Origin of the sequence: Pantoea sp., from assembly GCF_032114055.1 — a bacterium.
Lineage (GTDB): Bacteria > Pseudomonadota > Gammaproteobacteria > Enterobacterales > Enterobacteriaceae > Pantoea.
The window spans coordinates 57,672-172,266 of record NZ_DAMCTB010000002.1 but is presented as its reverse complement, the minus strand read 5'-3'; the positions used below and the strand labels follow the sequence as shown (position 1 = coordinate 172,266).

The 114,595-nt window shown below is 56.5% G+C and carries 104 protein-coding genes and 1 tRNA gene (1 of these 105 running past the window's edge); 53 read left to right on the top strand and 52 right to left on the bottom strand.

Translation table 11 applies throughout. From position 1 onward, the window contains the following. Positions 1–238, bottom strand: the 5' portion of a protein-coding gene (mlaF, locus tag RT657_RS04945) for a phospholipid ABC transporter ATP-binding protein MlaF (protein ID WP_313652871.1). 578 nt of this gene lie to the left of the window's left edge; 238 of the gene's 816 nt are visible here — the first part of the coding sequence; the start codon lies at positions 236–238; the stop codon falls past the left edge of the window. Positions 239–465: 227 nt separating this feature from the next. Between mlaF and RT657_RS04940 the strand changes: the two genes are divergently transcribed. From RT657_RS04940 to npr, 11 genes are all read left to right on the top strand, one after another. After that, positions 466–1,446 carry a calcium/sodium antiporter gene (locus RT657_RS04940; RefSeq protein WP_313652870.1) on the top strand — a complete coding sequence of 327 codons (981 nt, stop codon included), beginning with the start codon at positions 466–468 and terminating at the stop codon, positions 1,444–1,446. A 16-nt stretch (positions 1,447–1,462) separates the two neighbouring features. Next, a complete protein-coding gene (kdsD, locus tag RT657_RS04935) occupies positions 1,463–2,446 on the top strand; it encodes an arabinose-5-phosphate isomerase KdsD (RefSeq protein WP_313652869.1) in 984 nt (327 codons plus the stop codon). Between the two features lie 13 nt (positions 2,447–2,459). Further along, positions 2,460–3,026 (top strand): 3-deoxy-manno-octulosonate-8-phosphatase KdsC, encoded by a 567-nt coding sequence (kdsC, locus tag RT657_RS04930; RefSeq protein WP_313652868.1) that lies wholly within the window; start codon positions 2,460–2,462, stop codon positions 3,024–3,026. Continuing rightward, positions 3,023–3,595: an LPS export ABC transporter periplasmic protein LptC gene (gene lptC, locus RT657_RS04925; RefSeq protein WP_313652867.1), complete on the top strand. Its 573-nt coding sequence runs from the start codon at positions 3,023–3,025 to the stop codon at positions 3,593–3,595. Before kdsC ends, lptC begins: the two co-directional genes overlap by 4 nt. Beyond that, positions 3,570–4,121, top strand: a complete 552-nt coding sequence (gene lptA, locus RT657_RS04920; protein ID WP_313652866.1) for a lipopolysaccharide ABC transporter substrate-binding protein LptA — start codon at positions 3,570–3,572, stop codon at positions 4,119–4,121. The genes lptC and lptA overlap by 26 nt, the downstream gene beginning before the upstream one ends. A 5-nt stretch (positions 4,122–4,126) precedes the next feature. Beyond that, positions 4,127–4,852 carry an LPS export ABC transporter ATP-binding protein gene (lptB, locus tag RT657_RS04915; protein WP_009092467.1) on the top strand — a complete coding sequence of 242 codons (726 nt, stop codon included), beginning with the start codon at positions 4,127–4,129 and terminating at the stop codon, positions 4,850–4,852. Positions 4,853–4,900: 48 nt separating this feature from the next. Further along, positions 4,901–6,334 carry an RNA polymerase factor sigma-54 gene (gene rpoN, locus RT657_RS04910; protein WP_313652865.1) on the top strand — a complete coding sequence of 478 codons (1,434 nt, stop codon included), beginning with the start codon at positions 4,901–4,903 and terminating at the stop codon, positions 6,332–6,334. A 21-nt stretch (positions 6,335–6,355) separates the two neighbouring features. Next, on the top strand, positions 6,356–6,643 hold the full coding sequence (hpf, locus tag RT657_RS04905; RefSeq protein WP_313652864.1) for a ribosome hibernation promoting factor: 288 nt from the start codon (positions 6,356–6,358) through the stop codon (positions 6,641–6,643). 154 nt (positions 6,644–6,797) lie between these two features. Then, on the top strand, positions 6,798–7,277 hold the full coding sequence (ptsN, locus tag RT657_RS04900) for a PTS IIA-like nitrogen regulatory protein PtsN (RefSeq protein ID WP_008925405.1): 480 nt from the start codon (positions 6,798–6,800) through the stop codon (positions 7,275–7,277). A gap of 47 nt (positions 7,278–7,324) precedes the next feature. After that, positions 7,325–8,179 carry an RNase adapter RapZ gene (gene rapZ, locus RT657_RS04895; protein WP_003851114.1) on the top strand — a complete coding sequence of 285 codons (855 nt, stop codon included), beginning with the start codon at positions 7,325–7,327 and terminating at the stop codon, positions 8,177–8,179. Further along, positions 8,176–8,448, top strand: a complete 273-nt coding sequence (gene npr, locus RT657_RS04890) for a PTS phosphocarrier protein NPr (protein ID WP_090963874.1) — start codon at positions 8,176–8,178, stop codon at positions 8,446–8,448. The genes rapZ and npr overlap by 4 nt, the downstream gene beginning before the upstream one ends. 3 nt (positions 8,449–8,451) lie before the next feature. On the opposite strand, the gene mtgA is transcribed toward npr, so the two are convergent. Together mtgA and arcB are read right to left on the bottom strand one after the other, a co-directional pair. After that, positions 8,452–9,171 (bottom strand): monofunctional biosynthetic peptidoglycan transglycosylase, encoded by a 720-nt coding sequence (gene mtgA, locus RT657_RS04885; RefSeq protein ID WP_313652862.1) that lies wholly within the window; start codon positions 9,169–9,171, stop codon positions 8,452–8,454. An 887-nt stretch (positions 9,172–10,058) separates the two neighbouring features. Further along, complete coding sequence (gene arcB, locus RT657_RS04880; protein WP_313652861.1) at positions 10,059–12,392, bottom strand: aerobic respiration two-component sensor histidine kinase ArcB; 2,334 nt, start codon at positions 12,390–12,392, stop codon at positions 10,059–10,061. An 889-nt stretch (positions 12,393–13,281) separates the two neighbouring features. On the opposite strand from arcB, the gene RT657_RS04875 reads away from it, so the two are divergent. Continuing rightward, complete coding sequence (locus RT657_RS04875; protein WP_313652860.1) at positions 13,282–18,813, top strand: glutamate synthase-related protein; 5,532 nt, start codon at positions 13,282–13,284, stop codon at positions 18,811–18,813. A 51-nt stretch (positions 18,814–18,864) separates the two neighbouring features. Here RT657_RS04875 and RT657_RS04870 read toward each other — a convergent pair whose 3' ends face one another. Beyond that, the gene (locus tag RT657_RS04870; protein ID WP_313652859.1) at positions 18,865–18,999 is read right to left on the bottom strand and encodes a hypothetical protein; all 135 of its coding nucleotides are present in this window, start codon (positions 18,997–18,999) and stop codon (positions 18,865–18,867) included. On the opposite strand from RT657_RS04870, the gene RT657_RS04865 reads away from it, so the two are divergent. Continuing rightward, positions 18,998–20,755: a sulfite reductase subunit alpha gene (locus RT657_RS04865; protein WP_313652858.1), complete on the top strand. Its 1,758-nt coding sequence runs from the start codon at positions 18,998–19,000 to the stop codon at positions 20,753–20,755. The genes RT657_RS04870 and RT657_RS04865 overlap by 2 nt on opposite strands. 111 nt (positions 20,756–20,866) lie before the next feature. On the opposite strand, the gene sspB is transcribed toward RT657_RS04865, so the two are convergent. The 5 genes from sspB to zapE form a co-directional block, all read right to left on the bottom strand. Continuing rightward, positions 20,867–21,352, bottom strand: coding sequence for a ClpXP protease specificity-enhancing factor (gene sspB / locus RT657_RS04860; protein WP_313652857.1), 486 nt, complete (start codon positions 21,350–21,352; stop codon positions 20,867–20,869). A 3-nt stretch (positions 21,353–21,355) separates the two neighbouring features. Next, on the bottom strand, positions 21,356–21,997 hold the full coding sequence (gene sspA / locus RT657_RS04855) for a stringent starvation protein SspA (RefSeq protein ID WP_313652856.1): 642 nt from the start codon (positions 21,995–21,997) through the stop codon (positions 21,356–21,358). A 331-nt stretch (positions 21,998–22,328) separates the two neighbouring features. Beyond that, complete coding sequence (rpsI, locus tag RT657_RS04850; RefSeq protein ID WP_008925401.1) at positions 22,329–22,721, bottom strand: 30S ribosomal protein S9; 393 nt, start codon at positions 22,719–22,721, stop codon at positions 22,329–22,331. Between the two features lie 15 nt (positions 22,722–22,736). Beyond that, positions 22,737–23,165, bottom strand: a complete 429-nt coding sequence (gene rplM, locus RT657_RS04845; RefSeq protein ID WP_111142167.1) for a 50S ribosomal protein L13 — start codon at positions 23,163–23,165, stop codon at positions 22,737–22,739. A gap of 227 nt (positions 23,166–23,392) precedes the next feature. Continuing rightward, complete coding sequence (zapE, locus tag RT657_RS04840; RefSeq protein ID WP_313652854.1) at positions 23,393–24,520, bottom strand: cell division protein ZapE; 1,128 nt, start codon at positions 24,518–24,520, stop codon at positions 23,393–23,395. A 178-nt stretch (positions 24,521–24,698) separates the two neighbouring features. On the opposite strand from zapE, the gene zapG reads away from it, so the two are divergent. From zapG to degS, 3 genes are all read left to right on the top strand, one after another. After that, positions 24,699–25,100, top strand: coding sequence for a Z-ring associated protein ZapG (gene zapG / locus RT657_RS04835; RefSeq protein WP_128083975.1), 402 nt, complete (start codon positions 24,699–24,701; stop codon positions 25,098–25,100). 110 nt (positions 25,101–25,210) lie between these two features. Beyond that, positions 25,211–26,584 (top strand): serine endoprotease DegQ, encoded by a 1,374-nt coding sequence (degQ, locus tag RT657_RS04830; RefSeq protein ID WP_313652853.1) that lies wholly within the window; start codon positions 25,211–25,213, stop codon positions 26,582–26,584. An 89-nt stretch (positions 26,585–26,673) separates the two neighbouring features. Further along, a complete protein-coding gene (gene degS / locus RT657_RS04825) occupies positions 26,674–27,735 on the top strand; it encodes an outer membrane-stress sensor serine endopeptidase DegS (protein WP_313652852.1) in 1,062 nt (353 codons plus the stop codon). A 153-nt stretch (positions 27,736–27,888) separates the two neighbouring features. Here the strand turns inward: degS and epmA are convergent, their stop codons facing one another. Beyond that, positions 27,889–28,866 carry an elongation factor P--(R)-beta-lysine ligase gene (gene epmA / locus RT657_RS04820; RefSeq protein WP_313652851.1) on the bottom strand — a complete coding sequence of 326 codons (978 nt, stop codon included), beginning with the start codon at positions 28,864–28,866 and terminating at the stop codon, positions 27,889–27,891. Between the two features lie 135 nt (positions 28,867–29,001). Here epmA and RT657_RS04815 point away from each other — a divergent pair, with 135 nt between their 5' ends. Then, complete coding sequence (locus RT657_RS04815; RefSeq protein ID WP_313652850.1) at positions 29,002–29,529, top strand: lipocalin family protein; 528 nt, start codon at positions 29,002–29,004, stop codon at positions 29,527–29,529. A gap of 52 nt (positions 29,530–29,581) precedes the next feature. On the opposite strand, the gene RT657_RS04810 is transcribed toward RT657_RS04815, so the two are convergent. From RT657_RS04810 to efp, 3 genes are all read right to left on the bottom strand, one after another. Beyond that, positions 29,582–29,716: an entericidin A/B family lipoprotein gene (locus RT657_RS04810; protein ID WP_003848302.1), complete on the bottom strand. Its 135-nt coding sequence runs from the start codon at positions 29,714–29,716 to the stop codon at positions 29,582–29,584. A 102-nt stretch (positions 29,717–29,818) separates the two neighbouring features. Continuing rightward, a complete protein-coding gene (locus RT657_RS04805) occupies positions 29,819–29,950 on the bottom strand; it encodes an entericidin A/B family lipoprotein (RefSeq protein ID WP_111142262.1) in 132 nt (43 codons plus the stop codon). Between the two features lie 51 nt (positions 29,951–30,001). After that, positions 30,002–30,568, bottom strand: a complete 567-nt coding sequence (efp, locus tag RT657_RS04800) for an elongation factor P (protein WP_313652849.1) — start codon at positions 30,566–30,568, stop codon at positions 30,002–30,004. Between the two features lie 43 nt (positions 30,569–30,611). On the opposite strand from efp, the gene epmB reads away from it, so the two are divergent. Beyond that, positions 30,612–31,640 (top strand): EF-P beta-lysylation protein EpmB, encoded by a 1,029-nt coding sequence (gene epmB / locus RT657_RS04795; protein WP_313652848.1) that lies wholly within the window; start codon positions 30,612–30,614, stop codon positions 31,638–31,640. Between the two features lie 48 nt (positions 31,641–31,688). Here epmB and RT657_RS04790 read toward each other — a convergent pair whose 3' ends face one another. From RT657_RS04790 to RT657_RS04775, 4 genes are all read right to left on the bottom strand, one after another. Beyond that, the gene (locus tag RT657_RS04790) at positions 31,689–32,036 is read right to left on the bottom strand and encodes a DUF4156 domain-containing protein (protein WP_313652847.1); all 348 of its coding nucleotides are present in this window, start codon (positions 32,034–32,036) and stop codon (positions 31,689–31,691) included. Between the two features lie 320 nt (positions 32,037–32,356). Next, positions 32,357–34,006, bottom strand: coding sequence for a chaperonin GroEL (gene groL, locus RT657_RS04785; protein ID WP_313652846.1), 1,650 nt, complete (start codon positions 34,004–34,006; stop codon positions 32,357–32,359). A gap of 49 nt (positions 34,007–34,055) precedes the next feature. Next, positions 34,056–34,349 carry a co-chaperone GroES gene (locus tag RT657_RS04780; RefSeq protein WP_003848316.1) on the bottom strand — a complete coding sequence of 98 codons (294 nt, stop codon included), beginning with the start codon at positions 34,347–34,349 and terminating at the stop codon, positions 34,056–34,058. Positions 34,350–34,577: 228 nt separating this feature from the next. After that, the gene (locus RT657_RS04775; RefSeq protein WP_313652844.1) at positions 34,578–35,039 is read right to left on the bottom strand and encodes an FxsA family protein; all 462 of its coding nucleotides are present in this window, start codon (positions 35,037–35,039) and stop codon (positions 34,578–34,580) included. A 328-nt stretch (positions 35,040–35,367) separates the two neighbouring features. On the opposite strand from RT657_RS04775, the gene aspA reads away from it, so the two are divergent. The 11 genes from aspA to RT657_RS04720 all read left to right on the top strand — a co-directional run bounded on the left by aspA (position 35,368) and on the right by RT657_RS04720 (position 47,438). Next, positions 35,368–36,804 carry an aspartate ammonia-lyase gene (aspA, locus tag RT657_RS04770; protein WP_313652843.1) on the top strand — a complete coding sequence of 479 codons (1,437 nt, stop codon included), beginning with the start codon at positions 35,368–35,370 and terminating at the stop codon, positions 36,802–36,804. A gap of 110 nt (positions 36,805–36,914) precedes the next feature. Beyond that, a complete protein-coding gene (locus RT657_RS04765; protein WP_313652842.1) occupies positions 36,915–38,216 on the top strand; it encodes an anaerobic C4-dicarboxylate transporter in 1,302 nt (433 codons plus the stop codon). Positions 38,217–38,279: 63 nt separating this feature from the next. Beyond that, positions 38,280–38,594, top strand: a complete 315-nt coding sequence (cutA, locus tag RT657_RS04760) for a divalent cation tolerance protein CutA (RefSeq protein WP_313652840.1) — start codon at positions 38,280–38,282, stop codon at positions 38,592–38,594. Next, positions 38,570–40,297, top strand: coding sequence for a protein-disulfide reductase DsbD (locus RT657_RS04755; protein WP_313652838.1), 1,728 nt, complete (start codon positions 38,570–38,572; stop codon positions 40,295–40,297). The genes cutA and RT657_RS04755 overlap by 25 nt, the downstream gene beginning before the upstream one ends. Positions 40,298–40,361: 64 nt before the next feature. Further along, on the top strand, positions 40,362–40,937 hold the full coding sequence (gene dicD / locus RT657_RS04750; protein ID WP_313652836.1) for a division control transcriptional repressor DicD: 576 nt from the start codon (positions 40,362–40,364) through the stop codon (positions 40,935–40,937). A 107-nt stretch (positions 40,938–41,044) separates the two neighbouring features. Beyond that, positions 41,045–41,120, top strand: a tRNA-Phe gene (locus RT657_RS04745). Positions 41,121–42,045: 925 nt separating this feature from the next. Then, on the top strand, positions 42,046–42,630 hold the full coding sequence (locus RT657_RS04740; RefSeq protein ID WP_313652835.1) for a fimbrial protein: 585 nt from the start codon (positions 42,046–42,048) through the stop codon (positions 42,628–42,630). Positions 42,631–42,680: 50 nt separating this feature from the next. Then, entirely contained in the window at positions 42,681–43,370 is a 690-nt protein-coding gene (locus tag RT657_RS04735; RefSeq protein WP_313652833.1) for a molecular chaperone, read from the top strand. 11 nt (positions 43,371–43,381) lie between these two features. Continuing rightward, positions 43,382–45,910: a fimbria/pilus outer membrane usher protein gene (locus tag RT657_RS04730; protein ID WP_313652831.1), complete on the top strand. Its 2,529-nt coding sequence runs from the start codon at positions 43,382–43,384 to the stop codon at positions 45,908–45,910. Continuing rightward, positions 45,901–46,419 carry a fimbrial protein gene (locus tag RT657_RS04725; RefSeq protein WP_313652830.1) on the top strand — a complete coding sequence of 173 codons (519 nt, stop codon included), beginning with the start codon at positions 45,901–45,903 and terminating at the stop codon, positions 46,417–46,419. Before RT657_RS04730 ends, RT657_RS04725 begins: the two co-directional genes overlap by 10 nt. Beyond that, positions 46,419–47,438 (top strand): fimbrial protein, encoded by a 1,020-nt coding sequence (locus RT657_RS04720; protein ID WP_313652829.1) that lies wholly within the window; start codon positions 46,419–46,421, stop codon positions 47,436–47,438. Before RT657_RS04725 ends, RT657_RS04720 begins: the two co-directional genes overlap by 1 nt. Positions 47,439–47,565: 127 nt before the next feature. Here the strand turns inward: RT657_RS04720 and RT657_RS04715 are convergent, their stop codons facing one another. The 3 genes from RT657_RS04715 to RT657_RS04705 all read right to left on the bottom strand — a co-directional run bounded on the left by RT657_RS04715 (position 47,566) and on the right by RT657_RS04705 (position 50,839). Further along, positions 47,566–48,735: a Gfo/Idh/MocA family oxidoreductase gene (locus tag RT657_RS04715; RefSeq protein WP_313652828.1), complete on the bottom strand. Its 1,170-nt coding sequence runs from the start codon at positions 48,733–48,735 to the stop codon at positions 47,566–47,568. A 10-nt stretch (positions 48,736–48,745) separates the two neighbouring features. After that, complete coding sequence (locus RT657_RS04710; RefSeq protein ID WP_313652827.1) at positions 48,746–49,663, bottom strand: TIM barrel protein; 918 nt, start codon at positions 49,661–49,663, stop codon at positions 48,746–48,748. A 150-nt stretch (positions 49,664–49,813) separates the two neighbouring features. Next, positions 49,814–50,839 carry a LacI family DNA-binding transcriptional regulator gene (locus tag RT657_RS04705; protein ID WP_313652826.1) on the bottom strand — a complete coding sequence of 342 codons (1,026 nt, stop codon included), beginning with the start codon at positions 50,837–50,839 and terminating at the stop codon, positions 49,814–49,816. 260 nt (positions 50,840–51,099) lie between these two features. On the opposite strand from RT657_RS04705, the gene RT657_RS04700 reads away from it, so the two are divergent. From RT657_RS04700 to RT657_RS04690, 3 genes are all read left to right on the top strand, one after another. Next, positions 51,100–51,978 carry a sugar phosphate isomerase/epimerase gene (locus tag RT657_RS04700; RefSeq protein ID WP_313652825.1) on the top strand — a complete coding sequence of 293 codons (879 nt, stop codon included), beginning with the start codon at positions 51,100–51,102 and terminating at the stop codon, positions 51,976–51,978. 219 nt (positions 51,979–52,197) lie between these two features. Then, the gene (gene yghU, locus RT657_RS04695) at positions 52,198–53,061 is read left to right on the top strand and encodes a glutathione-dependent disulfide-bond oxidoreductase (RefSeq protein WP_313652823.1); all 864 of its coding nucleotides are present in this window, start codon (positions 52,198–52,200) and stop codon (positions 53,059–53,061) included. A 10-nt stretch (positions 53,062–53,071) separates the two neighbouring features. Beyond that, positions 53,072–53,365, top strand: a complete 294-nt coding sequence (locus tag RT657_RS04690) for a DUF1330 domain-containing protein (protein ID WP_313652822.1) — start codon at positions 53,072–53,074, stop codon at positions 53,363–53,365. 37 nt (positions 53,366–53,402) lie between these two features. On the opposite strand, the gene RT657_RS04685 is transcribed toward RT657_RS04690, so the two are convergent. Next, positions 53,403–54,497, bottom strand: coding sequence for a YncE family protein (locus RT657_RS04685; RefSeq protein WP_313652821.1), 1,095 nt, complete (start codon positions 54,495–54,497; stop codon positions 53,403–53,405). A gap of 188 nt (positions 54,498–54,685) precedes the next feature. Next, positions 54,686–55,624 (bottom strand): LysR family transcriptional regulator, encoded by a 939-nt coding sequence (locus RT657_RS04680; RefSeq protein ID WP_313652820.1) that lies wholly within the window; start codon positions 55,622–55,624, stop codon positions 54,686–54,688. Between the two features lie 64 nt (positions 55,625–55,688). On the opposite strand from RT657_RS04680, the gene RT657_RS04675 reads away from it, so the two are divergent. Then, positions 55,689–56,759, top strand: coding sequence for a tartrate dehydrogenase (locus RT657_RS04675; RefSeq protein ID WP_313652819.1), 1,071 nt, complete (start codon positions 55,689–55,691; stop codon positions 56,757–56,759). 1 nt (position 56,760) lies between these two features. Here RT657_RS04675 and RT657_RS04670 read toward each other — a convergent pair whose 3' ends face one another. From RT657_RS04670 to RT657_RS04655, 4 genes are all read right to left on the bottom strand, one after another. Continuing rightward, positions 56,761–58,092 carry a glycosyl hydrolase family 28 protein gene (locus tag RT657_RS04670; RefSeq protein WP_313653196.1) on the bottom strand — a complete coding sequence of 444 codons (1,332 nt, stop codon included), beginning with the start codon at positions 58,090–58,092 and terminating at the stop codon, positions 56,761–56,763. 102 nt (positions 58,093–58,194) lie between these two features. After that, the gene (locus RT657_RS04665) at positions 58,195–59,010 is read right to left on the bottom strand and encodes a carbohydrate ABC transporter permease (RefSeq protein ID WP_313652818.1); all 816 of its coding nucleotides are present in this window, start codon (positions 59,008–59,010) and stop codon (positions 58,195–58,197) included. Beyond that, positions 59,010–59,882 (bottom strand): sugar ABC transporter permease, encoded by an 873-nt coding sequence (locus RT657_RS04660; protein WP_313652817.1) that lies wholly within the window; start codon positions 59,880–59,882, stop codon positions 59,010–59,012. Before RT657_RS04660 ends, RT657_RS04665 begins: the two co-directional genes overlap by 1 nt. Before the next feature lie 57 nt (positions 59,883–59,939). Beyond that, positions 59,940–61,271, bottom strand: a complete 1,332-nt coding sequence (locus tag RT657_RS04655; protein WP_313652816.1) for an extracellular solute-binding protein — start codon at positions 61,269–61,271, stop codon at positions 59,940–59,942. A gap of 550 nt (positions 61,272–61,821) precedes the next feature. On the opposite strand from RT657_RS04655, the gene RT657_RS04650 reads away from it, so the two are divergent. Next, positions 61,822–62,421 (top strand): GNAT family N-acetyltransferase, encoded by a 600-nt coding sequence (locus tag RT657_RS04650; RefSeq protein ID WP_313652815.1) that lies wholly within the window; start codon positions 61,822–61,824, stop codon positions 62,419–62,421. A gap of 12 nt (positions 62,422–62,433) precedes the next feature. Then, entirely contained in the window at positions 62,434–63,525 is a 1,092-nt protein-coding gene (locus RT657_RS04645; protein ID WP_313652814.1) for an ABC transporter ATP-binding protein, read from the top strand. 60 nt (positions 63,526–63,585) lie between these two features. On the opposite strand, the gene RT657_RS04640 is transcribed toward RT657_RS04645, so the two are convergent. Both RT657_RS04640 and RT657_RS04635 read right to left on the bottom strand, forming a co-directional pair. Further along, a complete protein-coding gene (locus tag RT657_RS04640) occupies positions 63,586–64,704 on the bottom strand; it encodes an ROK family transcriptional regulator (protein ID WP_313652812.1) in 1,119 nt (372 codons plus the stop codon). Between the two features lie 40 nt (positions 64,705–64,744). After that, positions 64,745–65,629, bottom strand: coding sequence for a BadF/BadG/BcrA/BcrD ATPase family protein (locus tag RT657_RS04635; RefSeq protein WP_313652811.1), 885 nt, complete (start codon positions 65,627–65,629; stop codon positions 64,745–64,747). Between the two features lie 269 nt (positions 65,630–65,898). Here RT657_RS04635 and RT657_RS04630 point away from each other — a divergent pair, with 269 nt between their 5' ends. Beyond that, positions 65,899–67,056: a Gfo/Idh/MocA family oxidoreductase gene (locus tag RT657_RS04630; RefSeq protein WP_313652810.1), complete on the top strand. Its 1,158-nt coding sequence runs from the start codon at positions 65,899–65,901 to the stop codon at positions 67,054–67,056. 160 nt (positions 67,057–67,216) lie between these two features. On the opposite strand, the gene RT657_RS04625 is transcribed toward RT657_RS04630, so the two are convergent. Then, the gene (locus tag RT657_RS04625; protein WP_313652809.1) at positions 67,217–68,458 is read right to left on the bottom strand and encodes an MFS transporter; all 1,242 of its coding nucleotides are present in this window, start codon (positions 68,456–68,458) and stop codon (positions 67,217–67,219) included. 388 nt (positions 68,459–68,846) lie between these two features. Here RT657_RS04625 and RT657_RS04620 point away from each other — a divergent pair, with 388 nt between their 5' ends. Together RT657_RS04620 and RT657_RS04615 are read left to right on the top strand one after the other, a co-directional pair. Continuing rightward, positions 68,847–69,446: a hypothetical protein gene (locus RT657_RS04620; protein WP_313652807.1), complete on the top strand. Its 600-nt coding sequence runs from the start codon at positions 68,847–68,849 to the stop codon at positions 69,444–69,446. A gap of 276 nt (positions 69,447–69,722) precedes the next feature. Next, positions 69,723–72,113: a glucose/quinate/shikimate family membrane-bound PQQ-dependent dehydrogenase gene (locus tag RT657_RS04615; RefSeq protein WP_313652806.1), complete on the top strand. Its 2,391-nt coding sequence runs from the start codon at positions 69,723–69,725 to the stop codon at positions 72,111–72,113. A gap of 55 nt (positions 72,114–72,168) precedes the next feature. On the opposite strand, the gene RT657_RS04610 is transcribed toward RT657_RS04615, so the two are convergent. The 3 genes from RT657_RS04610 to RT657_RS04600 all read right to left on the bottom strand — a co-directional run bounded on the left by RT657_RS04610 (position 72,169) and on the right by RT657_RS04600 (position 74,915). After that, on the bottom strand, positions 72,169–73,374 hold the full coding sequence (locus tag RT657_RS04610; protein ID WP_313652805.1) for an MFS transporter: 1,206 nt from the start codon (positions 73,372–73,374) through the stop codon (positions 72,169–72,171). A 110-nt stretch (positions 73,375–73,484) separates the two neighbouring features. Continuing rightward, positions 73,485–74,381, bottom strand: a complete 897-nt coding sequence (locus RT657_RS04605) for a LysR family transcriptional regulator (RefSeq protein ID WP_313652804.1) — start codon at positions 74,379–74,381, stop codon at positions 73,485–73,487. A gap of 165 nt (positions 74,382–74,546) precedes the next feature. After that, a complete protein-coding gene (locus RT657_RS04600; RefSeq protein WP_003855685.1) occupies positions 74,547–74,915 on the bottom strand; it encodes a helix-turn-helix domain-containing protein in 369 nt (122 codons plus the stop codon). Between the two features lie 268 nt (positions 74,916–75,183). Between RT657_RS04600 and RT657_RS04595 the strand changes: the two genes are divergently transcribed. The 3 genes from RT657_RS04595 (at position 75,184) to RT657_RS04585 (ending at position 78,338) form a co-directional block, all read left to right on the top strand. Further along, positions 75,184–75,843 carry a response regulator gene (locus RT657_RS04595; RefSeq protein WP_111141873.1) on the top strand — a complete coding sequence of 220 codons (660 nt, stop codon included), beginning with the start codon at positions 75,184–75,186 and terminating at the stop codon, positions 75,841–75,843. Further along, the gene (locus RT657_RS04590; RefSeq protein ID WP_313652803.1) at positions 75,840–77,195 is read left to right on the top strand and encodes a sensor histidine kinase; all 1,356 of its coding nucleotides are present in this window, start codon (positions 75,840–75,842) and stop codon (positions 77,193–77,195) included. The genes RT657_RS04595 and RT657_RS04590 overlap by 4 nt, the downstream gene beginning before the upstream one ends. A 276-nt stretch (positions 77,196–77,471) precedes the next feature. Next, positions 77,472–78,338: a nucleoside-specific channel-forming protein Tsx gene (locus RT657_RS04585; protein ID WP_313652801.1), complete on the top strand. Its 867-nt coding sequence runs from the start codon at positions 77,472–77,474 to the stop codon at positions 78,336–78,338. A 118-nt stretch (positions 78,339–78,456) separates the two neighbouring features. Here the strand turns inward: RT657_RS04585 and yjdN are convergent, their stop codons facing one another. Together yjdN and RT657_RS04575 are read right to left on the bottom strand one after the other, a co-directional pair. Next, positions 78,457–78,894, bottom strand: a complete 438-nt coding sequence (gene yjdN / locus RT657_RS04580; RefSeq protein WP_313652800.1) for a VOC family metalloprotein YjdN — start codon at positions 78,892–78,894, stop codon at positions 78,457–78,459. A 73-nt stretch (positions 78,895–78,967) separates the two neighbouring features. Next, positions 78,968–79,864: a LysR family transcriptional regulator gene (locus RT657_RS04575; RefSeq protein WP_313652799.1), complete on the bottom strand. Its 897-nt coding sequence runs from the start codon at positions 79,862–79,864 to the stop codon at positions 78,968–78,970. Between the two features lie 114 nt (positions 79,865–79,978). On the opposite strand from RT657_RS04575, the gene RT657_RS04570 reads away from it, so the two are divergent. From RT657_RS04570 to RT657_RS04555, 4 genes are all read left to right on the top strand, one after another. Further along, positions 79,979–81,292 carry an amidohydrolase gene (locus RT657_RS04570; RefSeq protein WP_313652798.1) on the top strand — a complete coding sequence of 438 codons (1,314 nt, stop codon included), beginning with the start codon at positions 79,979–79,981 and terminating at the stop codon, positions 81,290–81,292. Continuing rightward, complete coding sequence (locus RT657_RS04565; protein ID WP_313652796.1) at positions 81,289–82,731, top strand: M20 family metallopeptidase; 1,443 nt, start codon at positions 81,289–81,291, stop codon at positions 82,729–82,731. The genes RT657_RS04570 and RT657_RS04565 overlap by 4 nt, the downstream gene beginning before the upstream one ends. Positions 82,732–82,890: 159 nt before the next feature. Then, positions 82,891–84,408, top strand: coding sequence for a p-aminobenzoyl-glutamate transporter (gene abgT, locus RT657_RS04560; protein ID WP_313652795.1), 1,518 nt, complete (start codon positions 82,891–82,893; stop codon positions 84,406–84,408). 181 nt (positions 84,409–84,589) lie between these two features. Beyond that, on the top strand, positions 84,590–85,999 hold the full coding sequence (locus tag RT657_RS04555; RefSeq protein ID WP_313652794.1) for an MFS transporter: 1,410 nt from the start codon (positions 84,590–84,592) through the stop codon (positions 85,997–85,999). Positions 86,000–86,044: 45 nt separating this feature from the next. Here RT657_RS04555 and RT657_RS04550 read toward each other — a convergent pair whose 3' ends face one another. From RT657_RS04550 to RT657_RS04540, 3 genes are read right to left on the bottom strand one after another with little or no spacing between them, the layout of a single operon-like run. Continuing rightward, the gene (locus RT657_RS04550; RefSeq protein WP_313652793.1) at positions 86,045–87,355 is read right to left on the bottom strand and encodes a cytochrome c; all 1,311 of its coding nucleotides are present in this window, start codon (positions 87,353–87,355) and stop codon (positions 86,045–86,047) included. A gap of 10 nt (positions 87,356–87,365) precedes the next feature. Next, positions 87,366–89,150 (bottom strand): GMC family oxidoreductase, encoded by a 1,785-nt coding sequence (locus tag RT657_RS04545; protein ID WP_313652791.1) that lies wholly within the window; start codon positions 89,148–89,150, stop codon positions 87,366–87,368. A gap of 2 nt (positions 89,151–89,152) precedes the next feature. Then, positions 89,153–89,887, bottom strand: a complete 735-nt coding sequence (locus RT657_RS04540) for a gluconate 2-dehydrogenase subunit 3 family protein (protein WP_313652790.1) — start codon at positions 89,885–89,887, stop codon at positions 89,153–89,155. 276 nt (positions 89,888–90,163) lie between these two features. On the opposite strand from RT657_RS04540, the gene sbmA reads away from it, so the two are divergent. Continuing rightward, complete coding sequence (gene sbmA / locus RT657_RS04535; RefSeq protein WP_313652789.1) at positions 90,164–91,405, top strand: peptide antibiotic transporter SbmA; 1,242 nt, start codon at positions 90,164–90,166, stop codon at positions 91,403–91,405. Between the two features lie 353 nt (positions 91,406–91,758). Here sbmA and RT657_RS04530 read toward each other — a convergent pair whose 3' ends face one another. Together RT657_RS04530 and RT657_RS04525 are read right to left on the bottom strand one after the other, a co-directional pair. Further along, on the bottom strand, positions 91,759–91,968 hold the full coding sequence (locus RT657_RS04530; RefSeq protein WP_313652788.1) for a DUF1471 domain-containing protein: 210 nt from the start codon (positions 91,966–91,968) through the stop codon (positions 91,759–91,761). 212 nt (positions 91,969–92,180) lie between these two features. Continuing rightward, entirely contained in the window at positions 92,181–93,368 is a 1,188-nt protein-coding gene (locus RT657_RS04525; RefSeq protein ID WP_313652787.1) for an MFS transporter, read from the bottom strand. Between the two features lie 104 nt (positions 93,369–93,472). On the opposite strand from RT657_RS04525, the gene RT657_RS04520 reads away from it, so the two are divergent. Beyond that, positions 93,473–94,438, top strand: coding sequence for an AraC family transcriptional regulator (locus RT657_RS04520; protein ID WP_313652786.1), 966 nt, complete (start codon positions 93,473–93,475; stop codon positions 94,436–94,438). Positions 94,439–94,460: 22 nt separating this feature from the next. On the opposite strand, the gene RT657_RS04515 is transcribed toward RT657_RS04520, so the two are convergent. From RT657_RS04515 to gltP, 6 genes are all read right to left on the bottom strand, one after another. Then, entirely contained in the window at positions 94,461–96,005 is a 1,545-nt protein-coding gene (locus RT657_RS04515) for a methyl-accepting chemotaxis protein (protein ID WP_313652784.1), read from the bottom strand. Between the two features lie 226 nt (positions 96,006–96,231). Next, positions 96,232–97,686, bottom strand: a complete 1,455-nt coding sequence (gene murP, locus RT657_RS04510) for a PTS N-acetylmuramic acid transporter subunit IIBC (protein ID WP_313652782.1) — start codon at positions 97,684–97,686, stop codon at positions 96,232–96,234. After that, positions 97,686–98,597, bottom strand: coding sequence for an N-acetylmuramic acid 6-phosphate etherase (murQ, locus tag RT657_RS04505; protein WP_313652781.1), 912 nt, complete (start codon positions 98,595–98,597; stop codon positions 97,686–97,688). Before murQ ends, murP begins: the two co-directional genes overlap by 1 nt. A gap of 415 nt (positions 98,598–99,012) precedes the next feature. Further along, positions 99,013–99,387 carry a helix-turn-helix transcriptional regulator gene (locus tag RT657_RS04500; RefSeq protein WP_313652780.1) on the bottom strand — a complete coding sequence of 125 codons (375 nt, stop codon included), beginning with the start codon at positions 99,385–99,387 and terminating at the stop codon, positions 99,013–99,015. Between the two features lie 113 nt (positions 99,388–99,500). Then, complete coding sequence (locus RT657_RS04495) at positions 99,501–99,776, bottom strand: hypothetical protein (RefSeq protein ID WP_313652779.1); 276 nt, start codon at positions 99,774–99,776, stop codon at positions 99,501–99,503. A gap of 219 nt (positions 99,777–99,995) precedes the next feature. Then, positions 99,996–101,297, bottom strand: coding sequence for a glutamate/aspartate:proton symporter GltP (gene gltP / locus RT657_RS04490; RefSeq protein ID WP_313652778.1), 1,302 nt, complete (start codon positions 101,295–101,297; stop codon positions 99,996–99,998). A gap of 585 nt (positions 101,298–101,882) precedes the next feature. Here gltP and acs point away from each other — a divergent pair. From acs to RT657_RS04475, 3 genes are all read left to right on the top strand, one after another. Beyond that, on the top strand, positions 101,883–103,838 hold the full coding sequence (gene acs / locus RT657_RS04485) for an acetate--CoA ligase (RefSeq protein WP_313652777.1): 1,956 nt from the start codon (positions 101,883–101,885) through the stop codon (positions 103,836–103,838). 140 nt (positions 103,839–103,978) lie between these two features. Further along, positions 103,979–104,308, top strand: a complete 330-nt coding sequence (locus tag RT657_RS04480; protein WP_111140226.1) for a DUF485 domain-containing protein — start codon at positions 103,979–103,981, stop codon at positions 104,306–104,308. Beyond that, positions 104,305–105,960, top strand: a complete 1,656-nt coding sequence (locus RT657_RS04475) for a cation acetate symporter (RefSeq protein WP_313652775.1) — start codon at positions 104,305–104,307, stop codon at positions 105,958–105,960. The genes RT657_RS04480 and RT657_RS04475 overlap by 4 nt, the downstream gene beginning before the upstream one ends. 67 nt (positions 105,961–106,027) lie before the next feature. Here RT657_RS04475 and RT657_RS04470 read toward each other — a convergent pair whose 3' ends face one another. From RT657_RS04470 to RT657_RS04460, 3 genes are all read right to left on the bottom strand, one after another. Beyond that, complete coding sequence (locus RT657_RS04470) at positions 106,028–106,573, bottom strand: YfaZ family outer membrane protein (RefSeq protein WP_313652774.1); 546 nt, start codon at positions 106,571–106,573, stop codon at positions 106,028–106,030. Positions 106,574–106,706: 133 nt separating this feature from the next. Further along, positions 106,707–107,402: an LrgB family protein gene (locus tag RT657_RS04465; RefSeq protein ID WP_313652773.1), complete on the bottom strand. Its 696-nt coding sequence runs from the start codon at positions 107,400–107,402 to the stop codon at positions 106,707–106,709. After that, a complete protein-coding gene (locus RT657_RS04460; protein ID WP_313652772.1) occupies positions 107,395–107,820 on the bottom strand; it encodes a CidA/LrgA family protein in 426 nt (141 codons plus the stop codon). The genes RT657_RS04465 and RT657_RS04460 overlap by 8 nt, the downstream gene beginning before the upstream one ends. Before the next feature lie 104 nt (positions 107,821–107,924). On the opposite strand from RT657_RS04460, the gene RT657_RS04455 reads away from it, so the two are divergent. Next, positions 107,925–108,827: a LysR family transcriptional regulator gene (locus tag RT657_RS04455; RefSeq protein WP_313652770.1), complete on the top strand. Its 903-nt coding sequence runs from the start codon at positions 107,925–107,927 to the stop codon at positions 108,825–108,827. 42 nt (positions 108,828–108,869) lie between these two features. Here the strand turns inward: RT657_RS04455 and RT657_RS04450 are convergent, their stop codons facing one another. The 4 genes from RT657_RS04450 to soxR all read right to left on the bottom strand — a co-directional run bounded on the left by RT657_RS04450 (position 108,870) and on the right by soxR (position 113,539). Further along, positions 108,870–110,519, bottom strand: a complete 1,650-nt coding sequence (locus tag RT657_RS04450) for a Na+/H+ antiporter (protein ID WP_313652769.1) — start codon at positions 110,517–110,519, stop codon at positions 108,870–108,872. A gap of 145 nt (positions 110,520–110,664) precedes the next feature. Further along, a complete protein-coding gene (locus RT657_RS04445; RefSeq protein WP_313652768.1) occupies positions 110,665–112,014 on the bottom strand; it encodes an NCS2 family permease in 1,350 nt (449 codons plus the stop codon). Between the two features lie 333 nt (positions 112,015–112,347). Then, positions 112,348–113,013, bottom strand: coding sequence for a glutathione S-transferase (locus tag RT657_RS04440; RefSeq protein WP_313652767.1), 666 nt, complete (start codon positions 113,011–113,013; stop codon positions 112,348–112,350). Between the two features lie 40 nt (positions 113,014–113,053). Beyond that, on the bottom strand, positions 113,054–113,539 hold the full coding sequence (gene soxR / locus RT657_RS04435; protein ID WP_313652766.1) for a redox-sensitive transcriptional activator SoxR: 486 nt from the start codon (positions 113,537–113,539) through the stop codon (positions 113,054–113,056). A gap of 102 nt (positions 113,540–113,641) precedes the next feature. On the opposite strand from soxR, the gene soxS reads away from it, so the two are divergent. Beyond that, on the top strand, positions 113,642–114,067 hold the full coding sequence (gene soxS, locus RT657_RS04430) for a superoxide response transcriptional regulator SoxS (protein WP_313653195.1): 426 nt from the start codon (positions 113,642–113,644) through the stop codon (positions 114,065–114,067). 242 nt (positions 114,068–114,309) lie between these two features. Next, positions 114,310–114,591: a YjcB family protein gene (locus RT657_RS04425; RefSeq protein ID WP_313652765.1), complete on the top strand. Its 282-nt coding sequence runs from the start codon at positions 114,310–114,312 to the stop codon at positions 114,589–114,591. Positions 114,592–114,595: the final 4 nt, after the last annotated feature.

Sequence of the window (114,595 nt, the reverse complement as noted above, 5' to 3'; positions counted from 1 at the left end):
GTCTGGCGCGGGATAATGACGGAATATTTTCGCCACGAAACAGAATCTCACCCTGGGTCGGCTGAAGCTGCCCCCCAATCAAGCGTAGCAGAGTGGTTTTTCCTATCCCCGAAGGTCCCATTATCGCCGTCACTTTGCCTTTCGGCACGGTCAGCGAAATGTCATCGAAGATTGTGCGATCTCCGCGCGAAAAACTCACGCCACGAACCTCAACCAGATTCGTTTGCTGCTGGATCATTGTCACCTCTTGTCAGGATCGGGCGTAAACATGGGGTACGATGGTAGCCTGTCCGGTCATGATTCACGATAGCTTTACAGAAACTTACCGCTAAGATTTGCCGAAAATGGTCATTAAATTTACTTTTGCCGCTCAGACGGTCAAAATCAGCGCCTGTCTCGCCAAACAGAATTATAAACCGGCCGGGAAAGGCATTGCCGGCCCAGGTTTTTATGCAAGGATTTTTCATGTTTGTAGCTTCTGCACTGCTGATTATCGGTCTGCTTTTACTGGCTTATGGTGCCGATCGTCTGGTGTTTAGCGCCTCTATATTGTGTCGTTCACTGGGCATTCCGCCATTGATTATCGGCATGACCGTTGTCAGCATTGGCACCTCGCTGCCAGAGATGATCCTCTCCTTTTCTGCAGCGCAGCATGGCCAGATGGATCTGGCTGTCGGCACGGCGCTGGGCTCGAATATTACCAACATTTTACTGATTTTGGGTGCCGCTGCGCTAATACATCCGCTCACTGTGCATTCCAATCTGATACGCCGTGAGCTGCCATTGATGTTACTGGTCTCCCTGCTCAGCGGTTGTATGCTGTTTGACAATCAGCTTAGCCGACTTGATGGAATTGGCCTGATTACGATAGCCGCTATTTATCTGATGGTGGTCATTCGCATCGCGCGTAAAGCGGAACAGGATAACAACGACACCCTGACACGCGAGCAGCTGGCTGAATTGCCGCGTGAAGAGAGCGGAAACACCGTGGCCTTTCTCTGGCTGGCGGTCGCGCTGATTATTCTGCCAATGTCGACACGCATGGTCATCGACAATGCTACAGCCTTTGCCGACTATTTTGGCGTCAGTGAGCTGGTGATGGGCCTGACGCTGATTGCTGTAGGCACCAGTCTGCCTGAACTGGCAACGGTACTTGCTGGCGCGCTGAAAGGCGAAGATGATATTGCGATCGGCAATCTGATTGGCGCCAACATTTATAATATTGCCATCGTGCTGGGACTGCCGGCACTGATTCATCCGGGCAGCGTCGATTATCATGCCTTTGCCCGTGATTACTGGGTCATGCTGGGCGTCAGCGTGCTGTTTGCCCTGCTCTGCCTGCTTCGTCGCCGACGTGTTGGCCGTACGGCGGGCCTGATTTTACTCTGTGGTTTCTTCGTCTGGGTGATGCTGCTGTGGATACAGCCGGCATTCATGAACGGTTAACAAGGACAGACGCACTATGTCATATCAGCAACCAACGGCCTTTGATTTCCAGCAAGCGGGCAAGACTGTGCTCCGCATTGAGCGTGAAGGACTGGAACAGCTCGATCAATATATCAATGATGACTTCGCCCGCGCCTGCGCCCTGATCTATGGCTGCCAGGGTAAAGTGGTGGTGATGGGCATGGGCAAGTCCGGACATATCGGTAAAAAAATGGCGGCGACTTTCGCTAGCACCGGTACGCCCGCTTTCTTTGTTCACCCGGCAGAAGCCAGCCATGGCGATCTGGGTATGGTGAGCAAAAATGACGTGGTGATCGCCATCTCCAACAGCGGAGAATCAAACGAGATCCTCGCGCTGATTCCGGTATTGAAACGTCAGCACATTGCGCTGATCTGCATAACCGGACGGCCCGAAAGCGCCATGGGGCGGGTGGCGGATGTGCATCTGTGCGTTCACGTTCCGCAGGAAGCCTGCCCGCTGGGTCTGGCTCCGACCACCAGCACCACCGCGACCCTGGTCATGGGGGACGCGCTGGCGGTCTCACTGCTGGAAGCACGCGGCTTCACGGCGGAAGATTTTGCCCTTTCTCATCCGGGTGGTGCGCTGGGTCGCAAGCTGCTGCTGCATGTGGCGGATATCATGCACAGCGGCGACGAACTGCCACACGTTACCCGCGACGCCTCACTGCGCGATGCGCTGCTGGAGATTACCCGCAAAAATCTGGGACTGACGGTTATCGTCGATGACCTGATGAAAATTGAGGGGATCTTTACCGATGGTGACCTGCGCCGCATCTTTGACATGGGCATCGACTTTCAGCGCGCCACGATTGGCGAAGTGATGACGCGGGGCGGCATCCGCGTCCGGCCGAATATGCTGGCGGTGGAAGCCCTGAATCTGATGCAGACGAAAAACATTACCTCGATTCTGGTGGCCGATGACGACCATCTGCTCGGCGTGGTACATATGCACGACATGCTGCGCGCTGGCGTAGTCTGAACAGGAAGAGAAAATGCAACAGGCAACTCCCCCGATTGACACCTGCTACGGTCCGGTTAGCGCCGACGTTATGGCGCGCGCCAGCCGGATCCGTCTGCTGATCTGCGACGTCGATGGCGTGATGTCCGACGGCGTGATCTACATGGGGAACAATGGCGAAGAGCTCAAGGCCTTTAATGTGCGGGATGGCTACGGCATCCGCTGCCTGCTGACCTCCGATGTGGAAGTGGCTATCATTACCGGCCGCAATGCCCGACTGATGGAAGATCGCTGCAAAACGCTCGGCATCCGCCATCTTTATCAGGGACAATCAGATAAGCTTTTGGCCTATCGTGAACTTCTGGATAAACTGTCTCTTTCCGACGACCAGGTCGCCTATATTGGTGACGATCTGATCGACTGGCCGGTAATGGCGAAAGTCGGATTAAGCGTGGCGGTGGCGGATGCACATCCGATTCTGCTGCCGCGCGCGCACTATGTCACGCGGATCGCCGGCGGACGCGGCGCGGTACGTGAAGTGTGTGATCTGATCTTAATGGCGCAGAACAAATTTGAGGATGCCAAAGGGCAATCAGTATGAGTAAAAGCAGGCGTTGGATAACGCTGATTCTGACCTTGATTGCACTGGTTTTGATCGGCTGGAATCTTACCAACCAGGATGATGATGGCACCCTGGTCGGTAATGGCACGCAGTCGCCGACTTATACCAGTGCCGATTCACAGACGGTGGTTTATAACCCGCAGGGCGCGCTGTCCTATAAACTGACTTCTGACAAAGTGACCTATTTCTCGGACGACGAACTGAGCTGGTTCGACAATCCGGTGATGATCACCTTTGATGAGAATAAAATTCCGACCTGGTCGCTAAAGGCAGATAAAGCAAAGCTCACTAAAGATCGTATGCTTTATCTTTATGGCCATGTTGAGCTGAATACCCTGACGCAGGATTCTCAACTTGAGCGCATCAAAACAGATAATGCGCAGATCAATCTTGTCACTCAGGACGTTACCTCTGATGATCAGGTGACATTGTATGGCCGCAGCTTTAACTCCACTGGCATGAAAATGCGCGGCAATTTACGGACGAAAAACGCCGAGTTAATCGAGAAGGTCAAAACCTCTTATGAAATTCAAAATGAACAAAAATAGCCTGAAGCTCCTGCTGGCCTCGGTACTGCTGGCAACCAGTGTTCCTGTGCTGGCCCTGACCGGTGACTCGGACAAGCCCGTAAATATTGACTCACAGAATCAGGCGCTGGACCTGCAGGGCAACGTTGCGACCTTTACCGGCAATGTCATCGTGACCCAGGGCTCAATCAAAATTACGGCTGATAAAGTCGTGGTAACCCGTCCGGGCGGCGACAGTAAGAAAACCATCGTCGACGCCTACGGCAATCCTGCCACCTTCTATCAGATGCAGGACAGCGGTAAGCCGGTACAGGGTCATGCCGCAAAACTGCACTATGAACTGGCGAATGACTTCGTTGAACTGACCGGCAATGCGTTTATTGAGCAGCAGGACAGCAACATCAAAGGCGACCGTATTACCTACCTGGTGAAAGAGCAGAAAATGCAGGCTTACAGTCAGGGTCAGAACAAGCGCGTCACCACCGTCCTGGTGCCGTCGCAACTTCAGGACAAAGGTTCGTCCACCAGCGGAAAGAAGAGTAACTGATAGCTATGGCCACATTAATCGCAGAAAACCTGGCGAAGGCGTATAAAGGCCGTCGCGTGGTAGAAGATGTCAGTCTGCAGGTAAAGTCCGGCGAGATTGTCGGCCTGCTGGGCCCGAACGGTGCCGGTAAGACCACCACCTTTTATATGGTGGTTGGTATCGTGCCCCGCGACGCGGGTCGCATCGTCATCGATGATGAAGATATCAGTATCCTGCCGCTGCATGCTCGTGCGCGTCGCGGTATCGGCTATCTGCCGCAGGAAGCGTCTATTTTCCGTCGCCTGAGTGTCTACGATAACCTGATGGCAGTCTTGCAGATCCGCGACGATCTGACGGAAGAGCAGCGCCAGGATCGTGCCCGCGAACTGATGGAAGAGTTTCATATTGAGCACCTGCGTGACAGTATGGGCCAGGCGCTGTCAGGCGGGGAACGCCGTCGCGTCGAGATCGCGCGTGCGCTGGCGGCAAATCCTAAGTTTATCCTGCTGGATGAGCCCTTTGCCGGTGTTGACCCGATCTCCGTTATTGATATCAAAAAGATTATTGAACATCTGCGTGACAGTGGTCTGGGCGTGCTGATTACCGACCACAACGTGCGTGAAACCTTAGCAGTCTGTGAGCGCGCTTACATCGTCAGCCAGGGTCATCTTATCGCGCACGGCACCCCGAACGAGATCCTGGCCGATGAGCAGGTGAAGCGGGTTTATTTGGGTGAAGAGTTCAGACTCTGATAAGGTGTCGTTAATACTGATGTTTACCTGGGAACTATCATCCTGTCTATGAAGCAAGGTTTACAACTCAGGTTCAGCCAACAGCTGGCAATGACGCCACAACTGCAGCAGGCCATTCGCCTGCTGCAACTCTCTACGCTTGAACTCCAGCAGGAGTTACAGCTTGCACTGGAAAGCAACCCGCTGCTTGAGCAGACCGAACTGCACGAAGAGATTGACGCCCGGGAATCGTCTGAAGCCGAGGCGCTGGACACGCGTGAAGCCCTTGAGCAGAAAGAGATGCCCGATGAGCTGCCGCTGGATGCGACCTGGGATGAGATCTACACGGCGGGTACGCCTTCAGGCACCGGCACCGATTATCAGGATGATGAGTTACCGGTTTATCAGGGCGAAACCACCCAGTCCCTGCAGGATTATCTGATGTGGCAGGTCGGGCTGACGCCGTTCAGTGACACCGATCGCGCGATTGCGACCTCTATCGTCGACGCTATTGATAACACCGGGTATCTTACCGTTTCGCTTGATGAGATCCTTGACAGCATTGGCAACGATGAGCTGGAAGTGGATGAAGTAGAAGCGGTGCTGAAACGCATCCAGCGTTTTGATCCGATCGGCGTCGGCGCACGCGATCTGCGTGACTGCCTGCTGGTACAGCTTTCGCAGTATGCGCCTGAAACGCCGATGCTGGCAGAGGCGCGCCTGATTGTCAGTGAACATCTGGATTTGCTGGCTAATCACGATTTTCGCAGCCTGATGCGGGTCACGCGCCTTAAAGAAGAGGTACTGAAAGAGGCAATGCTGCTGATTCAGTCGCTGGACCCGCGTCCGGGCCAGTCGATCAACACCAGCGAACCGGAATATGTCATTCCCGATGTGCTGGTACGCAAGGCGGGCAGCCGCTGGACGGTTGAACTGAATGCCGACAGCGTGCCGCGCCTCAAAATCAATCAGCACTATGCCGCCATGGGTGGCGCTACGCGAAACGAAAGCGACAGTCAGTTCATTCGCAGTAATCTGCAGGAAGCGCGCTGGCTGATTAAGAGCCTGGAAAGCCGTAACGATACGCTGCTGAAAGTGACACGCTGCATTGTTGAACAGCAGCAGGCCTTTTTCGAGCAGGGCGAAGAGTTTATGCGCCCGATGGTGCTGGCCGATATCGCCCAGGCCGTTGAGATGCACGAGTCGACCATTTCCCGTGTGACGACGCAGAAGTATCTGCACAGCCCGCGGGGCATTTTCGAACTGAAGTACTTTTTCTCCAGTCACGTCAATACAGAAGGCGGCGGTGAAGCGTCTTCCACCGCGATTCGTGCACTGGTGAAAAAATTAATTTCGGCGGAAAACCCAGCCAAACCCTTGAGCGACAGTAAACTGACCTCCATGTTATCTGATCAGGGCATTATGGTGGCACGGCGAACCGTCGCCAAATATCGTGAGTCTTTATCCATCCCGCCATCGAACCAGCGTAAACAGCTGGTTTGACAGAAATGAGAAGGAAGACCTATGCAGCTGAACCTGACCGGGCAACACGTTGAAATCACGGAACCATTGCGTGAATTCGTCAGCGGTAAATTTGCCAAACTGGAACACTATTTTGAACATATCAATCAGGTCTATATTGTCCTGAAAGTTGAGAAAGTCACTCAGGTGGCGGACGCAACGCTTCACGTGAACGGTGGCGAGCTGCACGCCACATCGGAAGCGGAAGATATGTATGCGGCCGTTGACGGACTGATCGATAAGCTCGCCCGTCAGCTGACCAAACATAAAGACAAACTGAAAAAACACTAACCTTCACGCCAGCTACGCGCGCCTGCCGCGCAGAGCCGACAGGATGGGGCGGATAATCCGCCCCGTTTTGTCATCTGAGCAGAGGCGCCGTTTGTCTGCCGCGTCTGAACGCGCTGGCGGTGAATGGCCTGGTGAACTCGCAAGTGAAACGATGATGAACAACGATCTTACACTGGAATTGAGCACGGTGCTTTCGCCAGACTGCACCCGCAGCGGCGTACACTGCCAGAGCAAAAAACGTGCGCTGGAAATTATCAGCGAACTGGCCGCTAAGCAGCTCAACCTGCCGCACCAGACGCTTTTCGAAGCGATTCTGACCCGTGAACGTATGGGCAGTACCGGTATCGGCAACGGCATTGCCATTCCGCACGGCAAACTGGAAGAGGATACGCTGCGTGCAGTCGGGGTTTTTATCAGCCTCGAACAGCCCATTGCGTTCGATGCCGTCGACAACCAGCCGGTCGATCTGCTGTTTGCCTTGCTGGTGCCGGCTGACCAGTGCAAAACGCATCTGCATACCCTTTCGCTGGTGGCAAAACGTCTGGCAGACAAAACGGTCTGCCGCCGCCTGCGTGCAGCGCAGAGTGACGAAGAGCTCTATGCCATTATTACGGAAATCCAGACAGAGCAGTAACGCGTCTTTACCGGCCGGGTGCCGGTTTTAAAACGGGAGAAAAGGTCATGGTGCTGATGATCGTTAGCGGTCGTTCAGGCTCGGGGAAGTCGGTGGCGCTCCGTGCGCTGGAAGATATGGGATTCTACTGCGTCGACAACCTGCCGGTCGTGTTGCTGCCTGAGTTAGCGAATTCGCTGGCTGAGCGCAATATTTCCGCAGCAGTCAGTATCGATGTCCGAAACATGCCTGAATCCCCTGAAATCTTTGAAACCGCGCTGAATAACCTGCCTGACTCCTTTTCACCGCAGCTGCTTTTTCTCGATGCGGATCGCAATACCCTGATTCGGCGTTACAGTGATACGCGCCGTCTGCACCCCCTCTCCAGCAAAAACCTGTCGCTTGAGAGCGCGATCGATGAAGAGAGCGATCTGCTGGAGCCGCTGCGCTCCCGCGCTGACCTGATCATCGACACCTCTGAGATGTCGGTACATGAGCTGGCCGAGATGCTGCGTACCCGCCTGCTGGGTAAGCGGGAGCGGGAGCTGACCATGGTGTTTGAATCCTTCGGTTTCAAACATGGCATCCCTATTGATGCGGACTATGTGTTTGACGTGCGCTTTCTGCCCAATCCACACTGGGATCCCAAGCTGCGACCGATGACAGGACTTGATCGTCCGGTAGCGGCCTTCCTTGATCGTCACACTGAAGTGCATAATTTTATCTACCAGACGCGCAGCTATTTAGAACTCTGGCTGCCGATGCTGGAGACCAATAACCGCAGCTATCTTACCGTGGCGATTGGCTGTACCGGTGGTAAACATCGCTCAGTCTATATCGCCGAGCAGCTGGCCGATTACTTTCGTTCGCGCGGTAAGAATGTGCAGTCACGCCATCGCACGCTGGAAAAGCGCAAATCATGACCGTCAGACAAACTGTAGAAATCAAAAACAAGCTGGGCATGCACGCCCGCCCGGCAATGAAGCTCTTTGAGCTGGTGCAGAGCTTTGACGCTGAAGTGCTACTGCGCAACGAAACGGGTACTGAAGCCGAAGCCAGCAGCGTGATCGCGCTGCTGATGCTCGATTCGGCAAAAGGCGGGCACATTGAGATTGAAGCCAGCGGCCCGGAAGAGGTTCCGGCGCTGGCGGCGGTCATCGAACTGTTCGAAGCGGGCTTTGATGAAGATTAAGGCCTAGTCGAGCTGATTACGCTGCAAAAAGCCTTCTCCACCCAGCTGGCGCATCTGGCGCAGGATCCACTGCTGCCGCTCTCTGACATAGCCGGAGGGCGCCGCCGCACGATAACGAATCGGATTAGGCAGCACTGCCGCCAGTAACGCCGCGTCTGCGGCAGTGAGCCGGCTGGCAGGTTTGTGGAAATAGCGCTGTGATGCCGCCTCTACGCCGAAGATCCCCGGCCCGAACTCGGCGATATTGAGATAGACGGTCAGAATGCGTCGTTTCGTCCAGACCGTTTCCATTCCTACCGTCAGGCCCGCTTCAAGACCTTTTCGTAACCAGCTACGTCCGTCCCAAAGAAAAAGATTTTTCGCCGTCTGTTGTGACAGCGTGGAGGCGCCACGCATCTGACTATCCCTCTTATCCAGCACAGACTCAATCGCCGCCACATCAAAACCCCAGTGCGTGGGAAACTTCTGATCCTCTGAGGCGATGACCGCCAGCCCCATCCAGGGCGAGATCTCGTCATGCCCGACCCAGTCAGAATGGGCAACATAATCAAAATCACCCCGCAGCCAGGCCCCGATCTGCCGTTCCGCCATCACTGCGGAGAACGGAACCGGCAGGAAAGCAAAGAGTAAAATGCCTGCCAGCCAGAGGCCCAGCCATACCAGCACAATACGGCCTGCTATCTGCCTGATACGCTGCCCGACGCTTCCTTTATGCTTGTTCATGCAATCTTCCCATACCTGTTTCAGACATTAATCAATCACACATGTAATCACTGCCCGAAAAGCAGGACTTTTTCAATTTTTCATGAAATCCAATCGACAGTTTCCAGACTTTATTCAAACATTTTGCATCAACATGCCGCAACAGTTCGAAATAGTTCAAGGACTTCCGGCAAAAAGGAATCGGTTCCATTCGTCAGGATCTTCCTTATCCTTTCCAGATAAACACTTAATAATGGGTAATAAGCGTCGGATAAAAACATTCATCTGTCTTAAGTTTGATTTTTTCCTGATTCTTTCGCAGACTATATATTAATCAGAATTATCGTTATAACGTTTAAATAAACAGCGATTGATGACGGCCGTCATCTCTGGGCTGGCCCTGTTTTTGCTGAGTCACTGTACTTTAGCCCTCCGGTTAAAAACAGAAAGCGTCAGATTCATTTTTACCATTCCGGATTGTTTTGAATTATTCGTGTCATTTTATGGCGCTTACTTGCAATATCAGCGTCTTAGCGATGCGGGTGACACGGACGTTAACGGTGGCGTCACCCGCCTCCTCTGCGCCTCTCTCTCCTTCCACAGCCGCGTTAAAACCAGGCGAAAAAGGGCAATTCTGGCTAAATTTACAGCAATGCAGCGTGTAAATTGATTCCTTACTTGACTGTGTTGCCAAATTAATGTTTTCTGTATTTAAACGCTGCTCAATATCACAATTTTTAATGAATCTTGTCACATGTGAAGATGGATTTGCTAAGGTGATGACAGTGTTAACCAATACCCTGCGGCTGCATTAATTATTCAGATCATAGCGGCCGCAACGTTTTCCCTGGTGTTGGCGCAGTATTCGCGCACCCCGGCCTCGGCTGGGGTCATTTTTTTCTGGCGTATCAGGTTTTCTGTTCTGCTACCCAGTCGCGCAATACCTGCACATCGTGTCGCCATTCGTGCTTCAGTTCATCGATCCACTCGGTCACGTTATCCCACCATGCCGGCAGCTCCGGACTCTGGATCTGTTTCGCCAGCATCTGTAAACGCTGTAACCCGACTGAACCCGCCGCGCCTTTAATCTTATGACCCTCTTCAGCAATCCCTTTCTGATCACGCGCCATCAGGTTTGATTCCAGCACAGCCAGATAATCCGGCATCATTTTTTCAAACATTGTCAGGCTCTGAGTAATCAGGCCGGGTCCAACCAGCTCGATATACTGTTCAAGCATGGCGACATCCAGCAACATCCGGCTTTTATCGTCGCGCGCGGCGGATGCCTCTTCTGCCGGTTCAGACTGATAATCCCAGTACTTTTTGATCATCGCCGTCAGTGCCGGTACCGCCAGAGGCTTGCTGAGGACATCATCCATTCCCGCGTCGAAATACTCTTTTTTGTCTTTGAGGACATTAGCGGTCAGCGCCACCAGCGGCGGAAGATCGTTGCCCTGATACTGCTGGCGGATGGCGCGTGAGACATCCAGCCCGGTCATATCCGGCAGCTGAATATCCAGCAGCACCAGATCAAACTCCAGCGGGTCAAACATCGCCAGCGCCTCCTGGCCGGTCATGGCAACCTCTACGCTGCAGCCCAGCTTTTCCAGAACCGAGCGCGCCACGATCACATTCAGCTCAATATCTTCAACCAGTAAGACGTGCAGAGCGGGCAGAGGCAGGCTGTCTTCCACGCCTTCGTTTTCCACCTCTTCCGCAATGCGCGGCGCATGGATCTCAACGGTAAAGCAGGAGCCCTGACCTGGCGCACTGTGAACGCGGATATCGCCGCCCATCGCCTGCGCCAGACGGCGTGACACCGCCAGGCCGATACCGGTACCGGTCGCCGGTTTACCACCGTGCTGATCTTTAACCTGATAGTACATTGCAAAGATCTTATCCTGCTCATCCTGCGGGATCCCCATGCCGGAGTCCTGCACCTCGAAGCGCAGCGTCTCATCCTGCTCATAGGTCACCCGCACCAGAATTTCCCCCTGCTGCGTAAACTTCACCGCGTTGCCAATCAGATTCCACAGAATCTGACGCAGACGTGTGCCGTCGGTGGAGATCATGTGCGGCAGTGGCAGCTGCGGCGCGAGTACAAACTTCAGCCCTTTAGGCTGTGCCAGCAGACCGGAGAGATTTTCTAAATCGGCCAGGAAGCCGGTGAAGTCGAGCGGCTGATTATCCAGCTGTACTTTGCGGCGCTCGATCTTGTCCACCTCAATCACATCGTTAAAGATGTTGCCCAGCGTGATGGCCGAGACATGGATAGTTTTCAGGTACTTCAGCTGTTCCTGATTCAGATCGGTATCCAGCAGAATCCGGCTCAGCCCGACAATGCCATTAAGCGGCGTACGCAGCTCGTGGCTGATCGTTGAGATAAAGGTGGTCTTTTCCCGGCTGGCGTTCTCTAACGCGTCCTGATAGCGCTTACGTTCGGTTATATCGCGGCCGAAGCCCATCAGCCCGCTACGCTTTCCGACGCGATCGTAGTAAGGCACTTTACGGATCTCAAAACAGGCTTTCCGGCCATCGGGATATTGCAGCCACTGTTCATAGGTCAGCGAGACGTTGTGGCGGAACACCTTCTCATCCGTTTCCAGCACCTTGGTTGCCGCTTCTTCATCGTAAATATCGCGTGGTGTCAGGCCAATCAGCTGTTTTTCGCTTTTGCCGGTCAGCAGCTCCATCGCCCGATTGCAGCCGGAGAACTGTTTGTCGATATTGCGGTAGAACACCAGATCGGGTGAGGCATCCAGGAAGGAGCGCAGGAAAGAGGATTGCTGTTCCAGCTCAATCTGCGCCTGTTCGCGGCGCGTCACCTCTTCACGCAGCTTATCCATCACCTGTTCACGTGCCAGCTCCGCTTTTTTACGGTCGCTGATCTCCTGATTCAGCTGCGTAATGGTCTCTTTCATCTGCTGGTTGAGTTCCAGATCGCGGGTGCGCATCTCCTCCAGCTTATCCACCAGCCGGGCCAGCCGCTGCCGCGACTCCTCCAGCTGATCGACCACTACCGAAAGGAAATAGACCGCCCAGGGCGTGATCAGCAGCCCGAAGAAAACCGAACGTACCACGTCGATACTCTCAACATGACCCCGCAGTACCATCGTGACCGCCATCTGGACAATCATTGCCAGCACCACCAGTGCCGATGCCAGCAGCAGCGAGAACCTCACCAGTCCCAGCTTGACCATCAAATCAACATAGTACTGCGCCAATAGCCGAATTTGCTTCATACCCACTCCCTGAAAGAGAAACCGCCTCACTATAACGCAGTTAGCCCGACGACGTCGCAGCCTGTCACGCGGAGATCAGGACGCAGATGCGCTATTATGGTGCATTCGCATAGCCGTTCGGCGACGTTAAGGACAAAACGGTTAAAACCCTTGACTGATTGTGCCAAATGAATAATCTGTAAGGCCGCCAGCGAATCTCAGATTTCTCTGTACGGCCTCTTTTCAATATCCTGGCAACGTTCTGTTGCGCAGGACCACCCCGCCTATATGAATACTCATTCACCTTTAATGCTATTTTAAGCATGCCTGTGCCGATTAATTTTTCTTATAACCTCGCCTGATTTCATTCAAAAAACCGGACATAAGAAAAACAGATACATGCGATGTATCATCTGTGCTTAACAGCATTTCATGCTGTTTATCCCCCTATCGCCAGCATGGTGCAGAGATCTGATGCCTGCCCTACAGTGAGTCAGTTCACATTTATCAGCCGATCACCTGATGCCAGAGTGAGACATTTTAAACCTTAATATCTTTACTATTCATGATATTACACCAATAAAACGTCTGATTACCTCGTCTGACCGCCCTATTTGACCTGATTACGCTTTCCCGATAAGTTGGAAATCCGCTGAAAGCTTTCCAGACGGGTCATTGTCTCGGCATATCTATGCAACAAGAAGACTCCCGCGTGGTTTAAGTCATCTCCTTTATGAGACCGGAAATCAGAGCAGCTCAATAAAAGACGTTTTACCGATGTCTGGAGAGAAATGCTCAGGGCTGTGACGCGTGCCCGACAGATCATGGCGGGAAAATGAAGCTGCGCCCTGGTTGCGCCCAGACCCCGAAACAGTGCAGGTAATGTCAAAGCAGTTTAAGGAGACCCTCAATGTCCACTAAAAAACCTCAATCCTATGGCTTGTATGATCCGACAGCAGGCAGTGACAGCTGTGGTGTAGGTTTCATTACGCGTAAGGACGGCGAGCAGACCCATGAGATTCTGCAGATGGCGCACAGCGCCCTGTGTACGGTCCCTCACCGCGGCGGTATGTCAGCAGAAGGCGTGGGTGACGGCGCGGGGGTCAACGTCGACCTGTCGCTGCATTTCTTCCGCAAGATTACCGGTGAGCCGCTGGAAGCGGGTCGCTTTGGCGTCGGCAACTTCTTTGTACCGAAAGATGCGGAGCTGCGGGCAAACGCCGAGCGCCTGGTGGATGAGACGCTGAGCAGCTTTGGTCTGCCAGTCATCATGAAGCGTGATATGCCGCTGGACAGCAGCGTAACACGCCCGGCCGCCGTGCAGTTCCAGTTACCGATTCTGCAATGGATTTTCACTGCTCCACAGGACGTGGTCGATCAGAACGACTTCGAACAACGCATCTATCGCGCCCTGTTAACCATTGAGGCCCGTGCGTTTACCGACAGCGAATTTGGCGGCCTCTATCCGCTGTCGCTCTCCTCGCGCACACAGGTGTTTAAAGCCCGCCTGAACTCCAATGAAGTCATCCCTTACTTCAAAGATCTGACCGATCCCGATCATCAGGTGCGCGGGCTGTTTTTCCATACCCGCTTCTCAACTAACACCGATCCGCATACCACGATGGCGCAGCCTTTCCGGCTGATGGCGCACAACGGTGAGCTGAACACGGACCGTAAAAACCGCATCGCGGAAGCCGCGCTGGCGCTGGCCCGTGGCAAGAAAATCGTGCGGCCAAAAGGTCAGTCAGACAGCTCACGGTTGGATCAGAGCATCCACAGCCGCCTGATGGAGGACAACCTCGATCTGATCACCGCCGTGGTTTCCATGATGCCGCCCGCCTGGGAAAATGACAGCGAGCTGTCGCCCGAAGTGCGTGCCATGCTGGAGTATTTCTCCCTGTACGAAGAGAAAAACGACGGCCCTGCCGCGTTAATCTTCGGCAACGGCGAAGTGATCGGTGCGCGTCTTGACCGCCTTGGCCTGCGCCCGCTGCGTTCCGTCGAAACCGCTGAATATATCGGTGCGATGTCCGAAGCGGGCCAGATCGCTTTCCCACCGGAAAGCGTGCTGCGTCGTGGCCGTATCGAAGCGGGCGGGATGCTCTATTTCGATCATCGTGAAAAACGCAGCTACACCACGCTGCAGGCGCTGGAAAAACTGGCTGCGGAAAAAGATTATCTGGCGCTGCTGCAAGAAGCCCGCGTCGGACTGGATGACCTGCCCGAGATCCCGGCAGAACAGCAGGGTTCACCGCTGCGCTATCGTGGCGATCTGAAAACCTATCAGCGTTTTGTTGCCTACTACTACAACCAGGAAAGCTTCAAGTTCATGATGGACCCGATGCTGAATACCGGCGCAGAGAAGATCTCTGCGATGGGTTACGGCAACGCCATCAATGGCTTATCCGATCACGAAGGTGGCATGGCGCACTACTTCTCTCAGCGCTTTGCACAGGTCACTAACCCGCCGCTGGACTCCATCCGTGAAGCGGATGGCATGACGCTGCGTGTCGCGCTGGGCGCGAAACCGCATCTGGGCCGCAGCAAAGGCCGTCAGATTGTGGTGCCCACCCCAATCCTTAGCCATCTGGATATGCTGCGCTTACGCGAGCAGACCCTTGCGCCGTATGCCCGTTTTGAGATGCTCTATGAGCCCGTGGTCGGCAAAGATCTGCTGAGCATGACCGCAAACGCCAACGCGCTGGAAAAAGCGATCGATGACCTGGCACAGCAGGTGGTGGATTTTGCCCGCGCTCAGGGCGGCATCGCCGTACTGACCGATCGCCACATCTCCTCGAAACACGCCGCAATCCCGATGCTGCTGGTGGTTTCTGCCATCAACCAGCGTCTGGTTCAGGAAGGGTTGCGTCTGGATGTTTCGCTGGTGGTGGAAAGCGGCCAGAGCATCTCCTCGCACCACATCGCTGCGACCCTTGGCTTCGGGGCCTCCGCGATTTATCCGCTGGGCGTTCAGATGCGTGCAGAGGAGAAATATGGTGAAGGCGAAGAGGGCAACAAAGCCTTTAAACGCTATGCCAAAGCCGCCGAAAAAGCACTGATGAAAACCATGGGTAAAGTGGGCCTCTGTACCGTAGAGAGCTACAGCTGCGGCGAGTTCTTTGAGCCTAACTTCCTCAACACCGACGATCCGGTGCTGAAAAAGTATTTCCCGAACATTAAAACGCCAGTGGGCGGCGCAGGCTTCGCCACTATCGCCCAGATGGCCGTCGACTGGCACCAGAGCGCGCTCAGGATTCAGGGTGAGTCTGACGTGCCGTTGCTGGGCCTGTTTAAAGAGCGTGCGGAAGGGGCCGGCCACTCCTACGGCACTATTGCCGTGCGCACCTTTATCGACATGACCGAAGAGCCGATTCGCTTTGCTGACAAAGCCCGCGAAGAGGATAACTTTATTCGGCTGATGACGCTGGCCCGACTCGATAACGCCTTTGGCATCAAGCCAGAGACGTTTAAAGACAGCAGCTTCGAGCGCATCCCGGATGAAGTCATCAATAATTTTGCCATCACGGCCGATTACCGTCAGTTCTCAAGCCTGATGTATGAAGAGCGCAAACGTCGTCCGGCGGCGCTGCGCGACATTCTGACCTTCCCGGCGGATCTGACCCATATCGACAGCGAAGCGGAGTTCCGCCGCAAGCTGGGCCGCTACTCACTGACCAACAACGGTTTTGCCATTCGTGGCATGGTGTGTGAGGCGGTGGATGGCAGCCTGAACCACTTTATGCTGCGTCTGACCGATGCCATTGAGGGGCTGAAACCTGAAAGCGAACGCCTGCAGAACCTCTCCCGCGCGCTGAAATCGCGCTTTGGCGACGACATCGAGAGCAGCGAGGTGATCACGGGTGGCCTGAAGGTGACCGCATACGGCAAAGCGGCAGATTATCTGTCCCGTATTTTCACCACCCTGCCCTCACTGCCGCTGAGCGAAGTGCAGCCAGCCTGTGAAATTACCCGGACTTTTGCCTCCGGAGCGATGAGCCACGGTGCGCTGGTCGCGCCCGCGCATGAAGCGGTGGCCCACGGCACCAATATGGTCGGCGGCATGAGTAACTGCGGCGAAGGTGGCGAACACTACTCGCGTCACGGCACCATCCGTGCCTCACGGATTAAGCAGCTGGCATCTGGCCGCTTCGGCGTCTGGGCCGCTTACCTGGCCGATCCGATGCTGGAAGAGCTGGAGATTAAAATCGGCCAGGGCGCGAAGCCCGGCGAAGGCGGTCAGCTACCGGCTGCCAAAGTCACCGTCGAGATTGCGGCGGCGCGTGGCGGTACGCCTGGTGTCGAGCTGGTTTCGCCACCACCGCATCACGATACCTATTCAATCGAAGATCTGGCGCAGCTGATCCACGATTGCAAAGCCGCACGGGTACGCGTGATTGTTAAGCTGGTTTCGTCGGAAGGGATCGGCACCATCGCGGTCGGCGTGGCGAAAGCGGGTGCTGACGTAATCAACGTCGCGGGTAACACCGGCGGCACCGGCGCAGCCTCGGTGACCAGCCTGAAATATACCGGACGTGTGGCGGAGATCGGCATCGCCGAAGTCCACCAGGCGCTCTGTGCGAACGGCCTGCGCGAGAAAGTGCAGTTGCGCTGCTCAGGCGCGCAACAGACCGGCAGCGACGTAGTGAAATCGGCACTGCTGGGCGGTGACAGCTTCGAATTCGGCACCACGGCACTGATGATGCTGAAATGCGTGATGGCGAAGAACTGTAATGTGAAGTGCCCGGCCGGATTAACCACCAATGCCGAAGCCTTTGATGGCGATCCGCGTCAGCTGGCACAATATTTCCTCAACGTTGCGCATGAAGTGCGTGAGATTCTGGCGCGTATGGGTCTGCATTCTCTGCGTGAAGCACGCGGACGCGCTGACCTGCTGCACCTGATGGATCACCCGCTGGAAGTGGGCAAACTCGACTTACGCGCCATGCTTACCGTGGTGCCGGAGCTGAAAATCGACAAACCAGTCTATCTGGAAAAAGATTTTGAGCTGGATGATGGCTGGGTTGAGCAGCTGAAGCTGTCGCTGGTGGATCAGGGGAATCCTGACGTCGCCCTGGGTGACAACATCGTGCTGAATAACCGCAACAAAAGCGTTGGCGGCCAGCTGGCGATCGATATCGAGCGCATGCTTAACCATCAGCTGACGGCGGAGCAGTTGCAGGCGATGCCTGCCGTGCTGACCGACGATCGCGGCCGCCGCTATCTGGCGCCGGAAAGCGTGAAGATCGCCACGACCGGATCCGCCGGGCAGTCATTTGGTGCATTCTGCAACGATGGTATGCAACTGACCCACTACGGCACCTGCAACGATGGTGTTGGCAAAGGTCAGTGCGGCGGTGAACTGATCGTGAAGTCGCCCGGCGGTGGCGCGCAGGATAGCGATGGCAACGTGCTGATCGGCAACTTTGCGCTGTTCGGTGCAACCGGCGGCCGGCTGTTCGTGCAGGGCCAGGCGGGTGACCGTTTCGCGGTGCGTAACTCCGGCGCAACGGCTGTCGTTGAAGGCGTCGGTGACTTCTGCTGCGAATATATGACTAACGGTGCCATCCTCAACCTGGGAACGTTCGGTAAAGGCTTTGGTAATGGCATGAGCGGTGGCTTTGCCTATCAGTACGACCCGTATGGCGCACTGGCCAGCCATGCAGCCGGTGATTCCGTGCGGTTCGGCTCGATTGCCGATCAGGACGAGATGGCGCAGGTGCATAAACAGGCGGTGCTGACCATGCTGCACTGGCATCTGGCGGCGACACAGTCGCCACGCGCCGCATGGCTGCTGGAAAACTGGGAAACCGAGTGTCACCACTTTGTTTACGTGATGCCGCGTTCGCTGCTGCTTTACCAGGATGGCGGCGAGATCCTGAAAGCCAAAAGCCGCAAAGACCTGCTCGAAGAGCTGTCGACGGCGCTGGCAGCGCATCAGGTTGCGAAGTTTAAAGCGGCATGGCGTCAGGGTAAAACCATCGCCAACGGCGCTGTTCCGGCCTATGGTGCGACCGACACGCTGGAGATGTTTGTCCTGCTGAACAACTACACCGTGCTGAGCTTTGCCCAGCAGCTGGCCCTGGCGAAGCTGCCGAAAGGCACGCCGGTCGAAGATCCGGCGGTGGAAAAAGCCGTGCGTAATCTGCTGATGACCGAAGATTTTGCGCTGGTCAGCAAACTGCAGCGCCATGCCCGTTCCGCCATCGAAAGTTACAGTGATGATGAGCTGGCCAGTCTGATTGGCTCCAAACGCATGTCAGATTACAAAGCCGCCCTGACGCAGCGTAATATCCGCTCCATGGACAGCCTGGCAACCTATGGCTGGATCATGTATCAGGATGCCTGTAACCGGGAAGTGCTGGGCCACCTGCCAGACTTTGAAGAGCTGTTTGCACGTGCGGCACTGCCGGAAATCGCAGCGGCAGTGGGTAAACTCTCCTGACCGTGATACGGGCCAGGCGGAACTGAATATTATTAATGATCATAGCCCGGGTTAATCGTTGTACCGGACAGAAGCCGAACCGCTCTCCCCTGCTGCAAACGCTGCGGCGCGGGAAAGCGGAACCGCTTTCACACCGGACAACGCCACTGATGCCGGGCGAGAACGGGATTGAGTAAAAGTACCCATGAAAATTCCATATATTCCAGAAGATGCACCTTTTAACGGCGATCAGAAGTACTGGCTGGCGGGCTTTCTTGCCGGCCTTCACTCCCGACTGCTGGTATTAGAAGACAAACAGCAACCTGCTGCAGGCACCGGCGCGGCTGCCACTACGCAACTGCATATCCTTTATGGCTCACAGACCGGAAACGCTGAGGCACTGGCGCAGACCGCAGCGAAATCAGCCCGTGCAAAAGGCCTGGTGCCGGTAGTTCAGGCGATGGGCGATGTCGACCTCGACGTGTTCGCCACCATGCGTCATGTGCTCATCGTTACCTCGACCTATGGTGAAGGCGAAATGCCGGACAACGCGCAGCTGTTCTGGGATGCCATCTCGGCCAGTACTGCCCCGCGTCTGGAGCAGATGCACTTCGCCGTGCTGGCGATTGGTGATACCGGCTACGATGGCTTCTGTCAGGCGGGTAAGTTTATTGATATGCGTCTGGAGCAGCTGGGTGCGAAGCGCGTGGTGGATCGTATTGATTGCGACATCGATTTTGAGGAGCCTTCCAGTGAGTGGCTGAGCAGCTCCATGCCACAGTTTGCCGCCAGCGCGGGCAGCAGCGGCACCGTACTGGAGAGCGCGCCAGAAGCGCCGGTGATCCCGGGCAGCAACAAATCTAATCCGTATGCCGCCGCGCTGATTACCAATAAACGCCTGTCGGGCGAGCAGTCGGCCAAAGATATTCGTCATTTCGAGTTTGATCTCGCTGGCAGCGGCCTGAAATATGAAGCAGGCGATGCGCTGGGTGTCATCCCGGTCAACGAGCCATCGCTGGTCAGCCTGTTGCTGACTCAGCTCAACGCTGACTACCAGACGCCGGTTCCGGGCTTTGACCGCAGTCTCGGCGACCTGCTGACCTACCAGTTTGAGATTTCCGAGCCGTCACGCAAACTCATCGAATGGGTTGGCCAGAACACCACTAATCAGGAACTGCGTCATGTGTTACAGCATGATGATAAAGATGCGCTGGGCGTCTGGCTGTGGGGCAAAGATACCCTCGACCTGCTGCAGCTTGAGCTGACACGCACGCTGACGGTGCCTGAGTTTGTGGCCCTGCTGCGTCCGCTGCAGCATCGCGCCTACTCAATTTCCTCCAGCTCTAAAGCGCATCCCGATCAGGTTCATCTGACCGTCGCTTCGGTGCGATATCACAGCGGTGGCCGTAATCGCGGTGGCGTCTGCTCGACCTATCTGGCCGAGCGCGTACGTCGCGGCGAGAAGCCTGCCATCTTTATCTCACCTAACAAAGCCTTCCGTGTGCCGGCCAACAACAGCGCGCCACTGATCATGGTGGGACCGGGCACCGGCATCGCCCCCTTCCGCGCTTTCCTGCAGGAGCGCCAGGCAACCGGCGCACAGGGGAAAAACTGGCTGTTCTTCGGCGATCAACATCAGGAACATGACTTTATCTATCAGGATGAGTTGCTGGCCTGGCGCGATAGCGGCCTCCTGACCCGTCTGGACCTGGCGTTCTCACGCGATCAGGAAAAGAAAATCTACGTACAGAGCCGGATGCTTGAGCAGGGTGCCGAACTCTACGCCTGGCTGCAGGAAGGGGCTTACTTCTATGTCTGTGGTGATGCCTCGCGCATGGCGAAGGATGTGGATAACGCGCTGTATGAAGTCGTGCGGCAGTTTGGCGGGCTCTCTACCGAGCGCGCGGCAGACTACGTCGATCAGCTGAAAAAGGAAAAACGCTACCTGCGCGACGTCTATTAATCGCACGGGTCCGCTGAGAAAATCCGGCTTGCGCAGGCAGCCGGATTTTTTTATGGCTGACAGGCAAAAAAATACCCGTCGGTCAGACGGGTATTTACGATGAGATGAAGACTATTTCACGACGCGCAGTGAAGGCCGTCCGCCACGCGGCGGCGGATCGTCGTCAGGCGGTGTCTCGTCATCGCTGGCATCGTCAGGACGATCGCCATCAATCACGGACATCATGGTCTCTTCCTGCCCTTCTGACATCTCCTGCGTACCCAGCTCGTAAGCCGGTTCCGGTTCGAACATGGTTCCGGCGCCGTTTTCACGCGCATAGATAGCCAGAATGGCCGCCATTGGCACATTTACCTGGCGTGGTACGCCGCCAAAGCGGGCATTAAACGACACCTGATCGTTGGCCAGATCCAGATTGCCCACGGCGCGTGGCGCGATGTTCAGAACGATCTGCCCATCACGCGCATACTCCAGCGGCACCTGTACACCTGGCAGATTAATATCGACCACCAGATGCGGCGTCAGCTGGTTGTCGAGCAGCCAGTCATAAAAGGCGCGCAGCAGATAGGGACGACGTGCAGTCAGTTGCGACATTTCCATACGTTAAGCCCGGGCTTGCAGGCGCATTTCACGTTCAGCTTCAGTCAATGAAGCGAGGAAAGAGTCACGCTCAAATACGCGGTTCATATAACCTTTCAGCTCTTTTGAACCAGAGCCAATCAGATCGATGCCCATAGAAGGCAGACGCCATAACAACGGTGCCAGGTAGCAATCTACCAGGCTGAACTCTTCGCTCATGAAGTAAGGCGTACGACTAAACAGGGGGGCGATGGCCAGCAGCTCTTCACGCAGTTGCTTGCGTGCGGCTTCCGCTTCCTGACCGCTGCTGTTCTCGACTTTACGCATCAGACTGTACCAGTCCTGCTCGATGCGGTGCATCATCAGACGGCTGTCACCACGTGCAACCGGATAAACCGGCATCAGAGGCGGATGCGGGAAACGCTCATCAAGGTATTCCATAATGATGCGTGATTCATACAGCGTCAGCTCACGATCTACCAGCGTCGGTACCGTGCGATACGGATTGAGGTCAATCAGATCCTGCGGCAGGTTATCCATTTCGACCTGCTCGATCTCTACGCTGACACCCTTTTCCGCCAGGACAATACGAACCTGGTGGCTGAAAATGTCAGTAGGACCAGAAAACAGCGTCATTACCGAACGTTTGTTGGCAGCGACAGCCATGAAAACCTCCAAGTTTGTTCACAAAAAGATACTGCGAATGGCCAACCACACGGCGACTCACTTGCTCATCGAACTCGCACGCAACCTGGTTAGCTGCCCCACAGATACTGACGCCCCGACAGTGGGGAGGCGCATAACGCACCGGCCTGCGGGCGCAAAGTGACACAGAGTTTACCAGATTTTAGGCTGCTTGTGGGCGTGGAATGTATCTTTGCAGGTAAATTGAGCGCGGCGTTACGATTTTTGCGCGGCGTCCGGCGGAAAACAGAAAATAAAAAACCCGCCGAAGCGGGTTTTTTGTGCCAACTGATGCAGCCGGAGCTGCAAACAATTAACGCTTGGAGAACTGAGGACGACGACGTGCTTTACGCAGGCCGACTTTCTTACGTTCAACCTGACGCGCATCACGCGTTACGAAGCCAGCTTTACGCAGCTCGCCACGCAGTGATTCGTCGTATTCCATCAGAGCGCGGGTGATACCGTGACGGATCGCACCAGCCTGACCAGAGATACCGCCACCTTTAACAGTGACATACAGATCGAATTTACCAACCAGGTCCAGCAGCTCAAGCGGCTGACGAACGACCATGCGGGCAGTTTCGCGACCGAAGTACTGTTCCAGAGAACGTTGGTTAATTACGATGTTACCGCTACCCGGCTTAATGAATACGCGAGCGGTAGAGCTTTTGCGGCGACCAGTGCCGTAGTTTTGAGTTTCAGCCATTGCCTTTAATCCCGATTAAATGTCAAGAACTTGCGGTTGCTGTGCCGCATGGTTGTGCTCGTTGCCTGCGTAAACTTTCAGTTTACGGTACATAGCACGACCCAGCGGGCCCTTCGGCAGCATGCCTTTAACCGCGATCTCAATCACACGCTCAGGACGGCGAGCAATCATCTCTTCAAAGGTCGCCTGTTTGATACCACCGATGTGGCCGGTGTGGTGATAGTAGATCTTGTCAGTACGCTTGTTGCCGGTAACAGCAACTTTGTCTGCGTTCAGGACGATGATGTAATCACCGGTATCAACATGCGGAGTGTATTCCGCTTTATGCTTACCACGCAGACGGCGCGCCAGTTCAGTCGCCAGGCGACCCAAAGTTTTGCCTGTTGCGTCAACTACAAACCAGTCACGTTGGACGGTTTCTGGTTTAGCTGTAAAAGTTTTCATCGAAAAGCTTACCCAAATTAAGTTACACGTTGGTGAAATCCCAAACGCTTAAGTAAACGAATGAGGCTCACACGACCATTTTGACCAGCAAGCCACCCCTTCGGATAGAGTTACTGGAACACAGAGGATTTGGGAAAAAAATCCTTTGCTGTAACGTGGGGTCGCAAGATTATAGAGAAGTCGATAATAAAAATCGAACCCTATTTCGGTATTTATCCCGATTATTCTCACGGCAGGTGCGGTAAACGCAGATATTCTTCGCTCTGCATCTCCTGAAGCCGGGAGAGGCAGCGCTGATACTCAAATTTCAGCCGCGTGCCCTGATAGATCTCGGTCAGGGAGGTTTCCGCCGCCACGACCAGCTTCACATGGCGCTCATAAAACTCATCGACCAGCGCCAGAAAACGGCGCGCCTGATCCTCCGTTTTGTAAATCATCACCGGGACATCATAGAGCAGCACGCTGTGAAAACGGCGCGACAGCGCAATGTAGTCATGCTGGCTGCGCCCTTCCCCGCACAGCGTTGTGAAGTTAATCGCCAGCACGCCGTCGCTGACGCCCAGCGTTGCCATCTGGCGATGATTAATTTCCAGCACTGGCGCCGCGTCAGGCTTACTGCCGGACAGCGCACTGAACATCCGCGCCATTTCAGCGTGGGTTTCGCTGTTCAGCGGATAGTTCCAGAGATGCGCGGAGGTCAGCGTACGCAGACGGTAGTCAATTCCGGCATCGACATTCATCACATCGCAGTGCCGTTTGATCTGTTCAATCGCTGGCAGGAAGCGCGCGCGCTGCAGACCATTGCGGTAGAGATCGTCCGGCGGAATGTTCGACGTCGCGACCAGGGCAATGCCCCGTTCGAACAGCGCTTCCATCAGTGTGCCGAGCAGCATCGCATCGGTAATGTCGGAGACAAAAAATTCATCAAAACAGAGAATGTCCGTTTCGGCTTTAAACCGGTCCGCAATAATCAGTAACGGATCACTCTGTCCCTGAAGCTGCGTCAGCTCTTCATGCACCCGCAGCATAAAGCGGTGGAAGTGCAGACGCAGTTTGCGATCGCCAGGAATTGACTGAAAAAAGAGATCCATAACCCAGGTTTTTCCGCGGCCGACCCCGCCCCACATATAGAGCCCACGCACCGGCTCTGGCGTCGCGTTTTTCTCTTTGCCAATCAATTTCGACAGGCGCCCCAGCAGGCCGGAGGCGGCTGGCACAGCAGATTGCTGTCGGGCGACCAGCGCCTGCTGCAGCGCGTCTAAACGGGTAATGGCTTCGCGTTGTACGTCATCGGGCCTGAATTCGCCCTGCGACAGCGCCTGCTCATAGCGTGCAAGCGGAGTTGAGGTTTGCATTGTTGTTTCAAAGTCCCTGAATGGTGTCTGATTCATACCACGGTTGCTGAAAAAAAGGCCGTTCTACACTAAGCGATGCTGCTCCGGAGTTCCACAACCATAAGATTAACGGGTATAGTGACTATTATTGAAATGGTGCAATGCCCTACGGAACAATGGAAATAACACGGGAGTCATTATGACCTGGGAATACGGGCTAATTGGTTTAGTGGTAGGTATTATTGTCGGCGCAGTCGCCATGCGTTTTGGCAACAGAAAGCTGCGTGAGCAGCGCAGCATGCAGTATGAGCTGGAAAAATCGAAAGCGGAGCTGGCCGATTATCGCGAAGAGCTGACCAACCACTTTGCGCAGAGCGCAGAGCTGCTGGATAACATGGCACGCGACTATCGCCAGCTTTATCAACACATGGCAAAAGGCTCAAATGATCTGCTGCCAAATCTGCCTGGCCAGAAAAATCCGTTTGCCTATCAGCTTACTGAGGCCGAAGCGGATAACGACCAGGCCCCGGTGCAGATGCCGCGCGACTATTCTGAAGGCGCCTCCGGTTTACTGCGCGGCGAACGCCCTGCCCGCGACTAATCTTTTTGGGGCGCAGCCCGTCTGCGCCCGCTGTTTTTGCGAACCCTGACCACAAACGACTGTCACACTCATTACTTCCTCCCACATTTTGCAGCGAGAGCGTTGTAGCAATGAAAAAACAAGCACGCCTGTTTAGCGCATTAGCCTTGAGTATCGGGATGAGCCTTGCCGCCGCGCCTGGCGCGATGGCTACGCTGCCGGCACAGGTCGCGGATCAGCCGCTGCCAAGCCTGGCACCGATGCTGGAAAAAGTGTTGCCTGCCGTGGTCAGTGTTCACGTTGAAGGCACCGATACCGGTGCGCAGGCGCAGGATATTCCGGAGCCGCTGAAACGCTTTTTCGGTCAGATGCCCGGCGGAAACAGCCAGCCGCAGCCTTTCGAGGGGCTGGGTTCTGGCGTCATCATTGATGCCGCCAAAGGCTATGTGCTGACCAACAATCATGTGGTTAATGGCGCAGACAAGATCAACGTCCAGCTGGGCGACGGCAGCGAATATGAAGCCAGACTGATCGGCCATGATGAGCAGACCGACATCGCGCTGATCCAGATTCAGGGCGCGAAAAACCTCACACAGGTTAAAGTCGCAGACTCTCACCAGCTGAAAGTGGGTGATTTCGCGGTAGCGATCGGCAATCCGTTTGGTCTGGGTCAGACGGCGACCTCCGGGATTATCTCGGCGCTGGGTCGCAGTGGCCTGAACCTGGAAGGGCTGGAAAACTTTATCCAGACCGATGCCGCCATTAACCGCGGTAACTCAGGCGGTGCGCTGGTGAACCTCAACGGTGAACTGATCGGCATCAACACGGCCATTCTCGCCTCCAGCGGTGGCAACATCGGCATTGGCTTCGCTATTCCGAGCGATATGGCCATGAACCTGGCGCAGCAGCTGATCAAATTTGGCGAAGTGAAGCGGGGACAGCTGGGCATCAAAGGCACTGAAATGACGGCGGACATGGCCAAAGCGTTCAATGTCGATGCACAGCGTGGTGCGTTCGTTTCAGAAGTGTTACCGCAGTCTGCCGCACAGAAAGCGGGCGTGAAGTCTGGCGATATCATTACGTCGATCAACGACAAGCCAATTACCAGCTTTGCTGAGCTGCGCGTAAAAATAGGGACCACACCGCCAGGCGAACAGGTCAAGCTCGGCCTGCTGCGTGAAGGCAAGCCGTTAACCGTAACCGTAACGCTGGAGCAGAGCGCACAGTCCACCGCCAGCGCACAGCTGATGTCACCGGCCCTTCAGGGTGCCACACTGAGTGACGGACAGACCAAAACCGGCGACAAAGGTGTGAAGGTCGACACCATCGAAAAAGGCACGCCAGCTGAACAGGTTGGTCTGCAGAAAGATGATGTGATTATCGGCGTTAACCGCAGCCGGGTGCAGACTATCGCTGAAATGCGCAAAATTCTGGAAGGCAAACCGCCGGTCCTGGCACTGAATGTGGTACGCGGCGATGAAAGTATCTATCTGTTGTTGAGATAAGCCTCGCATTACGGCGGACACAAGCACGTGTGTGTCCGCCGCTCTCATGCTATTCTCCCCTGCGATCTCCCCTGGCGTGATTTAACACCATGTTTCTTAAACTTTTGCGTTCCGTGGTGCTGGGCCTGATTGTAGCGGGTATTTTACTCGCAGCACTGCCTGCACTGCGTATGGGCAGCGACGCCCTCTATAACCACGAAGATATTAACGACGAAACGCCCTTTAGCTTTAATCAGGGGGTGCGCCGCGCCGTGCCCGCCGTGGTTAACGTGTATAATCGCAGCGCCCACGGCAACAACAATCGCGGCATCACCACTCTGGGTTCCGGGGTGATCATGAATGCAAAAGGCTACATCCTGACCAACAAGCACGTCATCAATAATGCCGACCAGATTATTGTGGCGCTGCAGGATGGCCGCTTCTTTGAGGCAACGCTGGTGGGTTCCGATGGCATGACCGATCTGGCGGTGCTGAAGATCACCGCTTCCGGCCTGCCTGTGATTCCGATCAACCCACATCGTCAGGCGCATATCGGGGATGTGGTTATGGCGATTGGCAATCCCTACAACCTCGGTCAGACGGTGACACAGGGTATTATCAGTGCAACAGGCCGGGTAGGGCTCAGTTCTTCAGGCCGACAGAACTTCCTGCAGACGGATGCGTCAATCAATCAGGGTAACTCCGGCGGTGCGCTGATCAACTCGCTGGGTGAGCTGATGGGCATAAATACCCTGACCTTCGATAAAAGCAACGACGGCGAAACGCCGGAAGGAATCGGTTTCGCTATCCCTACCGTTCTGGCCTCGAAAATTATGGACAAGCTGATTCGCGATGGCCGCGTGATCCGTGGCTATATCGGCATTACCGGGCGTGAAATCCCGCCCCTGCATGGTCAGGGCAGCAATCTGGATCGGGTGCAGGGCATTATTGTCAGTGGGATTACGCCAGACGGGCCTGCGGATAAAGCCGGGATTCAGACCAACGACGTCCTGCTTAGCGTGAACGGCAAACCGGCTATCTCTGCGCAGGAGACGATGGATCAGGTAGCGGAGATTCGTCCGGGGTCGGTGATTGATGTGCAGGTGCTGCGCAACGATCAGAAGCTGACGCTGCCGGTGACCATTCAGGAGTTTCCGGACAGCAGCAGCTAACTGAACATCCGTGCAAGGTCAGGGATGGCCCGGCCGATCGCAAAGAAAGCCGCCATCCCTGGCTATCGGCCTCGCCATCCTGGCTCGGACGCTTTGCTCTTCAGCCGGGCCATCCCTTCCCCCCGTAATCCGTCATCGTTTGCAGATAACTGATTAGCAGCGATCCACCGGAAACGCGATCACCTCACTCAGTGACTCCGCTTTCAGCGCCAGCATAATCAGGCGGTCCACGCCCAGCGCCACGCCGGAACAGGCGGGCATGCCGTGCGCCAGTGCATCCAGCAGATAGGTATCGATAGGATGAACGGGCAGACCCCGCGCCGCACGGCGACGGTTATCCTGCTCAAAACGCTGCCGCTGCTCACGGCTATCGGTCAGTTCACGGAATCCGTTGGCCAGCTCAATACCCTTATAGTAGACCTCGAAGCGCTCGGCCACGCGGTGATCCTCGGTGCTGATCTCGGCCAGAGCGGCCTGACTGGCCGGGAAATGGTACACAAAGCACGGCTTATCCTGACCAATCTTCGGTTCGACACCCAGCATAAACAGCAGCATCAGCAGCGTATCGCGATCCTCTTCTGCTCGCGCCAGTTCGCCTTCACCCAGCTTCTCTGCCGCTTCACGCAACTGTGCTTTATCCGCAGAAAGCGGATCCAGCTCCAGATGGCGGATAAAGGCCTGCTGATAGGAGAGCGACTCTGCGCTGTCGCACTCCAGCACCTGCTGCAGCAGGTCGTCGACTTCATTCATCAGACGGTACATGTCGTAGTGCGGCCGATACCACTCCAGCATGGTAAATTCCGGATTGTGATGTCGTCCCGCCTCTTCATTACGGAAGCTGCGCCCCATCTGATAGATCGGGCCACTGCCCGCCGCCAGCAACCGTTTCATGTGGTATTCCGGGCTGGTCATCAGCCAGAGATCGCGTCCCTGGGCCGCGCCAGGGCCGACAAATCGTGTCTGGAAAGGCACCAGATGGATATCGGTAATCGTGGCCTGGCTCATTGCCGGCGTGTCCACTTCCAGCACGCCGCGATCGGCAAAGAAACGACGCACTTCTGCTAAAATAGCGGCGCGTTTTAACAAATTGGCGATGGATGCGCTTGGCTGCCAGCTTGCCGTTTCGCTCATGGTGATGACTCCTGATGCAAATGAGGGGAGGCAGTCTACCTGCAATGTCTGCGGCAAACAATCTCGCACCTGCGCAGCCAAAAACCGCGTTTCGGCTTCTATACTTAAGCGGTTAAATCACAAAGGAATCCTGCTATGTCTCCATGGAAAACCGTTGTTGCCAGCCTGAGTGCTTTCCTCTCTGTCGCCTGTAGCAACACGCCCCCTAAGAACGTCACGGTCGTGGATAACTTTGACAGCCAGCGTTACCTCGGTCAGTGGTATGAGATTGCCCGCCTCAATCACCCTTTTGAGCGCGGCCTGGAACAGGTCACGGCGAACTACAGCCCGCGTGAGGATGGCGGCCTGAAAGTGATCAATCGTGGTTATAACGTTAAAAAACAGCGCTGGCAGGAGAGCGTCGGGAAAGCATACTTTACCGGTGATCCACAGCGTGCCTCGCTGAAAGTCTCTTTCTTTGGCCCCTTCTACGGCGGCTATAACGTCATTGCCCTTGACCCCGACTACCGCTATGCGATGGTGTGTGGCCCGAATCGCCACTACCTCTGGATACTGTCACGTACACCTCAACTGGAGCCGGACGTTAAAGAGAAGCTGATTGAACAGGCGCGTCGGGAGGGTTTCCCGGTCGAAGCGTTAATCTGGGTAAAACAGAAAGAGTGAGCGGACTGAGAAGCCGGTACGAAAAGCCTTTCGTACCGGTTGGGATAACAGGTTACTTCGTGCTGTTCTGAATAGCCTGGCCACCCGCTTCGACATCTTCACCGACGCCACGCGTGGTATTACACGCCGTCAGCAGAGAAGAGAGCACCAGTACAGAGAAGATTGCGGCGATACTTTTCTTTAACATGACAATGTCCTTTTTGATGGATGTAAAGTACAGCGTCTTAAGCATAGCCGGATTTCCGTCGGTTGCTGCCGTCAGAACGCTAAAAAGGACTATCCGTTAAGGTCATTTTGCCGCACGCGAAATGGCACCGCCCAGGTGGGAGACATCTTCGCCAAAACCGTGGAATGTGTTGCAGGCACTTAATGCAGAGGAGACCAGCAACGCGAACGCGATTAATTTTGCCAGCTTGAACATTTTTTTCTCTCAGACAAGAAAAAGGCGCACCCGAAGATGCGCCTGCGAAACTTATTTTACGCGTGACACGTATTCGCCAGAGCGGGTGTCAACTTTTACCACTTCGCCCTCTTGTACGAACAGTGGCACTTTCACTACCGCGCCGGTAGAGAGTTTAGCGGGCTTGCCGCCGGTACCAGCGGTGTCGCCTTTCAGGCCTGGGTCGGTTTCAACGACTTCAGCTTCGATAAAGTTCGGCGGCTGAACAGCGATTGGACGGCCGTTCCACAGCGTAACGATACACTCCGCGTTGTCCTGCAGCCATTTTGCTGCTTCGCTCACGGTCTTCTCTTCAACCGGGAACTGCTCAAAGCTTTCCGGGTGCATGAAGTGGTAGAACTCACCGTCGTTGTACAGGTAGTTCAGGTTGGTATCAACCACGTCTGCGCCTTCGGCAGAGTCGGTCGATTTAAAGGTTTTCTCAACGCGAGAACCCGTCAGCAGGCGACGCATTTTAACGCGTGCGAAGGCCTGGCCTTTACCCGGTTTAACGAACTCACTGGATTCGATGGCATAAGGTTCGCCTTCGAACATGATTTTAAGACCGGGACGGAAATCGTTGCTAGAATAAGTCGCCATGAAGGCCCTCTACGAAAATTGACACTGGTACTAAGCCAAAAAAATGGCACACATTGTAACCCTAAAAACACCTTCCAGAGAAGATTGGTTGCAGCAACTTGCGGATGTTGTCACCGAACCTGATGAATTACTGCGAATTTTAGCCCTTGATCAGCACACAGAGCTGGCTGAAGGGGCGGATGCGCGACGTCTTTTCGCCCTGCGTGTTCCGCACGCCTTCATCCGCCGGATGAAAAAGGGCGATGCGCACGACCCGCTGCTGCTTCAGGTGTTAACCCGTCGCGAGGAATTCATCGATGCGCCCGGTTATAGCACCGATCCGCTCGATGAACAAAGCAACGTTGTGCCTGGACTGCTACATAAATACCGGAACCGGGCACTGTTGCTGGTTAAAGGCGGCTGTGCCGTCAACTGCCGCTACTGCTTCCGTCGCCATTTTCCTTATCAGGATAACCCCGGCAATAAGCGCAGCTGGCAGGCGGCGCTGGACTATATCGCCGCCCATCCTGAGCTGGATGAAATCATCTTTTCCGGTGGCGATCCGCTGATGGCGAAAGATCATGAACTGGCCTGGCTGATTGCCGCGCTGGAGCGGATCCCGCATCTGAAACGCCTGCGTATTCACAGCCGTTTACCGGTGGTGATACCGGCGCGCATCACCGACCCGCTCTGTCAGATGCTGTGCGAGACGCGTCTTCAGGTCGTGATGGTAACGCACATCAACCATGCGCAGGAAATCGATGAAGCGTTGCGTGAGGCGATGCGCAGCCTGAAGCAGGCCGGTGTCACCCTGCTGAATCAGAGCGTGTTGCTGCGCGGCATCAACGATAATGCGCAGACGCTGGCCAGCCTCAGCAACGCCTTATTTGATGCCGGCATTCTGCCCTACTACCTGCACGTGCTGGATAAGGTTCAGGGTGCCGCGCACTTTTTTGTCTCCGATGATGAGGCTCGTCAGCTGGTACGGACACTTCTGTCTCAGGTTTCCGGCTATCTGGTACCGAAGCTGGCGCGTGAGATTGGTGGCGAGCCCAGCAAAACGCCGTTAGATCTGCAGCTGCGACAGGAATAAAAACGGCCAGCAACAGGCTGGCCGATGGGACAGGATGCCCGCTTCAGATTACGGGCATTTATAGACCTGGCCGCTCATTTTGCTGTCGAGTGGTGCAAACGCGGACAGCAGATTCTGCGTCGGGCTGGTCGCGCCGTAAATCACGTTGCCGCCCATCTCCGCTGCGCGGTTGCGCAGGTCATTGGCCGCACCGCGCAGTGCGCTGGTTTCGCCGCCCGCACCGCTCAGCCAGTTGCTCTGTGAGCCGGTGATGTTACCCAGAAGCTGACAGGTGCTGCCAGGCTGCTGATCGGCAAAGGTCACGCGCTGTCCGGCTGAAGAGAGTTGCGTAGAGCTGCTGCAGCCCGCCAGCAATAACGCGCCAGCGATCAGTCCGGGCAAGAGGTTAATCCGCATTGTAATCCCCATTTATTATCATCAGAGTCGGGTGGCAGCGTAGCAGAAAAAGATCATTCTTTTCTGACCATTCATTGCCTTGGTCCCGTTATATCACCTTAATATTTCATACTGTGCTCAGGCTGGCAGACTGGCGCGTTCCGATGAACTTACCACAGCAGGTCATCCGGTAAGGCAACAGCCAGCGTGCAGACAGCGGGAGATATCAAGAGAAAAGACGAACGATTGCGCCACTACTTATACTATTTTCCTGCCCAAAAGAAAAACCCCCGACCGTTTCCGGTCGGGGGCTCTGAGCTGACTTAAGGCGTCAACGGCGATTACATCATGCCGCCCATACCGCCCATGCCACCCATACCGCCAGCGCCTGCGCCTAAATCAGGTGCATCGCCTTTTGGCAGGTCAGTGACCATACATTCGGTGGTGATCATCAGACCGGCAACAGAGGCCGCGTACTGCAGTGCAGAACGGGTCACTTTGGTTGGGTCCAGGATACCGAAGTCGATCATGTTGCCATACTCTTCAGTCTGTGCGTTGTAACCGTAGTTACCGTCGCCCGCTTTCACGTTGTTAGCAACAACAGATGGCTCTTCACCCGCGTTAGAAACGATCTGACGCAGTGGTGCTTCCATTGCGCGCAGCGCAACTTTGATACCGACGTTCTGATCTTCGTTCTGACCACGCAGTTCAGCCAGCTGAGCGGCAACGCGAACCAGCGCCACACCACCACCAGCAACCACGCCTTCTTCGACGGCAGCACGGGTTGCATGCAGCGCATCTTCAACGCGGGCTTTCTTCTCTTTCATTTCAACTTCAGTCGCTGCGCCTACTTTCAGAACGGCCACGCCGCCTGCCAGTTTCGCTACGCGCTCCTGCAGTTTTTCTTTGTCGTAGTCAGAGGTTGCTTCTTCGATCTGCTGACGAATCTGGGTCACACGGCCCTGGATTGTCGCCTCTTCACCCACACCGTCAATGATGGTGGTGGTGTCTTTGTTGATGACAACGCGTTTTGCCTGGCCCAGATCTTCCAGCGCTGCTTTTTCCAGCTCCATACCGATCTCTTCAGAGATTACGGTACCGCCGGTCAGGATAGCGATATCCTGCAGCATCGCTTTACGACGGTCGCCGAAGCCTGGTGCTTTCACCGCAGCCACTTTGACGATGCCGCGCATGGTGTTGACCACCAGCGTCGCCAGCGCTTCGCCTTCAACATCTTCGGCGATAATCAGCAGTGGTTTGCCTGCTTTCGCAACGGCTTCCAGCACTGGCAGCATTTCGCGGATGTTAGAAATTTTCTTGTCAGCCAGCAGGATGAACGGAGATTCCAGTTCAACCGCGCCGGTTTCTGGCTTGTTGATGAAGTACGGTGACAGGTAGCCGCGATCGAACTGCATACCTTCAACCACATCCAGCTCGTCCTGCAGGCCGGTGCCTTCTTCAACGGTGATCACGCCTTCTTTGCCGACTTTCTCCATCGCCTGAGCAATCAGCTGGCCCACGGTTTCGTCGGAGTTAGCAGAGATAGTACCCACCTGCGCGATCGCTTTAGAGTCTGAGCATGGCACAGACAGCGCTTTCAGTTTTTCAACTGCAGAAAGAACGGCCTGGTCGATACCGCGCTTCAGATCCATCGGGTTCATGCCCGCTGCAACCGCTTTCAGGCCTTCGGTGATGATAGATTGTGCCAGGACAGTTGCAGTGGTGGTACCGTCGCCTGCTGCATCATTCGCTTTAGAGGCCACTTCTTTAACCATCTGCGCGCCCATGTTCTCGAACTTGTCTTCCAGCTCGATTTCACGTGCGACTGAAACACCATCTTTAGTGATGGTCGGTGCACCAAAAGATTTATCCAGAACCACATTACGGCCTTTCGGGCCCAGGGTAACTTTTACTGCATCTGCCAGTACGTTTACGCCACGCAGCATTTTTACGCGTGCGTCATTACCGAATTTTACGTCTTTAGCTGCCATTTTAAATATCCCTTAAATTCGTTTCGTTCAGTGAATTACGCGAAAAAAATTACGCTTCAACAACCGCCAGAATGTCGCTCTCAGAGATGATCAGCACCTCTTCGTTATCGATTTTCTCGGTTTTCGCGCCGTAACCTTCGTTGAAGATCACAACATCGCCAACCTTCACGTCCAGCGGCTTAACGTCGCCACTCTCAAGGATGCGGCCGTTGCCGACAGCCAGTACTTCACCACGGGTGGATTTGCCGGCTGCGGAACCGGTCAGCACGATGCCGCCAGCTGATTTAGCTTCAACTTCTTTACGCTTGACGATAACGCGATCGTGCAATGGACGAATTTTCATTTGATAGCTCTCCTTTGAGAAGTCCAATCATTCAGTTTTGGGGTTGAACACCGGGCTGCATGGCTTCCGGCCTCGTGACCTGAGAGATAGGGCCACACCCATCCACTTTCAAGGGGGCGGACAACAAATTTTTTATCCCGACAGGAGAGGTGACTCTTTTTTAAACAGTCGGCAGAGCAAATAAAAACGCAACCCGAAGGTTGCGCTTTTCACAGTCAGGGATGACCGTTAACGATCCTGATGATCGTCGCGGTGCTCAAGGCGATCGCTGTTTTTACGTTCGAACTCACCATCCACCGTATAGCCGCTGTCCGGACCGGCCCCCGGGCCGCGCCACACGCGCAGATGCGGCATCAGTTTCAGCGTCAGATGCTTCTGAACCGGCGGCAGCAGCAGCAGCAGACCCAGCAGGTCGGTAAAGAAGCCCGGCAGCAGCAGCAGAAAACCGGCGATAATAAGCGATACGCTTTTGATCATCTCATTGGCCGGGCTTTCATTACGCGCCAGCTTCTCCTGCATCAGCATGAAGTTTTTCATGCCCTGGTTTTTCACCAGCGAAACCCCGATGCAGGAGGTGAAGATCACCAGCAGCATGGTCAGCAGCACGCCCATGACGTGTGCAACCTGAATAAAGAGGGAAATCTCAATCCAGGCCAGAACAAAAAAGACGACTAACGGTATCCAGCGCACCGAACTCTCCTGTATTTAGGGGCTGAACGGCAGCGTGCCGGTCAGCAGAAAGCGTTCATCCTACAGATGATAAGAAAAGAGATGGGCACCCGCGCCGACATTTTCAACCGATTCTGTCAAATTTATCCTGCGGGGTTAATTTTGTAACCCACTTCACATATCGTTAACCAGGCTGCAGCATTAAGTGATCTGCATGCATGATTTTCACTGGCATCAGAATATGATCGCACACGCCTCTGTGAAGACGGATAATATGTTGGCACGGGTGCACCACGACAAAATAAACACATCCTCTGTGATGGTTAGCGGCAACAACAAGAAGGTTATCATGGCGAACAACATTCGTATCGAAGAAGACCTGTTAGGTATGCGCGAAGTTCCGGCGGATGCCTATTATGGCGTTCATACTCTGCGTGCGATTGAGAATTTCTATATCAGCAACAGTAAAATCAGCGACATACCTGAATTTGTCCGCGGTATGGTGATGGTGAAAAAAGCGGCCGCGATGGCCAACAAAGAGCTGCAGACCATCCCGCGCAGCATTGCCGATACCATCATCAAGGCCTGCGATGAAGTGCTGAACAACGGCCGCTGTATGGACCAGTTCCCCGTGGATGTCTATCAGGGCGGTGCGGGAACCTCGGTCAATATGAACACCAACGAGGTGCTGGCGAATATCGGCCTGGAGCTGATGGGCCACCAGAAAGGGGAATATCAGTACCTGAATCCCAACGACCATGTGAACAAATGCCAGTCAACCAACGATGCCTACCCGACCGGTTTCCGTATCGCGGTTTACAGCTCACTGCTGAAACTGCTGGATGGCATCAGCCAGCTCTCTGAAGGCTTCCAGCATAAGGCCGATGAGTTTCAGACCATCCTGAAAATGGGCCGTACTCAGCTGCAGGATGCGGTGCCGATGACGCTTGGTCAGGAATTTCACGCCTTCAGCGTGCTGCTGAATGAAGAGACGAAAAGCATACTGCGCACCGCCGAACTGCTGCTGGAAGTCAACCTGGGCGCGACCGCTATCGGCACCCGCCTTAATACACCGGATGGCTATCAGCATCTGGCGGTTCAGCGTCTGGCGGAAGTGAGTAACCTGCCGGTGGTGCCTGCGGAAGATCTGATCGAAGCGACCTCCGACTGCGGCGCCTATGTGATGGTTCACTCGTCGCTGAAACGCCTGGCGGTGAAGCTCTCCAAGATCTGTAACGACCTGCGCCTGCTCTCTTCCGGTCCGCGCGCGGGTCTGAACGAAATCAACCTGCCAGAACTGCAGGCAGGCTCGTCCATCATGCCCGCCAAGGTCAACCCGGTGGTGCCGGAGGTGGTTAACCAGGTCTGCTTCAAGGTGATCGGCAACGACATTACGGTCACCATGGCCTCTGAAGCCGGTCAGTTGCAGCTTAACGTGATGGAGCCGGTAATTGGCCAGGCACTTTTTGAGTCAATCAGCATTCTCACCAACGCCTGCTACAACCTGCTGGAGAAGTGCGTCAACGGCATCACCGCCAACCGCGCAGTGTGCGAAGCCTATGTCTTTAACTCCATTGGTATCGTGACTTATCTTAACCCTTACATCGGCCATCACAACGGCGACATCGTTGGTAAAATCTGTGCTGAAACCGGCAAAAGCGTACGCGAGGTGGTGCTGGAGCGCGGTCTGCTGACGGAAAGTGAGCTGGATGATATCTTCTCGGTGCAGAACCTGATGTATCCCGTCTATAAAGCGAAACGTTATACCGACGAAAATGAGCAGTAAGGTCTGACCTGCGCTGGTTAACAAAAGGCACACCGCGATCAACACGGTGTGCCTTTTTTTTTGATACATAACGCCGCAGTCATTACCGGTTTACTTTTCAGGAGTGATTCATGTTTGTGGTTGAGCTACTGATCGTCCTGATGGCGATCTGGTTAGGTGCCCGCCTTGGTGGTATAGGCATCGGATTTGCAGGCGGCATGGGTGTGCTGATCCTGACGCTGGGGTTTGGCATGGCACCCGGCGCGATCCCCTTTGATGTGATTGAAATCATCATGGCGGTGATCGCGGCGATAGCGGCCATGCAGGTGGCGGGCGGGATGGATTATCTGGTGAGCCTGGCGGAACGCCTGCTGCGTCGTCACCCGCGTCACGTCACTCTGCTGGCCCCGCTGGTGACCTACCTGATGACGCTGCTGGCCGGCACCGGACATACCGCATTTTCGACGCTGCCGGTGATCGCTGAAGTGGCAAAAGAGCAAGGGGTGCGCCCCTCCCGGCCGCTGTCGATTGCAGTCGTAGCGTCACAGATTGCGATTACTGCCTCACCGATTTCAGCGGCGGTAGTCTTCTTCGCGACGCTGCTTGAACCGCGTGGCGTCAGCTACATCACCCTGCTGGCGATCACCATTCCCGCCACGATGGTAGGTCTGTTCCTGGCGGCGCTGGTGACAAACTTCCTCGGCAAAGAGTTAAAAGATGATGAGGTTTATCAGGCCCGGCTTGCCAAAGGGGAAACCACCCTGCGCGGTGCCACGCGCTATCAGACAAAACCGGGCGCAAAGCGATCGGTGCTGCTGTTCCTGACGGGCATTGTGGCTGTGGTGCTCTATGCCACCGCGACCAGCGCCAGCGTCGGCCTGATCGTTAATCCGCCTCTGCCGCGCAATGAAGCTATTGTGGTGTTTATGCTGACCATCGCCACGCTGATCAGCCTGAGCTGCAGACTTGATACCAGCGAAATTCTCAGCGCCAGTACCTTTAAGTCAGGCATGAGCGCCTGCATCTGCGTGATGGGCGTCGCCTGGCTGGGCGATACCTTTGTGAAGGCGCATCTGGCCGATATTCAGACCCTGGCGGGCGACACGCTGAAAACTTATCCCTGGATGCTGGCGCTGATTCTGTTTTTCGCCTCCATGCTGCTCTACTCGCAGGCTGCCACCACCAAAGCGTTAATGCCCGCCGCGCTGCTGCTGGGCGTCAGCCCGCTGACGGCGATTGCCTCTTTTGCGGCGGTGTCGGCGCTGTTTGTCCTGCCGACCTACCCGACCCTGCTGGCTGCGGTGGAAATGGATGACACCGGCTCCACCCGGATTGGCAGGTTTGTCTTTAACCACGCCTTTATTATCCCGGGCGTGATCGCCATTGCGCTGACGGTGCTGGCGAGCTTTCTCTTCGGCGGGCTGCTGCTGTAGCGCCGCATCGTGTTAGCGAAGGAGCGTGCTATCATCGACGCTCTTTTAAACAGGAGTTTTCGGATGAATGCTGTCGTTATCCTCTGCACAACGCCCGATCAGGCCACGGCGCAACAGCTCGCGACCCTGGCGCTGGATGCCAGACTGGCGGCTTGTGTAACTCTGCTGCCGGGGGTGACCTCCTGGTATCGCTGGCAGGGAAAGATCGAGCAGAGCCGCGAGGTTCAGATGCTGCTGAAGTGCGACAGCGATCGTCAGCAGGCGCTGTGTGACCTGCTCAAAGCGGCTCATCCTTACGACGTACCCGAACTGCTGGCTCTGCCGGTTCAATATGGAGACAGTGAATACTTGTCATGGCTGCACGCATCTCTCGCTTAATTACGCTCCTGCTGGCACTGTTTATCGGCCTGCAGGCGCACGCATCCCTCTTCTCTGATCCGTCGACCCGCCGCTTCGTGCCGGTCGACCAGGCGTTTACGTTTGACTTCGACCAGCAGGGCGCGCAGCTCAACCTGCACTGGAGGGTCAAATCAGGCTATTACCTCTATCGCCAGCAGATCCACATCACGCCGCAGAACGCGACAATTGCGCCGCTGACGCTGCCTGCCGGGCAGCCGCATGAAGATGAGTTCTTTGGCAAAAGTGAGATCTATCCTGAGGATCTGACGCTCCCGGTCACGCTGCAACAGGCCGCCAGCGGCGCCTCGCTCAGCGTGACCTATCAGGGCTGTGCGGCCGCCGGGTTCTGCTATCCGCCAGAAACCCGCACCGTTCCGCTGAACGCGGTGGCCGCCAGCAGCGTGCCCGCGCAAGCGAAGCCGGAGGCAGCCACCACTGCCACTGACGCTCAGCCCGTGCCCGCAAGCCCGCTGCCTTTTTCTCCGCTCTGGGCGCTGCTAATCGGCATCGGTGTGGCGTTTACGCCCTGCGTGCTGCCGATGTATCCACTGATTTCCGGCATTATCCTTGGCGGACAGCGCCACTATTCGCTGGGCCGGCTGTTTGCGCTGGCGATGGTCTATGTGCAGGGCATGGCGCTGACCTACACGCTGCTGGGGCTGATCGTCGCGGCCGCCGGTCTGCGTTTTCAGGCGGCGCTGCAGCACCCTTATGTACTGGTGACGCTCTCCGTGCTGTTTATCGTGCTGGCCCTGTCGATGTTTGGCCTGTTTACGCTGCAGCTGCCTGCCAGCCTGCAAACCCGCCTGACCCTGTGGAGCAATCGTCAGCAGGGAGGATCGCTGCCCGGCGTCTTCCTGATGGGGGCGCTGGCCGGACTAATCTGTTCGCCCTGCACCACTGCCCCGCTCAGCGCCATCCTGCTTTACATCGCCCAGAGCGGCAATCTGTGGGCCGGTGCCGGTACGCTGTGGCTTTATGCGGTAGGGATGGGATTACCCCTGATCGCCGTTACCCTCTTTGGTAACCGTCTGCTGCCGAAAAGCGGCCCGTGGATGCAGACCGTTAAAGAAGGGTTCGGATTTGTCATCCTGGCCCTGCCGGTATTTTTGCTGGAGCGGGTCATCGGCGATGTCTGGGGATTACGTCTCTGGAGCCTGCTGGGCGTGGCCTTCTTCGGCTGGGCGTTCAGCGTCAGCCTGCGCACGAGCAGCGGTAAATGGCGTGTGGTGCAGATCATCATGCTGGCCGCTGCGCTGATCAGCGCCCGTCCGTTGCAGGATTGGGCCTTTGGCGCTTCTGCCGCGCAGCAGGCCGCGGCCGCGCTGCCGTTTCAGCCAGTTCAGACGCCGCAGCAGCTCGACAGCGCGCTGCAGAAAGCCGGGGGCCGTCTTACCATGGTCGATCTCTATGCTGACTGGTGCGTGGCCTGCAAAGAGTTTGAGAAATATACCTTTAGCGATAGCGCCGTGCGCGATAGCCTGAGTCAGGTTCAGTTACTCCAGGCCAATGTTACGGCCAACAGTGCCAGCGACAACGCGCTGTTGCAGCATCTTCAGGTGCTGGGATTACCGACCCTATTATTCTTTGATGCGCAGGGCCACGAAATACCCGGATCGCGTCTCACCGGGTTTCTCAATGCCGCCGACTTCCGGGCGCATTTGCAGAAACTTTCCCCATAAACAACACTGGAGTCAGATTATTGCCCGGTGATATAGCCGGGCCTGCAGACCAGAGGAGAGACACTTGCAGCGTGAACAGATACTCGAGCATGCCTTGAATGTGCTTGAACAGAACGGCCTCGCCGCCACCCTCTCACTGGAAACCCTGGCGGGTTCCGGATTATCGTCAGAACAGCTTCAGCTCTTCTGGCCCGACCGTGACGCCCTGCTTTATGATGCGCTGCGCTATCACGGGCAGCAGATTGAGACCTGGCGACGTCAGATCCTGCTGGATACGTCGCTGTCGCCGGATCAGAAGCTGATGGCACGCTACGAAGTTCTGGCTGAGCAGGTCAGCAAAGGCCGCTTCCCTGGCTGCCTGTTTATTGCCGCCTGCAGCTTCTATCCGCAGCCCGACCAGCCCATCCATCAACTGGCGGAAAAGCAGAAACGCGGCTCCTGGCAGTTCACCCATGACATTCTGCTGGCGCAGGAGCTCGATAACCCCAGCATGGTCGCCGACCAGATGGAGCTGATCCTGGAGGGCTGTCTCAGCAAGCTGCTGGTGAAACGAAATGTGCAGGATGTCGCCACCGCGCAGCGTCTGGCGGAGGATGTTTACAGCATCGCGCTGTGCCGGAAACAGGGTGCGCTGGCCTGAGGTTTTACGGAGTCTGACTGAAAATCAGGCAATCAGTCACGTTTTCCGGGGTTTTTTCGTGAAAGCCGTTGACGACCCGCGGCCTTTACGGTTTAATGCGCCCCGTTGCCCGAATAGCTCAGTCGGTAGAGCAGGGGATTGAAAATCCCCGTGTCCCTGGTTCGATTCCGGGTTCGGGCACCATATTTAAAGAACCCGCCTCTGGCGGGTTTTTGCTTTTCTGCTGCCACTCCCCTTTTCAGTCGTCCTGCGACCTCCGCTGCATGCGGCAAAGTGCTGCTCCTGACGAATTCGACTAACAGCATCCGACAAAGCGTTTTCCTGAGATTTCTTTGCGGCCTTGCAAATCTGCCTTCCCCGGCAACGTGATATCACTCCTCTTTTTAGTCAGATATGCAGCCTGCCCTGTCTGGCCAGACTGCATATCTGGCATAACAATCTTTTCATTCTCTGACGTTTCAATTCGCTTTCTTTCCCCTCACTCAGCCTCTTTATTCCGTCAGCCTCTCTGGCTACACAGATCAAGCGATAATCCTATCTGTTCTACAAAGGATGCTGCTGTTTGCGCCTTTTGTGGTCTGGACCTTTTGTCCGGAGATCCGGAAAGCTTCGCATTAACAGTTAAAACGATTATTTCTGATCGTTGTCAGAACAGACTCGCAAGGCGAGAGATAACATTCTTATTTTCAGCTTTAAATTAAACGGTGATTAAACCTCTTGCAAACAGACCCTAAAATTCCAATTTGACGACTGACATTAATGAAAGATTTATTTACCTGCCAGAAAGGGAGAAAAATAAATAAAATTTTAACATTAAACTTAAATATAGAATGATTATTTACTCTCTGTCTTAGCACATAATTAAACCCGCAGATGCTTTTTTTAGTAAATAAATTATATAATGCCTCCGTCTTGTTCATTAACAGGAGGAAGCCAGCCCTCACACACCATCCTTTAATGTTCTGCAAGACAGTAATAATCAATGCCGAAAAGTAATGCGTAACTCTTTCAGCACGGCTATCTCATATATTTACAGTAAAAATACTCTCTCTGTTTACTGTCGATTGCGGTTTAAAAATAAAGCGAGCCCAACAATAAAGGTAATCTTATGAAAATGAAATTTAATAAAAAACATCTCCTGGCATTAGGTATTTCAGCGCTTGTTCCAATGAGCTCAGCCCTGGCGGCAACCACCAGTGGTGGCTCTGTTAATTTTAACGGAAGCGTCGTGACATCAGCCTGTGCCATCAGTGCCAACAGCGCAAACATCGATGTTGATATGGGTGAGGTCCGCACGGCTACGCTGGCCGCTGCAGGCAGTGAAGCAAAGGTGGGTAAAACATTCTCTATCGCGCTTGAAGATTGCGCCATTGCTGATACTTCAGCGTCTGCCAGTGCGAATTCTGCTGCCGCTACAACAGTCGCAGTGACCTTTTCAGGAACACCAGACATTCATGACGCCAACAGCCTGGCTGCCGGGGTAAACGGCAGCTCAACATCCGCGCAGAACGTGGCAATTCGTCTTTATGATGAGCAGGGCAATGTCGTGAAGCTGGGTGAGTCGGCGGCAGCGATTCCTCTGCGTAAAGGCTCTAACACACTGAACTTTAGCGCTAAATACTATTCACCAACCGGTGGGGCGACTGCAGGTGATGCCAGTGCCGTCGCCACGTATACCGTAACCTACTCGTAATCGTCATGCCCGGCTTAACAACCGGGCATGAATAGAATTCCGGAGAAAAAATGCGTTCTTTTATCTGGTTTTTTCTGACTGCCATACTGTTTTCATCCACAGCACAGGCGGGTGGTGTGGGATTAGGTGCGACACGGATGGTCTACTCCTCGGATTCAAAGCAATCCACCCTTCAGGTCAGAAATACCCATACGACCGCCTCATTTTTAATTCAGTCCTGGATGGAAACATCCAGCGGTGCGCGTACACAGGATTTTGTTATTACCCCGCCGCTTTATGTTCTGAAACCATCAACTGAAAGCGTGGTGAAAATTATTTTCAACGGTAAGTCTTTGCCACAGGATCGTGAATCTCTCTACTGGCTGACGGTTAAGGCGATTCCGCAACAAATGGAAAATAGTGCAGGCAATTCTCTGCAATTCGCCTCTGCAAATCGCATTAAGGTATTTTACCGTCCCATTTCATTGCGAGGAGATGCTAACCAGGCATGGAAAAAAGTCACTGCCGAATACAGGGCGGGAAATGTCGTCCTCCGCAACCCAACGCCCTATTTCATCACCACTATAAATATGAAAGTAGATGGTAAGGCGGTTAAGCCTGTGATGTTGCCGCCAGAATCAACGCTCACACTGGCGGAAAAATTCAGCCAGCCAGCCTCACTGACTTTTCAGACCATCAATGACTACGGTGCATGGACACCTGAAACCCGCGCTCCATTGAACCGTAACCAGACTCATTAAGGGAGAAATGCGTGAAAAAGAAAATCGTTTGTGCGGTGGTGGCTTGCCATGCTATCGGATATACCACCGCCGCGGAGAGCGATTTACACTTTAATCCCGCCTTTCTGAATGGCGAGAATGCTTCAGCGGCTGACTTATCCTGGGTCAACACAGGCAGCGATTTACCGCCAGGCAAATATAATATCAATGTTTACATCAATAAGAATTATGCCTTCACCGGTAATGTCACCTTTGCAGTGGATAAATCCAATGGGGAAGATGTCACGGCTCCCTGTCTGACAGCCAGCCAGCTTGATGCACTGGGTGTAGATATGTCACAAGCAAAGGGGGTCACGCTGCCGCTGGCTAAGCAGTGCTATTTTCTTAAAACACTGTTCCCTGACAGCAGTACCGACTACAGGACGCAAACCCTTACCCTTGATATCACTCTGCCTCAGAGCAGGATGCACAATCTGCCACGTGGCTATGTCAGCCCGGAGAGCTGGGAATATGGCATTCGCGCCGGATGGCTGAACTATGTCATCAATGGCTCAGATAACACTTACAGAGGCAGGACTGAAACCCGCGATCAACAGCTGTTTGCCAGCCTGAACAGCGGTATAAATCTTGGCGCATGGCGGCTGCGCGACTACTCCACATGGACCAAAGATACGCATAAACTCAACCACGTTCAGACCTGGCTGCAGCGCGATATTCCGGCGCTGGGCGCACAGTTTTATGCCGGGGAAACCTACACTTCATCGCAGGTGTTTGACACCGTAGGGGTTCGCGGACTGACACTGAAAACCGATGACAATATGCTGCCTGCCAGTCTGAGTGGTTACGCACCGGAAGTCCGGGGAATTGCGCGTAGCAGTGCTGTCGTCACCGTGCGGCAGAATGACAATATTATCTATCAGACCAGCGTGTCACCCGGCCCCTTTGTTCTCAGTGACCTCTACCCCACCTCTTCAGGTGGCGATCTCTCGGTGACGGTCAAAGAGAGTGACGGTTACGAAAGCCGGTTTACCGTACCTTTCGCCAGCGTTCCGAATCTGATCCGACCCGGTCAGACTAAATATGCCCTCAGTGCGGGAAAATTCCAGCCGGTAAATAATCAGGACGCGCCAGCCTTTGCCCAGGGTGAACTGTTTTATGGCTGGAAATATGGACTGACTTTTTATGGCGGTGCGCAGTTATCTGAACGCTATCGCGGCGTTGCAGCGGGTATCGGTCAGAACCTGGGGCATCTGGGGGCCTATTCGCTGGATGTCACTCATGCCCTGAGTCAGCTTGCTGATGAGAGACGCTATAGCGGGGACTCGTTGCGTCTGCGCTATAGCAAATTGCTCAATGATATCGGAACACGCATTAACTTCTATTCACTGCGTTACTCCACACAGGGATTCTATAGCCTCAGCGATACTGCGTATAAAAGAATGTATGGTGGCAGACCCGAGCAGGTCGTGGCAGCGGATGGCACGGTCACAACCCGCTATGAAAAAGTCTATGACCTCCGCATGTCACGCAAGACCAGAAATCAGCTACAGCTCACCCAGCCGGTGGACGAATATGGCTCGCTGTCTCTGTCGTGGAACCAGCAAACCTACTGGCGTACCCCGCAAACAACTCAGAGCATCCAGTTCGCGTGGAATACAACCTTCCGTATGGCTTCGCTGGGCGTCAGTTTCCAGCGCAGTACCACACTGTACGATGACCAAAAGGATAACATTGTGGCGTTTTCGCTTTCGCTACCTTTTGGCGATGCCAGAAATTCGACACGCGCGCATTTTTCTACCACGCAGGGAAAATCAGCAGGCACCACCTACAGCGGTGGCGTCAGCGGCTATGTGCCCGGCACCGATGAGCTCTATTACAGCGTCAGTCAGCGCTACAACGCACAACAACAGTATGGCGGCGATGCTGCATTGCAATATAAAAACCAGCGTGGCCAGTACAATCTGGGTTACAGCTATGGACATGATGCCCGCAACCTGAGTTACGGCATCAGCGGAGGAGCAGTACTGCACGAAGATGGCCTGACGCTGAGCCAGCCGCTGGGCAACACGAATATTCTGATCAAAGCACCCGGTGCCAGCGACGTTTCCGTTCTCAACCATCGAAGTATCAAAACCGACAGCAGAGGTTATGCCGTTATTCCTTATGCCACAGCCTATCGTGTGAATCGGGTCGGACTCGATGCCACAACTGCAGGCAGTGATGTGGAACTTGATAACGCCATGATCAGCACAACGCCAACTGACGGCGCATTGGTCAGAGCAACTATCGCCACTCAGCGTGGTGCAAAAGCGATGTTTATTCTGCGGCAGCAGGGTACAGATTTACCGTTTGGTAGCGTCGTTGCATTAGCAGACAGCGAAATTAGCAGCATCGTGGGTGATGGCGGCAGCGTCTATTTATCGGGTCTGCCATTGAAAGGCACCCTTAACGCGGTCTGGGGAAAAGATAACGCAGCACGTTGTACTGTGCACTATCAGCTCAGTAAGCAGGATTTCAATGTCCGTACGGGCCTCTATACCCTGGAGGGAACATGTCAGTAATCCGCCGCCTGGTGTGCCTTACCCTGCTGTTGACCTGCACGATGCCGGTCCGTGGCTACGATGTGCTGGTTTCCGTTACGGGCAATCTGATCGCCAATACCTGCGTGGTCGCTGCGGATTCGCTGGAAAAAAATGTTCCGCTTGGCGCCATCGGTACCAGACAGTTAAACAAAGCGGGCGCGGTAAGCAATATCAAGACGCCTTTTACCCTGACGCTGGAAGCGTGCGGGCCGACGTTTTCCGGGGTGAAGATCCGCTTCAGCGGCACACCGGATGATACTGATCCGCGACTGCTCAAAACGGCAAAAGGCGGCGCAACCGGCGTGGCCGTGCAAATTCTGAATAAAGAGGGGGCACTTGTCCCGCTGGGCACACAGACGACAACTTATGGTGTCGCAGGAAGTGACAGCGTCCAGATAAGTTTCTATGCCCGACTCGCCGCTACAGGCCCTGACGTAACCGCTGGCGACGTTTCAGCTATCGCCACCTGGACCACGGAGTACCAATAATGCGTATTTTACTGCTGCTTGCCTGCTTTCTCACTTCAGCCGGTGCGATGGCGCTGGAGTGGAAATCAGACATCATCCTCTCCCCCAAACCCATGCAATATTCCGGGCCAGCAGACTCCGTAATACCCGGTGAGATCATTGGCTCTGCCTGGAGCGCGACCGCTGATGTCAATCAGGTTTTCTGGTGCGATTTTTTATGGGTCTGTACAAAGGGCACGCTTGAGCCTTCTCCTTCGGCAATACTGAGCGGTGCGACAGTGACTGTCGATGGCGTTAACTACACGATTTTTGAAACAGGCGTACCTGGCGTAGGCTACATTATTGGCCTGAAAGATTTTAACGGCTCGAATTATGTTCCATTGCAATCGGGCGTTACTCAGAGTTATCCCGCGCAAGGAACAGCAGGCCTTGCGCAGGATCTGGGCTGGTCAGCAAAAGTAACCTTTATTAAAACGGGAGCCGCACTGAAATCGGGCGTGTACACCACACCAACTATCCATGCCGCCATTCTGACTGCTTACAATTACAATAGTGAATTCAAAACGGCGCAGGTCATTATTAATCCTGCCACTATTACGGTGGCTGCCAGCGGTTGTACGGTCAATACTAAAAGTGCCAATGTCGATCTGGGCACGCTCGACATCCGTACACTGTCTGCGGTTGGCAGTACCTCACCGGCCGGGGCATTCAATGTCACGCTGACCTGTGACCAGCAGATTGCGGTCAATGCGGTGATGACTGACCAGACGACGCCCGCTAATCGCTCGTCGGTGGTCACACTGACCGGCGATTCAACGGCCTCAGGCGTGGGGGTCCAGTTTTTCTACAATGGTATCGGCCCGCTGAATATGGGCCCCGACAGTTCGGCTTCAGGTACGCTTAACCAGTTCTTTATCCAGACCACGTCGTCAGCAAAACAGGTATTGTCACTGCCTTTCCAGACGCACTATATCCGTACAGGTGACCTGGTTCCCGGCACCGCAAATGCTCTGGCGAGTATTACTTTTTCCTATCAGTAAACAGTGCGCACAGACCGGCTATCGCGGGCTTTTAAAATCGAAGCCCGCGCCTTTATAACTGGTCACAGGTGAACGCCGGATGCCCTGTCCGGCGGACATCCCCCTCTCCACGCTGGCTTAAGCGCCTTCAGCATGCAACCCACGTCGCGCCGGCATCCGCTGATTCCACACACCTGGCGACCCAGCGCACGCCCATTACCCCTGCATGGACATCGGGATACCAGAAATCCTGCAGAAAAGCGAGGTCGCGGCGATCGGTAGCGTCCATTGCCAGCGCGAAACGGCGATAAAGGTTCGACCAGGCTTCAAACAGACCTTCAGCATGTCCGCCGCCGATACGATCCTCTGCCAGCGCTTTCGGACTGAGATAGGGCATACCGCGTTCCAGAATCCGCACCGGTTCGCCCTGTACTTCAAAACGGAGCTGGTTAGGCTGCTCATCCCACCACTCCAGGCTGGCTTTCGACCCGACAATCCGAATCTTCTGCCCGTGCATCGATCCGGCATTGACCGCCGATGCCCAGAGCGTACCGACGGCACCATTGTCATACTCCATCATCACAAAGGCGTTATCCTCCAGTGGCGCACGCGAGGCAACAAAACTCTGCCGCGAACAGAGCAGGCGCGTCATCCTCAGTTTTGGCAGCAGGATTTCGGCGATAAACAGCGGATGGGTCGCCAGATCGCCTAATACGTAACTCGGGCCGACAAAGCGCGGATCGACCCGCCAGCGGGTGCTTTCACTCTGCAGCTCTACCGCTTCATGATGAAAACCGTGCGCAAACTGCATGTTGACGAGACGAATCTCACCCAGCGCCTCTTCAGCAATCATCTCTCTGGCCTGATAAATCAGCTGATGCCCGGCGTACCCGTAGGTAACGCCCACAATCTTCTGCTTCTCGCGGCTCAGCTTTTCCAGCTCGTCAGCCTCTTCGACCGTAAAACAGAGCGGCTTCTCGCACACCACATGCAACCCGGCATTAAGCGCCGCCCGGCAAATCGCAAAATGTGTATTGTTCGGCGTGGCGATCGACACTGCTTCGATCCCATCATCGCGTACGGCTTCTCCGGCGAACAGGCTGGCATAATCGGGGTAACAGCGTTCAGGCTCCACACCCAGCGCCTGACCAAACGCCGCGCCGCGCGCCGCATCGATATCAAACGCGCCGGCCAGCAGCGTAAAATTACCGTCGCGCTGTGCCGCAGAGCGGTGAATATAGCCTATCTGACTGGTACCGCCGCCGCCGACCATGCCCCAGCGCAGTGAACGGTTCAAAACCTTTTTACCATTAATCATCCTGTTGTCCTCAGAATCCGGTTGATCGGAGATAGTCCAGGCTCGCCTTAACATCGCGCAGACTGGTGTCGGCATGACGTGGATCGCGTTCCTGTTCAATGGTGATCCAGCCCTGATAATGACGCTCACTTAGCAGCCTCTGCACCGCCGGATAGTCAATCGCGCCCTGCCCGAGCGGGCACATTACCCCCTGTGCGCAGGCGGCGAAAAAGTCGAGCCCGCGAGAAAGGGCATCCCGCCAGACAGAGTGATTGATGTCTTTAAAATGGAGATAGTCGATGCGGTCCCAGTAGTGCTGCAGTGAAGCAACCGGGTCCATCCCGGCGTAACAGAGGTGGCCGGTATCCAGGCATAAACCGGCGACCTGATGTGGAATATCCCTGACCAGTTGCGCAAGCTCATCGGCGAATTCAATGCAGCCACCGGCGTGCGGATGGATTACCGGCCGCACACCATACTCCTGCCGGGCGATCTCGCTCAGAATGGTAATGTGCTGCATCATGCGCTGCCACTCATCCGCAGAGAGCCGGGGGGCCTTATCTGACTGTCCGGCATATTTCGCCCGCACCGGATTCCCGAAATCGATAATCACCAGATAGGGTGCGCTGGCCCCCGGGGTTTTCGACGCTGTCGGGACGCAGGCGAGCGTGCGACAGAGGTTGTGGGTTAGCGTCACCAGCGTGGGGAAATGGGCCTCGCTGACCAGATCGTCAAAGAGGGTGCCTGCCACCAGCGAAAGCTGATGCGCATTGAGCTGCCGGGTCAGCTCAGCCGGATCGGTGGGCAGGTAGCCCCACGGCCCCAGTTCGATAGCCGGATAGCCCGCCTGCGCGGCCTCCGACAGGACCTTCTGCCACGGTGGCAGCCAGGGATTGGCGGGATCGTCCACGCCCCAGCTACAGGGCGCATTAGCAATATGAAAGGTCATGGTGTCTGCCTCTGCAGTAAGAACTGCTGGCAGTATCAAACAAAAATTTCATCTCAGACAACGATGAAAGTTTCATTTTTTGATAAAGATCGCTTTTAAAAATATCAATTAATGATAACTTTCTATCGCTCAAAAACTAACCTCTTATTTCTACAGGTTTTCCCGCGTCACAATTTCAAAGGGCACGATAATCTGCGCAAAGTGATCCCGCGGCTCTATCCGCCCGTTCACACAGGTTGCAACCACCGCTTCGGCCATCGCTTTAATGCGGTGGCGCAGCATCAGCGTGATGGTGCCGTCAATCAGCGCCAGCTCGTCGCCGGGCAGCGGACCGTGGCACACCAGATCAATCTGCGTGCGTCCGCTCTCCCGCAGCGCCTGTACCACGCCCTCAATGCCGCCGCAGGGGGCATAAATCATTACCAGATCGTCATGGTTCTCCAGCAGCGTCCGGGTAGCCTGATAGCCCCCTTCTGCCGTCTCGTGCGTTTTCAGCGGCTCCAGCACGCGCTGGCTGATGCCCGACTCACGCAGGGAGGAGCGAAAACTGATTTCGCTGCTCTCCTGACAGGTAAAGCGATGGTCGCCGATCAGCACGCCAACGCATCCTGGCCGGCGTAGCAGGTGGCGGGCCATCCAGGCAGCAGTGCGTCCCGCCTTCTGACTGTCGATGCCGATAAACCCCGCATGTTCACAGGCGGAGAAGTCGGAGAACAGAGCGTAAACCCGCACGCCGAGCCGCGAAACATCCTGAATCGCGTGACGAATCAGCGGATGATCCAGTGCCACCAGCGCGATCACGTCGCAGCACTGCGCCAGCTGCCGTAGTGAACGAGCAACCGCCTCCACGTCATGGATGTCATGCCAGCAGAAGGCCGGTTCACTGCCCGCAGGCTGCTGCTGTTTCGCCTGCTGTTTCAGCGCCTCGCCCAGTTGCTGATAGAGCGAATAGCGCGCGGGCAGCAGGATAAAGCCAAAGCGTAACGCCTGCGCGGCGGGCGGCGCGACATGCTGGCTGTGTGCCTGTGTCAGCTGATAGCCCAGCGACCTGGCGGCCGCCATTACCTTCTGCTCTGTGGTGCTGCGCACCGGTGCGCGACGGTTCAGCACCCGATCCACCGTAGCTACCCCTACGCCCGCCGCCTGTGCAACGGCGGCCATCGTCACTTTTGGCATACCCCTTTTCCTTCTTTACGCTCTGTTATGGTTAGTGGCAGTAACACTCTATCGCGGTGCCACCTTTTCCTCTCATTGATTTGATAGAAAACATCACATAAAGTTGATCGCTTTCGCAAAAATGAAACATCTGTTTCTTTCTGCATTCTCTTTAAAACAGTCATTTGCTAAAACCGGTGAAAGGCTCCTGCAAAAGCGGCGCACAGACAGGCGTCCTCTTCAGTCAGGGACCGTTTCTTCAACCTTGCCGGAGCAGAAAGATGAAAATCGCTTTTGATGTGGATGTGATTAAAGAGTCAGGCATCACCCGAATGGTTCATCAGGTTGCGGAATGGGGATACCGATATATCGAGCAATCGCCGCATCCGCAGATCAATCCCTTTTATAAGCACCCTAAAGCCAGCCGTGAAATCATCACCGAGTACAAAAATGCCCTGCGTTCCACCGGTCTGGAGATCTCCTCATTTATCGTCGTCTATCGCTGGTCGGGTCCGGATGAGCTGCGTCGTCAGGCCGCGGTCAAAAACTGGAAACGGATGATAGAGATTGCGGTTGAAATGGGCGTGCAGGTAATAAACACCGAGCTCTCCGGCAATCCTAACGAGCCAGAAATCTGTGAAGAGATGTTCTATCGTTCAATGGAGGAACTGCTGCCGATCATCGAACGTGAAGGTATTCGCGTCGAAATTCAGGCACATCCGTGGGATTTCTGCGAACAGAACAATGAAACGGTCGATATCGTTAAATCGTTCCGCAGCGACAATGTTAAATATATCTACAGCGCGCCCCACACTTTCTTTTATGACAAAGGTAAAGGGGATGTGAAGCCGATGCTGGAATATGCCGGAGACGATCTGTCTCACGTGCTGATCGCCGATACCATGAATCACACCCGGCACTGCCGCTACATCGTAAACCCACCAGGGGTGGACGCCGCCGTTCACCAGCATGTTGGTGTGGGTGAAGGCGAAGTGGACTTCAGCACTCTGTTTAAAACGCTGCGCGACACCGGCTTTGCCACCCGGACACATAAAGTGGGCGGTGAATCGATTATCGCCGCGTCTCTGTTTGGCTACCCGGAAAAAATGAAGGTACAGGCTATCGAAACCCGCGAACGGATTGAGCGGGAACTGCTTTAAACCTGCCTGCCGTGCAGTGGTCGCCTGCTGCACGGTATAGCCTGATCAGAACCATCACCCCTCCGCCTGACACACTTTTATGCACTTTTCTCTGACGCCGCAGCCCGCCTGACCCCGGCGCGGCGCGGCACGCCTGCGCGCAGCCAGCAGAGTTAAACCGCCTTCGCAGCACCTGCTACACTCCAGACCAATCCTCACATCACAAGGCGAACTTTCATTATGTCGGAAAATGCATATCAGCCCGCAAAAGTCTGGACCTGGGATCCTGAAGCTAAAGGCAACGGTGCGAAGACGAACCGTCCGTTCGCGGGGCCTACCCATGAAAAAGCGCTGCCGGTCGGTAAACATCCCCTGCAGCTTTACTCACTGGGCACACCAAACGGCCAGAAAGTGACGATCCTGCTGGAAGAGCTGCTGGCGCTGAACGTAAACGATGCAGAATATGATGCCTGGCTGATTCGTATCGGCGATGGCGATCAGTTCTCCAGTGGTTTTGTCGACGTGAACCCGAACTCGAAAATTCCGGCGCTGAGCGACCACTCGGCTACGCCTCCTGTCCGGGTATTTGAGTCGGGCAATATCCTGCTTTATCTGGCAGAAAAATATGGTTACTTCCTGCCGAAAGATATTGCTGCCCGCACCGAAACCCTGAACTGGCTGTTCTGGCTGCAGGGCTCCGCACCTTATCTGGGTGGTGGTTTCGGTCATTTCTATCATTACGCGCCGGAAAAAATTGAGTACGCCATCAATCGCTTTACGCTGGAAGCGAAGCGTCAGCTTGACGTACTGGATCGTCAGCTGGCAGACAACCGCTATCTGGCTGGTGAGGATTATACCATCGCTGACATCGCCACCTGGCCGTGGTACGGCAACATGGTGCTGAACGATCAGTATGGCGCTGCCGAATTCCTGGATGTGCAGTCCTATAAAAATGTGGTGCGCTGGGCGAAAGAGATCGCGCAGCGCCCTGCCGTTATACGTGGCCGCAAGGTCAACCGTGTGATGGGTGATCCGGCCGATCAGCTGCATGAGCGTCATGATGCTGCTGACTTCGATACCCGGACTCAGGATAAAAAAGCCTAAGGAGAAATCTGTGAGTGCATACGTTGTTTTTATTCGTGATAACACCCTGAACCAGGATGAAATGGCGATCTACGCCGAAAAAGCGGGCCAGGCGCGGGGTGATCATCAGATCAATCCACTCGCTTTTTATGGCGAGCTGGAGACGCTGGAAGGTCAGGAAGCAGAAGGCGTGGTCATTCTGGAGTTTGCGAGCCGTGAAGCTGCACACGCCTGGTACGACAGCCCGGAATATCAGGCGGCCAAAGCGCATCGTCTGAAAGGCGCTAACTACCGCGTCGTGCTGGTTGAAGGTGTCGATAAGTAAGTAGCAGAAAACAGGGCGGCCGCCGCGCCGCCTTTTTTTACTGCAGATTGATTCGCGCCACGCCATCCTGCGCCCGGCCGCTGTTATCCTCACTGCGCTCCTGTTTCAGGGTAACAAACAGCGTCTGCCCATCCGGTGTAACCAGCAGATTTTCAGGATGCCCCTCGAATGACCAGCTGTTTTTAATCTCATAAGTCGTGCCATCCAGCTGCAGTACCTTCTTCGACGCGCGCTGGCTGATGTAGATTTCATTGCGCTTACCGTTAAATTTAATACTCCATGAATCGCCCGGCACCAGACTCTGGATCACCTGACCACTCCGCTCATCAAATACCTGTACCTGTCCGGTCCGGGAACGCGCCGTGACAAACAACCGGCCCGTCGCCGGATCTTCGGCCATGTGGAGGAACGGATCGGCCTGTCCATTACCCGCCGTCAGACGCTGCTCAATCCGGTGATTACGCGGATTGATGACCAGGATTTCTCCGCTGCCATTTGTCGCGTAAATCCGGTCGCTGACCGGTGAAAACAGGAGCCCGGCGATCGCGTTTCCGGCCGCGGTAATCCGGGCCTTCAGTTTCAGGGTTTTCGCCTGCACGACCCAGATCACCCCCGAATCACCGGCATCACCCACATAGAGCAGGCCCTCATGCAGCAAAATTTCATGCGGATGACAGGGCTGACCATTCTGATCTTTCTCATTCAGAATCAGGCGTTTCAGCACCCTGCCGTTTGCCGGATCGATCGCGGTGATCGCGCCATCAAAGGCGTTGGTGGCATAAAGCGTACTGCCGTCCGGCTCGCCGATCAGCCCCACATTTTTCAGATCGAAGTGTCCAGCCCCACGACTCTGCAGCGTAGTCGCATCAAGCCGATGGATCATGCCGCCGCTGATCGTTTCTGACGCCTGCGCACTGGCGATGTAAAGCGCGTTGGTTGCGGCCAGATAGACCATCTTCTGCACGCCCTCTTCCAGCTCACGCTGGATCAGATTATCCGGACTGGAGGGCTGTATCACCACCGCACCGCTGCCATCCACTTTTTTCGTTGTGGTCTGACATCCGGTCAGGCTGAAGACGCTGACCACCGCCAGGGCAAGGGCCAGCTTATGCAGGCTGAACAACGCTTTCATGCTTAACACCTCTGTCGATCTGCTGCTCCGGGCGGGCTGCAGCAGACCCGGCAGGCTGAAATAAAAAGAATGAGAATCATACGCATCGGCAAAAACGGTGTAAATGCATCGGCCTGTCCGAACGCGCAAATCAGCATTATGCGGTATATAACGTGTTCAGCCCTGCTAAAGAGGGTTCTGACATCGCATTAATCAATCGACTGAAGATGCTGCTGCAGAAAGGCGACAAACGCAGAAATCCGTGCCGGAAGCTGACGCTGCGCCTGCCAGACAGCAAAAATATCGCCATCCGGTGCCTGCCAGTCGGGTAATACCGGCAGCAGTTCGCCCGACGCCAGGCTGTGCTGCGCATCCCACCAGGAACGCAGCAGGATGCCATGCCCGTCCATCGCCAGGCGCATCGCCACTTCGCCATCGTTTGTAATCAGGCTACCACGCACTTTTTGCGTGAGGCTCTGGTCGCCGCAGGTCAGCCGCCACAGGGTAAAATCGCTGTCGTGCTGGCGCAGTAAAATGCAGTTGTGCTGCGCAAGATCGCGCACGGTGGCGGGCAGACCGTGCCGGGCAGCATAGGCGGGCGAGCAGCAGAGAATGCGCGGATTGGTTCGTAGCCTGCGCGCCACCAGCCGTGAATCGGGCGGTTCGCCGACGCGGATATCAATATCCATATTCGCATCCGGAAAATTAAGTGACTGACTGCTGAGCTGCAGCGACAGCGAAAGCTGCGGATGCAGTGCGGCAAAAGCCGATACGCAGGGCGCGATATGGCGACGGCCAAAGCCGAATGAGGCGTTGATGTTCAGTGTGCCCCGTAGCTGAGCAGTTTCCCCGCTGACGGCTTCCTCCAGCGCCGCCAGCTGATCCAGCAGTGGCCGGGCGCCCGCCAGATAACGGTGGCCTTCCGCCGTCAGCTCAAGCCGTCGCGTGGTGCGGCGCAGCAGCTGCACGCCGAGGCGCTGTTCCAGCTGGCTCAGACGTTTGCTGACCGCCGCCAGCGACAGGCCCAGTTCGTGCGCCGCCGCCGTCAGGCTATCCAGCGCGGCCAGCCGGACAAAGAAGGCTAAGTCATCTGTCGAGGTGCGGGATTCTCTACTTTTATTCAACACTGGGTTGCGTTCCAGACTCATTATCTTCCCGGAACCGACAGTTATACTGCGTACACAATTCGAACATCAACCGGAAAGGTGCCCTGTGACTGACAAAATACACCGTATTGCCGTAATCCCTGGCGACGGCATCGGCAAAGAGGTGATGCCGGAAGGCGTCCGCGTGATGAATGCAGCAGCAGAAAAATTTAATATCCCTCTGCGCTGGGAGTGGTTCGATTATGCCAGCGCCGACTACTGGCAGCAGCACGGCAAAATGCTGCCTGACGACTGGTTTCCGCAGCTGAAAGCCTTCGATGCGATCTATTTTGGCGCCGTCGGCTGGCCTGAGGTAGTGCCCGATCATGTGTCGCTATGGGGTTCGCTGCTGCAGTTCCGGCGTGAGTTCGATCAGTATGTCAATCTGCGCCCCGTGCGGCTGATGCCTGGCGTGAAAGCGCCGCTGGCGAACCGCCAGCCCGGCGATATCGACTTCTACGTGGTGCGTGAAAATACCGAAGGCGAATACTCCAGCGTGGGCGGGACAATGTTCCCCGGCACCGACCGTGAAGTGGTTATTCAGGAGACGGTAATGACGCGCACCGGTGTCGACCGCATTCTGAAGTTTGCTTATGAGCTGGCGCAGAGCCGGCCGAAGAAACACCTGACCTCCGCCACCAAGTCCAACGGCATCGCAATCACCATGCCTTACTGGGACAGCCGCGTTGAGGCGATGACCAGCCAGTTTCCGGCGGTGCGCGTCGATAAATATCATATCGATATTCTCACCGCCAACTTCGTGCTGCATCCGGACTGGTTTGATGTGGTGGTCGCCAGCAACCTGTTTGGCGATATCCTCTCCGACCTCGGCCCGGCCTGCACCGGCACTATTGGTATCGCGCCTTCCGCCAACATCAACCCGGAAGGGCTGTTCCCCAGCCTGTTTGAGCCGGTGCACGGCTCGGCGCCCGATATCGCCGGAAAAGGGATTGCTAATCCTGTCGGGCAGATCTGGTGCGGGGCGATGATGCTGGAACACCTTGGTTACAAAGCGGCTGGCGATGCCGTGCTGAACGCGATTGAACGCACGCTGGGAGCGGGTCAGCATCTCACGCGCGATCTCGGCGGCAGCGCCACCACGGAAGAGCTGGGAGCCGCCATCGCCGCCGCGCTGTAAATCACGCCGGTAACTGCACCACCGAATCAGGATGCCAGCCCGCCGGTAACGGCGCGGGCCTGTGGATCGTCAGGTGGTGCAGTTGCAGATTCTCCACGCCACGCGCGAACAGGCCAGGCAACCCGCCGGGATAGGGTTCCACGCCAAAGGCTTCGCCGGTATCCGGATCCAGTTTATAGGCGTTGTCCAGCCCCATACCGGTCGGGGCATCCGGATTACAGGGCGGACGAATGTCATACTGTCCCTGGGCCATCGTTGACACCGTCTGCCGCATCTGAAGCTGGCTGATCGCCACATCGCGTATCCAGCCCGGTTCTGCCGCATGCAGATTAATTGCCCCTTCCGCCACGCCGGTCATGTTACTGAACTGCACCAGTTCGACGATGCCGGGCCGGATTGCCGGATCGCGGCTGCGAACGGAAATATGCAGCGGATCGGCTTTGCCCCAGTGACAGGGCGGCGCATGGTGACAGGCAAAGGTCAGATTGCTGAACAGCAGACGCCGCATCGCCCCGCCGTCGCGCGACAGAATGCCGATGCCACGGTTGGAATCGAACAGCGTGCAGCCGGTCACCGTGACATCTTCGATATCGTCCCAGGTCTCCGTGCCGATTTTAAACGCGCAGCTGTAGCTGCGCAGCAGGCAGTTGGTGATCATAATCTGCCGGGCCGCACGCCGCAGCGCCGTGGGTTTGCAGGTGGTTTTAATGCAGATCGCGTCATCGGCGGCACTGAAGTAGCTGTTACTGACAAACACCGCTTCACAGCTGTCGATATCCAGCGCATCGGTGTTGGGCATCGTCATGCTGTTGTCGATCGTGAGATGGTCGATATGCACATGGCGACAGCTCACCAGATGCACCGTCCACATCGGCGCCTGCACGATGGTAAAAGCCTTTAGCGTCACCTGTTCGCAATCTTCAAACACGATCATTCGGGGCCGATCAACGCGCGGCAGGCGGTAGCCCTGCTCATCACGCTCAGCGGCAAACCAGGCTTCACCCTCGCCATCAATGCGCCCGCTGCCGCTGATGGTGATATTGCGCTGGCCCAGCGCATAGAGCAGCACGTTGTGAGACTTCTCCGCACAGCTCAGCGTCTGCACGGCCTGATAGTCCGTCAGCCGGTGACTGGCGATCAGCTCCGCGCCCGCTTCCAGGTGCAGCTCAAAATCAGAGGGCAGCGTCAGGCAGCCGGTGCGATAGCGTCCGGCGGGCAGGGTCAGACGCCCGCCACCCGCTGCGGCAATCTGATCCAGCGCGCGTTGCAGCACCCCGGTGTCGGCGGTTTCGCCATCGGCGACCGGATGAAAATCAGCAAGGGAAAGGTGCATCATGCGTCTCCCGCAGGTTGATAAGGAGGAATGACAGCATGCTGCGGCGCGGCAAACCTTCGTCTGGCCGCCAGTGCGCCGTTTTGTGCGGGCTGTCACAGATTACTTCACGGCACCTTCGGTGACGCCGCTGATAAACTTGCGCTGGAAAATCAGGAACACCACGATCAGTGGCATAATCACAATCATTGCACCGGCCATCAGCACCGGAATGTCGATGGTGTTTTTATTCTGGAAAAACATCATGCCAATCGGCAGCGTGCGCAGCTCATCTTTGTTGACCAGAATCAGCGGGATCAGGAACTCGTTCCAGGTCCAGATAAACAGCAGCAGCCCCAGTGTCGACAGGGTCGGCCAGATGGCCGGCACCAGGATGCCCCACAGGATTTTTACCCGCGACGCGCCATCCATCACCGCCGCTTCTACCAGCTCTTTGGGCACCTGCTGAAATGCACTGGCGATCATCAGCGTGGTAAAGGGCAGCGACAGCGCAATCTGCGGCAGGATCAGCGCCAGATAGGTGTTGGTGAGCCCCATCCAGCGCAATTCGTGATAGAGCGGAATGATAAAGGCTTCACTTGGCAGCACCATGCCCAGCGCCAGCATGGCGGCAATCACTTTTTTCCCCGGAATCTTCAGCCAGGCAAAGCCAAATCCGGCCAGGATCCCCAGCAGCACGCTGAACAGCACCACCGGAATCACCACCAGCACCGAGTTAAGAAAGTAAACGTTGAAATGTCCCTGCTGCCAGGCGGTCAGATAGTTTTTAAAATTCAGCGAGGCGGGCAGCGTGAAAACCCCCTGAAACAGCTCCATCTGGGTTTTGAACGAGGTCATCAGCGCCATCAGAAACGGCAGAATCGTCATCAGCGCCACAATCCAGATCAGCGCGCGTGAAATGACCGGCGTGCTTCGCATCAGTAACGCTCCTTTAAGGCCAGATGGATCAGATAGTTAATGCCTAAAACAATGACCATGCTGAACACCGCCACCGACGAGGCGTAGCCAAAGTAGTGCAGGTCAAAACCCTGCTTATACATAAAGATGTTGGTCACCATGGTCGAGGTGCCCGGCCCGCCCTGCGTCATCACATAGACCAGGTCAAAGGCTTTCAGGCTGGCGATCACCGTCAGCAGCAGCGCAATCCGCAGTTCAGGCCGCAGGCCGGGCAGCGTAATCCGCATAAACTTCTGGCGACGCGATGAGCCATCCAGGTCGGCGGCTTCCAGCAGCGAGGGATCCATGCGCTGCAGGCCCGCCATAAACAGCACCAGGCAGAAGCCAAAGAAGTACCAGGTGGCGACCAGCCCCACGGCGGGCAGCGCCCAGGTAAAATCCCCCAGCCAGGAGAGCGCCAGCTGCGGCAGTCCTATCGCGCGAAGGATCTGATCGATCGGCCCGAAGGCCGGGTTGTAGAGCCAGCGCCACACCACGCCCAGCACCGCCATTGGCATGATGTAGGGCAGGAAAAAGAGAATGCGCAGCACGCTGCGTTCGCTGTTGTTGCGCGTTTCATACAGAAAGCTGCAGAGCAGCAGGCCGACGCCAATCGGCAGCAGGGTGTAAAACAGCATCAGGATGGCGTTGTTCCCCAGCGCAATCCAGAACACCGGGTCGCTGAACATCCGCAGATAGTTGCTGACGCCGCTGAACACCGGCAGCGAGGTACCATCCCATTCGGTGAAACTGATGCCCAGCGATGCCAGCAGCGGGAACAGCAGAAACACCGCATACACCAGCACCGCAGGCAGAACATAGAGAAAATTACGCCAGCCGCTTAAATTCAACATAACCTTACCCGTGGTTCGGAACGATGCTCAGGCCCGGCCGGTCGCCGGGCCTCCGGCTTAATGTTTCAGAGTTTTCAGGTAACGCTGGTAGTTATTATCAAAGTTGACCACCATCTGATCGGCGGTCTGACGGCCCGCCAGCAGCAGCTGGACATTCTGGTTCAGTTCGGCGTTCATGGTCGGCGTCGCCCAGTCGACGTAGTGGCCCAGACCGTCATAATCATTGAGCGTCAGCCAGACCTGATAGGCTTCCGCCAGCAGCGGATTATCCGCTGGCATTTTAGCCGCTTTGTTGGTGCTGGCCGGCAGGAAGCCCACCTTCAGCCAGCGATCCGCCATCGCATCGGAAACCATATAGTTGATGAACTTCGCCGCGCCATCCTGCTGATCCTTGCCTTTGGCGGTGCTGGTGATGGAGAACGCCAGATCGGTTCCGCCCACCATCAGCGGTTGTTTCACGCCTTCCCCGGCAGGCATCGCGGCAAAGTGTATATCTTTGTTGTCTTTAAACTGGCCGAGATACCAGGTGCCGCTGACCAAAAAGGCCGCCTGGCCGTTCTGGAACAGGGTCGCTGCATCGTCATGGCCGATGCCCTGGAAGCCCGGGAAGAAGTAGCCTTTGTCGGTCCAGCTCTTCATCATGGTGGCGGCATTCACCAGCTTGCTGTCTTTAAATGTCCCGCCCACATCGTAAATCAGGTTGTCCAGCGTCTTGCGGTCGTGGCTTTCAATCTGCGCCTGCCACAGCGTACTGAGCAGCTGCTGGCCCATGTTGCCATCCAGCAGACCCAGCATCATCGGGGCGGTGCCCTGCTGTTTCAGCTTCGCCATGGCGCTCTCCAGCTCAGCCAGCGTTTTCGGCACCGCAATGCCCGCCTTGTCCAGCACCGCTTTGTTGTAATAGAGCCCCACCATTTCACCCAGGCTGGCGATGCCGTAGAGCTTACCGCTGCCAAACTCGCCGCTGTCTGACCAGCGGTTACGCTTCAGGATCGAGTCCGGGAAGCGGGTGGTCCAGCCGTTGCTGGCGGCATAACTGTCGAGCGGCAGCAGCAGCTTATCTTTCACCAGAGAGCCCATATCGCCACCGCCCTGATTCACCTGGGCGATCTGTGGGCCATCCCCGGCAGTCAGCGCCAGCTTGAGCGGAATACGGGTATCTTCAAAGGAGTGGACCGAGCGGTTAATCACGATGCCGGGATTCTGCTGCGAAAATTCCTTGATCCCTTCATCCACCGCGGCCGTCTGCTGCGGGTAGTTGTAGATATCCCACTCATTCAGAGTGACGGCGGCGTGGGCCACATGCGAGACGCTGCCCGCCAGCAGGCTTGCAGCCAGCAGCCGACCTGCATTGCGAATTCGGAACGAACGAACGGAGGAAACAGACATTATGCTCACCTTCTTCAGACCAGGATCGGCATCCTTGCATCTCACCGCCTGACATCCTGCAGGCTGCAGCCGCACACAAACGCACTCACTCATACTTACTTTAATGAAAAAATAAAGTCAAACAGCCTGCAGGGGGAATTGCAACGCTGTGAGCACGCGCAAATAAACAACAAAAAAGCGGAAAATTCAGCATGCTGCACTGCGTCTGCGTTCATCATCTGGCGCGGCGTCCCGCCTGCCTGCGGTTATCCGGCAGAAGATGCCTGAGCGATAATCGCAAAATAAAGCTCTGATAAAACATACGAAAATCCTATCACGCTCACACTTTCCCCCTTTCCGGCCCTGTGCATTCCCGGCCAGCCGCTCTTTATCGGGCGTGCTGACGATCACAGTTGTGGATCCTGACACCGGTAAATATTGCCGAATCGACCAGGTTAGTGCGATAAGGTAATTATTCTATCTTGAAAACTAAGTCTGCTTTCATTAACGTAACTTTCATCTGCGAAGCGGTTCACGCTCTGCCCGGTTCACTCACTCACGAGAATTCACCATGGCGAATCAAGGTGTCATCCGTCCGGCCACACCGGCGGACTTTCCGGCGCTCTACCGCATCTGCCTGGAGACAGCCGATGCGGGCGGCGATGCCCGTGCGCTCTACTCCGATCCTGATTACCCCGGCCAGCGGTTTGCCGTGCCCTACGCGCGATTTGCGCCGGACTTTGCCTTTGTGCTGGAGCGGCAAGACGAGGTGCAGGGTTACGTGGTCGCAGTACCTGATACCCGCGCGTTTGAAGCGCGGCTGGCGGCCGAATGGTGGCCTGAGCTGCAGGCGAAATATCGCGACCGCCACGCCAGTGCCCCGCTCGACAGCAAAATTCTCGACGCCATCCGCCATCCCGACCAGGCCGCAGAAAATCTGGTCACGCAGTGGCCTGCGCATCTGCATATCAACCTGCTGCCTGCGGTTCAGAAAGGGGGCTGGGGCCGACGGATGATTGAGCATGAGCTGGCGGCTCTGCGTGCTGCCGGCGTGACCGGCGTTCATCTGGGGGTCAGCCTGCAGAATGAGCAGGTCTGTGCCTTTTATCAGCGCATGGGATTTACTCCAATCCTGCGCAGCAATGCCATCTACATGGGCCAGTTACTCTGAGTGAGGTAGCCGATGACCAGCCTGCGCCTGCAGAATGTGAAGAAATCCTATGAACATGTGAATGTCATTCATGGCATCGATCTGACGATAAACAGCGGTGAATTTGTGGTGTTTGTCGGGCCATCCGGCTGCGGCAAATCCACGCTGCTGCGGATGATCGCCGGGCTGGAGGAGATCAGCAGCGGTCAGTTACTGATTGATGAACAGGATATGACGCAGCAGCCCGCCACTGAACGCGGCATCGCCATGGTGTTTCAGTCTTATGCGCTCTACCCCAACATGACGGTGCGCGGGAACCTGGCTTATCCGCTGGAGGTCATGAAAAAGTCGAAAGCTGAAATCAGCCAGGCGATTGCACAGACAGCCGACCGCCTGCACCTCACTGAACTGCTTGACCGCCTGCCGCGTGCGCTGTCCGGCGGACAGCGACAGCGTGTAGCCATTGGCCGGGCGATTATCCGTCATCCCCGGATTTTCCTGTTCGATGAGCCGCTCTCTAACCTGGATGCTGAGCTGCGTCTGCAGATGCGGATTGAGATCGCCCGCCTGCACGCCTCACTCGGCAACACCATGATTTATGTGACTCACGATCAGCTGGAGGCGATGACGCTGGCTGACCGGATTGTGGTACTGCGTCAGGGTCGCATTGAGCAGGCTGGCGCCCCGCTGACGCTCTATCACGACCCGGATAACCTGTTTGTCGCCGGTTTTATTGGCTCGCCAAAAATGAACTTTCTGCGGGCAGAAATCAGCGCGATGGGCGCGGGTAAGGTACAGCTGCGGGTGCCGGAACTGAAGATAGAGGCGCTGACCCTGAATATCGCCGCCAGCTGCCGCGAGGGGCAGACCGTGACGCTGGGCATTCGTCCTGAGCACTTTCAGCCTGCTGCACGGACGCCAGACGCTGTGCACTTCCGTGGTGAGCTGGCCTATGGCGAGATGCTGGGCCACACCAACTACCTCTATCTGGATATCGGGCGTGAACAGATGCTGGTGGTGGAGGAGCGCGAGGCGACACCGCGCGATCTGGGCACCCAGGTTGAACTGGGTTTTTCCGCTGCGCACTGCCTGCTGTTTGATGAGCAGGGAATGCGCCTGCGCTAGGGAAGGCGCAGAAACAAAAAACGGGCGCCGCGGCGCCCGTTCTTCTATTGAGGACCTTACTCAGGTGACGGGCTCTTCATCAGCCTGCGCCGCCAGCAGATCCAGCAGCCGGTTAACGGCAAAGCCTGCCGCGCCCAGCGCCCACATCCGGTTCGATTCTGTCAGGAACTGCAATGGCGTCATGTGCGGCGTCAGTTTCAGCCGGTAGGCCTGAAAACTCTGGGTGATGTGGTCGAGCAGGATGCGCGACGCCATGTGCGGCTCCATCGCCAGATACACCACATCCGGATCGTAGGCCACCGACAGGTTCGCCAGCGAAATCCCCAGTTCGCGACCGGCCTCTTCCAGCACCGCCAGCACCTCGGGTGTGGGCCGCTGATCCAGCGCCTGTAGCGTGATGCCCTCATCCGGCTCCGGCTCCGCAAGCCGTTGCAGAATGGCGCGTGACGAGGCGACATCCTCCAGCAGCCGCAGCGAACCGTCCGCCACCCGCCCGTTGCCAATCTCCCCCGCCTTGCCGTGACGTCCGCGGTAGAGCTGACGGTTAAGAATAATCCCTGCCCCGATCCCTTTGCCGTAGGTGGCGATCACCGCCGACTGGGCGTTGCCGAGCTGACCAAAGACCATCGCCGCCATCGCCATCGCGTTGGCATCATTTTCAATAAATACCGGCAGAGAGAAGCGATCTTCCAGCAGCTGCGCAATCGGCACGTTGTCCCAGTCGAGCACCTTAGAGCGGATGCAGTAGCCATTTTCGGCGTCGACCAGACCTGACAGGGCAAGGCCGATCGCACCGACCCGCTTCTCCTCCACACCGCGCAGGAACTTTGCCAGCGCATCGCCGAGCTGACGCGGCGTCAGCGTGCCTTTTGGCATCTGCTGCTCGCCCAGCAGGTTGCCGCTGAGGTCGGTCATCACGATCAGATTACGTTCGGCATTGAGCTGAATGCCAATCACGCTGGCGCGGTCAGGATTGAGTCCCAGCAGGGTTTTTGGCCGCCCCATCGACACGCGACGCAGCCCCAGCTCCTGCACAATCTCCTGCGCCAGCAGGCGATTGGTTGCCTGTGAGACGGTTGACATGCTCAGTCCGCTGCGAACTTTCAGATCTGACTGGCTGATTGGCGCATTTTCAACAATCAACCGCAGTATGCGCGCGGTTACGTTGGGAGCGGTCATAAATTCCTCGGGTTAGCGGGCTGAAAGTGGAGAGCCTGCTTCAGCTCGGTAATCGGACAGGCGTCAGCTGCCGGGCCAGGATCAGCGCGCCACTCAGGGCATCGCTCTGCGGGGTCACCAGCCGCGACTGAGTCGCCTCATCCAGCCAGGGCTGGATCGGAGTAGCGATTCCGCCCATCAGAGCCACCGGTCCGCTGCTCAGGGCGGTCAGACGGCGGACCATCAGGCCGATATCGGCGGCGGTCTGCCGCAGCAGATCCTGTGCGTGACGATCGCCCGCGTCGGCTGCCGCAAAGATCTGCGGCACCACGCGGGCCCAGTCCGCGGGCGTCGCTGAGCGGGTCCAGAGCAGCATGGTTTCCGGGCTGTCGCTAAACTGCGCCATCAACTGACGGGTGAGTGGACCCGGCGGAATAATCGCCTCATGCGCCAGCAGCGCCAGGCGCAGCGCACGACGACCCAGTTCCGCGCCCGACCCCTGATCCGACAGGGCAAAACCCCAGCCGCCAAGCAACGTAAAGCGTTCGCCATCCCACGCGGCACCCTGACTGCCGGTGCCGATGATAAAGACGGCACCGGGCGCGCCCGTGTGAGCGCCCGCACAGGCGATCTCCACATCGCTGACTACCTGCAACGCCGCACAGGCGGGCTGCCAGCTGGCAAGCCGTGCCTGCACCGAGGCGACATTAGCACCAGCTAAGCCGGCAACCAGCGCGGTCTGCGCCAGCGCCTCTGCGTTTAATCCCGCCTGTAAGAAAACGAGGTCGATCAGCTGATCGACGCTGGTCAGCGCCGCGTCATAGGCTGACCAGACGTTGGCTGGGCCGCCTGTGGCTTCAGCCAGCAGACGTCCCTGCAGATCGGTTAACCGCGCGCGACACTGTGTACCGCCGCCATCAATGCCAAGAAGATAGTGTGGTTGCACGCGATTCCTTCCCTGAGTAAGGGTTATAGCCATAATGAGCGAACGATAGGATAAAAAAACTTAAATCGCAATCACAAATAAATATGGCAAAAAGATATTGGCTGTTTTTCCTTACTTTACATAATCATAACAAAAAACCCTTTCGCAAAACGCGCAGCATGTTGTTGACATTAGTTTTTCTGTCGTAATAAGTTGATGGTCAGATTATCAACAGCCACGCCGCTTATGGCGGGCCAGGTATCCTCCGATTTCAGAAGCAGGGGTTTAACATGAAAGTAGGCATTATCGGTCTCGGCTTTCGTCTGTCCCACGTGATCAAAGAGTTCAGCAAAGCCGACGACACCTTCTCCGTTGTGGGCTATTACGATCCGGCCCCCGCCGGACTGCCTAATCTGCACAGTTTTGGTATCGCACCGGGTCAGGCCTTTGACTCCATCGATGCCCTGCTGGAACAGGGGGGAATGGATGTGGTGCTGGTGGGCTCACCCAACTTTCTGCATCTGGAGCATGTCGGTCAGGCGCTGGCGGCCGGTTATACGGTCTTTACCGAAAAGCCGGTGGTAATCAATGAAGAGCAGACCATGGCGATGGCGAAGCTGGTGCGCGAGTATGGCGAGGCGCGTATCCTGGTCGGTCTGGTGCTGCGCTATTCACCGCTTTATCACGATTTGCTGGCAGCGCGCGACGCCGGGCAACTGGGCGAGATCACCTCTATTGAGGCGACAGAGCACATTAAGCCTTATCACGGTGCTTTCTTCCAGCGCGACTGGCGACGGCTGGAGAAGTATGCCGGCCCCTATATTCTGGAGAAGTGCTGCCACGACATCGATCTTTATCAGGGCCTGCTGCAGCAGCGCCCGAGCCGCGTCGCCAGCTTCGGTGGCCGTAAATCCTTTACACCCGCTCATGCTCCGCAGGGCGCTGTCACGCCTGATTCCGCCCTCTATCATGAGAAACCCAGCGGCTGGTCCAGTACTGATGCGGTGTTCGACAGCGATGCCGATATTGTGGATTACCAGACCGCCCTGATCGAATACGAAGGTGGCGCGACGCTCGCCTTCCACGCCAACCTGAACGTGCCGGATGAGTTCCGCCGTTTCTGCGTGATAGGCACCGATGGCATGGCGGAAGGCGACTTCGTTCGCAACTACTTCCGCGTACACAATGCCCGCAGTGGCGCAAAAGAGGTCGATACCGCCTACAGCGGCAACGCCTATGATGGCCATTACGGGGCGGATGCGCTGATGGCCGCAGAAATTGTTAAACATATTAAACAGGGAACACCGCTGAAGGTTTCAGTGGTGGACGCGCTGGAAGCAGGCCTCACTGCCATCAAAATTGATGAAGCCCGCAAAACCCGCAGCGTAGTGGATATGCGTGAAAGCTGGCAGACATTTGACGCCAACCTGGGAAAAACCGGGGCCTGATGGCCTCCCGCCTGTGGGTCAGACTCCCCCTCTGACCCCGGCATGAACTGGCAGTATCACTGGCTCTCTGCTCAACTGGCCTCCGGGCCAGTTACTTTTATGCTGCACGCCCCGTAACCCGCGTCGTATGTATCCCTGCCAGCCCCCTGCGTCTGCCCTGCTAAACCTTTTCCGCCTCATTCTCCAGCGTCTGACGCCGCCGCAGATGCGGAAACAGCCTCATCCAGAGCGCCACCACAATCAGTGTTCCGATGCCGCCCAGCGCCGCCGCCGGGGCCGCCCCCATCCAGGCCGCCAGCAGACCTGATTCGAACTCACCCAGCTGATTCGACGTATTGATAAAGATGGCGTTAACCGCATTGACCCGTCCGCGCATCGCATCCGGCGTATCCAGCTGCACCAGCGCCCCCCGGATCACCATACTCACCATATCAAAACCGCCCAGCGCACAGAGCGCCAGCAGCGATAACCACAACTGTGTGGAGAGCGCAAATACCAGCGTGGCAAGACCAAATCCCGCCACCGATCCGAACATGATCATCCCGACATGCTTTTCCAGTTTGTGGCGGCTCAGCCAGATGCCGACCAGCAACGCGCCCACCGATGGCGCGCCGCGTAACATCCCCAGCCCCCAGGGTCCGGTATGCAGTATATCTTTGGCAAAAATCGGCAGCAGCGCCGTTGCGCCACCCAGCAACACGGCAAACAGGTCGAGTGAAATGACTCCAAGCACATCTTTGCGCTCGCGAATGAAATGAATCCCGGCGAACAGGTTCTTCATATTCATCGGCAGGCGACTCTGCGCCGGCCGCTGGTAACGCAACAGACTTACCAGAATCAGCGAGATCAGATAAAACAGCCCGGATACGCCATAGACCACCTGGGGGCCGGCGACATAGAGCAAACCGCCAATCGTCGGCCCGACAATAACCGCTGCCTGACCGCCTACGGAATTCATCGCCATCGCGCGCGTCAGAATCGAAGGCGGCACCAGCGACGGCAGCATCGAAGACATCGCAGGCCACTCCAGCGCCTTTGCCACCGCAATCATAAAGACCAGTCCCCATAGCGCGGTCCTGTCAGCAGTCTGGAATAAAGTAAGCAACACTAATGCCAGCAGGGCAGCAAATTCCACCAGTTGTCCCAGCAGGACAATGCGCCGCCGGTCATACTGGTCAGCCAGATGGCCTGCAGGCAGTGCCAGCAACACGGACGGCAGAAACTGCATTAAACCAATCATCCCCAGTGCCATCGCACTGTTGGTCAGCGCATAGATCTGCCAGCTAATCGCGACCGAGAACATCTGGAATCCAAAGGAGGAACAGGTTCGCGCTGTCCAGAAAGCGACAAATGTCCGATGTCGCCACAGCGATTCTTCCGTTGCCAGTGTCATAAATTTCATCTCTCATTCCAGATTCAGGTAAGGAAAGCCGCCTTTTCGCGGGGTGTTATCGGCGTGGTGAATGAGGGGGTTAATCTCAGACGCACGGCAGCCAGCGGTCTGCCCTGACGGCCTGCGCCTTCTGCGCCTCCGTTCCCGAAGCAGACCGTTCAGTCCGCCACTGATTATTATCAGCCTACTGATCCCGAATCTTGAATATATTCCAGCACATCATCAGATGCCAAAGGAATTATCGTTGCCCGATTAATGATTGATTCAGATTTTCACGCAATAAAGAGGTGATTTGGATTAACGAGTTGATCTATATTTATTCACGCGCTTAAAAAAGTGCGACTTTTTATAAGATTGATTATCAACACTTTCTTTTTTATTGCATTGCATAGAGATAATGAAAAACAGTTTATATAACCCTTATGTTACTGAACCTATTCACCATGTTAAACGCAATGTCACCGGCATTTGCTATAGCGTGCCTTATCTTCAGCCAAACCAGGAAAGCCGCAATATACTTAATACAAACAACATTATTTCACTGCACAATCAACTTGCCACTGAAGCAGCCTTAATGATTATTCCGGTCGAAGATTTTCGGCTACGGGGTATTATTGCTGTGCCAGAGGCCTGGTCGCATTTACAGAATGGGCGCGTCCGTATAGGCATTAATTATTCCAGCTTAGCCGCACACAGTGCGTCACTGCTTGAATTAACAGATAAATTTGATTTCTGGCTTTATGATTTCGCGCCGCCGGGCGCTGACTGGCGACTACTGGAATCCTTTCCTTTTTCAGGGATTGTTTTAACCGAAGCGTTCTTCAAAGACAATTATGAAAAATTTACCTTTCCCTTTTTTATGGCGACATTCCGGGATAAAGGGGCAGAGGTTATTGTGCGGAGTCAGACTCCCCCATTAACGGCTGAGCAGTTTGCTGAGATAAATATCAGTGGCTGGCAACAGCAACGTTCGGATGGCGATCTTATTAGCTGCTGATTCACAAATCCTGCCTTCCGGCGTTAAGGGCACACGGCGGTGCGCTTAACGTCCTTCCATCCCCCATAAAATGTCGTATTACTTCATTTGTTAAGCGCTTTGAGCTAAAAAAATCAAACCTCGATCTGATTTTGCTATAACATTTAACACAAACGGATCAGTTGTCTTAACGGAAGAGAGACTTAAGAACACCTTTAATCATTTGTACTTGATAACTGGAAACAGCCTATCTGGTTGTTTTCGCGTGTTTTATGGCAACAAAACGAGGTCGATATTATGGGGACAAACTCCTCATCTTTTGGCGTAGTTCGTTTCCTGACCGTACTGTTCGCAGTGCTGACAGGCGCGTTTATGCTGATTGGCGGTGGCTGGTTAGCCGCCATTGGTGGTTCCTGGTATTACGTTTTCGGCGGTGTGGTTATGCTTATCACCGCTTATCTGCTTTCCCGTCGTAAAAGTACCGCGCTGGTTCTCTATGCGCTGCTGCTGATCGGGACCCTGATCTGGGGTGTCTGGGAAGTGGGAACTGATTTCTGGGCACTGGCACCGCGCACCGACGTGCTGGTGATCTTCGGTGTCTGGCTTATTCTGCCGTTTGTTTACCGCAGCTTTAACGCTGGCAGCAAAGCCGCGCTGGGGACCATGGCCGTCGCGCTGATTGCCAGCGCCCTTGTCCTGGCCTATGCCGTCTTCAACGATCCACAGGTCATCAACGGTTCCGTGCCGGAAACGGCCGATAATGCCCCGCAGGCTACGCCACTGAGCACTATTCCGGATGCTGACTGGCCCGCTTATGCGCGTGACCAGCAGGGAACCCGTTTCTCTCCGCTGAAGCAGATTAATCACGAGAATGTGAAAGAGTTGCAGGTTGCCTGGCAGTTCCAGACCGGCGACCTGAAAACCCCTAACGATCCGGGTGAAATCACCGACGAAGTGACGCCGATTAAAATCCGCGACACACTCTACCTCTGTTCGCCACACCAGATCCTGTTTGCACTGGATGCAGCAACGGGTAAACAGAAGTGGAAATTCGATCCCGGCATGAAGGTTAACCCTACCTTCCAGCACGTGACCTGCCGTGGTGTCTCTTATCACGAAGTGCCGGCTGCCGCTGATGCTGCAAACAGTCAGCCTGCGCTCTGCTCACGTCGTATTTACCTGCCTGTCAACGATGGCCGTCTGTTCGCGCTGGATGCAGAAACCGGCGAACGCTGCCCGGCATTCGGCATCAATGGCGAGCTGGATCTGCAGCACAAACAGCCTGTGACCACCGCAGGTATGTATGAGCCGACCTCACCGCCGGTGATCACCAACACCACTATCGTGATGGCGGGTGCAGTTACCGATAACTACTCAACCCGCGAGCCGTCAGGCGTCATCCGTGGCTTTGACGTAAACACCGGTAAACTGCTGTGGGTGTTTGATCCAGGCGCGAAAGATCCCAACGCGATTCCGGCGGATGAACACACCTTCACCATGAACTCACCTAACTCATGGGCACCGGCGGTTTACGATCCAAAACTGGATACCGTTTATCTGCCAATGGGTGTGACCACACCGGATATCTGGGGCGGTAATCGCACACCAGAGCAGGAGCGTTACGCCAGCAGCGTGCTGGCACTGAACGCCACCACCGGTAAGCTGGTCTGGTCTTATCAGACCGTGCATCATGACCTGTGGGATATGGACCTGCCGTCGCAGCCGACCCTGGCCGATATCACAGACAAAGATGGCAATACCGTGCCGGTGGTTTATGCACCTGCGAAAACCGGTAACATCTTCGTGCTGGACCGTCGTACCGGTAAGCCTGTCGTTCCTGCGCCAGAAACGCCAGTGCCACAGGGTGCAGCGAAAGGCGATCACGTTGCCGCTACTCAGCCCTACTCTGAGCTGACCTTCCGTCCGAAACAGAATCTGACGGACAAGGACATGTGGGGCGCGACGATGTTTGACCAGCTGGTGTGCCGCGTGATCTTCAAGCGCCTGCGCTATGAAGGTCCGTTCACCCCACCCTCTGAGCAGGGCACCCTGGTCTTCCCGGGTAACCTCGGTATGTTCGAATGGGGCGGCATCGCTGTCGATCCTAACCGTCAGATCGCGATTGCTAACCCGATGGCGCTGCCGTTTGTCTCTAAACTGGTGCCACGCGGTCCGGGCAACCCGATTGAGCCGCCGAAAGGCGCTGAAGGCGGTTCAGGTACCGAAACCGGTATCCAGCCGCAGTATGGCGTACCTTATGGCGTCGAGCTGAATCCGTTCCTGTCACCGTTTGGTCTGCCATGTAAACAGCCTTCGTGGGGTTACATCTCTGCGGTGGATCTGAAGACCAATGACGTGGTGTGGAAACAGCGTATCGGTACCGTTCGCGACAGCGCACCGGTTCCGCTGCCGTTTAAAATGGGTATGCCAATGCTGGGTGGTCCTATCACCACCGCAGGCAAGGTCTTCTTCATTGGCGCAACCGCAGATAACTACCTGCGTGCGTTCAGCACCGATACCGGCGAACTGTTATGGCAGGCACGTCTGCCAGCAGGCGGCCAGGCGACACCGATGACCTATGAAGCGAATGGCAAGCAGTACGTTGTTATCGCAGCAGGCGGTCATGGTTCGTTCGGGACCAAGCTGGGCGACTATGTGATTGCCTACGCCCTGCCAGACCAGAAGTAATTCACGTAACAGTGAACAAACTCAGGCGGACTCCGGTCCGCCTTTTTTGATCGCGCTAGTGACGCATTGCGCGCCAGTTGAGCCAGCTACAAAACAGCATCACCGCGCAGGTGGCCAGAAACACCGGCCGCATCCCGAATGCGCCCCCCACCAGCCCGCCGAACAGCGGCCCGCTCACCTGACCGATATACTGCGCCGATGTTGAATAGCCCAGCATCCGTCCGACCTGCGAACCCGGCACATTGTGGCGGATGATCGCCGTGATGCAGGGCATCAGCCCGCCCAGCGCCATCCCCATCAGAAAACGCAGCAGCACCAGTTGCCAGGCCGCAGTAATAAACGCCTGTGGAATCAGCAGCAGTCCGCTCACCAGCAGCCCGCCGGTCAGCACCCGCCAGTGCCCCACCCGATCGGCCAGCCGTCCCAGCCGGGGAGCCGCCAGGACCGTACCCAGTGCCGCCGCAGACATCACCAGCCCGGCGGTGAGCGTGATCTGATGATCCCCCTGCACGAATTCCCCCACATAAAGTGTAATGATCGGCTCAATCGACATACTGGCGAAGATCAGCAACATGCCGGAGAGCCACATCAGCCGGACCAGGCGACGATTCACCGGCAGCGCATCGGGCAAGGCTGGCTGACTGGCGCGCGCTGGCGCAGCAGACCGTGGCTGCTCTTTGAGTAAAAAGGCGGTGGCGAGGAAGGCCAGAAAAATGACTGCGCCGGTCAGCCAGAATGTCTGACGGATACCGATCAGTGGCGGCAATACACCGCCCAGCAGCGGCCCGGCCACATTACCGGCCATAATGCCGGAGGCGAGCATCCCCAGCGCCCAGCCGGTATGTGCTTTTGGCGTCTGTGCCGCGACCAGGATGGTGGATCCTGAGGCGTAGCCACCCAGTAACCCTGCCAGCAGGCGCAGCGCCACCAGCTGCCATGGCGCCGTCGCCATGCCGATCAGCGACATAGCCATCGCCATGCCGAGACTGGCCCGGATCAGCATCAGCTTGCGACCATAACGATCGGCCAGCCTGCCCCACAACGGCGCAGTCAGGGCCGCGCTGAAAAAGGTTGCTCCGTAGGCAAGACCGGACCAGCGGGCGATGGCGGCGGGCTGCTCTACCCCCAGTTGCTGCACATAGAGCGGCAGAAAGGGCAGCAGCAGCGTCATGGCTACGATGGTGGTAAATGAGCCGGCGATGCAGACCGCTAAGTTACGTCGCCAGTGCTGAAATTCGTCCATATCGGGTGACTGTTGCATAGTAATGTCCGTTGAATGATCAGGGAGACAGGCTAACCAGGCGCAACGGATAACAACAGTCATGACGCGATAGTTACTCCATGGCGCTGATTGTTGTCAGCAGGCAACAATCAGCGCGGATTCAGCGCCGCAACCAGCGTATCGCACAGCAGGGTGACCGGCGATGCCGGTTCATAAGCGTCGTGCAGCAGCAGATAGCTCTGCAGCCGATCCATCTGCCACTCCGGCAGCAGTTGCTGTATCTCCCCACGTGTGACCGCCTCCTGCGCCATGTAGGAAGGCAGATAGGCGATACCGCTGCCCGCCAGCGCCGCATTCAGCAGCGCCATACTGTTGTTGGCGCGAAACCGGCTACGCACATCCAGCGCCAGCCGCTGCTTGTCGCGGCGGAACGGCAACGCGGCGGTGTGCGCCGGGCCATGAAACAGCAGCAGGTCGTGACGCGGCAGCATCTCCGGATGCGTGATGGTGGGTCGCTGTGACAGGTATGCAGGGGCGGCATAGAGTCCCCACTCGATCTCACTCAGCACCCGAAAATGGCCCTGCTGCGGCGATCGGGATCGGATCACAATCGCCAGATCGGTCTGATCGTCGAGCCGATCATGATTGCGATCGGTCAGATCGAGGTCGACGTTAATATGCAGATGGCGGTGCAGAAAGCGATTCAGCACCGGAACCACGCACTGACAGCCGAACGTAACAGGTGCCTGCAGCCGGAGATGACCCGCAGGCTGCTGATGCAGCTGCTGGACAAACGTCTCGGCGCGCTGCACTTCGGCCAGCATCCGTACGCAGTAGGGATAGTACGCCTGACCCAGCTCGGTCAGCGCCAGTCGACGGGTCGTGCGCTGCAGCAGCCGGATACCGAGGCGCAGCTCCAGTCGGGCAATCTCCCGGCTGACATGGGATTTTGACCAGCCCAGCGCACGGGCCGCTTCACTGAAACTCTGTAATTCCACAACACGCGCAAAGACCAGCATGGCGGTTAAATTCGCGCCGTTTTCCATGTTTCCTGACTCCAGGCAGAAAGAGAGGCTGGCAACACGCTAACACGTCCGGATGTGTCACGGCGGATCAAAGGTAAAAAATGGCAGGACGACGAGGCGGAGAAACAATGGCGCGTGGGCCGGCCTTCCCGTCTGCAAGGGGTGACGGCAAGGCCTGAGTGCGCTTCAACTGGCCATCGCCAGGGGAAACAGCAGCCGGTCTGGCTCGACGCGACGCTGACGGCGCAACTGACCCGGCGTCATCATAAAGTAATTTTTAAAGGTACGGGTGTAGGCCTGTTGCGTATCAAAGCCGTAGTTCATCGCCACCTGCAGTATCGCTTCATTGCTGCTCAGCAGCGTGAGCGCAGACTCCGTCAGACGGCGCTGACGGATATATTCGGCCAGTGAAAAACCGGTATGCTGCCGAAACAGGCGTTGCAGATGCCAGCGCGAATAGCCTGAGCGGCGCGCCACCTCATCAAGATGCAGATCGTGTCCTAAGTTATTCTCAATCCAGTCCAGCAGACTCCGAATAAACTCGCGCTGATTCATGGTTCCTCCCGTTGATGCTGATGTGCAGTGGAACCACTCTACCCGCTTAAATTTATCCCTTAATTAGCGGAAAATTAGCGCAGAATTAGCAACAAGGGCATTGGCGGCGGGCAGGCGGGACGGATGACGGGCGGCAGAGTGGCAGGACCTGCAGAGACAGCTAATCAGGATTCCTCCGTGCGGCGGCCGCACAAGCTATGACGGCAGATAATTCTGACCTAACAATTGATGAGTACACTCTTTCTCATCTTTGCAGAGGAGATCAGCCATGCGCGTGTTACTGGTTGAAGATGATGAAATGATCGGCGCGAACCTTCAGCAGGCGCTGGAGGGCGCGGGCTGGTCGGTGGACTGGGTGCGCGATGGCGTCTATGCCCAGAATGCGTGGAGCGAAGGGGGCTACAGCTGTGTGCTGCTGGATCTCGGCTTACCCCGCGATGATGGCCTGCAGGTGTTGCGCCGGGCGCGCGGGCGCGGCGATGCGACGCCGGTACTGATCCTGACCGCCCGCGACACGGTGGCGCAGCGCATACAGGGGCTGGACAGCGGCGCTGACGACTACCTGCTCAAACCCTTCGATTTACAGGAAGTCATGGCCCGGATGCGCGCCATCACCCGACGCAGCCACGGCGCAGCGGACTCGGTGCTGGGCAGCGGCGATGTCCAGCTGGATATGATGACCCGCGAAGTGCTCTACAAAGGCCAGCGCGAACAGCTCACCGCGCGGGAGTATGCGCTGCTTTACGCACTGCTGGAACGGCCGGGCGCAATTCTGTCGCGTGAGCAGCTGGAAAATCGTATCTACGGCTGGGGCGATGAAGTCAGCAGCAATGCCGTGGATGTGCTGATTCACGGTATGCGGCGCAAGCTTGATAACGATGTGATCCGCAACGTGCGTGGGCTGGGCTGGCGGGTGCCGGCAATATGAAACCCTTCACGTTTATGCGCTCACTGCGCAATAAATTACTCTCTACGCTGCTGATTATTCATCTGCTGATGATCGGCGGCGTAACCTGGTATTTCTTCAGCTGCTACGGCGATATGGTCGGCACCATGAAGGACGATCAGCTGGCAAAAATCGCCGATGCCTGGTCCACCAATAAACAGATGCCCGCCCTGATGCCGATGCTTATCGCGCCGGATAAGGCGAAAAGCGCCTTCGTGGTCCAGCTCTGGGACGATCAGGGCCAGTTACGGGCCAGCTCATGGCCGGAACTGACGGCGCCGCTGCAAAACCAGCGCGGCTATCGTGATGTCTATGTGGGACACTGCGGCGACTGTGAATGGCGCATCTATACCCGGCCGGGCATGCCTGGCAGTGAAATCAGGACCATTCAGGTCATGCACAATCTCAGCTACATGAAGGCCTCAATGGTCAAGCGGGCGCTGTCGGCGATCGTCCCGATGATCCTGATGATGCCGCTTTCGCTGCTGGTGATCTGGCTGGTAGTCAGAAAGATCACCCGGGATCTGCAGGTCGCGTCGCGGCAGATTGCGGCCCAGGAAACGCATCATCCGCATATCGTCTCACCGGAAGGGTTACCGGATGAGATCCTGCCGCTGGTGGCGGCTTATAACTCGCTGCTGAGCAAGCTGCGTGAGGCCTGGTCATCCCAGCGTCAGTTCCTGGAGGATGCCGCCCATGAGCTGCGCACACCCGTCACGGCTGTGACGCTGCAGCTGGAAAACCTGCGCCAGCATATTCAGCCCGGTGAAGCGAGCCGTCAGTTCAGCCAGCTGGAAGCGGGCGTCACGCGCACCCGTCATCTGGTTACGCAGTTGCTCAACGTCTCGCGCCAGGATGACCAGAGTGTGGTCGCCAGCGTTGAGCATATTGAACTGGAAGATCTGCTGAAAGAGAGCATTGAGCAGCTGATGGTGGTGGCAGATAAACGCGGCATCGATATCGGCTTTAACGGCACCACGCAGTACCGCCTGCAGGCCAGCCGCTCTGAACTGCGTAGCCTGTTCGACAACCTGATTGGTAACGCTATGCTGCACACGCCGGAAGGCAGTCTGGTGGATGTTCTGCTGCATCGGGTTGCGGGCAGGACGGTGGTCGATATTGTTGATAACGGCACGGGCATGCCGGACGCTTTCATCGACCGCGCATTTGATCGTTTTACCCGTTCGCCCGACGCCAAAGCGCAGGGCAGCGGCCTCGGATTATCGATCGTGCGCAACGTCGCACAGAAATATCAGATGCAGGTCGCCCTTTCCAACTGCCTGACGCCACAGGGCACCGTTTGTGGTTTGCAGGTTCGCGTTACCCTTCCCTGATCCCGCCCGTTTGATCACGAACCAGACAACGTAAACGGTTGCCTGGTTCCGTTCGATCCTGGTCATTATTGTGAAGCAAATCACAATTTCGCTGAATTGTAATGCAACACTTTTTGACAAACGTGAGCAAAATCTATTTTCTATCGGACTGTTACAGGCACGCTACGCGGGCTGAAAACGGGCTGTTTTTACTGAACCTCTCATTCCCTTTCAGGGGACCGATATCTCTCTGACTGCCTCTGCTGGGCGGCGGTCAAAAGCATGTGGCTGATGATAATGAAATATAAAACGTTGATAGCAGGTGCCGCGCTGGCATGTTCACTGACCGGTGCTGCGCAGGCCGCAGAAAGCGATCCGCAGTATGTTTCAGACTGGTGGCATCAGAGCGTTAACGTGGTAGGCAGTTACCACACCCGCTTCGGACCGCAGTTCAATAACGACGTTTATCTGGAATATGAAGCGTTTGCGAAGAAAGAGTGGTTCGATTTTTACGGCTACCTCGACGTGCCTAACTTCTTTGGCGTGGGCAACAGCAACGCCAACGGCGTGTTCGACCACGGCTCACCGATGTTCATGGAAATCGAGCCGCGCTTCTCTATCGATAAGCTGACCGGCACCAGTCTGGCTTTTGGCCCGTTCAAAGAGTGGTACTTCGCCAACAACTACATCTACGATATGGGCCGTAACAGCGACAATCGCCAGAATACCTGGTATATGGGTCTGGGCACCGATATTGATACGCACAGCGATGTTGGCCTGTCGCTGAACGTTTACGCAAAATACCAGTGGGAAAACTACGGTGCGGCCAACGAAAACAGCTGGGATGGCTATCGCTTCAAGGTGAAATATTTCGTACCACTCACCACGCTGTGGGGCGGTAACCTGGGCTATGTCGGCTTCACCAACTTCGACTGGGGCTCTGACCTGAACGAAAAAGGTGGGGCATCACGCACCAGCAACTCCATCGCCTCCAGCCACATTCTGTCACTGGGTTACGATCACTGGCATATCTCTGCGGTGGCGCGTTATTTCCACAACGGCGGCCAGTGGGCAGATGGTCAGGAGCTGAACTTTGGCAAAGGTCCATTTGAAGTAAAATCAACCGGCTGGGGTTACTACCTGGTAGCGGGTTACAACTTCTGATAACAACAGGCGGCGCAACGTGCCGCCTGTTGTGCTGCCGCGCTGGCAGGACATTACCCTTCCCGGTCAGCGCGTCTGTTGACAGGCCATGCAGTTAAGCGCGACCCGTTCACGGCCATCACTCCTGCGACTTCTCGACGTTGATACGCCATGGAATGTTGAACTTGTCGATAAACATCGCAAAGCCCGCTGACCAGAAGGTCTCCTGCCACGGCGTCGTTACCTTGCCGCCTGCTGACAGTTTTTCAAACCAGACTTTACCCTCTTCGACATCATTGGTGGAAAGGCTGACCGCATAACCGGCATGCTCAGACGCTGGCGGCTTCGCGGTATCGCCATCACTCAGCATCAGTTCGCCATCACCGATGCGCAGCTGCGCATGCATGATCTTTTCTGGCGGCTGCGGCGCGGCAGACTGGTCACCAACCTGCTCACCCTGATCCGGCATATCGCCGAACGTCATTTTGCCGAGTAGCTCACCCCCGGTTGCCTGCAGGTAAAAGTCGATAGCCTCTTCACAACGGCCATAGAGAAACAGATAAGGACTGACTTGCATCTTCACCTCTATTTATCGGTTGGATTTTTTACAGTACCTTTAGAGTGTAGACGATCGCTTTTACCTTATGATTTTACTGACAATACCGGCGAAAGAGTTGTGCCATATAACTGCTCATCGGGGTCAGCGTCGTCTCTTTCCGCTGAATCAGATAGAAGGTGGCTTTCGGCAGAGGATCGTCGAGCGTCAGCGCCACCAGAGAGCGGCCCAGAATGGGATCGTCAATGACGTCAACCGAGAGAATGCTGATGAAATCGCTCTGCGCGACCAGACTGGTGCAGGCCATAAACGTTTCGCAGGTCACTACAATTTTGGGTGCCATGCCGCGCTCACCAAACAGATCGTGCAGCAGGCGGTAATAACTGCCTTTCGGGGTGGGCATCGTCCAGTCCGCCTGCTGTAACGCCGCCAGCGAACGGGCCTGTTCCAGCGGATGACCTTTGCGTACCACCACTTTGTATTCGCGTTCCATCAGCCGCTCATACGTCAGCTCCTGGTCGAGATGACTCTGATCATACGTATTGATCGTGAAATCAAGCGCGCCCTGACGCAGTTCATGCACCATCGACACCAGCTGGCCTTCAACGATGCGCACCTTCACCAGCGGATACTCACGATGAAACTGGTTTATCACCTGCGGCATGATGGTGCGGGCCACGCTGCCGCCAACCCCGATATTCACCTGTCCGCCACCCAGTCCCAGCCGCTGCTGAATATCTTCTTCGGCGACCCGCAACTCTGCCAGCACCAGGCTGGCATGACGAAAAAAGTTATCACCGATATCAGTTAACACGACGCCCTGCTGACGACGGTTAAACAGCTTTGCGCCCAGTTCCCGCTCCAGTTCCTGAATCGCTTTAGTTAACGCCGGTTGCGACAGCCCGGAAAGACGGCTCGCGGCCCGGATACTGCCCTGTCGCGCCACGTCAACGAAGGCGCGCAGCTGATGAAGTTTAAGATTGGCAGACATAGTTTTGCGATAACCGTTGTTTATCAGTCACAAGATATTCGCATCTTATGCCCGCCAGCACCATTGTGTAGATTCGACACAGTGCATAAAAAATCAACAGCGAGGAAAAAGCCGATGAAACCCCTTTCAGAGCACGTCAGCGCCCTGCTGCCCAGGCTGCAACAGTGGCGACGCGACTTCCATCACTATGCCGAATCAGGCTGGCTGGAGTTCCGTACGGCCACCCTGGTGGCGGAAGAACTGCATAAGCTCGGTTATCAGCTGAAGCTGGGCCGTGACGTCATCGACGCCGATGCGCGAATGGGCTTGCCCGACGACGCGACGCTGAAGCAGCAGGAGGCACGCGCGTTGCAACAGGGCGCGCTGCCGCAGTGGATCAGCCACTTCTCCGGCGGGTTCTGCGGCATCGTGGCGACGCTGGAAACCGGTCGTCCCGGTCCGGTGATGGGCTTTCGCGTCGATATGGACGCCCTGGATCTCAATGAAAGCCAGGCCGAGGATCACCTGCCGCAGCGCGAAGGGTTCGCCTCCTGCAACCCCGGCATGATGCACGCCTGCGCGCATGACGGTCACACCACCATCGGACTGGGGCTCGCCACGGTGCTGATGGCGATGAAAGATCAGCTTAGCGGCACGATTAAACTGATCTTTCAGCCTGCCGAAGAGGGGGTGCGCGGGGCGAAAGCGATGGTCGCGGCGGGCGTGGTCGATGACGTTGAGCACTTTACGGCAATTCACATCGGCACCGGCGTGCCGGCAGGCGAACTGGTGTGCGGCAGCGACAGCTTCCTCGCCACCACCAAGCTGGATGTCCACTTTACCGGCGTCGGTGCCCATGCGGGCGGCCGCCCTGAAGAGGGACGCAATGCCCTGCTGGCCGCGGCTCAGGCGACGCTGGCGCTGCACGGTTTAACCCAGCACAGCGGCGGCGTGGCACGGGTTAACGTAGGTGTGCTGCAGGCGGGAACCGGTCGTAACGTGGTGGCCGACTGCGCCCTGCTGAAAGTTGAAACCCGCGGTGTCACTAATCAGGTCAACGACGATGTTTATCAGCAGGCGCTGCGGGTGATAGCGGGCGCAGCGGCGATGTATGGCGTTGAACAGCAGGTTTCGCTGATGGGGGCGGCACGCAGCTGTACCCCGACCCAGCCGTGGGTCGATTTCATCCACCAGCAGGCGGAGGCACTCGGTCTCTTCGACTCGGTGGTCGATCGCAAAGCGCAGGCGGCGGGCTCGGAAGATGCGACTTATATGATGGAGCGTGTCATCGCGCGTGGCGGTCAGGCCTCTTACGTTATTTTTGGCTGTGCGCTGGCGGCGGGTCATCATAATGCGAAATTCGACTTTGACGAGCGGGTGATGCCGGACGCCATCACGCTGCTGGCCACCCTCGCTCTGAATCAGACACAGTTCGGGGGTACACGATGATGGAAGCCTTTATTGCCGATTATATCGATCGCCATCAGCTCCGCTTCAGCACGCTCAGCGACGCCATCTGGGACACGCCCGAAACCCGCTTTGCCGAAACCCGCTCTTCCGCCCTGCTGGCCGATGCGCTGGAAGGAGAGGGATTTGCCGTGGAACGAAGCGTGGGCGGTATCGACACCGCCTTTATCGCCAGCGCGGGCAGCGGCAAGCCGGTGATTGCCATTCTCGGCGAGTTTGATGCGCTGGCCGGACTGAGCCAGCAGTCGGGCTGCGCCCGGCCACAGCCGCTGGAGGCGAACGGAAACGGACATGGCTGCGGTCACAACCTGCTCGGCACGGCGGGTGTCGCGGCGGCCTGCGCCGTGAAAGCCTGGATGGCGCAGCATCACCCCGGCGGCACGGTACGCTTTTATGGCTGCCCCGGCGAAGAAGGGGGATCGGGCAAAACCTTTATGGTGCGTGAAGGACTGTTTGATGACGTGGATGCCGCCGTGACCTGGCATCCCGAAGGTTTCAGCGGCATGTTCAATCTGCGCACACTGGCCAATATTCAGGCGGCGTTCAGCTTTAAAGGCGTCGCTGCCCATGCCGCCAACTCACCCCATCTGGGCCGCAGCGCACTGGATGCCGTTACGCTGATGAACACTGGCGCCAACTTTCTGCGCGAGCACATCGTCCAGGAGGCGCGTCTGCATTACGCCATCACCAACAGCGGCGGCGTTTCACCGAATGTGGTGCAGGCCGATGCGGAAGTGCTCTACCTGATCCGCGCCCCGGAACTGCCGCAGGCCCAGGCGATTTACGAACGGGTGATCAATATTGCCAGAGGGGCCGCACTGATGACGGACACAACCCTGACGGTGCGCTTCGACAAAGCCTGTTCGGACTACGTGCCTAATCGCGCACTGGAAGCCGTCATGGAGCGCTATTTGCATGCGTTTGGTTTGCCCGACTACAGCGACGAAGAACGCGCGTTTGCGGCCGAACTGCGTGCCACCCTGACCGATGACGATCTGCGCAATGCCCGGCTTAATGCCGCCCGTACCGGCGGCGAAGCCGGTTACGCCTGGGCTGAGCAACTGGGCGATAAGCTGTTTATGGATGAGGTTGCGCCTTATACGGTCACGCGTGAGCTGCTTTATGGCTCCACCGATGTCGGCGATGTCAGCTGGGTGACGCCGACCGCACAGTGCTTTGCGCCCTGCTTTACGTTTGGCACGCCGCTGCACACCTGGCAACTGGTGGCGCAGGGCCGCACCAGTATCGGGCATAAAGGGATGTTTCTGGCCGGTAAAGTGATGGCGGCCACGGTGCTGACCCTGCTGACCGATCCGCAGGCGCTGGCTGCGTGCCGGGCCGAGTTTGAGCGTATACGCGCCGCGCAGCCTTATCAGTGTCCAATTCCGGCAGGGGTTACCCCAACAAAACTGGCCGGATAAGCCGATAGCCGCGTCTCTGACGCGAGCCACAATAACAATATTGCAAACACTTCCCTGACTCAGCGAAGCCGTTTCTGAACTCACCGCCTGTCGCGTACCCGGACCGGCGCCAGACCGGGCCTTTGCGGATAAAGGGAACACAAGACGAGAATCAATACCATGGAAGCAACATCCGGGAATCGCACGCCTGGCCGGCTCTTCAGCTGGATAGAGCGTATAGGTAACAAAGTCCCCAATCCGTTTTTACTGTTTGTCTATCTGATCGGGGTGCTGATGGTGGCCACCGCCATTATCAGCGCGCTGGACCTGGCGGTAAAGAATCCCGCTAACGGCGAAATCGTGCGGGTAAACAACCTGCTGAGCGTCGCAGGCATGCAGTGGATTCTGCCCAACATCATAAAGAACTTCAGCAGCTTTACCCCGCTGGGATCGATTCTGGCGCTGGTAATTGGAGCGGGACTGGCAGAAAAAGTCGGACTGCTGCAGTCGCTGATGGTGAAAATGGCGTCACGCGTCAGTCGTCGTTATGCCAGTTATATGGTGCTGTTTATCGCCTTTTTCAGCCATATCTCCTCGGATGCCGCACTGGTCGTGATGCCCCCGCTGGGCGCGCTGATTTTCCTGGCGGTGGGGCGTCATCCGGTGGCGGGCCTGCTGGCGGCTATCGCCGGTGTCGCCTCAGGCTTCACCGCTAACCTGCTGATTGTCACCACCGATGTGCTGCTCTCCGGCATCAGCACCGAAGCGGCTAAAGCGGTCAGCGATACGGTACACGTCAGCGTCATCGATAACTGGTTCTTTATGGCCACGTCGGTGATTGTACTGACAATCGTCGGTGCGCTGCTGACCGATAAATTTGTCGAGCCGCGCCTGCCCGCATGGCAGGGCAATGGTGAGAAGCTGGCGGCCCTGACGCCGCTGGAGAACCGCGGTCTGCGCGCCGCCGGGATCGCCGCCCTGCTGTTTATCGCCGTGATGGCGCTGCTGGTGGTGCCGGAACATGCACCGCTTCGCCATCCCGCCACCGGGGCCATCATTCCCTCGCCTTTTATTAAGGGTATCGTGCCGATCATCATCCTGTTCTTCTTTGTGGTCGCGATTGCTTACGGTGTGGTCACCCGGCAGATCCGCCGACCGGATGATATCCCGCAGCTGCTGGTTGATCCGATGAAAGGCATGGCGGGATTTATCGTGATGGTGTTTCCGCTGTCGCAGTTCGTGGCGTTCTTTAACTGGAGCAACATGGGCAAATTCATGGCGATCGGGCTGACCGACATACTGGAGAGCGCAGGCGTCAGTGGTGCGCCCGCCTTTCTCGGGCTGATGTTCCTGTCCGCGTTTCTCTGCATGTTTATCGCCAGCGGCTCCGCGATCTGGTCGATTCTGGCGCCGGTCTTCGTGCCTATGTTTATGCTGCTCGGCTTTCATCCCGCCTTTGCCCAGATGATTTTCCGAATCGCCGATTCGGCCGTCCTGCCCCTGGCCCCGATGTCGCCTTTCCTGCCGCTGTTCCTGGCCTTTTTACAGCGTTACCAGAAGGATGCGCAGCTCGGCACCTATTACGTGCTGATCTTCCCCTATCCGCTGGTGTTCTTTATCAGCTGGATAGCACTCCTGGTGGCCTGGTACTGGCTGGGACTGCCAATCGGACCGGGCGTCTGGCCGCAATTGCCCTAAGGCTTAGTGCCACGGATGGCAGAACCTGCAACGTACGTTGCTAAATCGTCAGCAACGCCTCTCTCGGCAACCGCAGATGAATTGATTATTCTGCTATTTCTTCGCTTGCTAACGGTTAACTCTTTTAATAAACCTCTGACCGCTGCAAGTCCTATCCACACTGCCTGAGGTTCACGCTGATATGACCACTCTTTCCACCAGGCTATCGCCGGGCCATGCTTCACCGGCACCCCAAAACCGCCTGGCTGCGCGCATCGATGCGCTGCCCGCTTCCGCCGGGTTGTGGCGATTTATTACCCTGCTGGCGCTGGGCGGCTTTTTTGAGCTGTATGACCTCTTTGAAACCGGCTACATCAGTACCGGGCTGCTGTCGGCAGGCGTGTTTCACACTGGCACCGCAGGCGTGCTGGGCTTCTCCGATCAGGCAGCTTTCGCGTCGGCGACCTTTCTCGGTCTGTTTTTCGGAGCCAGTCTGCTTGCCCCCTATGCGGACCGCTTTGGTCGCCGTCTGACCTTTATGTGCGCCCTGCTGTGGTATGGACTGTTTTCACTGCTGATGGCTTTTCAGCAGAGTGCAGAGATGATCATCCTGTTCCGCTTCCTGGTCGGTATCGGCCTGGGCGTCGAGCTGGTGACGATTGATACTTACCTGTCGGAATGGGTGCCGAGCCATCTGCGCAGTCGCGCCTTTGCTTTCGCCTTTTTCGTGCAGTTTTTGTCCGTGCCTGCGGTCGCCCTGATGTCGTGGTGGCTGATCCCGCAGACCCTGCTCAGCCTGGAGGGCTGGCGCTGGGTGGCCATTGCCGGCGCGGTTTGCTCGCTGGTGATCTGGCTGGTGCGCCGGAACCTGCCGGAATCGGCGCGCTGGCTGGCGCAGCAGGGACGTCATCAGGCGGCACATGAGGTGTTGTCTGCGATGGAGCAGCGCTGTGGTATCCCGGCCGGCCCTGCGGTTCTGCCCGACGATGCCGCCGCACAGCTACCTGCACGGGGACGTTTCCGCGAGATCTGGTCACCTGCCTGGCGCCAGCGCACGCTGATGCTGGTCGTTATGAACTTTTTCCAGGCCATCGGCTTTTTCGGTTTTGGTAACTGGCTGCCCGCGCTGCTGTCGGGCCGCGGTGCCACGGTCACGCACAGCCTGCTCTACGCTTTTTTTATTACGCTGGCCTATCCACTGGGATCGCTGATCTGCAGCCGCTACGCCGACCGGCTGGAGAATAAGTGGCAGATCGTTCTGTCCTCGCTGATGACGGTGGTCTTCGGTACGCTGTTCGCCTTTCAGACACAGCCGGTACTGCTGATCCTCTGCGGCTTCCTGATCACCTGGTCCAACGCCTGGCTGACTTTCAGCTTCCACGCCTATCAGACAGAGATTTTCCCAACTCATATCCGGGCACGGGCCGTCGGCTTCTGTTACTCCTTCAGCCGCCTGTCGACGGTTTTCAGCAGTATTCTGATCGGGGTGATATTGCAGTACGCCGGAACGCCGGGGGTGATCACGTTTATCGTGCTGAGTATGGTGATGGTAATGCTGTCGGTAGGGATTTACGGACCGAAAACGCGGGGACGCGATCTGGAAAACATCTGAAAAAAAGGCCGTCACCCTGACGGTGACGGCCTTAACGATTGCCGGTTACTTACCTTCCAGCACCCGGATATCGGCACTGCCCAGCCGATCTTTCTCATCTTTACGCAGCGCGGCGACCTGCTTCGCGCTGACCGGCTCTGACGCCGTGTTACCCCAGCTGTTGCGCACGAAGTTCACTACGTCTGCCACCTGCTGGTCGTTGAGACGCCAGCCAAATGCCGGCATGGTAATGGTCGAGGGTGCGCCATTGACGCCAGGCAACTGCCCGCCCACCAGCACGATATGGATCAGCGAGGTCGGATCGTCCGCCATCACCACCGGATTGCCGCGCAGCGCCGGGTAGAAGCGTTTATAGCCGCTGCCGTCGGTTTTGTGGCAGGCGGCACAGCTATCAACATAGGTTGCGGCCCCTGTCTGGCTGTCGTCGCCCTTCCACAACGCTTTTGCAGTTGCATCATCCACGCTGAACGCCGCCTGGTGCGGATCTTTCGCGCCCAGGGATTTCAGGTAGCGCGCAATCGCCGTGATATCCTCTTCGCTCAGGTGTTGCAGGCTGTGCTCCACTACGTCAGTCATGCCACCAAACGCGGCCGTCTGATCGTTGCGACCATAGCGCAGGAACTGACGCAGATCCTCTTCGCTCCAGCGTCCCAGTCCGTCACGGTTGTCGCCGCGCAGATTGCTGGCAGTCCAGCCATCAATCGGTGCGCTGCTGCCCGACAGGTAGTCGCTTCCCTCTTCGTTGGTCAGCGCCTTCTCCTGCATGGTGATGCTGCGAGGCGTGTGGCAGGCGCCGCAGTGGCCCAGCCCTTCAACCAGATAGCGACCACGCGCCAGCACCGGATCTTCCTGCGGTGCAGGCTGGAAAGCTTTCACATCGGGCGCAAAAATTCCGCGCCAGATCGCCAGCGGCCAGCGCATCGACAGCGGCCACGGAATGTCGCTCTCCCGATTCGCCTGCTTAACCGGGGCAACGCCATGCATGAACCAGGCGTAAAGCGCCTTCATATCCTCGTCGCTGACTACCGCGTAAGAGGGGAAAGGCATCGCCGGATAGAGCGTATCGCCATTTTTTGCCACGCCGTGACGGACCGCTTTCTGGAAGTCGTCATAGCTGTAGTCACCAATACCGGTCTCAGGATCGGGCGTGATGTTAGTGGAGTAGATGGTGCCAATTGGCGTTGCCATTGGCAGCCCACCGGCAAAGGGTGCGCCGCCTTTGCTGGTGTGGCAGGCCACGCAGTCACCGGCGCGCGCCAGATATTCACCCCGTTTAAGCAGATCGTCCTGACCGCTTTCCGCCAGTGCAGAGAACGACAGCGCGCCCAGAATCAGAGCCAGAATGCCATTTTTCATCGCCATCTCCTTATGCCTGTACCAGCGGGCCGGGGTTTTTCAGGTAGTGTTCGCGAATCGCTTTGGCTGACCAGTAGGTCAGCGCCGCTACCATGCCGGTCGGGTTATAGCCCAGCCCCTGAGGGAAAGCGGACGCACCCGGTACAAACACATTCGGGACATCCCAGCTCTGCAGGTAACGGTTAACCGCACTGGTTTTCGGATCGTCGCCCATGATTGCGCCACCACTGATGTGGGTGGTCTGATAGACCGTGGAGTCAAAATGCGCGCCCGGCTTTTTCGCCCCGCCGATGATCATCTTCGGATTCATCGCTTCCGCGATTTTGTGCATCTTACCGACCATGAACTGCGCCATTTTGATGTCGTTTTCCTGCCAGTCAAAGGTCATACGCAGCAGAGGCTGCCCGTAGGCATCTTTATAGTTGGGGTCGAGATCGAGATAGTTCGCCCGGTAGGACTGATGCGCACCGTGCGCATCCATCGACAGATGATGGGTGTAGGTATCCGCGACCGCCGCCTTCCATTTACTGCCCCAGTTGGGCGTGCCCGTTGGCACCGGCAGGCCGGAGATCGGTTTAGTACCCGCCTGGTTGACCCAGAATGGCGAACCGCCAACAAAGCCCAGCGGCCCGTGGTCAAAGTTATCCGCGTTGAAATCATCCACGCCAACGCCTGCACCCCCCGCGCCGATAAATGGGTTAGTGGTGGTGTTTTTGTCGAACAGCGCCTTCAGCGTCGAGAGGTTCTGATAGGCAAAGTTGCGCCCCACCGTACCTTCATTAGTGATAGGGTTGTAAGGCTTACCGATGCCGGACAGCAGCATCAGATGGACGTTGTGGAACTGGAAAGCGGAGAGGATCACCAGATCAGCGGGCTGAACCCGCTCGCGTCCCTGACCATCCACATAGGTCACGCCGGTCGCGCGTTTTTTATCGTCGCTGAGGTTCACCCGCAGCACGTAAGCGTTGTTACGCAGCTCAAACTTCGGCTCCTGACGCAGGGCGGGCAGGATGTTGACGTTTGGCGAAGCCTTGGAATACATATAGCAGGCATAGCCGCTGCAGTAACCACAGAAGTTACACGGCCCCATCTGTGCGCCATAGGTATTGGTATAAGGCGCCGAGGTGTTGGCGGAGGGCAGATCGTAAGGGTGATAGCCGACCGATTCGGCAGCCTGGGCAAACAGCTGCGCCGAATAGGTGCGCTTCTGCGCAGGCAGCGGGAAGTTATCTGAACGATCGGGCGCAAACGGGTTGCCGCCTTTCTCTTTGCCGACCACCTTGCCTTTGATGCTCCAGGCGCTGCCGGAGGTGCCAAAGACTTTTTCCGCTTTGTCGAAGAACGGCTCCAGCTCATCATAGGTGACGCCAAAGTCCTGGATCGTCATGCCTTCCGGGATGAAATGCTTGCCGTAGCGCTCTTCGTAGTGGCTGCGCATCCGCAGCTCAATCGGATCGACGCGGAAATGGACGCCAGACCAGTGCAGGCCCGCACCACCGGTACCCGTGCCAGGTAAGAAGGCGGCCAGCTGGCGATAAGGCACTGCCGTCTGTGATGCATCGTGACGAATCGTGACGGTACTTTTGGAGAGATCCTGGAACAGTTTTTTGCGGACGTTGTAGGTCAGCTCATCAATCGACTGCGGATAGGCTCCATCCGGATAGGTATCGCGATGCGGACCCCGTTCCAGCGCCACGACGTTCAGGCCCGCTTCGGTCAGCTCTTTCGCCATAATGGCGCCCGCCCAGCCAAAACCGACAATGACCGCATCCACTTTTTTCATTTCGTTTGCCATGCTTAACTTCTCTCTCCGCGAATCGACACTGACGGGAACGGATACCGTTCGCCGCGCTCTACCCAGTCCATAAAGTCGGCGCGTGCGCCAGGGAAGTTGATGAGCCGCCAGCCCACCATGCCCTGATTACCGCCGTGGATAGGATCGCTGAAGAAGCCTTCGCGGGTGTTCTGCAGCAGGAAACTAAAGAAGACTTTTGCCGGCAGCTGGCTGAATTCGGCGCTGCCGCTCTCCATCGCCTGCAGTAAGGCATCCTGCTGCTCGCCGCTCAGTTGCGCGAAGACGTTGCCGTGCTGCTGTTTACTGTAGCGATCGGCATCGGCCAGCCCCAGACGGTAGATCTGCTGTGGCACCAGCGGTAGCTGGTAGCCCAGCTCTTTCGGCAGGTCAGGATTAAACGGCCCCTGCATATACCAGTTCGATCCTGTGGCGTATGGCGTGTTCATCTGACGATCGATAAATTCAGGCACTCCCGCTTCCAGCGCGCCGGGTCCGCGTTCATCGCTGGGAATGAGCCGTGCGACGGCCGCAGTGATAAAGGCATACTCTTCTGCTGTAAACCAGGCAGGCTGATAATCACGCGCCTGCTGCGGTGCCGCAGGTGTCTCTGCCGCCTGTGCGGCCAGCGGCAGGGAGAGAGCCCCCATCGCGGTGGACCCTACCGCCATTGCTGGCGCCAGGGTAATTGTCTTCAGCAAAAAATCCCTGCGTGAATGACCCTTTTTTTGTTCTGACATGACATTGCCTCATTCCCGCGCTGACTGGCGGTATGAAAAAAGTGGTGGTTGCGTTGTAATGATTTTAATCCGCAGAAACCGGCCCGAAGCCGGGTTGTTACCGGTAACAAAGCGCCATATTGTAACACTGACATTCACAAAGATTTAGTTCCAGGAAACAAAATCGCACAATTTCATTAACATTCCTCCCCGGCCTGTCATGAGCAGAAACAACAGACTACAGACAGCGACAGGTCAAAAACGTTATAACAGGCAACACACAACAGCGGAGTGCCTATGTTTAAATCTTTTTTTCCGCGGCCAGCGCTGTTTTTCAGCTCTGCGGCTGTCTGGAGCTTACTTGCGATTTTTGCCTGGTTTGGCTTTGCCAGCGATTTACCGGGCATCTGGCCCACATTTGAAGCCGCGCTCAAAGCGCCGTTGCCCACCACGGCCACACGTTTTATCGCCGCCAGCCAGCTCTGGTTCTATCTCTATTACTGGATCATGGTCACGATATTTGCCGTGGTCTGGCGGATTATCGATTCTCATCCGTGGCAGCGCTGGTCAGTGTGGGGTTCCGCCCTGATTATCTTTGTCACCTGGTTTGGTGTGCAGGTCGGTGTAGCGATTAACGCCTGGTATGGTCCGTTCTACGATTTAATTCAGAAGGCGCTGACCAAAGCGGGATCGGTGGAAATTGCGGCGTTTTACCATGAAATTTTCGCCTTTCTTGGCATCGCATTAATTGCGGTGGTCATTGGCGTCCTGAACTCCTTCTTTATCAGTCACTGGGTTTTCCGCTGGCGTACCGCCATGAACAATTACTATATGCACAACTGGCAGCGTCTGCGTCATGTGGAAGGGGCCGCGCAGCGTGTGCAGGAAGACACCATGCGGTTTGCGACCACGCTGGAAAACTGGGGTGTCAGTTTTATCCAGGCGATTATGACGCTGGTGGCGTTTTTACCGGTGCTGGTGGCACTCTCTCATCACGTTAAAGATATTCCGATTCTGGGCAACATTCCTTATGCGCTGGTGATTGCGGCGGTGCTCTGGTCGGTGTTTGGCACCGGGTTGCTGGCGCTGGTCGGGATCAAGCTGCCGGGACTGGAGTTCCGCAATCAGCGGGTGGAAGCGGCTTACCGTAAAGAGCTGGTCTACGGCGAAGATCATGCCGATCGCGCCAGGCCGCAGACGGTAAAGGCGCTGTTCAGTCAGGTGCGGGTGAACTACTTCCGTCTCTACTTCCACTATCTCTATTTCAACATCACCCGCATTCTCTATCTGCAGGTCGATAACGTATTTGGCCTGTTCCTGCTGTTCCCGTCGATTGTGGCCGGCACCATCACGCTGGGTTTACTCAACCAGATTACCAACGTGTTTGATCAGGTGCGTGGCGCATTCCAGTATCTGATTGCCTCCTGGTCGACGCTGATTGAACTGATGTCGATCTACAAGCGTCTGCGCAGTTTTGAGCAGATCCTGGATGATGTCCCGCATGATGAGGTGATGCGCGAAGCCTCGGAAGAGGTGTAGCCACGGAAAGAAGATGGCCGGGCCGCGGCCTGTCATGCCCGGTCCTGTCGCAGGATACTTTCAATGCCGATCATACCGGCAGCAAAACTGTGATAGTCAGGCCCGCGAAAGCGGGCTTTTTTGTGACCAGCGGCCAGCAGCACGGTCGTCGTCTGCCCTGAGCTTACCGGCTGCTGCTGATCATCTTTTGCGCCGGATAGAAGCGGGGCAGGAAAACAAAGAAATGGAGGACAACGCGGGATGAATGAATGGCTGGCCGTTCACCTGAGAATCAGGCGCTTAAAGAGAGATCTGCAGAAAACGCAGCCAGGACGCCCGAAGGCGTCCTGTCAGCTTAGAGGGTAAAGCTCAACTTATTTCAGCAGCTTAGCGGTCATGTGAACGCCATTGTTGGTATAAGCTTCAGTGATTTTATATGAAGCACCAGCATCCTGCGCCTGAGCAGCGATTTTCGCTTCTGCACCATCCAGTGTAGAGTCGACAGCGGTCACAGATTGCGCGAAGCTGGCGAATGGCAGAACAGAGAGCGCGATAACAGCTGCAAAAGTTTTGATAGATTTCATGGTCAATTCCTCGGTTAATTTTTATCAGGTAAGGCGTGCTGCCTTGTTGATAGATATATTAGCCCCGAAGTCAGTCAGTAAAAAGCGGAGTGATTTGCTTAACTCATTCAGTAAAACTGAATATAAAAAGCACATTTCGCACAGTTTTCGCTCAAAAGGTTAATAATCCAGACGCACTAAAAAAGGCAGCATATCCCGCTGCCTTTATGCGATCAGCCGTGGTGTCTGACCCGGCTGAAAATAGTCAGCGCGGCCAGCAGCATCATTACCCCGCTGGCAACAAAAACGCCGCCCGCATCACGCAGGTCGAACATCCAGCCGCCTGCGGCCGCGCCGACGGTAATTGCCAGCTGAATGGTGGCGACCAGTAATCCACCGCCCGACTCTGCATCGTCCGGCACCGCGCGCGAAATCCAGGTAGACCAGCCGGTCGGCATCGAACCAAACGCCATCCCCCAGATCGCCACGCCCGCGCCGACCATCCAGCCGACACCGCCAAACGTGACCAGCAGCAGCGCGGTGACGCTCATCAGCAGCGCCATACCGCTCAGCGTCAGCGATACGCTGCGGGTCACCAGATAACCGGCCAGCGAGGTGCCAAAAAAGTTCGCCACGCCAAAGGCCAGCAGCGCCAGCGAGAGCTGATTGAGACTGAACTGCGCAACCCCTTCAAGGAATGGACGCAGATAGGTAAAGAAAGCGAAGTGACCGGTAAACATCATGATGACAGCCAGCATACCCCAGCGCATGACGCCAATCCGAAGCAGCGCCAGCACCCCGCCGTTGCGATCTTTATTCTCTGCGGGCATATCGGGCAGCGTGAAGAACTGCCACAGCAGCGCCACGCTGCCCAGTCCGGCGGTCAGCATAAAGATGTTGCGCCAGCCCACCAGCCCGCCCAGATAGCTGCCCAGCGGCGTGGCGATAATCGTCGCCAGTGAGATACCGCTGAAGACAATCGAAAGCGCACGCGGCACCTGGTCGGCAGGCACCAGACGCATAGTAATGGCGGTCGAGAGCGTCCAGAATCCCCCGATGGCCATCCCCAGCAGCACCCGCGCCAGCAGGATCACCGTCAGGTCAGCCGCAAAGGCCACCATCAGTGCCGAGGCGATCAGCAGCAGTGAAAAAACCAGCATCACGATGCGGCGATCGATACGGCGGGTGACGCTGCCGATGACCAGGCTGGTAAACAGCGCCACCAGCGCCGTCACGGTTACGGTCTGTCCCGCCTGCCCTTCTGAGACGCCCAGACTGTGGGCCATCGGCGTCAGCAGGCTGACAGGTAAAAATTCGGCGGTAATCAGGCTGAATACCCCAAACGCCATTGCAAAGACCGCGCCCCACGCGGGACGGGTGGGCGAGGAAACCTCATCAGCCACTTCGGTTGTCAGACTCATGCTGCTTCTCCGGAAGATAAAAAAGTGAGTGTGAGCATAGAGTGTCGCATCAGGACGATCTATGATGCTTACACCTTCCTTTTTGATAATTCGTCTGGAATGTTATGAGTCACTATGGAGACCTGACCAGCGAGCTGCTGATGGGCATGCGCCTGTATGGCGTTAACTACCAGCGTATCGCAGTAAGTGCACCGTTCGGGCTGCATTACGACGATACGCCGGGTCGGGCGCAGTTTCACTTTGTCGGACGCGGCTCGCTGCTGGTGCGCAGCGCCTCCGGCGAGCTGATTCCGCTCAACAGTGGCGATGCGCTGCTGGTACCGCACGGTAAGCCGCACAGCCTGATTTCAAGTGAAGAGGTGGCCTGCCAGTGTGTTAAAAACATGGTTAGCAAGCCGCTCTGCGACAGCGTCTGTACCATCGCCGCGCCGGAAGGCGCCTGCGATGATGAGCACAGCGTGCTGCTGTTCAGTGCCTGCATGGCGTTTGAGCTGGGCGGGATGCAGCCGCTGATCAACACCATGCCGGACGTGATGCTGGTGAGCACACTGCTGTCGCAGTATCCGGAGATACAGCCGATTCTGGCGGCGATGGAGCGGGAGTCCCGCACCCGCCAGGCCGGATTCGCCGGTATTCTGTCCCGCCTGGCTGATGTGGTCGCCGCCCTGATCGTGCGCGGCTGGGTAGAGAACGGCTGTGGTGAGTCCAGCGGGCTGGTGCAGGCGATGCGCGATCCCCGTCTCAGTCAGGCGATAGCGGCCATGCATCGCGACCCCGGCCAGAACTGGACGGTCGCGCGGCTGGCCAGCGTAGCAGGCTGTTCGCGCTCGGTGTTTGCCGGGCGGTTTCTCAACGCCACCGGCATGACGCCGCTGCGTTATCTGACGGAATTGCGGATGCGGCTGGCGGTCCAGCGGATTGTGAATAACGGTGAAGCGATGGAGGCCGTCGCGTTTCATCTCGGCTACGGCTCCATTGCGGCGTTCAGCCGCGCCTTTAAGCGGATTGTCGGCCAGCCCCCCGGGGCACTGCGTGCCGGACGCGAAGGCCCGCAGGCGCTGGCGTCTTAACCGGGCGGCTTACGCTTTGCGGTTAACGAAAGACGCTAATCGCTTCCACCAGACGGTTAGCCTGATGGGTCATACGATCTGACGCCTCGGCGCTTTCAGTTACGCGGGCGGCATTCTGGTGAGTAATATCATCCAGATCTTCCACCGCGGTGCTGACCTCACTGAGCGCCGTCGCCTGTTCCGCCGTCGCGGCGCTGATCTGGGCAATCAGCGCGGTCACGTTCTGCACCTGCGAGACGATATCCTGCATAGTCACGCCCGCCGCACTGGCGTGATTATTGCCCGACTGGACGCGGCTGGCGCTGGTTTCCACCAGCGTTTTGATTTCGCTGGCGGCTTTGGCGCTGCGCTGTGCAAGGCTGCGTACCTCACCCGCTACCACGGCAAAACCTTTGCCCTGCTCGCCAGCCCGTGCCGCTTCCACAGCGGCGTTGAGCGCCAGAATATTGGTCTGGAAAGCAATGCCGTCGATCACGCTGGTAATGTTGGCGATCCGCTTTGAACTGTCGGCGATTTCGCCCATGATGCCCATCATCTCGTTCATTACGCTGCCGCCTTTGATAGCCGCGTTGCTGGTGTCGGCCGACAGCATATTCACTTCTCTGGCCGTTTCGGTATTACTCTTCACCGTGGCGGTCATTTCGTTCATGGTGGCAGCCGTCTGCTGCACATTGGCGGCGGCCTGCTCGGTCCGGCGGCTCAGCTCGCTGTTGCTGCGGGCAATGGCATCGCTGGCGCTGAGCACATTGATTGCCTGGCCGCTGACATCATCCACCAGCCAGCGGAACATCAGGCCGAGCTGGCCGATAGCGCGCAGCGTCACACCGATCTCATCCACCCGGTCCATCTGTTCTACTTTGTGATTCGCCCCGGTGGCGACGCTCAGCGCCTGCTGGCACATCCGTTCAACGGGGCGAGAAATCTGCTGCTCCAGCCACAGGCTGCTGAGCAGAAGCAGGCCAGCCATGCCCGCACTAAAACCAGCCAGCGCGGCAGGGGGCATTCCCAGCGCCCAGACGCCGGCGATGGAGAGCGGGAGCAGCATCAGCAGGGTGCTGCGGATCCGCCAGCGCAGGGGCAGCGTTTTCAGAAGGGAGAAAGGACGACGCCAGCCGCTGTGGAGCAGCAGGCCTTTGTGGAAACGCCGTCCTCCGGCACGCCCTTCACGAAAATCCTGATAGAGCGCTTCACTCTGACGCACTTCGTCTGCTGTGGGCCTGGTTCGCACCGACATGAAGCCCTGTACTTTGCCGTCCCGTACCACCGGGATGGCATTCGCTCTTACCCAATAATGGTCGCCATTTTTACGGCGGTTTTTGACCAGCGCCGTCCAGGGTTCGCCCTGCTTCAGCGTGGCCCACATGTCGGCAAAGGCTTCTGGCGGCATGTCGGGATGACGAACAATGTTATGCGGCTGGCCATTGATCTCGTCGGCAGTAAATCCACTCACCTCAATAAAAGCATCATTTGCATAGGTGATATGGCTGTTGAGATCGGTGGTCGACATCAGGGTCGCATGATCGTCGAACAGATACTCATGCTGGGAGACAGGTTGATTGTTACGCATTACGGATCCTTAAAAACCCGGCTTTTGTACGCGAGAGCCGGAAAGCCTGCGTGTAAACGGCGGGCTGAGAGATAACGATTACCATTTTTTATGTTTTCGGCATCATTTGGGGCTCTCTTTAATGTATTTGTTAAATTTCTACCGCGAAAAAAGCCACTCTGCAGTGGCTTTTACACTTTCGCCGATAGGTTATCGGTTAGCCAGACTGGAGGGTTCGGGCCGTCCGTCAGCGCAGATCAACACCCCGGGTGCCAAACCACCAGGTCAGCAGAAATCCGCCAACCCACGCCACGATCAGCCCGGCCAGGTAAACCGCCATACCGGCGAAGATCCCTTGGCTGGAGGTCATCAGCGGCAGCGTGACCAGCCCGGATGGTCCGAAGACGGTATTCATCCCCACCGGCAGGCCCAGCCATGCCACCAGACCGATGAAGAAACCGCCCAGCGCCCCGCCACCACAGGCGGTAATAAAAGGCTTGAGACGCGGCAGCGTCACCCCATAAATCAGCGGTTCACCCACGCCGAGCAGACCCGGCACAATTGCCCCTTTGATCTGCGCCCGCAGCAGCGCGCCCTTTTCGGCTTTGCACCACAGGGCCAGGGAGGCGCCGACCTGCCCTGCGCCAGCCATCGCCAGAATCGGGAACAGTGAGTTAAAGCCCTGCGTCTCCATCAGCGCAAAGTAGACCGGAATAAAGCCCTGATGAATGCCGAACATCACCGCGATCAGGAACAGCCCGGCCAGCACTGCACAGCCAAAGGGGTTATTGTTGAGATGAATAAACAGCCACGACATCCCTTTAAACAGTTCGCCACCCAGCGGCATGATCAGCAGATAGGTGATGGCCCCCGTAATCAGCAGGGTAAATAGCGAGGTGAGGATCATATCGAGGTTGTCAGGAATGATTCTGCGCAACTGTTTCTCAATCCCTGCACCAATAATCGCCGCCATCAGCACGCCGATAATGTTGCCGCGCGGGTTAATCGCCAGGCCAAAAAAGTTTTCCATGCCGCTGTAATAGCCGGTCGTGGCGGTCGGCACATAGCCGAGCATGAACAGCGAGGCGATAATGGCGCCGTTGACGCCGCTGCCGCCGAACGCTTTCTGAGCATTGTAGCCAATCAGGATGCTGAGAAAGGTGAACAGCCCTTTACCAAAGACTTTCATGTAGGCCACGGTGTGCAGCAGCCAGGGCGCATGGTCGCCGGGCGCATTGAGGTGGAGACTCTGTTCAATCAGCGTGGCAAAACCCAGCAGCAGCCCGGCACCGATAAAGCCGGGGATCAGCGGCGTAAAGATGGTCGCAAAGCGCGACAGAAACTGATGTACGCCGCCGGTCTGTTTCGCCTTCAGTTGCTGTTTGTTCTGCGCCGCCAGCTGGCTGAGTTCCATTGTGCCATCCTGCGGTGGCCGGGCGGTGTCACCCTGCGCCAGCAGACGCTGCATCCCTTCGGCGGCGGTCTGCGCTTTACCGGGGCCGACAACGATCTGTAGCTGGGCATCGCTGTCGATAACGCCCAGCACGCCGGGCAGGCTTTTTAACCGCTTCAGGTCCGCCTGCGCCGGCTGATTGAGCGTGAGCCGGAGCCGTGTCATGCAGTGCCCACAGGCCGCGATATTCTGCGCGCCGCCGACCGCCTGCAGGATCTCAGGCAACAGTGCTTCGGTGAGGCTGGCCATCAGCGTGCTCCCGCAGCCTGCAGTGCCTGGCGGATAAAGCCCTGATGCTGGCTCAGCAGCGTTTTTGCGGTATTGGTATCCAGATCGGCCAGTACCATCAGGATGGCGGTTTTGCAGTGACCGCCGCAGGTGGAGAGCGCGGCGCGGGCGGTGGTGTCATCGCAGTCTGTCGCCTGCATGACGATGTTAACCTGACGCTGCACCAGCTTCTGGTTGGTCGCCTCCACATCCACCATCAGGTTGCCATAGACTTTGCCGCTGCGGATCATCGATCCGGTGGTGAGCATATTGAGCACCAGTTTCTGCGCCGTGCCCGCTTTCATACGTGACGAGCCGGTAACCACTTCCGGGCCGACTACCGGCGTAAGCGCAATCGCGGCAACCTGTGACATCGCGCTGCCCGGATTGCAGGTGAGCGCCACGGTCGTTGCGCCAAGTTCGTTTGCATAGGCCAGTGCCCCCAGTACGTAAGGGGTACGGCCACTGGCGGCGATCCCCACCAGCACATCGTGGCGGCTGAAGTGAATATCTTTCAGATCCTGCGCACCCTGCTCACGGTTATCCTCGGCGTTTTCAACCGCCTGCAGGATGGCGGGGTGGCCGCCGGCGATCAGGCCGATCACCTGCTCGCGCGGGGTGCCAAAGGTCGGCGGGCATTCGCTGGCATCCAGTATACCCAGTCTTCCGGAGGTGCCCGCGCCGCAATAAATCAGCCGACCTCCCGCCTGAAACGCCGCGCAGATGGCGTCAACGGCTTGCGCGATCTGCGGCACAATGGCCTCAACCGCCAGCGCCACCTTTTTGTCTTCATCATTAATGACGCGCAGCATCGCTTCTGTAGAGAGTTCGTCAATGTTCTGGCTGGCCGGGTTGCGGCCTTCGGTGATCATCTGGCTGAGATCGAGTTTCATGGCGGGCTCCGCTAAAGAATAAATTATTCAAATAATAATTCATAATAGCGAATGATTAATTCATTGAGTGAGATCTTTTTTTAATGGATGTGGAGTAAGTCATGTTGGAGAGGTTGGGCCTGGCAGCGGCGCAATTACGCAGGCTGTCCGGCACATGAGATTTGAGTGTTGTGCATTGCAATCAGTGGCGTCGATGCGAAACGGGGGCCGGTCAGAAAAAGTTCACTGGATTCTCAGAACGCATTCGTCATCCATGACGCCCGGCCCACGCCCTGCCTGCGTGAGACACTTTCCTTTTTCAGGTGAACCTTTCCGTTTCAGGTTGCTCTGTGGTTGCTGACAAGGCTTCTGGCAGGATTTACACAGGTGTTTTTTCCGGCGGAACGGGCATCCTGTGAGCGAAAAGCAGAGACATTCAGTCAAGGTAAAGCTGCGTCGTTCTGCAGTCATATAAGGCTGCCAGCTTCTCAAGCGTCTTCTTCTGCGGTTTCTTTCTCGACTCCAGCATCGATACGCCCGCCTGGGTGATGCCTAATATTTTCGCGACCTCTTCCTGTGACATCTGACGATACAAACGCCAGGCAACATGCAAAGGAACAGACTGCCTTCGGCTGATTTTCATGACGTCATGGGGAATCGTTTCGTCATCGTCCGGGCCTGCTTTGCAGGGAAGAGCTTCAAATACGTCTTCTAAATGCCGGTCGGCCATCAGCCGGTTAAACAGCTCGATGGGGATAACGGCACCGGTGCGGTTCCCGCGCTCATCTGTCAGAAACTGTATCGCATTCATGAGTCATGACTCCTTACTGTCGCGTCAGACCTGTGCTCGTCTGCTGGCGCGACATCGCTATGTTCTTAACTGTTATAAAAGCAGTGGTGCCGCAGGCTGCTCCCAGCTGCATGCTAACGCTTTTTATAGGTCGCCGATGTTCGTCGCACGACTTCCAGAATCGCTATCACCACTGGCTGACCTTTCTCTATTTTCCACAGCACGCGGTAGTGCCCCACCACCAGCTTCATTCTTTTTTCTTTGTCATCCGTGAGTTTTTCGACTTTCAGATGGGGAATATCCGGCCACGCAGACAGTGCCTCTACTGCCTCTTCAATGGCGTTACCTTCTTTCTGAGGCAGCCCATATAGCTGTTTCAGTGCTTTTTTCGTCCAGTTGATCTCTGGCATCCGTCAACACTCCATGTTGTCAAAGCGCCTTCATTTCATCCGTTTAAACAATGAGTAAAAAGAGTATAAAAGAAATTAAAGCGTTATGGACAGCGAATTTTAGTGATAAAAACATCACTAAATATGAGTGGCAACCTTTCCTGACCAGACGCCCGTAAAAACGCGGCAAACAAAAAGGGCCCAACGTTCGTTGAGCCCTCTTCTGCGCAAAAACAGCAATCAGCCTGCGGTCTGTGTCCGCAACTGCAGCTCATACTGTTTCGCCTGTTCGGCGTCGAACTGGTTTTCCCAGCGGGCAATCACCAGCACCGCCAGCGCGTTACCAATCACGTTCAGCGCGGTACGCGCCATATCCATAATACGGTCAACACCTGCGATAAACGCCAGGCCTTCCAGCGGAATGCCGACGCTGCCCAGCGTAGCCAGCAGCACCACGAAGGAAACACCCGGCACGCCCGCGATCCCTTTTGAGGTCACCATCAGCGTCAGTACCAGCACGATCTCGTCGGTCAGCGACAGGTCGATGCCATAGAGCTGCGCAATAAAAATCGCCGCGATACTCTGATAGAGCGTCGACCCATCCAGGTTAAACGAGTAACCGGTTGGCACCACGAAGCTGGTAATCGCTTTCGGCGCGCCGTAGGCTTCCATCTTCTCCATGATACGCGGCAACACGGTTTCTGAGCTGGAGGTCGAGTAAGCGAGGATCAGCTCATCTTTCAGAATACGCATCAGCGTAGTGATCCGCAGTTTACAGAAGCGCGCAACCCCACCCAGCACCACAAAGGCGAAGAAGAGGATCGCCACGTAAACCAGCAGCACCAGCTTAGCCAGTGGCCACAGCGAGGCGAAGCCGAAGTTCGCAATGGTCACCGCAATCAGCGCAAACACCCCTACCGGCGCATAACGCATGATCATGTGGGTCACTTTAAACATCGCTTCAGAAACGCCACGGAACAGATTCACCAGCGGATCGCGCTGCGCTGACGGCAGTGACGATAGGCCTAAGCCAAACAGCACCGAGAAAAAGATAATCGGCAGCATGTCGCCCTTCGCCATGGAGGCGAAGATGTTCTGCGGGATCAGCGACAGAATCGTAGTCACCAGGCTGTGTGGGCCACCCTGAACTTCTGCCGTTGTCGCTTCATATTTAGAGATGTCCACCGTTGCCAGCGTTGACATATCGATGCCGGTGCCGGGTTGAAATACGTTGGCCAGCGTAATACCGACCACAATGGCAAGGGTGGTGATCACTTCAAAGTAGAGAATCGTTTTGACGCCGATGCGTCCCAGCTTCTTTGCATCACCAACGCCAGCGATGCCGACAATCAGGGATGAAATCACAATCGGTACCACAATCATCTTGATAAGATGAATAAAGATATCGCCTGCAGGACTGAGAATGTTGGTGACTAACCATTCACGATTGTCTGGCTGATTATGCAACACAGCGCCCACGATGATGCCAAGCACCAGAGCTGTCAGAATCTGCCAGGCCAGGCTGATTTTAAAACCTTTCATAACGCGTAATTTCCTCAGTCAAAACCCGTTTTTCTCTACTGCGAAGGTGCAGAAGACAATACACACAGGGAGTGAGCAAAAAGCCCGGTAAATTAGAGGGTGTCTTGAAACAGCGCCTCGTATGAAAATCTGATGATTCTCATACCCATATTCAGACGCTGTCTGAGTTGATACCTGCAGAACAGGGGCGAGATAAGTACCATTTTCGCTGTGGTAAATGCAACCCCTGGCGGATCCGATTAAAAGTTAGCCATCTGAGTAGCATAAAGTGCTGCCAGAAGTAAAAATCCCTAACCTGCTGTTATGAAAAGTAATAGTTAGATGAATTTCCGCATAGCTATGCAGCGTTGGTTAAAAACGCGGCCAGCGCGTTTGCCTGCTTTTTATCCAGCTCACTCCCGTCTGACACCTTTTATTTATTCCCCACCAACCCCAGAGAGTTCAACGGAAATATCAGAATGGCTTCACACTTCACGGTGAGCGGTTCATCCCGTGATCTGTGGCGCAAAAAAGAAACAAAGCTCACGGGCGGGCTTTAATTAACTATTGATTGACATATCATTAACAACTTCAAGGAGATCCGCCATGAGCCAAATACACAAACATCCGGTTCCAGAGAATATTGCAGCAAACACCCTGATTACCGCAGAGCAGTATCAGGCGATGTATCAGCAATCTGTCGATGATCCAGACAGTTTCTGGGGTGAACAGGGCAAAATCCTCGACTGGATTAAGCCTTACAGCAAAGTGAAAAATTGCTCGTTTGCGCCAGGTAACATTGATATTCGCTGGTACGAAGATGGCACGCTCAACCTGGCGGCAAACTGCCTTGACCGTCATCTCGCGACACGCGGCGATCACCCGGCCATTATCTGGGAAGGTGATGACGCCAGTGAAAGCAAAACCCTGACTTTCCGCCAGTTACATGCCGAAGTCTGTCGCTTTGCCAACGTGCTGGAGTTGCTGGAGGTGAAGAAAGGCGATGTCGTGGCGATCTACATGCCGATGGTGCCTGAAGCGGCCGTGGCCATGCTGGCCTGTGCGCGTATCGGTGCCGTTCATTCCGTTATCTTCGGCGGCTTTTCACCTGAAGCGGTCGCCGGGCGTATCGTCGACTCCAGCGCGTCGCTGGTCATTACAGCCGACGAAGGGATACGCGCGGGTCGCCCCATTCCGCTGAAGAAAAATGTCGACGACGCCTTAAAAAATCCTCACGTGACCAGCGTGAAAAACGTGGTGGTATTTCAGCGCACCGGTAACGATATCGGCTGGGTGGAAGGCCGCGATCGCTGGTGGCACGACCTGACGCAGAACGCCAGCACCAATCATTCGGCAGCCGAAGTGGGCGCGGAAGATCCGCTGTTTATCCTCTATACCTCAGGTTCGACCGGCAAGCCTAAAGGGGTGCTTCACACCACCGGCGGTTATCTGGTCTACGCCGCGACCACGTTCAAGTTCGTCTTTGACTACCATCCGGATGATATCTACTGGTGTACCGCTGACGTCGGCTGGGTGACGGGCCACAGCTATCTGGTCTATGGACCGCTGGCCTGTGGAGCAACCACGCTAATGTTTGAAGGGGTGCCGAACTGGCCAGCGCCGAGCCGTATGGCGGAAGTGGTCGACAAGCATAAAGTTACCCTGCTCTACACCGCGCCAACGGCCATCCGTGCGCTGATGGCGGAGGGCGACAAGGCGATTGAAGGCACCGACCGCAGTAGTCTGCGCATTATGGGATCGGTCGGCGAGCCGATTAACCCGGAAGCCTGGGAGTGGTACTACAAAAAAATCGGCAACAGCCGCTGCCCGATCGTGGATACGTGGTGGCAGACCGAGACCGGCGGCTTCATGATCACACCGCTGCCAGGGGCGACTGAGCTGAAAGCCGGTTCCGCTACCCGTCCTTTCTTTGGCGTGCAACCGGCGCTGGTGGACAACGAAGGTCAGCCGCAGGAAGGCGCCTGTGAAGGCAACCTGGTGATCACCGAGTCCTGGCCCGGCCAGGCACGTACGCTTTATGGCGATCACGACCGCTTCGAGCAGACCTACTTCTCTACCTTTAAAAATGCCTACTTCAGCGGTGATGGTGCCCGACGCGATGAAGATGGTTACTACTGGATTACCGGACGTGTCGATGACGTGCTCAACGTCTCGGGTCACCGGCTTGGCACCGCCGAGATCGAATCGGCGCTGGTTTCACACCCGAAAATTGCCGAAGCGGCGGTAGTCGGCATCCCGCACAGCATCAAAGGCCAAGCCATTTATGCCTATATTACCCTGAACCACGGCGAAGAGCCGTCGCCGGAGCTGTACAGCGAAGTGCGGCAGTGGGTCCGTAAAGAGATCGGCCCCATCGCCACACCGGACGTGCTGCACTGGACTGATTCTCTGCCGAAAACCCGCTCGGGCAAAATCATGCGCCGTATTCTGCGCAAGATCGCCACCGGCGACACCAGTAATCTGGGTGATACCTCAACCCTCGCCGATCCTGGCGTGGTGGAGAAACTGCTTGAGGAGAAGCAATCGATCAAAATGCCTTAAGAGCACACAATCCGGCGGGAAGATCGCTTCCCGCCACCCCCGCCCTACGCAGTCTGTTTCGCGAGTCACAACTACTAAAACCAGCTGAATCCGCGCCCTGACGCGAGGTTCTCGCCTGCAAGCCCTCTGGAGAAAATGTGATGAATGACGCCCTTTCAAATCAGGATGCCATCAATCAGCAGATTGAGCGCAATCCCCGTTTTCATGAATTAGTCCGTAAACGTCAGGCGTTTGCCACGCTGCTGTCACTGATTATGCTGGTGCTGTATGTCGGCTTTATCCTGCTGATTGCGTTCGCACCCGGCTGGCTGGGTACGCCGCTGCACGCGGGCACCAGTGTCACGCGCGGCATACCGATTGGTGTCGGCCTGATTGTGATGTCGTTTGTACTGACCGGCGTCTATGTCTGGCGCGCCAACGGTGAGTTTGACCGTTTAACTAAAGCGATCCTCAGCGAGGTGAAATCATGACCCGTCTCACCTTATGGCTGCTGGCCATGCTGCTGCCATTTTCTGCCCTGGCAGCCGATGCGATTACCGGTGCAGTGCAGCGCCAGGCGACCAACTATCAGGCGATCATCATGTTTATGGTTTTCGTCGGTGCCACGCTGGGGATTACTTACTGGGCGTCCAGACGCACCCGGTCGCGTAACGATTACTACACCGCAGGCGGCAATATCACCGGCTTTCAGAATGGCCTGGCGATGGCAGGTGACTTTATGTCAGCCGCCTCGTTCCTGGGCATTTCGGCGCTGGTCTACACCTCGGGCTATGACGGTCTCATCTACTCGCTCGGCTTCCTGGTCGGCTGGCCGATGATTCTGTTTTTAATCGCCGAGCGGCTGCGCAATCTGGGTCGCTATACCTTTGCCGACGTCGCCTCCTACCGTCTGAAACAGATGCCGATCCGTATCCTGTCGGCCTGCGGGTCGCTGGTGGTGGTGGCGCTCTACCTGATTGCGCAGATGGTCGGCGCCGGTAAACTCATCCAGCTGCTGTTTGGCCTTAACTATCATGTGGCGGTGGTGCTGGTCGGCATTCTGATGGTGATGTATGTGCTGTTTGGCGGTATGCTCGCCACCACCTGGGTACAGATCATCAAGGCGGTGCTGCTGCTGTTTGGCGCCACCTTTATGGCGGTAATGGTGATGAAGGCGACTGGTTTCAGCTTCAATACGCTGTTCACTGAGGCGATGGCGGTTCATCCCAAAGGCAACGCCATTATGCAGCCGGGTGGACTGGTAAAAGATCCTATTTCGGCGCTGTCGCTGGGGCTGGGGCTGATGTTCGGTACGGCCGGATTACCGCATATCCTGATGCGTTTCTTCACCGTGGCGGATGCCAAAGAGGCACGTAAGAGCGTCTTCTGGGCCACCGGCTTTATGGGCTATTTCTACTTCCTCACCTTTATCATCGGCTTTGGCGCCATTCTGCTGGTCGGTGCGAATCCGGTTTTCAAAGATGCCAGCGGCGCGCTGATTGGCGGCACCAATATGGCAGCGGTCCACCTGGCTAACGCCGTGGGGGGCAGCACCTTCCTGGGCTTTATCTCTGCGGTTGCCTTCGCCACAATCCTGGCGGTGGTCGCGGGCTTAACCCTGGCAGGCGCCTCGGCGGTGTCGCACGATCTCTACGCCAGCGTCTACCGCAAAGGCCAGGCCAGCGAGAAAGATGAGCTGCGGGTCTCCAAAATCACCGTACTGGCGCTGGGTATGGTAGCGATTGCGCTGGGCATCCTGTTTGAGAAGCAGAACATCGCCTTTATGGTCGGGCTGGCCTTCTCGATTGCGGCCAGCTGTAACTTCCCGATCATTCTGCTGTCGATGTACTGGTCGAAACTCACGACGCGCGGTGCGATGGTGGGCGGCTGGCTCGGTCTGCTGACCGCGGTGATCCTGATGATCCTCGGTCCGACCGTGTGGGTGCAGGTACTGGGTAACGCCTCGCCGATTTTCCCGTATGAGTATCCGGCGCTGTTCTCTATGGTTGTGGCGTTTATCGGCATCTGGATCTTCTCCATTACCGACCATACGCCGCAGGGTGCAGAGGAGCGTTCCCGCTTCCGGGCGCAGTTTATTCGTTCACAGACCGGCACCGGTATTCAGCAGGGCAAAGCGCACTGATTTTTAGGTGTAACAAAAAAAGGGCGGCTGATAACAGCCGCCCTTTTCTTTTCAGCATGCAACAGAATCAGAAACGCAGCGAGGCACCTACGTACGGGCCATCGACCAGCACGTTATCTTTGCGTCCACCTTTGTTGTTCAGTTCGATGTACTGATAACCCACGCGCAGGTTCAGCAGGGAAACCGGCGTGAAGCTCAGGCCGCCAGCGGCTTCCTGATAGCTGTCGAGATGATCGGTAAACGACTCCGGCGCATAATAATATTCACCATAGACGCCCCACATGCTGTTGAAGCTGTAGTTCGCGGCACCACCCAGCGCCACCGCAAATCCATCTTTTCCATCTTCGGGATGGGTGAAGATCGCTTTTGCGGTCGGCGCCAGACGCAGAGGCCCGAAGTCAACGTTGTAGCCCAGACCGGCACCGTAGGTGCTGCCGTCGTGGTCGCTACGCAGCCAGTTGCCCTTCAGAAACAGACCCGGGGTGGTCGTGCCCAGACCCAGATTAAGATTGGTGTTGTGCTCGCTGACGTCCACACTGCCTTCAATCGCCTGCGCGGCACCGCTCATTAAAACCAGCCCGAGGGCGCTCCCGGCAACAAGTTGCTTAAACATGATTCCACTCCATGACAATTAATCCGGCCGCAAGGGTAACAGCCTGAAAGGGGGAGACAACAAAATAGCGAAAACTTTACGTAAAAAACCGTGTCCCTTTCTGCCTGTCGTCATCCGTGCAACGCAGTGTAGACTATATTGTCCACATCAGGTGACCAATCAGAGGTGCCATCACGACGGTGACCACGCCCGACAGCATCATCACCAGGCTGGCTACCACCCCCTCCTGCTGTCCCAGCTGATACGCCCGTGCGGTTCCGGCCCCGTGCGAGGCCGCGCCGAATCCGGCACCTTTCGCGACGCCCTGTTTTATTGCGATTCGCAGAAACAGCACATCCCCCACCGCCATGCCAAAGACACCCGTAATCACCACAAACAGCGCCACCAGATCGGGCTGTCCGCCAATCGGTCCTGCCGCCGCCAGCGCAAAAGGCGTAGTAACAGATCGCACGGCCAGACTGCGCTGGATCGACTCCGGCAGAGTCAGCAGCCGCGCCAGCCAGACGGAACTGCAGACGGCGACCAGCGTGGCGGTGACCACGCCTGCGCTCAGCGACAGCCAGTGACGTCGGATGATCGCCACGTTCTCATAGACCGGCACCGCAAAGGCCAGCGTGGCCGGGCCGAGCAGCCAGAGCAGCCAGTGGTTTTCTGCGATGTAATCCTGCCAGCTGATGTGCGTCAGCAGCAGCAGCGCCACCAGCACCAGCGGCGTCATTACCAGGGGCATCAACAGCAGCGTCCGCCAGCGGCGATAGAGCCGTTTATTCAGCGCATAAACCAGCAGCGTAACCGCCACACACAGCAGGCTGAGCAGGAGATCACGCATCAGGCGCCTGCTTACGCGCGGCACGCGCGACTTCATACTGATAAAGCCGGTCCACCACCCAGGCCGTTGAAGCCAGCACCAGCAGGGTACTGACGCCAATCACCACGCAGATGCGCCAGCCCTCCATCCGCAGCAGATCGCCATAGTTCACCACCGCCACCACCGCCGGGATAAAGAACAGCAGCATCTCTGCCAGCAGCCAGCGCGATCCCACTCTGACCCAGTTCAGCGGCACGATTCGCGTCACGATTAACGCCAGCATCAGCAGCATCCCGACAATATTGGCGGGCAGCGGCAGATGGAGCCAGCTCACCAGCCGATCGCAGGCGATGTAGAGGCCGATATAGAACCCCAGCTGCAGCGGCAGGCTGAACCACTGCGCGGCACGGTAACTGTGTGAAACCCGCACTGACGCCATCTTGCTCTCTCTCCCGATTAAATTGACCACACCAGTATAAAACGCCCACAGAAGGTGAAAAAAATGAATTAAAATTATCGCAATCATGCCTGAAAGGAATAGTGATGGATGTTCGTGCCCTGCGTTACTTTACTGAAGTGGTCCGCCAGCAGAGCTTTACCCGGGCGGCGCAAAAGCTGTTTGTGACTCAGCCGACCATCAGCAAGATGCTGCGTCAGCTGGAGGAGGAGCTGGGCTGTACGCTAATATTGCGCGATGGCCGGCGTCTGCACCTTACCGACAGTGGCGAGGCGGTCTATCAGCGTGGTCTGGCGATCCTGCAGGAGTTTCATCAGCTGGAGGCGGAGATCGGTGACATCAACCAGCTTAAAACCGGCGAATTACGGCTTGGTATTCCGCCGATGGTCGGTATGCAGATAGCGGGTTCAATTTCCGCCTTTCGCCGCCGCTATCCCGGCGTAAAGCTGAAGATCGCTGAGTTTGGCGGCCTGACGGTACAGCAGGCGGTGCTGGCGGGCAGCCTTGATATCGCCCTGACCGCCCTGCCGGTAGATGCCGGGTTACCGCTGAATACCCTGCCGCTGATGCATCATCCGCTCTGTGTGCTCCTGCCGCGCCATCCTGAGTGGCTTGACCGCCAGCAGATGAGCCTGACCGAACTCGCACAGCATCCGCTGCTGATTTTCAATGAGGAGTTCTCACTGAATCGTCAGCTGATGCAGGCCTTTCAGCGGCTCAGCCTGACGCCCACGGTGGCGGTGCGCAGCGGGCAGTGGGATTTTCTGGCGGCCATGGTGCAGGCCGGAATGGGGCTAGCCATTCTGCCGGAGCCGATCTGTCAGCGCCTGGACAAACAGTCTCTGCTGTGGCTGCCGCTGGAATCGGAACTGAAGTGGAGTCTGGGATTGATCTGGCGGGAGGGCAGCTATCTGTCGCGCAGTGCGCAGGCGTGGATAGCCTGTTGTCGCGAGCACTGGCCGGATGAAGCGCCGCGCCTGTCGGTATAAAACGCTGGCACGCTGCATGAACGCAGGCGTGCCAGCCTGAACTTACTCTTCTTTTTCGATCAGCAGGATTTCCAGCAGATCCAGATCATGCAGTAATTTCTGCATGGTTTCGTTGGAGATCTGCTGGGTGGCGCGCAGATGGTAGACCTCGGCACGCTCGGCGCGCAGTCCGGTCAGACGGAAGCGCCGCTCCAGATTCTCTGCGTACAGCGCATGTTCCAGGTCATTCTTCCCTTCGGCGCGGCGGCGCAGATTGCCAATCACCCGCAGGCTGACCTCTTTCAGCAGCTCCGGATCGATGTTCTCTTCCGACTCCTTTTCCAGCCGCTCTTCCATCTTGTGCAGGCTCTCAATCGCCGCTCCGGCCATGACCGCCCGGGCGCTCTGCAGTTCGCGACGATGTGCGCCTTTGTCGATGCTGTCGATGCCGCGCAGCAGTATCGGCAGAATAACTACACCCACCAGCAGCGAGAAGAGGATCACGCCGGTGGCGATGAAGACCAGCTCATAGCGCGCCGGGAAGGGATCGCCATTGCTCAGGAACAGGGGAATCGACAGCACACCCGCCAGGGTAATCGCACCGCGCACGCCGGCAAAGGAGGCGATGAGCAGTTCACGCAGTGAGTAGTTCGAAAACTCCAGCGGCTTTTTCTTCAGCAGGCGTTTGCTGAATCGCTGCATAATCCATAGCCAGCCCAAACGCACCACCATCAGCGCCAGATAAACCAGCCCGATGTCGGCAAACAGCATCCAGAGTTCGACATTGGGATCGGCCTGCGCCTGGTCGACAGAGGTCTGCAGGATGTCCGGCAACTGCAGGCCCAGCATCAGGAAGACCATGCCGTTAAAGACGAACTCCAGCATCTGCCAGACGCTGTTAGCACGCAGCCGCATCGCCAGCGGCGCCTGACGGATGATACCGGAACGGGTAATGGTCATCCCGGCCGCGACGGCCGCCAGTATGCCCGACATGCCCAGATGCTCGGCAATCAGGTAAGAGGCAAACGGCAGCAGCAGCAGCAGCACAGTCTGGGTGGCCGGATCGTCACCGCTCCAGCGGCTGAGCAGACGCAGCGATTTTCCATAGAGCCAGCAGACCGCCACACCCGCCACCAGACCACCAATGGCCACTTTCAGAAACTCGATGCTCGCGCCGCCCCAGGTAAATACCATCGTACCCATCGCGACGGCCACGGCAAACTTCAAGGAGACCAGGCCCGATGCGTCATTCATCAGGGCTTCACCCTGCAAAATCGACATAATCTTCTTGGGAATGCGGCCTTCACCGACAATGCCGGAGAGGGCCACGGCATCGGTTGGCGACAAGACGGCGGCCAGTGCAAAGGCCGGGATCAGCGGAATGCCGGGCACCATCCAGTAGATCAGATAGCCGATACCAATGACGGTAATCAGCACCAGCGCCAGCGCTAAGCCGATGATTTCGCGGCCATGATGCAGGAACTCGCTAATCGGCGTCTTCCAGCCATCCGCGAACAGCAGCGGCGGGATGAACAGCACCAGAAACAGCTCCGGATCGAAGTCTACATGCAGACCAAACGTGGGCCAGGCCAGCAGCGCACCGGCAGCGATCTGCACCAGCGGCAACGGGATCTGAAAAGGGAGGATGCGGGCCGCGACGCCAGAGAGCGACACGACCAGCGTCATGATGAGAATAGTAAAAAAGATTTCCATGCTTTCCTTAGGCGTCGTTTCTTTCAGTCATTGGTTAAGCGCTAAAGTGTAAAACAAACCGCGGTGAAGTTTGTCAGCTACGCGTGCGACTGAGGGGAAAACAGTGAAAAATCCCGGACCTGCAGCCGCACGTCCGGTTGTACAGTCAGATCGCCCAGCCCCCGGCGTAAAACGCCACCAGCGCCACAGCGATGATGACGGTGCCGACGTTGAGCTTCCGCCACTCCCCGGCAAAGAGACGGCCAATCACCAGACTGGCGAAGCCGATCATGATGCCGGTCACGATGTTACAGGTCAGGACGATGATCACCGCCGTAAGCAGGCCCGACATCGCATCGACAAAATCATTAAAGTCGATTTTCGCCACGTTGCTGAGCATCAGCAGGCCGACATACATCAGGGCTGGCGCGGTGGCGTACGCAGGCACCAGATACGCCAGCGGTGACATAAACAGGATCACAAGGAACAGCAGGCCGACCACAATTGCGGTCAGTCCGGTTTTGCCCCCCGCCGCCGTGCCAGCCGCCGATTCAATATAGACCGCCGCAGGAGATGCCCCCACCAGCCCGGCAAACAGGCTGCTGACAGAGTCGGTGGTCAGCGCGCGCCCCCCATTGATGATCTGGCCCCGTTGATCCAGCAGACCGGCCTGGCCTGCCACTGCGCGGATGGTGCCGGTAGCATCAAACACGGCCGTCATCACCAGCGCCAGTACGCTGGGCAGCACCGCAGGCTGCATCGCGCCCATAATATCGAGGCTGAATAGCAGCGACTGACCACTGGCGTCACGCAGTGCTGGCAGCGCAAACAGCCCCTGATAGCTTACCGCCGGGTCAAATATCAGACCCAGCAGTGAAATAACAACGATCGTCAGCAGAATGCCGCCTGGCACCCGACGCTTCTCCAGGCCAATAATCGCGGACAGGCCCAGCAGCGTCATCATCACCGGAAAGGTGGTGAAGTGACCCAGCGCCACCGGCAGGCCCGGTGCCGGATTTTTTATCACCAGGCCCACACCGTCAGCCGCAATTAACAGCAGAAACAGGCCGATCCCGATACCGGTGCCATGTGCGACGCCCATCGGCAGATTACGCAGAATCCACGCACGGATGCCGGTGACGGAGATCAGGGTAAACAGCAGGCCCATCAGGAAGACGGCACCCAGTGCGACCGGCACGCTGATGTGCTGACCCAGCACCAGGCTGAAAGCAGTAAAAGCTGTCAGGGAGATGGCGCAACCCACCACCATCGGCATATTGGCCCACAGCCCCATAACGATGGAGCCAAAGCTGGCGACCAGACAGGTGGCGACGAACACCGCAGAGGGAGAAAAACCGGCTTTTCCCAGCATGCCCGGCACCACAATGACGGAGTAGACCATCGCCAGGAAGGTGGTGAGTCCGGCCAGAATTTCCTGACGCACGCTACTGCCGCGTGCCGTAATAGAGAACCAGGCGTCCAGTTTTCCACTGGCCGGGCGTGATTCAGTTGACATAATTGAGCCTCAAAAATTTTTGTTGTGTGGATCGCTCTGCGACCATCGCTGTCCCTGGAATAAGCGGGTAGACGGCGTCACTGCCCGGTGTAAGCCAACAGGCAAACGTTTACCTTGCCGCAGATAGTGGCCCGCCAGACGGGGCCAGATAAAAAAGGCAGGCGATTATCCGGCGTTTAGCGGCTCCTTTTCAACTGTCAGAGGGAGATTCTTCGGGATGACAAGCGCGCAGACGGGTCAGAAAGGGTGGCGACCCTCCTGACCGCAGGGGAATATTCATGAGATAGGCATTGCCGCAGAAACAGAACCTGCTCCGGCGGCGAAGAAGAGGCGTTAACCCGGCAGTGAAAGATCGCCGCCCTGGTCGATCGCACGCTGCCAGGCGGCACGCTGCTGCACGGTATTGAGCCATTTCTGTGTGGCGGGCATCTGATCGAGTCCGGCGCGCTGCGCCAGTGCCAGCAGTGGAAAACTCATCTGGATATCCGCAATGGTAAGATGCGGGCCGGCAAACCAGGGCTGCGTCGCCAGATGCTGTTCGATCATCGCCATGTGCGGCTTGAGCTGTTTATCCAGAAACGCTTTCTGTACCCCTTTACCAAAGGCCGCGCCTACCGGACGCAGCAGCCAGGGCACCGGCTTTTTCCCCATCTGCCCGAAGATCAGTTTCATCACCAGCAGTGGCATCAGCGACCCTTCGGCATAGTGCAGCCAGTAGCGGCATTGCAACCGCGACGCCTCATCATTCACCTTCAGCCGGAACGCCTGGTCATACTTTTCTTCCAGGTATTCGAGAATGGCCCCGGACTCAGCGACTACCTGGTTGCCATCGGTAATAACCGGCGATTTTCCCAGTGGATGCACTTTTTTCAGCGCCGCCGGGGCCAGCATGGTCGGTTCACGCTGATAGCGTTTAATCTGATAAGGCACTTCCAGCTCTTCCAGCAGCCACAGCACCCGATGCGAGCGCGATTTCTCAAGATGGTGAACGGTGATCATCGTGATTCCCTGTGTATTGGACCTTCCCTGAGTATAGACGTCACTCACTGTCCGGCTGTCTGTCATCCTGTTCAGGATCGAGCAGCACTGCACCGGAACCCTGCTGACCCAGCCGGTCACCGGGATTACGCAGCGGGCAGTCGCGCATCGACAGACAGCCGCAGCCGATGCAGCCATCCAGGTCATTGCGCAGGCGGGTCAGGGTTTCGATCCGCTTGTCCAGCTCTTCGCGCCAGTGCTGAGTCAGCGCATCCCACTCCGGCGTCGACATGCGTTTATTCGCCGGGATGTGATCGAGGCTCTCGCTGACCGTCGCCAGCGGTATACCGATGCGCTGCGCAATTTTAATAATCGCGACGCGGCGCAGGACGTCACGACTGTATCGCCGCTGATTACCGCTGTTACGGGTGCTGAAGATTAATCCTTTCGATTCGTAAAAGTGCAGCGCGGAAACCGCTACACCGCTGCGGCGCGCCACTTCACCCGGTGTTAAAACCGGTTTTGGATAGTTGCGTTCTTTTTTCATTCTCAGCCTTTACCTCAAGTTAACTTGAGGAATTATACTTCTTTTCCATCACAACGACTAAACTGCCGTTACCGCTTTATTACACACCAGAAGGATGAGGCCATCATGCAAGAAGAGATCATTCATTCCCTGACGCACTGGATTGATCAGAACCTCGATAAGAGCCTGTCGATCGACGAAGTGGCTGCGAAGTCAGGTTATTCGAAATGGCATCTGCAGCGTATGTTCCGTTCCGTAACGAAACAGACGCTGGGTGGCTATATTCGTGAACGTCGTCTGACGCTGGCCGCAGAAGCCCTGTCGCAGACGCAGCGCCCGGTTTTTGATATCGCAATGCAATATGGTTATGACTCGCAGCAGACCTTCTCACGGGTATTTCGTCGTCAGTTTTCACAGACGCCGACGGCCTACCGCCACACCATGCGTCGTCAGGCCCTTCAGCGCCCTCGCCTGCTGAGTTTTGGCTGCAATGACACGCTGAACAGCTTTACCCAGCGCACCACTGGCGAATGCTGCCCGGTTCGCTGATGCTGAGATGCGCCTGGCCCGGCGCATCTCTCTGATTTCTCCCTCGTTATCCCGCCGCTGTTCATTTCCTGCCCACGCAGTGAGTCAAATTTTGTTCAAAATTTCAAATCGAGTGATATAATGTGACCCAAGTCACACTTTGAACCTGGTTTGACGGCGCAGAAGTCTTCCTGACACGCTTTTCCGCCGCCGGTGATGTCCGCAGATTGTCAGGGATACTTACTGATATTGAGGTCCGGCCGATGGCTACGTTAACCGCCAGTTTTCTTGTTATGCGTTGGGAGTTGCTGAGCGCAGTCATGATGTTTTTTGCCAGCACTCTGAAAACGAAACTTCGTCAGGACAGCCGTCATGTGATGGCTTTTATGTGTGGCGGAGTGGGTTTAGGCATGACCTGCTGGTTTGTGACCGGGCTGATGGGCATTACCCTGAGCATGGACAACGTGCATAACTTCCTGGCTATCTCAAAACATGCCTTTATTGAAGCGATGAGTCAGGCGCCAGCTGACTGGCCGATGCCCTGATTTC

What these genes read in the sequence shown, in the direction of transcription:
- RT657_RS04940 (WP_313652870.1), top strand. Translation starts at nt 466, where the DNA reads ATGTTTGTAGCTTCTGCACTGCTGATTATCGGTCTGCTTTTACTGGCT.
- kdsD (WP_313652869.1), top strand. Translation starts at nt 1,463, where the DNA reads ATGTCATATCAGCAACCAACGGCCTTTGATTTCCAGCAAGCGGGCAAG.
- kdsC (WP_313652868.1), top strand. Translation starts at nt 2,460, where the DNA reads ATGCAACAGGCAACTCCCCCGATTGACACCTGCTACGGTCCGGTTAGC.
- lptC (WP_313652867.1), top strand. Translation starts at nt 3,023, where the DNA reads ATGAGTAAAAGCAGGCGTTGGATAACGCTGATTCTGACCTTGATTGCA.
- lptA (WP_313652866.1), top strand. Translation starts at nt 3,570, where the DNA reads ATGAAATTCAAAATGAACAAAAATAGCCTGAAGCTCCTGCTGGCCTCG.
- lptB (WP_009092467.1), top strand. Translation starts at nt 4,127, where the DNA reads ATGGCCACATTAATCGCAGAAAACCTGGCGAAGGCGTATAAAGGCCGT.
- rpoN (WP_313652865.1), top strand. Translation starts at nt 4,901, where the DNA reads ATGAAGCAAGGTTTACAACTCAGGTTCAGCCAACAGCTGGCAATGACG.
- hpf (WP_313652864.1), top strand. Translation starts at nt 6,356, where the DNA reads ATGCAGCTGAACCTGACCGGGCAACACGTTGAAATCACGGAACCATTG.
- ptsN (WP_008925405.1), top strand. Translation starts at nt 6,798, where the DNA reads ATGAACAACGATCTTACACTGGAATTGAGCACGGTGCTTTCGCCAGAC.
- rapZ (WP_003851114.1), top strand. Translation starts at nt 7,325, where the DNA reads ATGGTGCTGATGATCGTTAGCGGTCGTTCAGGCTCGGGGAAGTCGGTG.
- npr (WP_090963874.1), top strand. Translation starts at nt 8,176, where the DNA reads ATGACCGTCAGACAAACTGTAGAAATCAAAAACAAGCTGGGCATGCAC.
- mtgA (WP_313652862.1), bottom strand. Translation starts at nt 9,171, where the DNA reads ATGAACAAGCATAAAGGAAGCGTCGGGCAGCGTATCAGGCAGATAGCA.
- arcB (WP_313652861.1), bottom strand. Translation starts at nt 12,392, where the DNA reads ATGAAGCAAATTCGGCTATTGGCGCAGTACTATGTTGATTTGATGGTC.
- RT657_RS04875 (WP_313652860.1), top strand. Translation starts at nt 13,282, where the DNA reads ATGTCCACTAAAAAACCTCAATCCTATGGCTTGTATGATCCGACAGCA.
- RT657_RS04865 (WP_313652858.1), top strand. Translation starts at nt 18,998, where the DNA reads ATGAAAATTCCATATATTCCAGAAGATGCACCTTTTAACGGCGATCAG.
- RT657_RS04870 (WP_313652859.1), bottom strand. Translation starts at nt 18,999, where the DNA reads ATGGGTACTTTTACTCAATCCCGTTCTCGCCCGGCATCAGTGGCGTTG.
- sspB (WP_313652857.1), bottom strand. Translation starts at nt 21,352, where the DNA reads ATGGAAATGTCGCAACTGACTGCACGTCGTCCCTATCTGCTGCGCGCC.
- sspA (WP_313652856.1), bottom strand. Translation starts at nt 21,997, where the DNA reads ATGGCTGTCGCTGCCAACAAACGTTCGGTAATGACGCTGTTTTCTGGT.
- rpsI (WP_008925401.1), bottom strand. Translation starts at nt 22,721, where the DNA reads ATGGCTGAAACTCAAAACTACGGCACTGGTCGCCGCAAAAGCTCTACC.
- rplM (WP_111142167.1), bottom strand. Translation starts at nt 23,165, where the DNA reads ATGAAAACTTTTACAGCTAAACCAGAAACCGTCCAACGTGACTGGTTT.
- zapE (WP_313652854.1), bottom strand. Translation starts at nt 24,520, where the DNA reads ATGCAAACCTCAACTCCGCTTGCACGCTATGAGCAGGCGCTGTCGCAG.
- zapG (WP_128083975.1), top strand. Translation starts at nt 24,699, where the DNA reads ATGACCTGGGAATACGGGCTAATTGGTTTAGTGGTAGGTATTATTGTC.
- degQ (WP_313652853.1), top strand. Translation starts at nt 25,211, where the DNA reads ATGAAAAAACAAGCACGCCTGTTTAGCGCATTAGCCTTGAGTATCGGG.
- degS (WP_313652852.1), top strand. Translation starts at nt 26,674, where the DNA reads ATGTTTCTTAAACTTTTGCGTTCCGTGGTGCTGGGCCTGATTGTAGCG.
- epmA (WP_313652851.1), bottom strand. Translation starts at nt 28,866, where the DNA reads ATGAGCGAAACGGCAAGCTGGCAGCCAAGCGCATCCATCGCCAATTTG.
- RT657_RS04815 (WP_313652850.1), top strand. Translation starts at nt 29,002, where the DNA reads ATGTCTCCATGGAAAACCGTTGTTGCCAGCCTGAGTGCTTTCCTCTCT.
- RT657_RS04810 (WP_003848302.1), bottom strand. Translation starts at nt 29,716, where the DNA reads ATGTTAAAGAAAAGTATCGCCGCAATCTTCTCTGTACTGGTGCTCTCT.
- RT657_RS04805 (WP_111142262.1), bottom strand. Translation starts at nt 29,950, where the DNA reads ATGTTCAAGCTGGCAAAATTAATCGCGTTCGCGTTGCTGGTCTCCTCT.
- efp (WP_313652849.1), bottom strand. Translation starts at nt 30,568, where the DNA reads ATGGCGACTTATTCTAGCAACGATTTCCGTCCCGGTCTTAAAATCATG.
- epmB (WP_313652848.1), top strand. Translation starts at nt 30,612, where the DNA reads ATGGCACACATTGTAACCCTAAAAACACCTTCCAGAGAAGATTGGTTG.
- RT657_RS04790 (WP_313652847.1), bottom strand. Translation starts at nt 32,036, where the DNA reads ATGCGGATTAACCTCTTGCCCGGACTGATCGCTGGCGCGTTATTGCTG.
- groL (WP_313652846.1), bottom strand. Translation starts at nt 34,006, where the DNA reads ATGGCAGCTAAAGACGTAAAATTCGGTAATGACGCACGCGTAAAAATG.
- RT657_RS04780 (WP_003848316.1), bottom strand. Translation starts at nt 34,349, where the DNA reads ATGAAAATTCGTCCATTGCACGATCGCGTTATCGTCAAGCGTAAAGAA.
- aspA (WP_313652843.1), top strand. Translation starts at nt 35,368, where the DNA reads ATGGCGAACAACATTCGTATCGAAGAAGACCTGTTAGGTATGCGCGAA.
- RT657_RS04765 (WP_313652842.1), top strand. Translation starts at nt 36,915, where the DNA reads ATGTTTGTGGTTGAGCTACTGATCGTCCTGATGGCGATCTGGTTAGGT.
- cutA (WP_313652840.1), top strand. Translation starts at nt 38,280, where the DNA reads ATGAATGCTGTCGTTATCCTCTGCACAACGCCCGATCAGGCCACGGCG.
- RT657_RS04755 (WP_313652838.1), top strand. Translation starts at nt 38,570, where the DNA reads ATGGCTGCACGCATCTCTCGCTTAATTACGCTCCTGCTGGCACTGTTT.
- RT657_RS04740 (WP_313652835.1), top strand. Translation starts at nt 42,046, where the DNA reads ATGAAAATGAAATTTAATAAAAAACATCTCCTGGCATTAGGTATTTCA.
- RT657_RS04735 (WP_313652833.1), top strand. Translation starts at nt 42,681, where the DNA reads ATGCGTTCTTTTATCTGGTTTTTTCTGACTGCCATACTGTTTTCATCC.
- RT657_RS04725 (WP_313652830.1), top strand. Translation starts at nt 45,901, where the DNA reads ATGTCAGTAATCCGCCGCCTGGTGTGCCTTACCCTGCTGTTGACCTGC.
- RT657_RS04720 (WP_313652829.1), top strand. Translation starts at nt 46,419, where the DNA reads ATGCGTATTTTACTGCTGCTTGCCTGCTTTCTCACTTCAGCCGGTGCG.
- RT657_RS04715 (WP_313652828.1), bottom strand. Translation starts at nt 48,735, where the DNA reads ATGATTAATGGTAAAAAGGTTTTGAACCGTTCACTGCGCTGGGGCATG.
- RT657_RS04710 (WP_313652827.1), bottom strand. Translation starts at nt 49,663, where the DNA reads ATGACCTTTCATATTGCTAATGCGCCCTGTAGCTGGGGCGTGGACGAT.
- RT657_RS04705 (WP_313652826.1), bottom strand. Translation starts at nt 50,839, where the DNA reads ATGCCAAAAGTGACGATGGCCGCCGTTGCACAGGCGGCGGGCGTAGGG.
- RT657_RS04700 (WP_313652825.1), top strand. Translation starts at nt 51,100, where the DNA reads ATGAAAATCGCTTTTGATGTGGATGTGATTAAAGAGTCAGGCATCACC.
- yghU (WP_313652823.1), top strand. Translation starts at nt 52,198, where the DNA reads ATGTCGGAAAATGCATATCAGCCCGCAAAAGTCTGGACCTGGGATCCT.
- RT657_RS04685 (WP_313652821.1), bottom strand. Translation starts at nt 54,497, where the DNA reads ATGAAAGCGTTGTTCAGCCTGCATAAGCTGGCCCTTGCCCTGGCGGTG.
- RT657_RS04680 (WP_313652820.1), bottom strand. Translation starts at nt 55,624, where the DNA reads ATGAGTCTGGAACGCAACCCAGTGTTGAATAAAAGTAGAGAATCCCGC.
- RT657_RS04670 (WP_313653196.1), bottom strand. Translation starts at nt 58,092, where the DNA reads ATGCACCTTTCCCTTGCTGATTTTCATCCGGTCGCCGATGGCGAAACC.
- RT657_RS04665 (WP_313652818.1), bottom strand. Translation starts at nt 59,010, where the DNA reads ATGCGAAGCACGCCGGTCATTTCACGCGCGCTGATCTGGATTGTGGCG.
- RT657_RS04660 (WP_313652817.1), bottom strand. Translation starts at nt 59,882, where the DNA reads ATGTTGAATTTAAGCGGCTGGCGTAATTTTCTCTATGTTCTGCCTGCG.
- RT657_RS04655 (WP_313652816.1), bottom strand. Translation starts at nt 61,271, where the DNA reads ATGTCTGTTTCCTCCGTTCGTTCGTTCCGAATTCGCAATGCAGGTCGG.
- RT657_RS04650 (WP_313652815.1), top strand. Translation starts at nt 61,822, where the DNA reads ATGGCGAATCAAGGTGTCATCCGTCCGGCCACACCGGCGGACTTTCCG.
- RT657_RS04645 (WP_313652814.1), top strand. Translation starts at nt 62,434, where the DNA reads ATGACCAGCCTGCGCCTGCAGAATGTGAAGAAATCCTATGAACATGTG.
- RT657_RS04640 (WP_313652812.1), bottom strand. Translation starts at nt 64,704, where the DNA reads ATGACCGCTCCCAACGTAACCGCGCGCATACTGCGGTTGATTGTTGAA.
- RT657_RS04630 (WP_313652810.1), top strand. Translation starts at nt 65,899, where the DNA reads ATGAAAGTAGGCATTATCGGTCTCGGCTTTCGTCTGTCCCACGTGATC.
- RT657_RS04625 (WP_313652809.1), bottom strand. Translation starts at nt 68,458, where the DNA reads ATGAAATTTATGACACTGGCAACGGAAGAATCGCTGTGGCGACATCGG.
- RT657_RS04620 (WP_313652807.1), top strand. Translation starts at nt 68,847, where the DNA reads ATGAAAAACAGTTTATATAACCCTTATGTTACTGAACCTATTCACCAT.
- RT657_RS04615 (WP_313652806.1), top strand. Translation starts at nt 69,723, where the DNA reads ATGGGGACAAACTCCTCATCTTTTGGCGTAGTTCGTTTCCTGACCGTA.
- RT657_RS04610 (WP_313652805.1), bottom strand. Translation starts at nt 73,374, where the DNA reads ATGCAACAGTCACCCGATATGGACGAATTTCAGCACTGGCGACGTAAC.
- RT657_RS04605 (WP_313652804.1), bottom strand. Translation starts at nt 74,381, where the DNA reads ATGGAAAACGGCGCGAATTTAACCGCCATGCTGGTCTTTGCGCGTGTT.
- RT657_RS04600 (WP_003855685.1), bottom strand. Translation starts at nt 74,915, where the DNA reads ATGAATCAGCGCGAGTTTATTCGGAGTCTGCTGGACTGGATTGAGAAT.
- RT657_RS04595 (WP_111141873.1), top strand. Translation starts at nt 75,184, where the DNA reads ATGCGCGTGTTACTGGTTGAAGATGATGAAATGATCGGCGCGAACCTT.
- RT657_RS04590 (WP_313652803.1), top strand. Translation starts at nt 75,840, where the DNA reads ATGAAACCCTTCACGTTTATGCGCTCACTGCGCAATAAATTACTCTCT.
- RT657_RS04585 (WP_313652801.1), top strand. Translation starts at nt 77,472, where the DNA reads ATGAAATATAAAACGTTGATAGCAGGTGCCGCGCTGGCATGTTCACTG.
- yjdN (WP_313652800.1), bottom strand. Translation starts at nt 78,894, where the DNA reads ATGCAAGTCAGTCCTTATCTGTTTCTCTATGGCCGTTGTGAAGAGGCT.
- RT657_RS04575 (WP_313652799.1), bottom strand. Translation starts at nt 79,864, where the DNA reads ATGTCTGCCAATCTTAAACTTCATCAGCTGCGCGCCTTCGTTGACGTG.
- RT657_RS04570 (WP_313652798.1), top strand. Translation starts at nt 79,979, where the DNA reads ATGAAACCCCTTTCAGAGCACGTCAGCGCCCTGCTGCCCAGGCTGCAA.
- RT657_RS04565 (WP_313652796.1), top strand. Translation starts at nt 81,289, where the DNA reads ATGATGGAAGCCTTTATTGCCGATTATATCGATCGCCATCAGCTCCGC.
- abgT (WP_313652795.1), top strand. Translation starts at nt 82,891, where the DNA reads ATGGAAGCAACATCCGGGAATCGCACGCCTGGCCGGCTCTTCAGCTGG.
- RT657_RS04555 (WP_313652794.1), top strand. Translation starts at nt 84,590, where the DNA reads ATGACCACTCTTTCCACCAGGCTATCGCCGGGCCATGCTTCACCGGCA.
- RT657_RS04550 (WP_313652793.1), bottom strand. Translation starts at nt 87,355, where the DNA reads ATGAAAAATGGCATTCTGGCTCTGATTCTGGGCGCGCTGTCGTTCTCT.
- RT657_RS04545 (WP_313652791.1), bottom strand. Translation starts at nt 89,150, where the DNA reads ATGGCAAACGAAATGAAAAAAGTGGATGCGGTCATTGTCGGTTTTGGC.
- RT657_RS04540 (WP_313652790.1), bottom strand. Translation starts at nt 89,887, where the DNA reads ATGTCAGAACAAAAAAAGGGTCATTCACGCAGGGATTTTTTGCTGAAG.
- sbmA (WP_313652789.1), top strand. Translation starts at nt 90,164, where the DNA reads ATGTTTAAATCTTTTTTTCCGCGGCCAGCGCTGTTTTTCAGCTCTGCG.
- RT657_RS04530 (WP_313652788.1), bottom strand. Translation starts at nt 91,968, where the DNA reads ATGAAATCTATCAAAACTTTTGCAGCTGTTATCGCGCTCTCTGTTCTG.
- RT657_RS04525 (WP_313652787.1), bottom strand. Translation starts at nt 93,368, where the DNA reads ATGAGTCTGACAACCGAAGTGGCTGATGAGGTTTCCTCGCCCACCCGT.
- RT657_RS04520 (WP_313652786.1), top strand. Translation starts at nt 93,473, where the DNA reads ATGAGTCACTATGGAGACCTGACCAGCGAGCTGCTGATGGGCATGCGC.
- RT657_RS04515 (WP_313652784.1), bottom strand. Translation starts at nt 96,005, where the DNA reads ATGCGTAACAATCAACCTGTCTCCCAGCATGAGTATCTGTTCGACGAT.
- murP (WP_313652782.1), bottom strand. Translation starts at nt 97,686, where the DNA reads ATGGCCAGCCTCACCGAAGCACTGTTGCCTGAGATCCTGCAGGCGGTC.
- murQ (WP_313652781.1), bottom strand. Translation starts at nt 98,597, where the DNA reads ATGAAACTCGATCTCAGCCAGATGATCACCGAAGGCCGCAACCCGGCC.
- RT657_RS04500 (WP_313652780.1), bottom strand. Translation starts at nt 99,387, where the DNA reads ATGAATGCGATACAGTTTCTGACAGATGAGCGCGGGAACCGCACCGGT.
- RT657_RS04495 (WP_313652779.1), bottom strand. Translation starts at nt 99,776, where the DNA reads ATGCCAGAGATCAACTGGACGAAAAAAGCACTGAAACAGCTATATGGG.
- gltP (WP_313652778.1), bottom strand. Translation starts at nt 101,297, where the DNA reads ATGAAAGGTTTTAAAATCAGCCTGGCCTGGCAGATTCTGACAGCTCTG.
- acs (WP_313652777.1), top strand. Translation starts at nt 101,883, where the DNA reads ATGAGCCAAATACACAAACATCCGGTTCCAGAGAATATTGCAGCAAAC.
- RT657_RS04480 (WP_111140226.1), top strand. Translation starts at nt 103,979, where the DNA reads ATGAATGACGCCCTTTCAAATCAGGATGCCATCAATCAGCAGATTGAG.
- RT657_RS04475 (WP_313652775.1), top strand. Translation starts at nt 104,305, where the DNA reads ATGACCCGTCTCACCTTATGGCTGCTGGCCATGCTGCTGCCATTTTCT.
- RT657_RS04470 (WP_313652774.1), bottom strand. Translation starts at nt 106,573, where the DNA reads ATGTTTAAGCAACTTGTTGCCGGGAGCGCCCTCGGGCTGGTTTTAATG.
- RT657_RS04465 (WP_313652773.1), bottom strand. Translation starts at nt 107,402, where the DNA reads ATGCGTGATCTCCTGCTCAGCCTGCTGTGTGTGGCGGTTACGCTGCTG.
- RT657_RS04460 (WP_313652772.1), bottom strand. Translation starts at nt 107,820, where the DNA reads ATGGCGTCAGTGCGGGTTTCACACAGTTACCGTGCCGCGCAGTGGTTC.
- RT657_RS04455 (WP_313652770.1), top strand. Translation starts at nt 107,925, where the DNA reads ATGGATGTTCGTGCCCTGCGTTACTTTACTGAAGTGGTCCGCCAGCAG.
- RT657_RS04450 (WP_313652769.1), bottom strand. Translation starts at nt 110,519, where the DNA reads ATGGAAATCTTTTTTACTATTCTCATCATGACGCTGGTCGTGTCGCTC.
- RT657_RS04445 (WP_313652768.1), bottom strand. Translation starts at nt 112,014, where the DNA reads ATGTCAACTGAATCACGCCCGGCCAGTGGAAAACTGGACGCCTGGTTC.
- RT657_RS04440 (WP_313652767.1), bottom strand. Translation starts at nt 113,013, where the DNA reads ATGATCACCGTTCACCATCTTGAGAAATCGCGCTCGCATCGGGTGCTG.
- soxR (WP_313652766.1), bottom strand. Translation starts at nt 113,539, where the DNA reads ATGAAAAAAGAACGCAACTATCCAAAACCGGTTTTAACACCGGGTGAA.
- RT657_RS04425 (WP_313652765.1), top strand. Translation starts at nt 114,310, where the DNA reads ATGGCTACGTTAACCGCCAGTTTTCTTGTTATGCGTTGGGAGTTGCTG.